The sequence below is a fragment of the Streptomyces sp. NPDC028305 genome (assembly GCF_055569495.1).
The window spans coordinates 1,003,128-1,116,090 of sequence record NZ_JBVHTN010000003.1; the positions used below are offsets into that span (position 1 = coordinate 1,003,128).

At 72.5% G+C, this 112,963-nt stretch carries 96 protein-coding genes and 1 pseudogene (1 of these 97 running past the window's edge); 34 read left to right on the top strand and 63 right to left on the bottom strand.

Going from position 1 to position 112,963, the window contains the following annotated elements; translation table 11 throughout:
• The 3 genes from ACZ4WQ_RS15610 to ACZ4WQ_RS15620 form a co-directional block, all read right to left on the bottom strand.
• Positions 1–969 carry the 5' portion of a tripartite tricarboxylate transporter permease gene (locus ACZ4WQ_RS15610; protein WP_398376754.1) on the bottom strand. 534 nt of this gene lie to the left of the window's left edge, so the window shows 969 of its 1,503 coding nt (coding positions 1–969); the start codon lies at positions 967–969; the stop codon falls past the left edge of the window.
• Between the two features lie 4 nt (positions 970–973).
• Positions 974–1,456 (bottom strand): tripartite tricarboxylate transporter TctB family protein, encoded by a 483-nt coding sequence (locus ACZ4WQ_RS15615; protein ID WP_358846393.1) that lies wholly within the window; start codon positions 1,454–1,456, stop codon positions 974–976.
• Between the two features lie 101 nt (positions 1,457–1,557).
• Entirely contained in the window at positions 1,558–2,553 is a 996-nt protein-coding gene (locus ACZ4WQ_RS15620) for a Bug family tripartite tricarboxylate transporter substrate binding protein (RefSeq protein WP_311725162.1), read from the bottom strand.
• Positions 2,554–2,698: 145 nt separating this feature from the next.
• Here ACZ4WQ_RS15620 and ACZ4WQ_RS15625 point away from each other — a divergent pair, with 145 nt between their 5' ends.
• Together ACZ4WQ_RS15625 and ACZ4WQ_RS15630 are read left to right on the top strand one after the other, a co-directional pair.
• The gene (locus tag ACZ4WQ_RS15625; RefSeq protein WP_352134030.1) at positions 2,699–3,382 is read left to right on the top strand and encodes a response regulator; all 684 of its coding nucleotides are present in this window, start codon (positions 2,699–2,701) and stop codon (positions 3,380–3,382) included.
• Positions 3,383–3,449: 67 nt separating this feature from the next.
• Positions 3,450–3,911, top strand: coding sequence for a hypothetical protein (locus ACZ4WQ_RS15630; protein WP_398376753.1), 462 nt, complete (start codon positions 3,450–3,452; stop codon positions 3,909–3,911).
• A 40-nt stretch (positions 3,912–3,951) separates the two neighbouring features.
• Here the strand turns inward: ACZ4WQ_RS15630 and ACZ4WQ_RS15635 are convergent, their stop codons facing one another.
• Positions 3,952–7,389, bottom strand: coding sequence for an AfsR/SARP family transcriptional regulator (locus ACZ4WQ_RS15635; protein WP_398376752.1), 3,438 nt, complete (start codon positions 7,387–7,389; stop codon positions 3,952–3,954).
• 273 nt (positions 7,390–7,662) lie between these two features.
• A complete protein-coding gene (locus ACZ4WQ_RS15640) occupies positions 7,663–8,469 on the bottom strand; it encodes a putative protein N(5)-glutamine methyltransferase (RefSeq protein ID WP_398376750.1) in 807 nt (268 codons plus the stop codon).
• 267 nt (positions 8,470–8,736) lie between these two features.
• Between ACZ4WQ_RS15640 and ACZ4WQ_RS15645 the strand changes: the two genes are divergently transcribed.
• The 3 genes from ACZ4WQ_RS15645 to ACZ4WQ_RS15655 all read left to right on the top strand — a co-directional run bounded on the left by ACZ4WQ_RS15645 (position 8,737) and on the right by ACZ4WQ_RS15655 (position 12,207).
• Positions 8,737–10,044 carry an MFS transporter gene (locus ACZ4WQ_RS15645; protein WP_398376748.1) on the top strand — a complete coding sequence of 436 codons (1,308 nt, stop codon included), beginning with the start codon at positions 8,737–8,739 and terminating at the stop codon, positions 10,042–10,044.
• Between the two features lie 565 nt (positions 10,045–10,609).
• Positions 10,610–11,683, top strand: coding sequence for a LacI family DNA-binding transcriptional regulator (locus tag ACZ4WQ_RS15650; protein ID WP_311725155.1), 1,074 nt, complete (start codon positions 10,610–10,612; stop codon positions 11,681–11,683).
• Between the two features lie 32 nt (positions 11,684–11,715).
• Complete coding sequence (locus tag ACZ4WQ_RS15655) at positions 11,716–12,207, top strand: GNAT family N-acetyltransferase (protein ID WP_385351675.1); 492 nt, start codon at positions 11,716–11,718, stop codon at positions 12,205–12,207.
• Between the two features lie 13 nt (positions 12,208–12,220).
• Here ACZ4WQ_RS15655 and ACZ4WQ_RS15660 read toward each other — a convergent pair whose 3' ends face one another.
• Complete coding sequence (locus ACZ4WQ_RS15660; protein ID WP_385351684.1) at positions 12,221–14,455, bottom strand: ATP-binding cassette domain-containing protein; 2,235 nt, start codon at positions 14,453–14,455, stop codon at positions 12,221–12,223.
• Between the two features lie 136 nt (positions 14,456–14,591).
• On the opposite strand from ACZ4WQ_RS15660, the gene ACZ4WQ_RS15665 reads away from it, so the two are divergent.
• Positions 14,592–15,374 (top strand): TetR/AcrR family transcriptional regulator, encoded by a 783-nt coding sequence (locus tag ACZ4WQ_RS15665; RefSeq protein WP_358849320.1) that lies wholly within the window; start codon positions 14,592–14,594, stop codon positions 15,372–15,374.
• 30 nt (positions 15,375–15,404) lie between these two features.
• Positions 15,405–15,977, top strand: a complete 573-nt coding sequence (locus ACZ4WQ_RS15670) for a hypothetical protein (protein ID WP_358849319.1) — start codon at positions 15,405–15,407, stop codon at positions 15,975–15,977.
• Here the strand turns inward: ACZ4WQ_RS15670 and ACZ4WQ_RS15675 are convergent.
• Together ACZ4WQ_RS15675 and ACZ4WQ_RS15680 are read right to left on the bottom strand one after the other, a co-directional pair.
• Entirely contained in the window at positions 15,904–16,701 is a 798-nt protein-coding gene (locus ACZ4WQ_RS15675; RefSeq protein WP_398376743.1) for a sulfite exporter TauE/SafE family protein, read from the bottom strand. The two genes, ACZ4WQ_RS15670 and ACZ4WQ_RS15675, sit on opposite strands and share 74 nt — an antisense overlap.
• 38 nt (positions 16,702–16,739) lie before the next feature.
• Positions 16,740–17,591, bottom strand: a complete 852-nt coding sequence (locus tag ACZ4WQ_RS15680) for a helix-turn-helix domain-containing protein (protein ID WP_398376741.1) — start codon at positions 17,589–17,591, stop codon at positions 16,740–16,742.
• Between the two features lie 139 nt (positions 17,592–17,730).
• Here ACZ4WQ_RS15680 and ACZ4WQ_RS15685 point away from each other — a divergent pair, with 139 nt between their 5' ends.
• Entirely contained in the window at positions 17,731–18,456 is a 726-nt protein-coding gene (locus ACZ4WQ_RS15685) for an alpha/beta hydrolase (RefSeq protein WP_358849316.1), read from the top strand.
• Positions 18,457–18,489: 33 nt separating this feature from the next.
• Here the strand turns inward: ACZ4WQ_RS15685 and ACZ4WQ_RS15690 are convergent, their stop codons facing one another.
• Positions 18,490–19,383 (bottom strand): sigma-70 family RNA polymerase sigma factor, encoded by an 894-nt coding sequence (locus ACZ4WQ_RS15690; protein WP_311725144.1) that lies wholly within the window; start codon positions 19,381–19,383, stop codon positions 18,490–18,492.
• Positions 19,380–19,991 (bottom strand): TetR/AcrR family transcriptional regulator, encoded by a 612-nt coding sequence (locus tag ACZ4WQ_RS15695; RefSeq protein WP_311725143.1) that lies wholly within the window; start codon positions 19,989–19,991, stop codon positions 19,380–19,382. Before ACZ4WQ_RS15695 ends, ACZ4WQ_RS15690 begins: the two co-directional genes overlap by 4 nt.
• A 197-nt stretch (positions 19,992–20,188) precedes the next feature.
• On the opposite strand from ACZ4WQ_RS15695, the gene ACZ4WQ_RS15700 reads away from it, so the two are divergent.
• Both ACZ4WQ_RS15700 and ACZ4WQ_RS15705 read left to right on the top strand, forming a co-directional pair.
• Complete coding sequence (locus ACZ4WQ_RS15700) at positions 20,189–22,186, top strand: WD40 repeat domain-containing serine/threonine protein kinase (RefSeq protein WP_398376737.1); 1,998 nt, start codon at positions 20,189–20,191, stop codon at positions 22,184–22,186.
• Between the two features lie 65 nt (positions 22,187–22,251).
• A complete protein-coding gene (locus tag ACZ4WQ_RS15705) occupies positions 22,252–24,360 on the top strand; it encodes a WD40 repeat domain-containing serine/threonine protein kinase (protein ID WP_398376735.1) in 2,109 nt (702 codons plus the stop codon).
• A gap of 545 nt (positions 24,361–24,905) precedes the next feature.
• Here ACZ4WQ_RS15705 and ACZ4WQ_RS15710 read toward each other — a convergent pair.
• Positions 24,906–25,808, bottom strand: a complete 903-nt coding sequence (locus ACZ4WQ_RS15710; protein ID WP_398376733.1) for a LysR family transcriptional regulator — start codon at positions 25,806–25,808, stop codon at positions 24,906–24,908.
• 99 nt (positions 25,809–25,907) lie between these two features.
• Here ACZ4WQ_RS15710 and ACZ4WQ_RS15715 point away from each other — a divergent pair, with 99 nt between their 5' ends.
• Positions 25,908–26,654: an SDR family oxidoreductase gene (locus tag ACZ4WQ_RS15715; RefSeq protein ID WP_385345102.1), complete on the top strand. Its 747-nt coding sequence runs from the start codon at positions 25,908–25,910 to the stop codon at positions 26,652–26,654.
• Between the two features lie 424 nt (positions 26,655–27,078).
• On the opposite strand, the gene ACZ4WQ_RS15720 is transcribed toward ACZ4WQ_RS15715, so the two are convergent.
• Positions 27,079–28,299 (bottom strand): RNA-guided endonuclease InsQ/TnpB family protein, encoded by a 1,221-nt coding sequence (locus ACZ4WQ_RS15720; protein WP_398376731.1) that lies wholly within the window; start codon positions 28,297–28,299, stop codon positions 27,079–27,081.
• Positions 28,296–28,724 carry an IS200/IS605 family transposase gene (gene tnpA, locus ACZ4WQ_RS15725; RefSeq protein WP_385345248.1) on the bottom strand — a complete coding sequence of 143 codons (429 nt, stop codon included), beginning with the start codon at positions 28,722–28,724 and terminating at the stop codon, positions 28,296–28,298. Before tnpA ends, ACZ4WQ_RS15720 begins: the two co-directional genes overlap by 4 nt.
• A 237-nt stretch (positions 28,725–28,961) precedes the next feature.
• Between tnpA and ACZ4WQ_RS15730 the strand changes: the two genes are divergently transcribed.
• The gene (locus ACZ4WQ_RS15730; RefSeq protein WP_398376730.1) at positions 28,962–31,175 is read left to right on the top strand and encodes a hypothetical protein; all 2,214 of its coding nucleotides are present in this window, start codon (positions 28,962–28,964) and stop codon (positions 31,173–31,175) included.
• 33 nt (positions 31,176–31,208) lie between these two features.
• On the opposite strand, the gene ACZ4WQ_RS15735 is transcribed toward ACZ4WQ_RS15730, so the two are convergent.
• Entirely contained in the window at positions 31,209–32,780 is a 1,572-nt protein-coding gene (locus tag ACZ4WQ_RS15735; RefSeq protein WP_398376729.1) for a DUF2207 domain-containing protein, read from the bottom strand.
• 375 nt (positions 32,781–33,155) lie between these two features.
• On the opposite strand from ACZ4WQ_RS15735, the gene ACZ4WQ_RS15740 reads away from it, so the two are divergent.
• Positions 33,156–34,406, top strand: coding sequence for a glucuronyl esterase domain-containing protein (locus tag ACZ4WQ_RS15740; RefSeq protein WP_385345114.1), 1,251 nt, complete (start codon positions 33,156–33,158; stop codon positions 34,404–34,406).
• Between the two features lie 53 nt (positions 34,407–34,459).
• Here ACZ4WQ_RS15740 and ACZ4WQ_RS15745 read toward each other — a convergent pair whose 3' ends face one another.
• The gene (locus ACZ4WQ_RS15745; RefSeq protein WP_398376727.1) at positions 34,460–34,627 is read right to left on the bottom strand and encodes a hypothetical protein; all 168 of its coding nucleotides are present in this window, start codon (positions 34,625–34,627) and stop codon (positions 34,460–34,462) included.
• A 255-nt stretch (positions 34,628–34,882) separates the two neighbouring features.
• Here ACZ4WQ_RS15745 and ACZ4WQ_RS15750 point away from each other — a divergent pair, with 255 nt between their 5' ends.
• Both ACZ4WQ_RS15750 and ACZ4WQ_RS15755 read left to right on the top strand, forming a co-directional pair.
• Positions 34,883–35,749, top strand: a complete 867-nt coding sequence (locus ACZ4WQ_RS15750) for a helix-turn-helix domain-containing protein (RefSeq protein ID WP_385345120.1) — start codon at positions 34,883–34,885, stop codon at positions 35,747–35,749.
• Complete coding sequence (locus tag ACZ4WQ_RS15755; RefSeq protein ID WP_398376726.1) at positions 35,709–35,915, top strand: DUF397 domain-containing protein; 207 nt, start codon at positions 35,709–35,711, stop codon at positions 35,913–35,915. The genes ACZ4WQ_RS15750 and ACZ4WQ_RS15755 overlap by 41 nt, the downstream gene beginning before the upstream one ends.
• Here the strand turns inward: ACZ4WQ_RS15755 and ACZ4WQ_RS15760 are convergent.
• The 3 genes from ACZ4WQ_RS15760 to ACZ4WQ_RS15770 all read right to left on the bottom strand — a co-directional run bounded on the left by ACZ4WQ_RS15760 (position 35,912) and on the right by ACZ4WQ_RS15770 (position 39,238).
• Entirely contained in the window at positions 35,912–37,351 is a 1,440-nt protein-coding gene (locus ACZ4WQ_RS15760; protein WP_398376725.1) for an SMI1/KNR4 family protein, read from the bottom strand. The two genes, ACZ4WQ_RS15755 and ACZ4WQ_RS15760, sit on opposite strands and share 4 nt — an antisense overlap.
• A 173-nt stretch (positions 37,352–37,524) precedes the next feature.
• Complete coding sequence (locus ACZ4WQ_RS15765; RefSeq protein ID WP_398376724.1) at positions 37,525–38,220, bottom strand: alpha/beta hydrolase; 696 nt, start codon at positions 38,218–38,220, stop codon at positions 37,525–37,527.
• 34 nt (positions 38,221–38,254) lie between these two features.
• A complete protein-coding gene (locus ACZ4WQ_RS15770) occupies positions 38,255–39,238 on the bottom strand; it encodes a LysR family transcriptional regulator (RefSeq protein ID WP_358845372.1) in 984 nt (327 codons plus the stop codon).
• Between the two features lie 72 nt (positions 39,239–39,310).
• Between ACZ4WQ_RS15770 and ACZ4WQ_RS15775 the strand changes: the two genes are divergently transcribed.
• Together ACZ4WQ_RS15775 and ACZ4WQ_RS15780 are read left to right on the top strand one after the other, a co-directional pair.
• Positions 39,311–39,727 (top strand): RidA family protein, encoded by a 417-nt coding sequence (locus ACZ4WQ_RS15775; protein ID WP_358845373.1) that lies wholly within the window; start codon positions 39,311–39,313, stop codon positions 39,725–39,727.
• Positions 39,728–39,764: 37 nt separating this feature from the next.
• A complete protein-coding gene (locus tag ACZ4WQ_RS15780) occupies positions 39,765–40,901 on the top strand; it encodes a mandelate racemase/muconate lactonizing enzyme family protein (protein WP_398376723.1) in 1,137 nt (378 codons plus the stop codon).
• 65 nt (positions 40,902–40,966) lie between these two features.
• Here ACZ4WQ_RS15780 and ACZ4WQ_RS15785 read toward each other — a convergent pair whose 3' ends face one another.
• Positions 40,967–42,415 (bottom strand): aminotransferase-like domain-containing protein, encoded by a 1,449-nt coding sequence (locus ACZ4WQ_RS15785; protein ID WP_398376721.1) that lies wholly within the window; start codon positions 42,413–42,415, stop codon positions 40,967–40,969.
• Positions 42,416–42,506: 91 nt separating this feature from the next.
• Here ACZ4WQ_RS15785 and ACZ4WQ_RS15790 point away from each other — a divergent pair, with 91 nt between their 5' ends.
• A complete protein-coding gene (locus ACZ4WQ_RS15790) occupies positions 42,507–42,860 on the top strand; it encodes a cupin domain-containing protein (RefSeq protein ID WP_385345140.1) in 354 nt (117 codons plus the stop codon).
• Positions 42,861–42,917: 57 nt separating this feature from the next.
• On the opposite strand, the pseudogene ACZ4WQ_RS15795 reads toward ACZ4WQ_RS15790, so the two are convergent.
• From ACZ4WQ_RS15795 to ACZ4WQ_RS15820, 6 genes and pseudogenes are all read right to left on the bottom strand, one after another.
• Positions 42,918–43,787, bottom strand: a pseudogene (locus tag ACZ4WQ_RS15795) (ThuA domain-containing protein); the annotation flags it as partial.
• A gap of 30 nt (positions 43,788–43,817) precedes the next feature.
• Entirely contained in the window at positions 43,818–45,983 is a 2,166-nt protein-coding gene (locus ACZ4WQ_RS15800; protein WP_398376720.1) for an RICIN domain-containing protein, read from the bottom strand.
• A gap of 199 nt (positions 45,984–46,182) precedes the next feature.
• A complete protein-coding gene (locus ACZ4WQ_RS15805; protein WP_361184946.1) occupies positions 46,183–46,452 on the bottom strand; it encodes an MFS transporter in 270 nt (89 codons plus the stop codon).
• Between the two features lie 60 nt (positions 46,453–46,512).
• Positions 46,513–48,288, bottom strand: a complete 1,776-nt coding sequence (locus ACZ4WQ_RS15810; RefSeq protein ID WP_385345146.1) for an ABC transporter permease — start codon at positions 48,286–48,288, stop codon at positions 46,513–46,515.
• Between the two features lie 2 nt (positions 48,289–48,290).
• Positions 48,291–49,136, bottom strand: coding sequence for an ABC transporter ATP-binding protein (locus ACZ4WQ_RS15815; protein ID WP_398376718.1), 846 nt, complete (start codon positions 49,134–49,136; stop codon positions 48,291–48,293).
• Positions 49,133–49,675, bottom strand: a complete 543-nt coding sequence (locus ACZ4WQ_RS15820; RefSeq protein ID WP_311725114.1) for a PadR family transcriptional regulator — start codon at positions 49,673–49,675, stop codon at positions 49,133–49,135. Before ACZ4WQ_RS15820 ends, ACZ4WQ_RS15815 begins: the two co-directional genes overlap by 4 nt.
• Before the next feature lie 132 nt (positions 49,676–49,807).
• On the opposite strand from ACZ4WQ_RS15820, the gene ACZ4WQ_RS15825 reads away from it, so the two are divergent.
• Together ACZ4WQ_RS15825 and ACZ4WQ_RS15830 are read left to right on the top strand one after the other, a co-directional pair.
• Positions 49,808–50,185, top strand: coding sequence for a hypothetical protein (locus ACZ4WQ_RS15825; RefSeq protein WP_398376717.1), 378 nt, complete (start codon positions 49,808–49,810; stop codon positions 50,183–50,185).
• A 37-nt stretch (positions 50,186–50,222) separates the two neighbouring features.
• Entirely contained in the window at positions 50,223–51,002 is a 780-nt protein-coding gene (locus ACZ4WQ_RS15830; RefSeq protein ID WP_398376716.1) for a glycosyltransferase family 2 protein, read from the top strand.
• Here ACZ4WQ_RS15830 and ACZ4WQ_RS15835 read toward each other — a convergent pair.
• From ACZ4WQ_RS15835 to ACZ4WQ_RS15860, 6 genes are all read right to left on the bottom strand, one after another.
• Entirely contained in the window at positions 50,968–51,597 is a 630-nt protein-coding gene (locus ACZ4WQ_RS15835) for a histidine phosphatase family protein (RefSeq protein WP_311725112.1), read from the bottom strand. The genes ACZ4WQ_RS15830 and ACZ4WQ_RS15835 overlap by 35 nt on opposite strands.
• A 24-nt stretch (positions 51,598–51,621) precedes the next feature.
• On the bottom strand, positions 51,622–52,839 hold the full coding sequence (locus ACZ4WQ_RS15840; protein ID WP_358845381.1) for a type III PLP-dependent enzyme: 1,218 nt from the start codon (positions 52,837–52,839) through the stop codon (positions 51,622–51,624).
• Positions 52,836–54,575 carry an IucA/IucC family protein gene (locus tag ACZ4WQ_RS15845; RefSeq protein WP_398376715.1) on the bottom strand — a complete coding sequence of 580 codons (1,740 nt, stop codon included), beginning with the start codon at positions 54,573–54,575 and terminating at the stop codon, positions 52,836–52,838. The genes ACZ4WQ_RS15840 and ACZ4WQ_RS15845 overlap by 4 nt, the downstream gene beginning before the upstream one ends.
• 37 nt (positions 54,576–54,612) lie before the next feature.
• Positions 54,613–56,673 carry an IucA/IucC family protein gene (locus tag ACZ4WQ_RS15850; protein ID WP_398376714.1) on the bottom strand — a complete coding sequence of 687 codons (2,061 nt, stop codon included), beginning with the start codon at positions 56,671–56,673 and terminating at the stop codon, positions 54,613–54,615.
• Positions 56,670–57,959, bottom strand: coding sequence for an acetyl-CoA carboxylase biotin carboxylase subunit family protein (locus ACZ4WQ_RS15855; protein WP_398376713.1), 1,290 nt, complete (start codon positions 57,957–57,959; stop codon positions 56,670–56,672). The genes ACZ4WQ_RS15850 and ACZ4WQ_RS15855 overlap by 4 nt, the downstream gene beginning before the upstream one ends.
• A 114-nt stretch (positions 57,960–58,073) precedes the next feature.
• On the bottom strand, positions 58,074–59,819 hold the full coding sequence (locus tag ACZ4WQ_RS15860) for a carboxyl transferase domain-containing protein (protein WP_398376712.1): 1,746 nt from the start codon (positions 59,817–59,819) through the stop codon (positions 58,074–58,076).
• A gap of 103 nt (positions 59,820–59,922) precedes the next feature.
• Between ACZ4WQ_RS15860 and ACZ4WQ_RS15865 the strand changes: the two genes are divergently transcribed.
• From ACZ4WQ_RS15865 to ACZ4WQ_RS15875, 3 genes are all read left to right on the top strand, one after another.
• Positions 59,923–60,294, top strand: a complete 372-nt coding sequence (locus ACZ4WQ_RS15865; RefSeq protein ID WP_311725106.1) for an ArsR/SmtB family transcription factor — start codon at positions 59,923–59,925, stop codon at positions 60,292–60,294.
• Positions 60,294–60,563: a hypothetical protein gene (locus tag ACZ4WQ_RS15870; protein WP_361184926.1), complete on the top strand. Its 270-nt coding sequence runs from the start codon at positions 60,294–60,296 to the stop codon at positions 60,561–60,563. Before ACZ4WQ_RS15865 ends, ACZ4WQ_RS15870 begins: the two co-directional genes overlap by 1 nt.
• Positions 60,564–60,692: 129 nt before the next feature.
• On the top strand, positions 60,693–63,014 hold the full coding sequence (locus ACZ4WQ_RS15875; RefSeq protein ID WP_398376709.1) for an MMPL family transporter: 2,322 nt from the start codon (positions 60,693–60,695) through the stop codon (positions 63,012–63,014).
• On the opposite strand, the gene ACZ4WQ_RS15880 is transcribed toward ACZ4WQ_RS15875, so the two are convergent.
• Entirely contained in the window at positions 63,007–63,525 is a 519-nt protein-coding gene (locus ACZ4WQ_RS15880; protein ID WP_311725103.1) for a MarR family winged helix-turn-helix transcriptional regulator, read from the bottom strand. The two genes, ACZ4WQ_RS15875 and ACZ4WQ_RS15880, sit on opposite strands and share 8 nt — an antisense overlap.
• Before the next feature lie 106 nt (positions 63,526–63,631).
• Here ACZ4WQ_RS15880 and ACZ4WQ_RS15885 point away from each other — a divergent pair, with 106 nt between their 5' ends.
• Positions 63,632–64,048, top strand: a complete 417-nt coding sequence (locus ACZ4WQ_RS15885) for an organic hydroperoxide resistance protein (protein WP_311725326.1) — start codon at positions 63,632–63,634, stop codon at positions 64,046–64,048.
• Between the two features lie 36 nt (positions 64,049–64,084).
• On the opposite strand, the gene ACZ4WQ_RS15890 is transcribed toward ACZ4WQ_RS15885, so the two are convergent.
• Positions 64,085–64,516 carry a MarR family winged helix-turn-helix transcriptional regulator gene (locus ACZ4WQ_RS15890; protein ID WP_361184920.1) on the bottom strand — a complete coding sequence of 144 codons (432 nt, stop codon included), beginning with the start codon at positions 64,514–64,516 and terminating at the stop codon, positions 64,085–64,087.
• A gap of 66 nt (positions 64,517–64,582) precedes the next feature.
• Here ACZ4WQ_RS15890 and ACZ4WQ_RS15895 point away from each other — a divergent pair, with 66 nt between their 5' ends.
• Positions 64,583–65,038, top strand: a complete 456-nt coding sequence (locus ACZ4WQ_RS15895) for a MarR family winged helix-turn-helix transcriptional regulator (protein ID WP_398376708.1) — start codon at positions 64,583–64,585, stop codon at positions 65,036–65,038.
• Between the two features lie 25 nt (positions 65,039–65,063).
• On the opposite strand, the gene ACZ4WQ_RS15900 is transcribed toward ACZ4WQ_RS15895, so the two are convergent.
• Positions 65,064–65,939, bottom strand: a complete 876-nt coding sequence (locus ACZ4WQ_RS15900; protein ID WP_398376707.1) for an esterase/lipase family protein — start codon at positions 65,937–65,939, stop codon at positions 65,064–65,066.
• A gap of 256 nt (positions 65,940–66,195) precedes the next feature.
• Between ACZ4WQ_RS15900 and ACZ4WQ_RS15905 the strand changes: the two genes are divergently transcribed.
• Complete coding sequence (locus ACZ4WQ_RS15905; RefSeq protein WP_398376828.1) at positions 66,196–66,825, top strand: pyridoxamine 5'-phosphate oxidase family protein; 630 nt, start codon at positions 66,196–66,198, stop codon at positions 66,823–66,825.
• 133 nt (positions 66,826–66,958) lie between these two features.
• On the opposite strand, the gene ACZ4WQ_RS15910 is transcribed toward ACZ4WQ_RS15905, so the two are convergent.
• Both ACZ4WQ_RS15910 and ACZ4WQ_RS15915 read right to left on the bottom strand, forming a co-directional pair.
• Positions 66,959–68,110 (bottom strand): DNA polymerase Y family protein, encoded by a 1,152-nt coding sequence (locus ACZ4WQ_RS15910; RefSeq protein WP_398376706.1) that lies wholly within the window; start codon positions 68,108–68,110, stop codon positions 66,959–66,961.
• A complete protein-coding gene (locus tag ACZ4WQ_RS15915; RefSeq protein WP_398376704.1) occupies positions 68,107–71,730 on the bottom strand; it encodes a DNA polymerase III subunit alpha in 3,624 nt (1,207 codons plus the stop codon). Before ACZ4WQ_RS15915 ends, ACZ4WQ_RS15910 begins: the two co-directional genes overlap by 4 nt.
• Positions 71,731–71,981: 251 nt before the next feature.
• On the opposite strand from ACZ4WQ_RS15915, the gene ACZ4WQ_RS15920 reads away from it, so the two are divergent.
• Positions 71,982–72,467 carry a PPOX class F420-dependent oxidoreductase gene (locus tag ACZ4WQ_RS15920; protein ID WP_311725096.1) on the top strand — a complete coding sequence of 162 codons (486 nt, stop codon included), beginning with the start codon at positions 71,982–71,984 and terminating at the stop codon, positions 72,465–72,467.
• 167 nt (positions 72,468–72,634) lie between these two features.
• Here ACZ4WQ_RS15920 and ACZ4WQ_RS15925 read toward each other — a convergent pair whose 3' ends face one another.
• Positions 72,635–73,540, bottom strand: coding sequence for an NADP-dependent oxidoreductase (locus ACZ4WQ_RS15925; protein ID WP_311725095.1), 906 nt, complete (start codon positions 73,538–73,540; stop codon positions 72,635–72,637).
• Positions 73,541–74,173: 633 nt separating this feature from the next.
• Here ACZ4WQ_RS15925 and ACZ4WQ_RS15930 point away from each other — a divergent pair.
• Entirely contained in the window at positions 74,174–74,617 is a 444-nt protein-coding gene (locus ACZ4WQ_RS15930; protein WP_398376703.1) for a subtilase-type protease inhibitor, read from the top strand.
• Positions 74,618–74,693: 76 nt separating this feature from the next.
• On the opposite strand, the gene ACZ4WQ_RS15935 is transcribed toward ACZ4WQ_RS15930, so the two are convergent.
• From ACZ4WQ_RS15935 to ACZ4WQ_RS15965, 7 genes are all read right to left on the bottom strand, one after another.
• The gene (locus tag ACZ4WQ_RS15935; protein WP_398376701.1) at positions 74,694–75,773 is read right to left on the bottom strand and encodes a S1 family peptidase; all 1,080 of its coding nucleotides are present in this window, start codon (positions 75,771–75,773) and stop codon (positions 74,694–74,696) included.
• Positions 75,774–76,109: 336 nt separating this feature from the next.
• Entirely contained in the window at positions 76,110–77,024 is a 915-nt protein-coding gene (locus ACZ4WQ_RS15940; protein ID WP_311725092.1) for a slipin family protein, read from the bottom strand.
• A 195-nt stretch (positions 77,025–77,219) separates the two neighbouring features.
• On the bottom strand, positions 77,220–78,125 hold the full coding sequence (locus ACZ4WQ_RS15945; RefSeq protein ID WP_311725091.1) for a S1 family peptidase: 906 nt from the start codon (positions 78,123–78,125) through the stop codon (positions 77,220–77,222).
• Between the two features lie 251 nt (positions 78,126–78,376).
• Positions 78,377–79,705, bottom strand: a complete 1,329-nt coding sequence (locus ACZ4WQ_RS15950; protein ID WP_398376699.1) for an NtaA/DmoA family FMN-dependent monooxygenase — start codon at positions 79,703–79,705, stop codon at positions 78,377–78,379.
• A complete protein-coding gene (locus ACZ4WQ_RS15955; protein WP_398376698.1) occupies positions 79,702–80,829 on the bottom strand; it encodes an LLM class flavin-dependent oxidoreductase in 1,128 nt (375 codons plus the stop codon). The genes ACZ4WQ_RS15950 and ACZ4WQ_RS15955 overlap by 4 nt, the downstream gene beginning before the upstream one ends.
• A gap of 47 nt (positions 80,830–80,876) precedes the next feature.
• On the bottom strand, positions 80,877–82,784 hold the full coding sequence (locus ACZ4WQ_RS15960) for an FAD/NAD(P)-binding protein (protein WP_398376697.1): 1,908 nt from the start codon (positions 82,782–82,784) through the stop codon (positions 80,877–80,879).
• A 627-nt stretch (positions 82,785–83,411) separates the two neighbouring features.
• Entirely contained in the window at positions 83,412–84,578 is a 1,167-nt protein-coding gene (locus ACZ4WQ_RS15965) for a DUF5685 family protein (protein ID WP_394816768.1), read from the bottom strand.
• A gap of 307 nt (positions 84,579–84,885) precedes the next feature.
• On the opposite strand from ACZ4WQ_RS15965, the gene ACZ4WQ_RS15970 reads away from it, so the two are divergent.
• Entirely contained in the window at positions 84,886–85,317 is a 432-nt protein-coding gene (locus tag ACZ4WQ_RS15970) for a cell division protein SepF (RefSeq protein WP_311725086.1), read from the top strand.
• Between the two features lie 9 nt (positions 85,318–85,326).
• Here the strand turns inward: ACZ4WQ_RS15970 and ACZ4WQ_RS15975 are convergent, their stop codons facing one another.
• Both ACZ4WQ_RS15975 and ACZ4WQ_RS15980 read right to left on the bottom strand, forming a co-directional pair.
• Positions 85,327–86,523, bottom strand: coding sequence for an acyl-CoA dehydrogenase family protein (locus tag ACZ4WQ_RS15975; protein ID WP_398376696.1), 1,197 nt, complete (start codon positions 86,521–86,523; stop codon positions 85,327–85,329).
• A gap of 159 nt (positions 86,524–86,682) precedes the next feature.
• Complete coding sequence (locus ACZ4WQ_RS15980) at positions 86,683–88,464, bottom strand: MFS transporter (RefSeq protein WP_398376695.1); 1,782 nt, start codon at positions 88,462–88,464, stop codon at positions 86,683–86,685.
• A gap of 359 nt (positions 88,465–88,823) precedes the next feature.
• On the opposite strand from ACZ4WQ_RS15980, the gene ACZ4WQ_RS15985 reads away from it, so the two are divergent.
• Positions 88,824–90,014 carry a mannosyltransferase family protein gene (locus ACZ4WQ_RS15985; RefSeq protein ID WP_398376693.1) on the top strand — a complete coding sequence of 397 codons (1,191 nt, stop codon included), beginning with the start codon at positions 88,824–88,826 and terminating at the stop codon, positions 90,012–90,014.
• 290 nt (positions 90,015–90,304) lie between these two features.
• Positions 90,305–91,336, top strand: coding sequence for a phosphatase PAP2 family protein (locus tag ACZ4WQ_RS15990; protein ID WP_311725081.1), 1,032 nt, complete (start codon positions 90,305–90,307; stop codon positions 91,334–91,336).
• Positions 91,337–91,489: 153 nt separating this feature from the next.
• Here ACZ4WQ_RS15990 and ACZ4WQ_RS15995 read toward each other — a convergent pair whose 3' ends face one another.
• On the bottom strand, positions 91,490–91,705 hold the full coding sequence (locus tag ACZ4WQ_RS15995; protein ID WP_358845402.1) for a proteinase inhibitor I78: 216 nt from the start codon (positions 91,703–91,705) through the stop codon (positions 91,490–91,492).
• A gap of 532 nt (positions 91,706–92,237) precedes the next feature.
• Here ACZ4WQ_RS15995 and ctaD point away from each other — a divergent pair.
• On the top strand, positions 92,238–93,947 hold the full coding sequence (gene ctaD / locus ACZ4WQ_RS16000; RefSeq protein WP_385345201.1) for an aa3-type cytochrome oxidase subunit I: 1,710 nt from the start codon (positions 92,238–92,240) through the stop codon (positions 93,945–93,947).
• On the opposite strand, the gene ACZ4WQ_RS16005 is transcribed toward ctaD, so the two are convergent.
• From ACZ4WQ_RS16005 to ACZ4WQ_RS16020, 4 genes are all read right to left on the bottom strand, one after another.
• Complete coding sequence (locus tag ACZ4WQ_RS16005) at positions 93,916–94,875, bottom strand: helix-turn-helix transcriptional regulator (protein WP_311725077.1); 960 nt, start codon at positions 94,873–94,875, stop codon at positions 93,916–93,918. The genes ctaD and ACZ4WQ_RS16005 overlap by 32 nt on opposite strands.
• Positions 94,876–94,955: 80 nt before the next feature.
• Positions 94,956–95,126 (bottom strand): hydrophobic protein, encoded by a 171-nt coding sequence (locus ACZ4WQ_RS16010; protein WP_311725076.1) that lies wholly within the window; start codon positions 95,124–95,126, stop codon positions 94,956–94,958.
• 107 nt (positions 95,127–95,233) lie between these two features.
• Complete coding sequence (locus ACZ4WQ_RS16015) at positions 95,234–96,121, bottom strand: hypothetical protein (protein ID WP_398376692.1); 888 nt, start codon at positions 96,119–96,121, stop codon at positions 95,234–95,236.
• Entirely contained in the window at positions 96,118–97,368 is a 1,251-nt protein-coding gene (locus ACZ4WQ_RS16020; RefSeq protein WP_398376691.1) for a glycosyltransferase family 4 protein, read from the bottom strand. Before ACZ4WQ_RS16020 ends, ACZ4WQ_RS16015 begins: the two co-directional genes overlap by 4 nt.
• Positions 97,369–97,638: 270 nt before the next feature.
• On the opposite strand from ACZ4WQ_RS16020, the gene ACZ4WQ_RS16025 reads away from it, so the two are divergent.
• Together ACZ4WQ_RS16025 and ACZ4WQ_RS16030 are read left to right on the top strand one after the other, a co-directional pair.
• Complete coding sequence (locus tag ACZ4WQ_RS16025) at positions 97,639–98,424, top strand: hypothetical protein (protein WP_311725073.1); 786 nt, start codon at positions 97,639–97,641, stop codon at positions 98,422–98,424.
• A 236-nt stretch (positions 98,425–98,660) separates the two neighbouring features.
• Positions 98,661–99,023, top strand: coding sequence for a hypothetical protein (locus tag ACZ4WQ_RS16030; RefSeq protein ID WP_398376690.1), 363 nt, complete (start codon positions 98,661–98,663; stop codon positions 99,021–99,023).
• 27 nt (positions 99,024–99,050) lie between these two features.
• Here ACZ4WQ_RS16030 and der read toward each other — a convergent pair whose 3' ends face one another.
• From der to ACZ4WQ_RS16090, 12 genes are all read right to left on the bottom strand, one after another.
• Positions 99,051–100,514, bottom strand: coding sequence for a ribosome biogenesis GTPase Der (gene der, locus ACZ4WQ_RS16035; RefSeq protein ID WP_311725071.1), 1,464 nt, complete (start codon positions 100,512–100,514; stop codon positions 99,051–99,053).
• Positions 100,515–100,588: 74 nt separating this feature from the next.
• On the bottom strand, positions 100,589–101,188 hold the full coding sequence (locus ACZ4WQ_RS16040) for a lysophospholipid acyltransferase family protein (protein WP_311725323.1): 600 nt from the start codon (positions 101,186–101,188) through the stop codon (positions 100,589–100,591).
• Positions 101,189–101,277: 89 nt separating this feature from the next.
• A complete protein-coding gene (gene cmk, locus ACZ4WQ_RS16045; protein ID WP_311725070.1) occupies positions 101,278–101,991 on the bottom strand; it encodes a (d)CMP kinase in 714 nt (237 codons plus the stop codon).
• Between the two features lie 172 nt (positions 101,992–102,163).
• Entirely contained in the window at positions 102,164–103,249 is a 1,086-nt protein-coding gene (locus ACZ4WQ_RS16050; RefSeq protein ID WP_385345214.1) for a prephenate dehydrogenase, read from the bottom strand.
• Positions 103,246–103,608 (bottom strand): chorismate mutase, encoded by a 363-nt coding sequence (aroH, locus tag ACZ4WQ_RS16055; protein ID WP_311725068.1) that lies wholly within the window; start codon positions 103,606–103,608, stop codon positions 103,246–103,248. Before aroH ends, ACZ4WQ_RS16050 begins: the two co-directional genes overlap by 4 nt.
• A gap of 127 nt (positions 103,609–103,735) precedes the next feature.
• Positions 103,736–104,812 (bottom strand): pseudouridine synthase, encoded by a 1,077-nt coding sequence (locus ACZ4WQ_RS16060; RefSeq protein WP_311725067.1) that lies wholly within the window; start codon positions 104,810–104,812, stop codon positions 103,736–103,738.
• Complete coding sequence (gene scpB / locus ACZ4WQ_RS16065; RefSeq protein ID WP_311725066.1) at positions 104,812–105,501, bottom strand: SMC-Scp complex subunit ScpB; 690 nt, start codon at positions 105,499–105,501, stop codon at positions 104,812–104,814. The genes ACZ4WQ_RS16060 and scpB overlap by 1 nt, the downstream gene beginning before the upstream one ends.
• Positions 105,498–106,628 carry a segregation and condensation protein A gene (locus ACZ4WQ_RS16070; protein ID WP_468022229.1) on the bottom strand — a complete coding sequence of 377 codons (1,131 nt, stop codon included), beginning with the start codon at positions 106,626–106,628 and terminating at the stop codon, positions 105,498–105,500. The genes scpB and ACZ4WQ_RS16070 overlap by 4 nt, the downstream gene beginning before the upstream one ends.
• A gap of 67 nt (positions 106,629–106,695) precedes the next feature.
• Complete coding sequence (locus ACZ4WQ_RS16075) at positions 106,696–107,292, bottom strand: hypothetical protein (protein WP_385345222.1); 597 nt, start codon at positions 107,290–107,292, stop codon at positions 106,696–106,698.
• A complete protein-coding gene (locus tag ACZ4WQ_RS16080) occupies positions 107,277–108,293 on the bottom strand; it encodes a ParA family protein (RefSeq protein WP_385345225.1) in 1,017 nt (338 codons plus the stop codon). Before ACZ4WQ_RS16080 ends, ACZ4WQ_RS16075 begins: the two co-directional genes overlap by 16 nt.
• Before the next feature lie 512 nt (positions 108,294–108,805).
• On the bottom strand, positions 108,806–109,921 hold the full coding sequence (gene ald / locus ACZ4WQ_RS16085; RefSeq protein WP_311730805.1) for an alanine dehydrogenase: 1,116 nt from the start codon (positions 109,919–109,921) through the stop codon (positions 108,806–108,808).
• Positions 109,922–110,101: 180 nt separating this feature from the next.
• Positions 110,102–112,258, bottom strand: coding sequence for a tetratricopeptide repeat protein (locus tag ACZ4WQ_RS16090; RefSeq protein ID WP_468022230.1), 2,157 nt, complete (start codon positions 112,256–112,258; stop codon positions 110,102–110,104).
• Between the last annotated feature and the right edge of the window lie 705 nt (positions 112,259–112,963).

The window sequence follows — 112,963 nt, forward strand, 5'->3', positions numbered from 1 at the left end:
CAGGCCGAGGGTGAGCATCGAGACGAGCGTGCCCGCGGCGGACGCGGAGGCGGCCGACTCGGGCCCGGCGACGCCCTCGATCGCGCCCTTGCCGAACTCGTCGCGGTGCTTGGAGAGCCGCTTCTCGGTCACGTACGACAGGAAGGTGGGGATCTCCGCGCCGCCCGCCGGGATCGCGCCGAACGGGAAGCCGATCGCCGGGCCGCGCAGCCAGGGCTTCCAGGTGCGGCGCAGCTCGGCCTTGCCGAGCCAGGGGCGGCCGACCGGGATGGGCTCGTCGGGGCGGCGGCGCAGATGCATGGCCACCCACAGCGCCTCACCGATGGCGAAGAGGCCGACCGCGACGATGACGACGTCGATGCCGTCGGCGAGGTCGAGCGAGCCGAAGGTGAGCCGCTGCTGGCCGGTCATCTGGTCCAGACCCACCAGGCCGATGGTGAGCCCGATGAGGAGGGACGCGAAACCGCGGATGCGGGAGCTGCCGAGCACGGAGGTCACGGCGATGAAGGCCAGCACCATGATGGCGAAGTAGTCGGGGGCGCCGATGTCGACGGCGAGTTCGGCGACGGTCGGGGCGAGGAAGACCAGCAGACAGGTGCCGATCATGCCGCCCGCGAAGTGTCCGATCGCGGCCGCCGCCAGGGCCTGGGCGCCGCGCCCGGAGCGGGCCATGGGATGGCCTTCCATGGCGGCGACGACGGCGGCGGTCTCACCGGGGGTGTTGAGCAGGATGGAGGTGGTGGAACCGCCGAACATGCCGCCGTAGTAGATGCCCGCGAACATGATGAACGCGGCGGTGGGGTCCAGGCCGTAGGTGACGGGGAGCAGCAGCGCGACCGCCATGGCCGGGCCGATGCCGGGGAGCACTCCGATGGCGGTGCCGAGCAGCACGCCGATCGCCGCCCACAGCAGGTTGACCGGGCTCAGGGCGGTGCCGAAGCCGTCGATGAGGGAGGACAGGGAGTCCATCGCGTTACAGCACCTCCATCAGCGGGCCGCCGGGCAGCGGGACCGCGAGCAGCCGGTCGAAGACGAAGAAGGTGGCGGTGGAGAGCACGGCCGCGATCAGCGGATCGCGGTGGAAGGCGCGGCTGCCGAGGGCGTAGGCCGAGCCCCAGAAGAGCAGGGCGCCGGAGATGGGGAAGCCGAGCGGCTCTATGAGGAAGGCGTTGGCGAGGAAGACCCCGGCCAGCAGGAGCACGGTGCGCCAGTCGCCGGGCGCGCTCAGGTCGATGTCCTCGCCGCCCTCGGACTCGCCCTTGCCGCCGCGCAGCACGTCGACGGCCAGCAGGACGGCGACGACCAGCAGGGCGACGCCGACGACGATCGGTACGGTCTTGGGGCCGACGGGGCCGCGCTGGGCGAAGTCGGTGTCCATGGTGAGCGCGTCGGTGAGCACGAGGACGCCGATGGCCAGCAGCAGGGCGCAGACGCCGAGTTCGGAGCGGCCGCGCAGGAAGGCTCTGAGCCCGGTGCCGGGGTCTGTGTTGGTAGCTGTGTTGGTGGCTGTGTTGCTGTCAGTGTCAGTGTTGGTGTTGGTGTCGGCGTGGCTGTCGGTCACAGTCCCAGCTCCTTCAGCACCGTGTCCACGCGCTTGTCCTGGGCGGTCAGGAAGCGCCCGAACTCGTCGCCCGGCATGAAGGCGTCGGTCCAGCGGTTGCGCCGCACCGCCTCCTTCCACTCCTTCGAGGCGTGCATCTTCGTGATCAGTTCGATCAGCTTGTCGCGCTCGGCGTCGGTCAGGTCGGGCGGGGCGACGATGCCGCGCCAGTTGGTGAACGTGACGTCCAGGCCGGCCTCCTTGAGCGTCGGCGCGTCCAGGCCCGGCAGGCGCTTGTCGCTGGTCACCGCCAGCACCCGCAGCTCGCCCGCCTCGATCTGGTCGAGGTACTCGCCGACGCCGGAGACGCCGAAGGCGACCTTGCCGCCGAGCACGGAGGCCAGCAGCTCGCCACCGCCGTCGTACGGGATGTAGTTGACCTTCTTCGGGGCGATCCCGGCGGCCTTGGCCATCAGCATGGGGGCCAGGTGGTCCGGCCCGCCGGGCGAGGAGCCGCCGCCGACCGGGAGTGAGCCGGGCTTCTCGCGCCAGTCCGCCACCAGCTGGCCGAAGTCGCGGTACTTGGACCCCTTGGCCACGACCACGATGTCCGGCTCCTCGGTGAGCCGCGCGATGGGCGTCGTATCGGCGAGGGTGGACGGCGCGTGGTTGGTGTGCACCGCGCCCACCACCCCCAGGCCCATGGACATCGCGAGCTTGCCGTTGCCGCGCTCGGACACCAGGCGGCTCAGCCCGACGGTGCCGCCCGCGCCGGGCAGGTTGAACACTTCGATGTTGCGGCTCAGATCGGCGTCCTCGGCGCTCTTGGCCGCCGTACGGGCCGTGATGTCATAGCCGCCGCCGGGGGTGTTGGGCACCATCAGGCGCAGGCCGGGGATGTGGGTGCCGGTGGCGGAGCCGCTGCCGGTACTGAGCAACGGGGGCCCGAGGAGCACGATCAGAGCCGCAGAGAGCAGGGCGAGCGGGGTACGCAGACGCGGACTTGAGAGCACGGTGACACCGCCTTTCTTTCTTCGTGGGTGTCTGTGTGAGGCGCGCCACATGTTGCCTGTGGGTTAACGCGCTGTCTCTCTTTCGGTATTAAGAGACCTTGTGGTCGTTGCGTACACGGGGAAGGCAACGGGGAAGGCACGTCCGATGACGAGAGTGCTGGTGGTCGACGACGACTTCATGGTGGCCAAGCTGCACAGCCGCTATGTCGCGTCCCTGGACGGCTTCACGGTCGCCGGGGTGGCCCACACGGGCGCCGAGGCGCTGCGCGCCGCCGACGCGCTCCGCCCCGACCTGGTCCTGCTGGACGTCTATCTGCCGGATATGGACGGCATCAGTGTGCTGCGCCGGATGCGGGAGCGGGAGGAACACCGGCAGGTGGACGCGCTGTTCATCACCGCGGCCAAGGATCCGCACGCCGTGCGCGAGGCGCTGCGCGCGGGCGCGCTGCACTACCTCATCAAGCCGTTCGACCGCGCCGCGCTCCAGGAGCAGCTGAGACACGCCGCCGCGCTGCGGGCCCGCCTCGACACGCTCGGCGAGGCCAGCCAGGAGGACGTGGACCAGATCTTCGGCACCCGCCCGCGCGGCGCCCGCTCCCGCGAGCAGCTCCCGAAGGGCCTGGCCGCCCACACCGCGAGCCTCGTCGAGCGCACGCTGCGCGGGCACGCCGAGGGGCTTTCGGCGGCGGAGTGCGCGGAGGCGGGCGCCTTCTCCCGGGTGAGCGCCCGCCGTTACCTCGAGTACTTCGCCGAGACGGGGCGCGTGGAGGTCACCCTGCGCTACGGCGGGACGGGCCGCCCGGAGCGCCGCTACCGCTGGATCGACTGACGGCGGGCGGGAGGCCTGGGGGCATCCCGCCCCGGCAATGTGCCGCTGAGCAGCTATCTTGATGCGCATGTCGTCACAGCAGCCTTCTCCCGCGCACATACCGCCGACCGACGCCCCGGACTCCCCGGCCACCCCGGCGCCGCGCAAGGCCTCCCGGACTCTGGCCGCGGCGCTGATCGGGGGCATCCTGATCGGCGGCGCGGGCGTCGGTGTGGCCTGGGCGGTCAGCGGCGACGGCTCGTCCGCCAACGACGCGGCGGGTGACGCGCGGGACGCGTGCCGTGCGCTGAGCGGATTCGAGCCGTCGGACTACACCGCGAAGGGCGCGAAGGGCGAGATCGCGTTGAACCGCTTCGGCGCCGCCGTCGTGCTCTCCGCTTCGGCGGCCGCGGGCGACGCCCAGTACAAGCCGCTCTCGGAGGCCGTGCTCCTCGCTCGTAACGCGCATGCCGTGACCTACGACTTCAACGACAGCCGGGTGAAGAAGAACCTCGACAAGGCCCGCCAGATCTGCGACGACCTCGACTGACCACGCCGTCTGGGGCCGGACCTGGAGCCGGACGGCCGGGTCAGCCCGCGGGCCGCGCGCCCGTGGCCGCGTAGATCCGCTCCGCGCGGCGCCGGGCCGCCCGGGCCCGGCCGCCGTCCCCGGCCGCCATCCCCTCCTCGCCTGCGGCCAGGTCCGGCACGGCGTCCGGCACCCGGCCGATGACCTCGAGGGCCCGGGCCTCGCCCAGCCGGTGGCCCGACTCCCGCTGCACGGCCACCGCCTCGGCCGCGCAGGCGAGCGCCTCCGCGTACTGCCCTGCGGCGGCGTGGATCTCGCCGAGTTCGGTCAGGGCCTGCCCCTCGACCAGCCGGAAGCCGCTGCGCCGCGCCAGTTGCCGGGCCTCGTCCGCCCGGGCGAGCGCGGCCTCGGCGTGGCCGAGGGCGCGGTGGGCGGCGGCCAGGCCCAGCAGGCTGTCCGCCTCCGCGCGCCGGTTCTGCGCGGCGCGCGCCGCGAGCAGCGCGCGTTCATGGCTCTCGGCCGCCCGGTCGCCGCGCCCGGCGCGCCGGTGCGCCTCACCGATGGTGTTGAGGGCGTCGGACTGGATGCGGCGGTTCCCGGTGTCCATGACGAGCCGCAGCGCGCGCTCGCCGTGTTCCAGCCCCTCCTCGTGGCGCCCGCCCTCCAGATGGATGCGGCCGGTGACCAGGAGCGCCACCGCGTGGCCGTTGCGGTAGCCGACGGCCTCGTTGATGGCCACGGCCTCGGCGAGGACCTCCAGGCCCTCGCGCAGCCGCCCGGCCTCCCAGTACGCGATGCCGAGGTTGTCCAGGTGATTGGCCTCGTAGCGGACTCCGGCCTTGCGCCGGATGTGCAGCGCCGTCTCCAGGTCGCTCACGGCCTCCGGCAGCCGGCCCATGTCCCGGTGGACGAGGCCGACGCCGATGAGCGCCAGCGCCTCCGCGTCGGTCTGCCCGAGCTCGCGCAGGATCGCCAGCGCGGCGTCGAAGTGCCGGAGCGCGTCGTCCAGCCGGGCCTGTTCCCACTCCACGTACGCCAGTCCGCCGAGGGCCGCCGCCTCGCCGGGAGACCAGCCGATGACGCGGTGCAGCTCGATGGCGCGGTTGTGGTGGAGGGCGGACTGGCCGAGGACGCCGAGGTCCCACAGGGCGAAGCCGATGTTGTAGTAGATGGCGGCCTCACCGCGCCGGTCGCCCTCGGCGACGGCGGCGTCCAGCGCGCTCTGCGCGGTGACCTGCCAGGTGCCTCGGGGCAGGCAGAGCCAGAAGTAGCCGAGCAGCGCGTCCGTCAGATGCCATGACACCGCGCGCGGCCCCTGGCGTGCGGTCCGCTCGATCACGGCCAGGAGATTGGCCCGCTCGGCCTCCAGCCACACGATGGCCTCGATCTCGTCGGCGAGCCGCATCGGTGCGTGCACCCTGGGAATGCGTAACGTCTCCGAGCCCGCGGCGAACGGGGCGTACGGCCCATCCTCGGGGTCCCCCAAGGCCGCTTCGCCCATCTCGCGCGGCAGCCTGGGGATCTGCGGATACAGGATGCGCCCCGCGGCGTCCGCGGCGAGCAGATACCACGCGTACAGCCGGTCCCGCGCGGCCGCCGACTCCCCCGCCGGGCCGTCGGACTCCAGCCGCTCCCAGGCGTACTCGCGGAGCAGGTCGTGGAAGCCGTAACGGCCCTCCCCGCGCGACTCGATCAGATGCGCGCCCGCGAGGGTGGCCAGCACCTCCGCAGCCCGCGCCTCGGCGTCGTCCAGCAGCGCCGCCGCGGCCCCGGCGTCGAACTCCAGGCCCGGGACCAGGCCCAGCCGCCGGAACAGCAGCCGGGCCCGGGGGGCGATGGCCCGGTACGACAGGTCGAGGGCGGCACGGACCGCGGACCGTTCGTCGTCCTCCAGCTCCAGCACCGCCAGCCTGCTGCCTTCCGCCAGCTCGGCCGCCAGGTCGGCGACGCGCCGGCCGGGCTCGCAGGCGAGCTGCGCGGCGGCCACGCGCAGCGCGAGCGGGAGGCAGCCGCACAGCCGGGCGAGTTCGGCCACGGCCTCCGGCTCGGCCGCCACACGGGGCTCCCCGAGGACGGCAACCAGCAGGGCGTGCGCCTCCTCGGGGGACAGTACGTCGAGCATGAGGGGGCGCGCGCCCTCCCGCGCGACCAGGCCGCTCAGCCGGTTGCGGCTGGTCACCACGACCAGACAGGAAGGCCCGCCGGGCAGCAGCGGGCGCACCTGCTCGGCGGAGACCGCGTCGTCCAGCAGGATCAGCATCCGCCGGTCCACCAGCAGCGACCGGTAACGGAGGATCATCTCGTCCTCGTCGGCCGGGATCTCCTGCGGCGTGAGGCCCAGCCCGCGCAGCAGCTGCCCGAGGGCGTCGCGCGGGCGCAGCGGCTCGCGGCTGCCGTCGAAGCCCCGCAGGTCCACGTACAGCTGGCCGTGCGGGAACCGCTCCCGCACCTGGTGGCCCCAGTGCACGGCGAGGGCGGTCTTGCCCACGCCCGCGGTGCCGCCGATCGCGGAGATCACCACCGTGCCGGTGTCGGGCGCCGGGCCGTCGGGCGGGACGAGGGCGTGCAGCCGGGCGACGGCCTCGGCGCGGCCGGTGAAGCCGGGCACGGCGCGCGGCAGTTCGGCGGGGATCAGCCGCGGCCCGCTGTGGTCCTGCGGGCCGGGCGGCACGGGGTCGGCCGAGGTGGCCTGGGACGAGGGCTGCGCGGGCGCGGACGGTTGCGCGGGCGCGCGCACATCGAGGTCGCCCACCAGGATCCGCTGGTACAGCGCCTGGAGCTCGGGCCCGGGGTCGACCCCCAGCTCATCGGCCAGCCGCTCGCGCGTACGCGTGTACACCTCCAGCGCCTCGGCCTGCCGCCCGCACCGGTACAGCGTCACGATCAGCTGCCGTACGACCCGCTCGTCCAGCGGGTGGGCGGCGGCCAGGTCGCGCAGCTCGGGCAGCAGTTCGCCGTGCCGGCCCAGCCGCAGCTCCGCGTCGCCCAGCGCCAGCCGGGCCGCGATGTGCTCGCTGCCCAGCCGCTCCCGCATGTTCCAGGCCCAGTCGCCGGACAGCCCGGAGAGGGCCTCCCCGCGCCACAGCCCAAGAGCCCCGCGCAGCAGCCGGGCGGCGCGCGTGGGGTCCTCCTCCATGGCCGCGGCCTCGGCGCCCAGGCCGCGGAACCGGTGGAGGTCCACCAACTCGGGCGCCACCTCCAGCACATAGCCGCCGGAGCGCCGCGCCAGCCGGGCCCCGTCCGGCTCCACCGCCCCCGCCGCGCCCTCTTCCAGAGCGCGCAGCGCCGCCCGCAGCCGCGCCACGTAGCCGTACAGCACGCTGCGCACGGACGCCGGGGGCTCCTCGCCCCACACCCGGTCGATCAACTGCCCTGCGGGTACGACGCGGTTGGCCTCCACCAACAGGACCGCGATCACACTGCGCTGCTTGGCGTGCCCCAGGTCGACGTGCCGGTTTCCGGTCCACGCCTCAACCGGGCCGAGGACCCGGAACTCCATATGAGCCTCTCCCCACCCTTGGTCTCTCCCCCCGCCCCCTGATCTTCTCGCGAATCCGGGACGCCGCGTGCCGTGCCGTCCAAGGTTTCCTCAAGATTTCGTCCAAGTCCGGTACGGCAGAGTGTTCTCAGCGGCTCCGGTTGGGAACGGAGCGGCGCCTCGGGAGCCGCCGACCTGCTTGACGGGGGATGGCAGGTCGGCGGCCTCTGCACGTCGGCGCGTTGGGGGACGCGCCGACGTGCGCCTCCTCCCAAGGGGCCCTGCGGACGCGGATCAGACCGTGGCGGGCCTGGTGCCGATGACCACGGTCGCGCTCAGCTCCTCGCACCCGGCGACCCGCGGCACCAGCCCGTACCGCGCGAAGGTCTCGGCGGTTTGCAGCGCCTGGCGCTCGCTGGTCTCGATCAGCAGTTGACCGCCCGGCGCCAGCCACCGCGTGGCCTCGGCGAGCACCCGCCGCTGGACGTCCAGCCCGTCCGCGCCCCCGTCGAGCGCGACGCGCGGCTCGTGGTCGCGGGCCTCAGGGGGCAGCAGCCGGATGTCGTCGGTGGGCACGTAGGGGGCGTTGGCCACCAGGACGTCGACGCGGCCGCGCAGCGCGGCGGGCAGCGGCTCGTAGAGGTCGCCCTCGTACACCCGGCCGTCCCCGGCGGGGATGTTGCGCCGCGCGCACCGCACCGCGGCGGGCTCGATGTCGACGGCGTACAGCTCGATCGGCGAGGCGGGGCCCAGCGCCGCGAGCAGCGCGGCGCCCACCGCGCCCGAGCCGCAGCACAGGTCGACGACGACGGACCCGTTCCGGGCGAGGCCGACGGCCTGGTCGACGAGGAACTCGGTGCGCCGGCGGGGCACGAAGACGCCGCGGTCCACGGCTATCCGCAGACCGTGGAACTCCGCCCAGCCGATGACGTGCTCCAAGGGGAGACCTGCCACCCGGCGGTCGACCATGGCGGCGAGTTCGTCGGGGGTGCGCGCCGTGGTGACCAACAGCCGCGCCTCGTCCTCGGCGAAGACACAGCCGACGGCCCGGAGCCTGGTGACGATGGTGGAGAGGGGGAGAAGTGACGGTGAAACCGACATGGGAGCCTTTCGGAACGCCTGTGGGCGCTCCCGCGGTCACCTATCCCTGAGGGACCGCACGGCCGTGAGATGAGAGCACCCGACCTGACACAGCGGTAATGGGTCTCACCTCCTCGGTCGTTCGCTACTGAAGCCGCGAACACTTTACCCGAGGCGTTCGGTGGCGCAACCGTGTGCGGGCCCCCGCCCCGAGGGGAGCCGCGGCGGTGTGCCCCGGGCTGCGGCGGATGCCTTGACGGGCGGAATGTTAGCGGTAACACTCCCGTCGTGGACAAGCCTCCGAGCACGCCTCCGCTCCCCCGACCCGACGACGAGACCCCGCTGTTCAGCCGCGCCGCCGTGGTCGCGTCCTGTGTGGGCTTCATCCTGATCGGCGCGCTCCAGGCGCTCTACGGCCCGTCGATCCCCGCCTTCCGCGACGAGTTCGGCCTCTCGCCCTCCACCGCCGGTCTCGGCCTGAGCGCGCACTTCGTGGGCGGGGTCGCGGGCGTCCTCGTCTTCGACCGGCTCTTCGGCCGCGCCGACCCCGCCGCCCCCGCCGCCCGGATCGGCAACCGCAAGCTCCTGGGCGGCTCGTATCTGCTGATGGCCCTCGGCGCGGCCGGCTTCGCCCTCGCCCCCACATGGCCCGCCGCCCTCGCCATGGCGCTGGTTGCCGGGCTCGGCTTCGGCGGCATCGACTACGGCCTGAACCAGCTCTTCGCCGTGGGCTTCGGGCGCCGCAGCACCGCCATGCTCAATATCCTCAACGCCCACTTCGGCATCGGCGCGATCCTCGGCCCGGCGCTGATCGGCCTGGTCGGGGCGGAGCGCTACACCGCGATCTTCCTCGGCTTCGCCGCGCTGACCCTGCCGCTGCTGCTGTGCCTGGCCGGGGTGCGGGACGGGGCTCCCCCGCGCACGGACGAGGCCACGGGGGCGGACGGCGCGAGCCGCGCCGCCGATGTCCGGTCCCGCAGCCTGGCCACCGTGCTGGGCGCCTTCGTCCTGCTGTACGTCCTGCACGTGGGCATCGAGGCGGGCGTCGGCGGCTGGGAGCCCACCCACCTGGAGACCGTCGGCTACGGCGCCACCGCGGCCGCCTCCGCCACCTCCGTCTACTGGCTGATGATGACGGTCGGGCGCTTCCTGGTCGCGCCGCTCGCGCTGCGCTGGCCCGCCCGGTCCATCATCGCGGTCAGCTGCGCGGGCATGACCGCGTGCCTGCTGCTCGCCGCGGTGCCCGCGCTGGCCCCGTACGCGTACGCGGGCGTCGGCCTGTTCATCGCGCCGATCTTCCCGACCGGCCTGCCCTGGCTGAACGACGCGGCCCCGCGCGCCCGCCGGGCCGGGGCGCTGGTCATCGCGGCCTCCATGGTCGGCGGCGTGGCCGCGGGCCCGGCGCTGGGCAAGGCCATCGAGCTGTCCGGCATCCGGTCGGTGCCGCTCATCCTGGCCGCGGTGTCGGCGATCTGCCTGGCCACGACGGTATGGCTGATCCGCGCCACCGCGACGCGCCGCCCGACGGACACCGCCAGGCCATCCCCCGAACCCGCCCGCCCGGGGGCCGGCGACCGGGTGGGCGAGACGTCGTAGCGCGGCGCGGACGCGCTATGCGCGGCCGGGGGCACCCGGACGTCGGCTCCCCGGCGCCGCCCGGCCCGCGTGGCTCACCGCGCCCCTGCGCGAGGCCGCTCGGCGGCCGCCGACACACCCTGCGGGGCCCCGGACCGCAGGGCCCAGGGGTGTCCGGCGGATCTGTTCCCCTCCCCGCCCCTTCCCGCAGTGTCGATCTGCGGCTCCGCCGCGTGGGGGGCTTCGCCCCTGGACCCCGGGTGTCTGGGGCGGCGCCCCCACGCGGCGAAGCCGCAGATGGCCATTGGCCGGGAAACCGTGTCGATGTGCGGCTCCGCCGCGTGGGGGGGCTTCGCCCCTGGACTCCGGGGGCCTGGGGCGGCGCACCAGACACGGCGGAGCCGCAGATCGGCAGGGTGGGAGGAGCCGTTTCGCACTGCGGCTCCGCCGCGTGGCAGGGGCTCCGCCCCAGACCCCGGGGTCTGGGGCGGAGCCCCAGTTGAGGGAAGGGGCGGGGAGGGGAATGATCCATCGGCCACCCCCTAGGGTGTAGGGCAGACACAGCGGACAGGAAGGAAGGCCCGGTATGGCGGAGCCCGCCCGGACACGGCGACGCCGGGCCACGGCCGGCTCGCGGGTCGTGATGGCGGACGTCGCCCGGCTCGCCGGCGTCTCCGGCCAGACCGTCTCGCGGGTGCTCAACGACCACCCCAGCGTGCGGCAGGAGACCCGCGAGCGGGTGCGGGCCGCGATGGCGGAGCTGGACTACCGCCCGACCGCCAGCGCCCGCACGCTGGCCAGCGGGCGCAGCCGGATGCTCGGCGTGATCTCCTTCGACGCGACCCGCTTCGGCCCGGCCGCCATCCTGGCGGGCATCAACGAGGCGGCCCAGTCGGCCGGCTACCTGGTCAGCACGATCGCGCTGACCGCCGCCGACCGGACGTCCGTGGCGGGCGCGCTGGACCGGCTGCTCGGCGAGGGCGCCGACGGCGTGATCGCCATCGCGCCGCAGCGCTCGGTGAGCCAGGCCCTGGTCGAGTCGGGCCATGACATTCCGCTGGTCACTCTGGACAAGAGCTTCGGGGAGCGGGTCCCGGTGGTCGCCGGGGACTCGGCGTCCGGGGCCCGTCAGGCCACCGAACACCTGCTGCGCCTCGGCCACCGCACCGTCTGGCATATCGCGGGCCCGGTCGGCTGGATCGCGGCGGAGGCCCGCCTCGACGGATGGCGGGCGGCCCTGAAGGACGCGGGGGCCGTCGCGCCCGAGCCGCTGTTCGGCGACTGGAGCGCGGACTCCGGCTATGAGCTGGGCCGCCGGGTGGCCGGGCGCCCGGAGGTCACCGCCGTGTTCGTGTCCAACGACCAGATGGCGGTGGGCGTGCTGCGCGCCCTGCACGAGGCCGGGCGCCGGGTGCCGGAGGACGTCAGCGTGGTCGGCTACGACGACATCCCCGAGGCCGCGCATCTGCTGCCGCCGCTGACCACCGTCCGTACGGACTTCGCCGAGGTCGGCCGCCGCTGCCTGGCCCTGATGCTGGACCAGCTCCATCACGCGCCCGAGCCCGGGGTCCGGGTGGACATCCCCACCGAGTTGGTCGTCCGCCACAGCACCGGCCCCGCGCCGGCCCCCGCCCCCGCCGCCGCCGAGAAAGTGACCTGACCGTCGGCCCCGGGCCCCGTATGCTCCGGAACATGGTGAGGTTGGAACGGCTCCGGGCGGATCACGCCCCCGCCCTGCTCGCTTTCGAGCGGGAGAACAGGGAGTACTTCACGCGGTCCATCTCGGACCGTGGCGACGCGTATTTCGCGGAGTTCGCCTCCTACCACCGTCTTCGGCTCGCCGAGCAGGACGCCGGTGTGTGCCACTTCCATGTGGTCCTGGACGAGGCGGGAGAGCTGGTCGGCCGGGTGAATCTGGTGGACGTCGAGGAGGGCGTCGCCGAGCTCGGCTATCGCGTGGCCGAGCGGGCCGCGGGACGCGGGGTCGCGACGGCCGCGGTGGCGGAGGTCTGCCGACTGGCCGTCGAGTCGTACGGGCTCACGGCCCTCAGGGCGATCACCACCCGCGACAACCTCGCCTCCACGGCCGTGCTCCGCCGCAGCGGGTTCACGGGCGTGGAGGACATCGAGATCAACGGGCGCCCTGGGGTCGGCTATCGGCTCCGGCTCACCGCCCCGCGCTGACCACGTCGGAACATCAGGCTCCCACGTACTCCCGCAGATGGCGGGCGGTCAGCGTGTCCGCGCCGGCCACCAGGTCGGCGGGGGTGCCGGTGAACACCACCTGCCCACCGTCGTGGCCGCCGCCCGGGCCGAGGTCGACGAGCCAGTCGGCGTGGGCCATCACGGCCTGGTGGTGTTCGATGACCACGACCGTGTTGCCGTCGTCGACGAGGCGGTCCAGCAGGGCCAGCAGCTTGTCGACGTCCGCCAGGTGCAGCCCGGTGGTCGGCTCGTCGAGGATGTACGTCGAGGACTTCTCGGCCATGTGGATGGCCAGCTTGATCCGCTGGCGCTCGCCGCCGGAGAGGGTGTTCAGGGGCTGGCCGAGCCGCAGATAGCTCAGCCCGACGTCCACCAGCCGCCCGAGGACGGCGTGTGCCTGCCCCGAGGGGAAGAACTCGTGTGCCTCCGCCACCGACATGGCCAGCACCTCGCTGATGTTCCTGCCGCGCAGCGTGTAGGTGAGCACCTCGGGCGTGAACCGCTTGCCCTCGCACTCCTCGCACACCGAGGCCACCCCGGCCATCATCGCCAGGTCGGTGTAGATCAGCCCGATGCCGTTGCAGTTGGGGCAGGCGCCCTCCGAGTTGGCGCTGAACAGCGCGGCCTTGACGCCGTTGGCCTTGGCGAAGGCGGTGCGGATCGGGCCCAGCAGCCCGGTGTACGTGGCCGGGTTGGAGCGGCGCGATCCGCGGATGGGCGACTGGTCGGCCACCACCACCCCGTCCCGCCCGGCCAGATAGCCGTGGATCAGTGAGCTCTTGCCCGAGCCGGCCACGCCGGTGACCACGGTCAGCACGCCGGTCGGGATGTCCACGTCGACGCTCTTCAGGTTGTGCCGGTCCGCGCCCTCGATGGACAGCCGCCCGCGCGGTGTGCGCACCGTCTCGCGCAGCCGCGCCCGGTGTTCCAGGTGGCGTCCGGTGAGGGTGTCGGAGGCGCGCAGCCCGGCCAGGTCCCCGCTGAAGCAGATCTCGCCGCCGCCCGCGCCCGCCCCGGGGCCGAGGTCCACGACATGGTCGGCGATCGCGATCACCTCGGGCTTGTGCTCGACGACCAGCACCGTGTTGCCCTTGTCGCGCAGCCGCAGCAGCAGGTCGTTCATCCGCTGGATGTCGTGGGGGTGCAGGCCGATGGTCGGCTCGTCGAAGACATAGGTCACATCGGTCAGGCTGGAGCCGAGGTGGCGCACCATCTTGACCCGCTGCGCCTCGCCGCCGGAGAGGGTGGCGGAGGAGCGGTCGAGGCTCAGATAGCCGAGCCCGATCTCGACCAGCGACTCCAGCAGATTCCGCAGATTGCCCAGCAGCGGGGCCACCGAGGCGTCTTCGATGGACCGTATGAACTCGGCGAGGTCGCTGATCTGCATGGCCGAGCACTGGGCGATGTTGACCCCGTCGATGGTCGAGGACAGCGCGGCGGCGCTCAGCCTGGTGCCGCCGCAGTCCGAGCAGTCGGCGAAGACGACGGCCCGGTCCACGAAGGCGCGGATGTGGGCCTGCATCGACTCGCGGTCCTTGGAGAGATAGAGCCGCTGGATCTTGGGGACGAGGCCCTCGTAGGTGACGTTGATGGAGCCGACTTTGATCTTGGTGGACTCCTTGTGGAGGAAGTCCGCCCACTCCTCCTCGGTGAAGTCCTTGAGCTTCTTGTCCGGGTCGTGGAAGCCGGACTGGGCCATGACCTGCCAGTACCAGGAGTTCACGCCGAAGCTCGGGACGGTGATGGCCCCTTCGTTCAGCGAGAGTTCGCGGTCCACCAGCTGGTCGATGTCGATCTTCGACGCCTGGCCGAGCCCCTCGCAGGTGGGGCACATGCCGTCGGGGGTGTTGAAGCTGAAGGCGGAGGACGTTCCGATGTGCGGGGCGCCGAGCCTGCTGAAGACGATCCGCAGCATGGTGTACGCGTCGGTGGCGGTGCCCACGGTGGAGCGCGAGTTGGCCCCGATCCGCTCCTGGTCGACGACGATGGCGGCGCTCAGATTGTGCAGCCCGTCCACGTCGGGGCGGTTCAGGTTCGGCATGAACGACTGGATGAAGGCCGCGTACGTCTCGTTGATGAGGCGCTGTGACTCGGCGGCGATGGTGCCGAAGACCAGCGAGGACTTCCCGGACCCCGACACTCCGGTGAAGACCGTGAGCCTGCGCTTGGGGATGTCCAGGGAGACATCCTTGAGGTTGTTCGCTCGGGCTCCGCGGACCTGGATCATATGGTGGCTGTCGGCCGGGCGGGGTCCGGACGTGGTGTTCACGGCTTCTCCTCCTGGAACAGGATCTTCGTACGCTGTACTCTGTACGGCGTACAGAGTACAGCGGGGGAGCATGGCCGGGAGAGGAACGGTAAACATGGCCAAGGAACGCAGCGGCGCGGGCGACCCGGCCCGCACCCTGGCACTGCTGTGGCGCGAGCCCGCGACCGCGGACGCGCCACCCCGCCGCGGCCCCAAGCAGGTGCTCAGCGTCGACGCGGTCGTCCGGGCCGCCATCGAGCTCGCCGACTCCGGCGGCCTGGAGGCCCTGACCATGCGCGCTGTGGCCCAGCGCCTCGGCGTCACACCGATGACCCTCTATACGTATGTCCCGGGCAAGGCCGAGCTGCTGGACCTCATGCTGGACTCCGCCTACCTGGAGATGGAGCGCGCCGAGCGCCCGGCCGACCCCTGGCGCGCCAGGGTCGGGGCCGTCGCACGGGAGAACCTGGGGCTGTGCCGCCGCCATCCCTGGGTGGCGTCCCTGCCCACCGTCCGCCCGCCGCTCGGCCCCGGGGTGATGGCCAAGTACGAGCACGAGCTGGCCGCGTTCGAGGGCCTGGGCCTGACCGACATCGAGATGGACGCGGCGCTGACCTTTCTGCTCCAGTTCGTCCACTCCGCGGTCCGCGCCGAGTTGGACGCCCAGGCGGCCCACCGGGACAGCGCGATGTCCGACGCACAGTGGTGGGAGGCCAACGCACCCCTCCTGGCCAGGGTCTTCAACGCCGAGCGCTATCCCCTCGCGGCCCGGGTCGGCAACGCCGCGGGCGAGGCCCACGAGGCCGCGTACAGCCCCGAACACAGCTTCCGCTTCGGCTTGGAGCGGACTCTGGACGGCCTCGCCACACTCATCGAGTCACGCGGCGGCGGCGCTTGAGGCGGATCCGCCGGACGTAGCATGGCCGCGATGCACACCATCGAGTTCCGTCTGCCGCGACCCCACCGCTTCCATGTCATCGACATCGTCGTGGACGGCACCGGCCTGCTCGACCTCGTACGCGAGGCGGAGCTTCCGTACGCGGTCGAGGAGCAGCGCGAAAGCGCGGCGGACTTCGCCCCCGACCCCGTCCCGCTGCTGGCCGGCGCCTATGCGCTGCCCCGGGCCGACGGCCGCGCCTGGCCCAGCCGCCATCTGCTGGGCGAGCCCGTCGACGGGGCCACCGACGTGTGGCGGGACGACGAGACGCTGCTGCTGACCTGCCCGTGCGGCGTGGACGAGTGCTGGGCGCTGGTGGCCCGGGTCGAGGTGGACGACGCGGTCGTGCGGTGGTCGGACTTCCGCAATGTCCGCCGCGACGACTGGGACCTCACGGGCCTCGGCCCGTTCGTCTTCGCCCGGCGGCAGTACGAGGCGTCCCTGCGCGCCACCGCGCGGGCGGCGCGGGCGGAGCGGACGGCGCGCCGTCTCAGCGCAGCAGCAGCTGGGCGCCGCCCACCACGGTGGCCGCGATCACCAGCCGCTCGAAGAGCAGCTGGTTGATCCGGTCCGCGATCGCCTTTCCGAGGAACGCCCCGGGTATGACGCACAGGGCCAGGCCCGCGTCCAGCAGCAGCGAGCGTCCGTCGATCAGGCCGAGGCCGACGCTGAAGGGCACCTTGGCGACGTTGACGATCAGGAAGAACCACGCCGAGGTCCCCAGGAAACCGAGCTTCCGGAAGCCCGCCGAGAGCAGATACATCGACATGACGGGGCCGCCCGCGTTGGCCACCATCGTGGTGAAGCCGCCGAGCACCCCGTACGACCCGGCCTTGAGCCGCGCGCCGCTCCGCCCCTGGGCCTGACCTTCTTCTGTCGCCTCTTTCTTCTCCCCGGCCGCCTTCTCCCCCGCCGCCCGGCTCGCCGCACGCCGGCGCCAGAGCGTGACCGTGGCCATGACGAGCAGAATCACCCCGATCGAGACGCGCACCGCGGCGTCGTCGGCCCACAGCATGAACACCGTGCCCGCCACCACCCCGACGGCCACCGCGGGAAACAGCCGCACCAGCGTGGCCCAGTCGGCGTGGCGCCGATACGTGTACACGGCGAACAGGTCGCCGATGATGAGCAGGGGAAGCAGAATCCCGGTCGACTCACGCGCCGGCAGTACGGCCGCGAAGATCGCGAGACTGACGGTGTTGGCGCCGCTGACGGAGGTTTTCGAGAGGCCGACCAGCGTCGCCGCCCCGGCGAGCGCGACGAATTCCCAGAGAGTAATGGTGTCCATGCCAGGGGCTTATGCTAAGCCCCCGCTGTTCAGCGCCTTCAGGCACCCGTCCCGACGCGGCCGCCGGAGGGCGTCCGTACGGCGGAGGCGAGGAGCGCCAGCTTGTCGGCGCTGTCGGTGCCGGGGTCCGGGTGGAAGACGATGAGGCTCTGGCCCGCCGTACCGCCGATGCCCAGCCGCTCCCGGTTCAGCCGCAGGAGACCGACCTGGGGGTGGTCGATGCGCTTGGTCTCGCCTTCGCACACCACCACGTCGTGGCGGGCCCACAGCCGGCTGAAGCGGGGGCTGGCGAGGGAGAGCTCACCGACGAGCTCGATGAAGCGGGGGTCGTCCGTGTCGGTCCCGACGGACTCGCGGAGCCCGGCGACCATGCCCACGACGGCGTTCTCCCAGTCCGGGTAGAGGGCCCGCTCGGCCGGGTCGAGAAACGCGTCCCGCAGGCGGTTGCCTCCCACCGTGAGGCGCGGTGACACGGCGGCCGCCAGGGCGTTGGCGGCGAGCACGTCGAAGTAGCGGCCCTCGACGAACGCGGGCAGCGGGAGCGTGGCCACGAGCTTGGCGACGCCCGGAGGGACGGTCTCCTTCCGGCGCGGGCGCCGGTGCCGCCGGGGTTTGTCGGCGCCAAGGCGCAGCAGGTACGCCGTCCCGTCGTCGTCGAGCTGAAGTGCGCTCGCGAGGGACTCCAGGACCTGCGCGGACGGGTTGCGGTCGCGGCCCTGTTCCAGGCGCAGGTAGTAGTCGGCGCTGATGCCGGCGAGCATCGCGACCTCCTCCCGGCGCAGGCCCGGCACGCGCCGTACCCCCACCACCTGGATACCGACCTGTTCAGGAGTGACGAGCTCACGGCGGGCGCGTACGTAATCGCCCAACAGGTTCGGTTCGTCGGTCATCTCGCCACCGTAATGCGCAACAGTGCGCCTGTGCCTGGTCCCGTCACCCCCAGGATCGCGGGGGTCCTGGCTCGGCCGGAGCCCGGGCGGCAGCGTGGTCGGGCGACAAGCCCCACAAGCGACAGCGAGGAGCGAAACCATGTCCACGTATCTGCTGGTGCACGGCGCCTGGCACAGCGGACAGTGCTGGGAGCGGGTGGTCCCGCTGCTGGCGTCGGCCGGACACCGGGTGGCCGCGCCGACGCTGACCGGCTACGGCGACAAAGCGCATCTGCTGAGCCCCGAGGTAGGGCTCGACACGCACGTCGAGGACGTCGTCACCCTGATCACCGAGGAAGACCTCACCGAGGTGATACTCGTGGGCCACAGCTACGCCGGGCTGGTCATCTCGTCCGCGGCCAACCGGATCCCGGACCGCATCGCGCATCTGGTCTACCTCGACGCGATGGTCCCGGAGGACGGCGAGACCGCGGTCGATGTCCTCCCCGTCGCCCAGGCCCAGATCGACCGCGCCCTGAAGTCCGACAGCGGCTGGCGAATCCCGCCGCTCCCCGAGCTGCCGCCGCCCATGGGACTGTTCGGGGTCACCGACCCGGCGGACGTCGCATGGCTGCGCACCATGCTGTCGGATCAGCCGGTGCGCTGCCTCCAGCAGCCGGTCCGGCTGGACAACCCGGCCGCGAACACGATCCCTCGCACGCACATCCACTGCGTTGTCGGCGAGCCGGAAGGCTTCACCCGGCGGCCCGTCCCCGCGATACAGCCCAACGGCACCCCGGCGCGGGTGTGGGAGCTGGCGACCGGCCACGACTGCATGATCACCACGCCGGCCGACCTCGCCGAACTGCTGCTCCGGCTCGGCTGACCCGCGCCACCGCCGGACGCACCCCGAGGCGGGTCAGGCGCCCAGCGCGCCGACGTCGATGCGCGCGAGGCGCTCGGGGTCGGTGAGGATGTCGAGGGCCGTGATCCTGCCGCCCCGGATCGTGAACGCCATGACCGACACCACGCGGCCCTCCGCGATCGCGACCACCCCGGGCGAGCCGTTGACCAGCACCGCGTGCCCGGCCTCCGCGAACCGCGCGAAGGTGATCGCCTGCGAGGCCACATCCGCCGCGCCGCGCCGCAGCAGGCTGGGCCGCAGCGTGCCGCCGTCGGAGCGCGCCACGACGTCGGGGTCGAGGACGGCGAGGAGCGCGTCGAAGTCACCGCCGCGCGAGGCGGTGAGAAAGGCGTCCACGACCTCGCGCCTGCGGGCGAGATCGGTGTCGGCCGCGGGCGCGGCCCCCTCCACCCGGCGGCGGGCGCGGCTGGCGAGCTGCCGGGTGGAGGCCGGGGTGCGGCCCAGGATGGGGGCGATCTCGTCGAAGGGCACGGAGAACAGATCGTGCAGGACGAACGCGAGCCGCTCGGCGGGCGCGAGGGTCTGTAGAACGATCATGAGGGCGATGCCCACCGAGTCGGCGACCAGCATCTCCTGCTCGGGGTCCACGCCGCCCGGGCCGCTGACGACCGGGTCGGGCAGCCGGATCACCCCGTCCTGGTCCTCCAGCGGCTCCTCACGGCGCGAACCGCGGGAGCGCAGCATGTCCAGGCACACCCGGCCCGCCACGGTGGTCAGCCAGCCGCCCAGGTTCCGCACCTCGGACACATCGGAGCGGCTCAGCTTCAGCCAGGTCTCCTGGACGGCGTCGTCCGCCTCGTTGAGCGAGCCCAGCATGCGGTAAGCGACCGCGCGCAGATGGGAGCGGTGCTCCTCGAATCGCTGGGCCAGAAGTTCCTTCTCGCTCACCCGTCACATCCTCGCGGTCCGGTCCGTCGGTGCAGTCCCGCGATGAGCAGCCCGACGAGTCGACGTGCGTCGTAGCGGGGATCGTGTTCGGCGCCGATGCAGAGGTTTCCGACGCCGCGCATGAGCTGGTAGGCCTCCACGTCCGAGCCGATCTCACCGGCGGCGGCCGCGGCGTCGAGCAACTCGGCGCACACGGGCAGGAGGCGGTCGAGGAAGTAGGAGTGCAGTGTCTCGAAGCCGGTGTTGTCGGACTGGAGCACGGCCGCGAGCCCGTGCTTGGTGACCAGGAAATCGACGAAGAGGTCGATCCAGCGCGCCAGCGCGGCGTGCGGCGTCTCGCTGGTGGCCAGCAGGGCCGGACCGGCCTCGGCGCAGGCCTCGACCTGGTGCCGGTAGACGGCGACGATGAGATCCGCCCGGGTCGGGAAGTGGCGGTAGATGGTGCCCATCCCGACTCCGGCCTTGGCCGCGATGTCGCGCACCGGCGCTTCCACGCCTGACGCGACAAAGACCGCGGCGGCCGCGTCGAGCAGCGTCTCCTCGTTGCGCCGGGCGTCCGCCCGCTTGGACCGGGCCGCGCGCCCCGCGCTATCGCCGCTGTAGCCCATCGGGCCGCTCCCTCCTATACCCTTCCTTACCGGAACATAGTTCCGTTTGCTCATGATGCCAGAGCAGGGGCCCGACAGCCACTCCGCGCCGCCACCGCCCGGCCGCAGGACAGGCGCACAGCGGACCCGCGCACTCGGCGGCATGGTTCAATACCGGGCGTGAACGCCCCATCCGTCCTGGCAGATTCGAGTAGCGCATGGCGGAGCCACTAGGCCCCTCGGACCCCCAGCGCGTCGGCTCCTATCGGCTGGACGGCCGGCTGGGCGCGGGCGGCATGGGGCAGGTCTTCCTCGGTACGTCGCCGGCCGGCCGGAACGTCGCGGTGAAGCTGATCCGGCCGGAGCTGGCGGCCACCCCGCGGTTCCGGGAACGGTTCGCCCGCGAGGTGGAGGCCGCGCGGCTCGTGGGCGGCTTTCACACCGCACAGGTCGTCGACGCCGACCCCGGGGCCGAATCCCCCTGGCTGGTCACCGAGTTCATTCCGGGCCCCACGCTTCAGCAGGTCGTCACCGAGAACGGCCCGCTCGCCCCCGACGCCGTGCTGCGCCTCGGCGCGGGACTCGCCGAGGGCCTGGCCGCCATCCACAACTGCGGCCTGATCCACCGGGACTTGAAGCCCGGCAACGTCATCCTCGCCGACGACGGCCCGCGCATCATCGACTTCGGCATCGCCCACACCTCCGAGGCCGGACCGCTGACCCGCAAGGGCGCCATCATCGGGACCTACGCCTATATGTCGCCCGAGCAGGTGCGTTCCACCCCGGTCTCGCCCGCCAGCGATGTGTTCTCCCTCGGCTCCGTCCTGGTCTTCGCGGCCACCGGCCGCAGCCCGTTCGACGCGTCGACCGTCCCGGGGATCATCCACCGCGTCACCAGCGAACCGCCCCGGCTGGACGGTCTCGTCGCGGGCGGCAGCCTGCATTCCCTGGTCAGCGTCTGTCTGGCCAAGGACCCCGCCGGGCGCCCGTCCGCCGCCGACATCCTGCACCGGCTCTCGGTCACCGGACCGGCCGCGCCTCCCGCCGCCGCCACTGCCGCCACCGCGCCACGTACGCGGCGCACCCTGTTGTTCGGCGGGGTCGCGGCCGCCGCCACGGCCGCGGTCGCCGTCCCCGCGTTCCTGCTCTGGCCTGACTCCGGGGCGAAGACCGAGCCGAAGGGCGGCCGCGGCGCGACCCCCGCCTCCGCCAAGGGCACCACCAAGGACACCGCCAAGGACCCCACCAAGCCGGTGGCGCGGCTGGCCGGCCACACCGGCCAGGTCGAATGCCTCGCCTTCAGCCCGGACGGCCGGACCCTGGCCAGCGGCGGCATGGACAACACGGTGCGGCTGTGGGACATCACCTCCGGCCGCACCATCACCACGTACCAGGGCCACACCTCGACCGTCCTGACCCTGGTCTACAGCCCGGACGGCCAGACGCTGTTCACCGGCGGCCTCGACCAGACCCTGCGCCGCTGGGACGTGCGCACCGGCGCGCCGATGGGTGTCCTCGCCTCGTACACCGGCCAGTTCGACGGTGTCACCAGCCTGGCGATCAGCCCGGACGGCACGACCCTCGCCGTCGGCCGCGACAACCACCGGCTGCAACTCGTGAAGACATCCACCGGCCGCCCCACCGCCACCCTCGACGGGCACACCGGCAGCGTTCAGGGGCTCGCGTTCAGCCCGGACGGCAAGACCGTGGCCAGCGTGGCCGCCGACACCGGCAAAGGCCCCGTACGGCTCTGGTCCGCCGACACCGGCCGTCTCGTCAGGACCTTCGCCGCCGACCGGAAGAAGAACTACTCCTGGGTGACGTTCAGCCCGGACGGGAAGACCCTCGTCGCCGCCGGTCCCGGCATCCGGCTGTGGGACGTGGACACCGGACGCCTCACCACGACGCTCACCGACCGTCACCCGTACATCGTCGCGGCGGCGTACCGTCCGGCAGGGAAAGCGGTGGTCGCGGGCGCAGGCGGCAACATCGAGCCCAAGGCGAGCGACACCATCGGCAAGACCATCAGCCTCTGGGACGTGTCCACGGAGCGTGTCGCCACCACCCTGACCGGCGTCATGCCGAAGTCCGACTACACCACCTCGGTCTCGGCGCTGGCGTTCAGCCCGGACGGCACGACGCTGGCGGCCGGGCTCAACCTGAGCGCCGTGTCGGAGGAGTCCGACACCTCGATCCAGCTGTGGAAGCTCCCGTAGACGGTGTCTCCCACGGACCTCCGCCTGCCCCCTTCGCCCTCTTCACTCCTCAACGGACGGTATCCATGGATGCGTTGAAGCCCGACGACCCGCAGTGGGTCGGTCCCTATCGGCTGGACGGCCGGCTGGGCGCGGGCGGCATGGGGCAGGTCTTCCTCGGTACGTCGCCGGGCGGCCGGAAGGTCGCGGTGAAGGTCATCCGGCCGGAGCTGGCGGCCACCCCGCAGTTCCGGGCACGCTTCGCCCGCGAGGTGGAGGCGGCCCGGCGGGTCGGCGGCTTTCACACGCCGCAGGTCGTCGACGCCGACCCCCAGGCCGCATCCCCCTGGCTGGTCACGGCGTTCGTCCCGGGCCCCACGCTGCACCAGGTGGTCACCGGGCGGGGCCCGCTCGAAGCCGACGCCGTGCTGCGCCTGGGCGCGGGGCTGGCCGAGGGGCTGGCCGCCATCCACACATGCGACCTGGTCCACCGGGACATGAAGCCCGGCAACGTCATCCTCGCCGACGACGGCCCGCGCATCATCGACTTCGGCATCGCCCGCGCCGTGGACGCCAGCTCGCTCACGGAGACCGGCACGGTCATCGGTACCTACGCCTACATGTCGCCGGAACAGATCCGCGCCGACCGGGCCGGGCCGGCCAGCGACGTCTTCGCCCTGGGCTCGGTCCTGGCCTTCGCCGCCACCGGCCACAGCCCGTTCGACGCGCCGGACCTGGTGGAGGTCGTCCAGCGGATCCTGGACCAGCCGCCCGTGCTCGACGGCCTCGACGGCGAGCTCCATGCCCTGCTGACCGCGTGCCTGGCCAAGGACCCCGCCGAGCGCCCGTCCGTCGCCGACCTCCCGGCCCGGTTCGCGGGCCGGCCCACGTCCGGCGGCCGTTCCGGTACGGCGGTCCGGCCGCCCGCCGTACCGGAGCGGCCGCCGCTCCCGGCCACCGAGGAGCAGACGCTGCGCGTGGGCGCCGCCCCGGAGGGAACACGGACCGGCACTCCCCCGGAGCAGACGCTGCTCATGGCCTGCCCGGGGCAGTCACGACCGGCGCCGCCGGCCATCCCGCAGCCGCCCGCGCACGCACCCGACTGGCCGGCCCCGCCCGCGCCCGGCGCGGGCACGGACGGGGTGACCCGACGCGGGCTCCTCATCGCCGGACTGGCGGGCGCGGCCGTGGCCGCAGCCATCGGGGTCCCGCTCTACCTGCGGGAGGGGGGCGACTCCGGCACCTCCGGCGACTCAGGCAACTCCGGCAACTCCACGTCCGGCTCCGGATCCTCGTCGGGTTCCGGCGCGGACGGCGTGGTCCTCGAGGGCCCGTCGGGCGTCCAGGCCCTCACCTTCGGCGCGGACGCCAGGACCCTGCTCGCCTCCGGTGACGACGGCGGCATCTGGCGCTGGGACGTACCCGCCAAGCGCGGTACCAGCACCCGCGTCGGCATCCCCCCGTACCTCCAGCCCGCCCTGTTCACCCCGGACTTCAAGCTCCTGGTGCGGGCGGAGAAGAACAAGGTCATCTCGTGGGATGTGGCCTCCGGCCGCATGGTGAAGACCTTCGACGGCCCCCCGACCGGCAAGGCCCAGGAGGGCTTCGTCCACTCCCTGGCCCTCAGCCCGGACGGCGAGACCCTGGTCGCGGGCCTCTCCGAGGGCCTGTATGTGTGGGACCTGGCCTCCGGCCGGCAACTCGACATCATCGAGGGCCAGTACAGCGGGCCGCTGGCCTTCAGCCCGGACGGCAAGCTCCTGGTCAGCGCGTTCCCCTTGAAGCTGTGGGAGATGCCGTCCCGCCGGGCCCTGGTGACCATCGACGAGCACACGTCCCACCGGATCGCGGTGTTCAGCCCGGACAACCAGCTCCTGGCCATCGCGCAGCTGGACGGGACCATACGGCTGTGGAACGCCGCCACCCGTCAGGACGTCGTCACCCTCAAGGGCCACAAGGACTGGGTCAACGCACTCGCGTTCCACCCGAGCGGCCGCACCCTGGCCAGCGCCGGCCGGGACGAGACCGCCCGGCTGTGGGACACGGCCACGGGGAAGTCGACGGCCACCTTCACCTGCCCCAACTCCCTTGAGGCGGTGGCGTTCAGCCCGGACGGCAAGACCCTGGCGGCGGGCCTCGGCAGCGGCAGCAGCCCCGGCACGAAGGACACCGTCCGCCTCTTCGCGGTCCCCTGAGCCCCTGCTCCGGTCCTATGCGCGGTCCGGCAGCCGGCCGGTGTAGTGCGTATGTCGTCCGGATCGCCGCCGAGGCGAGCCGCCCACTCGGCCGGCGTCTCGGGCAAGGAGGCGTCGGCCGGCACGGCGGCGGCCAGGGCGGGCGGCGGGCCGGCGCTCTCGACGAGTTGCCGCCACTGGTCCGGCCGCATCGCCGGATAACGCAGGCCCGGTATCCGGGCGACCACCTCGAGATCCCGCACAACCGCGGCCCGGGACAGATCCAACCCGTACAGCCGGGGGCAGTCCCTCAGCGGGTCCAGTGAAACGGGCTCGTCCGAGCGCACCGTCACGGCTGCCGGCGTGGGATGTCCCGCCAGCGGCGACAGCTCCGCGTCGCACGGTTTTGGCCCGCACCCGACGGGGCGCCGGCCAGAGCGTCTTCCGGGGTCGCGGCGGCGCCGTCTGGGGTGGGATGGAGTCGGCCCACACTGGAGCGGTCGACGGCCCCGCTGACCGTACAGCGCGGCGACAGCCCTGTGGAACACCGCGCAGAGGCAAGGAGGTCAGTTGACCGGCAGTTCGTTGTTCTCCCGTCGGGAGGCTGTGCCGAGCAATGTACGTGCGACGTCTTCCAGTGATCCGAGCAGCGGGTTGGGGTCGTCAGCGCGCGTGACGAGCACGACCTCGCAGGGATCGATGTCGATGACGGGCACCAGCGCGATGTCCTCGCGCACAGCAGCGCGTCGATCGCCGGCAGGGAAGATCGCGACACAGTGGCCGGTGGCGATGAGTTCCAGCTTGTCCTCGTAGCTGTCGTCGATTGCGGGCGGGGGTGGTGCCGGACGGTCGCCGACCGGCTTGGGCGTGCTCCAGACAACCGGAGTGCTGACGCAGGCCACCAGTTCCTCGTCCGACAGAGCCCGCAGGCTGACGGGTTTCTCGTTCGCCAGATGATGACTCGCCGACGTGACGAGTACCCGCGACTCCTCGTGGAGCTTGGTCACCCGGAAGCCGTCCGTGGGCAAGGGCAGGGGTCTGTATGCGACGAGGGCGTCGACCCGCCCCTCGGCGAGGGCGTGCGTGTCCCGCCAGTCGAGGTGCCGGGTGCGGACCTGGCCGTCGGGGTGCCGACGGCGCAGTTCCTGCACACAGGCGGTGATGACCAGTCCTTCGGCGTAGCCGACGGTGATGGTACGGGGCTGGACGGCGGCTCTGGCCGTGTGAGCGGCTTGCTCGGCCTCTTGGAGCAGCATCCGGGCCCTGGGAAGGAAGGCCTGACCGGCGTCGGTGAGGCTGCTGCCCTGCGGCGAGCGGTCGAAGAGCCGGACACCGAGCTGAGCTTCCAGTCGCTGGATCTGGCGGCTCAGCGACGGCTGTGCCAGGTGCAGCCTGGCGGCGGCCCGGCCGAAGTTGCCGTACTCCGCCACGACCGTGAAATAGCGCACGAGCCGCAGATCAACGTCCATTCGCCCAGGGTACGTCGCGCGCCGCCATACGCCTGGGACATGACGACATACGGAACAGGTCTTGGACATGGTGTGCGGGTGGATATTTGGCTGGAGGGCATGACCACTTATGACGGCAAGAAGATCGTGATCACGGGCGGAAGCAGCGGTATCGGCCTGACTACGGCCCGGTTGTTCGCGGACGGTGGGGCGCACGTACTGATCACCGGCCGCACCAGATCCACCCTGGACGCCGCGTTGGAGCAGTTGGGGAACAAGGCGATCGCCGTCCGTAGCGACGCCGCGTCCCTGAAGGACATCAAGGCGCTGGCCGGCACGGTCCAGGAGCGGTTCGGCGCGGTGGACGCGCTGTTCGTCAACGCCGGCGTCACTGCGTCCGCGCCGTTCGACTCGACGACGGAGGAGATGTACGACGAGCTGTTCGGCATCAACGCCAAGGGCCCGTACTTCACAGTGCAGGCGTTGGCGCCGCTGTTGCGCGAGGGAAGCGGCGTGGTCCTCACCACGTCGGTGGTGAACGTCCTGGGCCTCGACGCGCTCAGTGTCTACTCGGCGAGCAAAGCAGCCCTGCGGTCGATGACGCGCACCCTGGCCCGCGAACTGCTTCCGCGCAAGGTGCGCGTCAATGCCGTGAGCCCCGGCCCGATCGACTCGGGCATCCTGGACCGTTCCTCGCTGCCCGCCGACGTCGTCGAGGCGACGAAGGACACCTACCGGAGCACCATCCCGATGCAGCGGCTGGGGACGCCCGAGGAAGTGGCCGCCGCGGTGGCGTACTTGGCGTTCGATGCGACCTTCTCGACGGGAACGGAGTTCCCTGTCGACGGAGGGGCTTCGCAACTCTAGGTGCTCTGACCGCATAGGTTCGTCGGCCCCGGTGTCGTCCAGCTCGAAAACCCGCTGTAGCTGCTTGGGTGTCCGCATGGCCCCGGGGCGTGTCCTGCCGTTCCCGAGAACATTGACCACGCCGTGGCCGCCGATGCCGTGCCGGTCGGCACGAGCGCTGATCGACGCCCGCTGCCACCCGGGGGGCGCCCCCTTGGCCATGCTGTGTGCCACCCGCTGGAGCAGCTCGGTGATCTGCGGTTCTGCGGGCTCTGCGGGCTGGTCATGCGGCTCCCCCGCGGCTGCTCGGTCTCGGCCCCATTCCAGCAGCAGTGACCGACAACTGAGCCCCGGTGCAACGGGATAGGCTCGGTGGCCCCCGGAAAGGAGACGCGGATACGTGACTCCACCCACGACTAAAGTCGCGGGCTTCCTGGATCGGTGGCTACGCACCGTCGCAGAGGACCAGCCCGGCCCTGTGCAGAACGTTCAGCGCGCCCACCGTGTCGGCGTTCTCAACGAACCCGCACTTGACGCACTCGAACTTCGATTGGGTGGCGCGGTTCTCCTTGGCAACGTGTCCGCAGCCTCCGGCGGCGAGCGGGCACGTGCGGGAGGTGTTGCGGGCGTCCACTGCGATCACTCGGCGACCGGCGCTCTCAGCCTTGTTCGCCAGGATCGCGAGGAACTGTCCCCAACCCGCATCCAGGATGCTCTTGTTCAGCCCGGCCTTGGCGGCGGCGCCGTTCGACAGGAACGCGCTGTCGTTGTCGGGGTCGGGCTTGGGCTGCGGGCTCTTGGTCATGCCCGCCATGTTCAGCTTCTCGTGACCGATCACGTCGTTCTCACGGACGAGCGACAGGGCCGTCTTATGGTGGTGGTCCAGACGCTGACGCCGGATCTTGGCGTGCAGCTTGGCGACTTTCCGGGCTGCGGCGCGGTGCTTCTTCGTCCGACGTCGGGTGCGCTTGTGGAACATCGAAAGGTGCTGCTGGGCGGCAGTCAGCTCGTCGGCCATCGCTTCCAGGAAGCGCGGGTTCGGCTTGTGCGCGCCGCCCGAGTCGGTGAAGAAGTGCACCGTGCCCATGTCGATGCCGACGATGCTGCCGGTAGCGGGGAGCGGTTCGGCAGGAACCTCGTCGCAGGCGAGGACGACGTACCAGCGGCGGCCTTCCCGTTTGATGCTGATCGTCTTGACCCGGCCGCGAACAGACCGGTGCTGGTGCACTCGTACATGCCCGACACCTTGCAGACGCACGTGGGTCTGCCGGTCGTTCGGCGTGGAGTCCCAGCGGCAGCCGTCGCCGTCCTTGGGAAAGGCCACCGTGTCGAAGTGCCCCACGCCCTTGAAGCGCGGGTACCCCGGTGTGAGACCGGCCTTCACCCGCTTGAAGAACGCTTGGAACGCCTTGTCCAGGCGGCGCAAGGTCGCCTGCTGCGAAGAGAACGACCAGCGCCCCTGACGCTCCGGATCGAACGCCCGGATCTCCTTGAGCTGGGCGGACTGGCCCCCATACTTGATCGAGATCTTGGAGTTGTGCCGGTAGGCATCCCGGCGCTCCTGCAACGCACCGTTGTAGAGCGAGCAGTGATCCCGGAGCATCTCGGCAAGAGCCTGCTGCTGGCGCACCGTGGGTCGAAGGAGGAACTTGTACGCCCGTATCACGAGGCGTCCCCCTTTTCCTTCTTCCGGGGGCGTTCCCACTGGGTGTTGATGTACCTCTCCACCGTGGCTGCCGATACGGCACCGACCGAGGCGGCGAAGTACGACGACGACCACAGGGTGGGCATCCGCGACTTCAGGTGCGGGAACTCCGCCCGCAGGACGTGGGAGGTGAAGCTCTTGAACTGGTTCGCCACGTACGAGGCGGACGACTTCGGGTCGTGCTTGACGAAGAGGTCCACGTGGTCGGGCATGACCTCAAGGGCCACGATCTCCCAGCCCTTCTCTTCGGCCTTCTGCCGGATCAGCTCGTCCAGGCGTTCCGCGACCCGTCCGCCGAGGACCGGACGGCGGTACTTCGGGCACCACACCACGTGGAGCCCGAGGTCGTACACGCCACCGGAGAACCGGCGAACCTTCCTGGTCACAGTCACGCGATAATTATACACACGCCGCAGGTCTAATGCGGCAGAGAGGGCAGTACAGGTGAACAGTGCAGATCCATGGGCCCCACTGAGGTCAGAGCAGGCCAAAGAAGCCATTCCCCACCCCGCTAAAGCGGGGCGTCCCCTGGCTAGGTCCTGATGGTGGCCGGCTTCCACAGCTTCCATTGGGAAGGCTGCGAACTGCCCGACGCGGAACTGAAGCAGGCGCATCACGAGCTGATGGCTCCGACCGAGGAGCAGGCGTACCTCCGCGCCTTCCGCACCCTGCTCCACAGCGGAAACACCATCGCCGCGGGCATCGCGCTCGACCACTTCCAGTACTCCGGGGCGCTGACCCGGTTCGGTGCCGAGAGCGCGGTCGAGCGGTACGGGGCAGAGGCACTCGCCGTGGCCCGCGAATTGCTCCGCCGGCCGCCGACCCCCGAGGACGAGAACACCTTCACGGGCGCCAACCACGCGAGCGCGCTGAACGCGATGATGAACATCGCCGAACCCGCCGACGCGGACCTCATCGCCGACGCACTGGCCCTCGCCACCAACGCGAATGTGCGCTCCGCCGCCTGTTCGGCCGCCGCCACCGCGCTGGACGCGGCCGAGACGCCGAGCCCGCGGCTGGTCGCCGCGCTCGGCGCCGTGGCCTTTGACGAAAGCCTTGAGGACATGGGGGAACGCACGGAGGCCCTGCACGCGGTGTTCGAGGCGGACGACCCCGAGGCGACGGCCCTCCTGGTCCGCGCCACCGAGTCGGGCGAGCACCGGATGCAGGTCTACGGTGCCCTCGGGCTCACCACAAACGGCCGGTTCCATGACCACCGGGAGCATGTCGAGCGGCTGGCGGCCACGTGGCCACAGGACGCGCAATACCCGGCGAGCCTGGTGCGGGAGGCGCTGACCGGGTTCCACAGCATCTACTGGCTCGGGACCCGGCTGGACAGCGATCCGGAGCTGGAACGCGCCCACGCGGAGCTGATGTTTCCCACCGGCAGCGAGGACGCCTACCACCGCGCCTTCCGCACCCTGCTCCACAGCGGAAACCCGGCGGCCGCGGGCATCGCGCTCGACTACTTCCAGAGCTGGCAGGGGCTGGGCAACCTCCTCCACGAGGACGAGATCGAGGCGTACGCGCCCGAGGTGGTCGCCCGGGCCTGGGAGGTGTTGGGCGATCCGCCGTCGCCACCCGAGCTGAGTCCGGATACCGGCGAGGCCGCCAACCACATCAGCGCGTTGAACGCGATCGGCGCCCGCTGGCCGCAACCATCGGACGCGAGGCTGATCGCCGAGGTGCTGGAGCGGGCCACGAGCGACGGGGTGCGCGAAAAGGCTCTCTGGGTCGCGTACGGAGTGCTGGACACGGATGACGCGGACGAAGCAGCCGACCCCGGACCCGATCGTGAACGACTTGTCGACATCGTCAGCCGCTTCGTGTTCGACCCGTCCCGGTCCGGCCACCACGAGACCGCACTTCGCGTGCTGGGCGAGGCTCTGGGCCCCGAGGCCAACCCGCTGCTGCTGCGGGCCCTGGCCGGCGACGACTGGGACATCCACGTCCAGGCGGCCTGGCGGCTGTCCCGCCCGGAGCGCATCGACGAGCATCGCGAACTGCTCGAAGAGACGGTGGAGGGCTGGCCGGTTGAGGTCATGTCCTCGGCGCACGACGCCGACCTGGTCCGCAGGGCGGTGTTCGGGGGCATGCACAGCGTCCACTGGGAAGGCCATCGGCTCGCCGACCCCGGCCTCTACCGCGCGCACCGCGAACTGCGCACCCCCGGCGACGAGGACACGTACCACCGCGCGCTCCGCACACTGCTCGACAGCGGCCAGGAGGTGGCCGTGGGCATCGCGCTGGACCACTGGTACCACGACAAGGGCCTTGAGCGTCACTTCGGCGAGCAGGCACGCGCCGTCGACACCCCGCAGGTGCTCGCCCGCGCCCGCGAGGCGCTGCGCCGGCCCCCGTCACCGGCCGGTGCCAACCACCTGAGCGCGTTGAACGCGCTGCGCGTGGCGCGCTCATGGGAACCGGGCGACGCGGCACTGCTCGCCGGGGTGCTGCGGCAGGCCACCGACCCCGAGGTGCGCAGCTGCGCCCTGTACACGGTCAGCGGGTTCCTCTACGAGACGAACGCGGCGGACACCGAGTTGATCAGCACCCTCGGAGCCCTCGCCCGCGACGAGAGCCTTCCCGTATCGCAGCGCACCAGCGCGCTGGGATCACTGCGGGATGCCCCGGGCAACGCGGCGACCGAGGAGTTGGTGCGCGCCACCGGGTGCGAGGAACTGGAGGTGCAGGCCACGGCCGCCCTGGGCCTCACCGACGAGCCCCGGCTGGCGGACCACCGGGCCCTGATCTCGCGGCTCGTCGCACAGTGGCCCGCCGAGGGAGCCCCTTGGGCGGCCGATTTCGTACGCGAGGCCCTTGAGGCGCAGGACTGACCCTCGGCGCGGCGGAACCAGAACGCGCGGGCGTCACTGCTCGGTTTCGGCGACCACCAGGGCGGCGATCAGGCCCAGCGCCGTCACCGGGTACCAGGCCCGCGTGGTCAGACGGCCGACGGCACCGGCGCCGGACGCCGCCCTTGACGCGGCAACCACCCGCCGCGCACCGGCGGACTCCCCCAGCGCCACCCCCCACACGGCATCCAGCCGCGATCGGCTGCCGTCCGCTTTCCGTTCGGCCACAAAGCGCCGGTACGAATCCACTTGGAGCAACATCGCCGTGCCGTGGGCAGTGCGGGTCTGGAGTTCCCAGCCGCGGAGCCACAGGGCGATGCCGGTGCCCGCGACCACCGCGCCCGCGACGACGGTCGGCCACCCCGCCCCGTTCATCCAGGTGTTGAGCACGCTGCCGAAGGTCGCGACGGCCAGACCCAGCAGCGCGGCGGGGATACCGATCCGCCGCGCCGTCCGGGATCGGCGCTCGCCCTCCGGATCCCAGTGCCCGCTGGTACGGCGCCAGTCCTCCAGTTGATCGCCGAGGATGCGCCAGGCGCTCTGGAAGCGCTGGCCGTGCACGCTCAGGACGAACTCCTCTCGGCCCAGGAAGATGTTGTCGAGCATGGCCTCGGTGGCCGGATCCACCGGTGCGTCACCAGGGCCCCGGCGCCACACAAACGTGAACCGCCGGCCACCGTTGATGGCGACGTGACCGGCGATGGCCGCGTTGAGCAGCCACGCCACCCGTTGCCAGGGCCCGGCCCGCCCGGCGAGCAGGATGCCGGCCTGGATGGGGTTCAAGTCCCCCGGCGGGGCGGAGGCCGGGGTGAGCGGGCCCGGGAGCCGGTCGCGGCCGACGAGGCGCAGCACCCGCGCCACCAGCAGGGCGCTGCACAGGGCGACGCCCGCCGCCACCACGGCCGTCGACGCCGGGTCGACGCGCGCGTCACCGTCGGCCGCTCCGGACGGCGGCCGGGGAGCGGACGCCCCACTGGCGGGTCCGCTCCGCGCACCGGAGGCGTACAGCGTGATGCCGCTTCCCGCCCCGAGCTTGTCGACGGTGACGACGAGGTGGCCCGGCTCCGGCTTCTCGGCCGTACAGCTCCCCCGGGAATCCGTGGTGTCCTGCGCACAGCGCGCGTCGGTGAGGTCGTGCGGGGCCACGACATGGATCTCAATGTTGTCGCGGTCGACCTCCCACCCGGTGCCGATCGCGGGCCAGACGAGTCTGCCGTCCTGCACGAAGCCCTTGAGCGTGTACTGGACCCGGTAGCGATGGAGGCTCACGACCGTGCGGTCCGGGTCGCCCACGGCGATGCGGGTCCGCAACCCGTCGGTCCTCAGCTCGTGCGGGACCGGGACGCCGTCCTCGGTGGCGCTGACCCCGCCCACTCTGCCGAAGGACCGGCCCGGGATGTCGAGGTGGATACCGTTCAGGGTGGAGTCGCGGTATCCGAAGTCGTAGTCGATCACCTCGGTGATCCGGGCGCTGCCGTCCTCGGCGATCTCGGCGCTGATCCACATCCTCGTCACGCGCTCGGTGCTCGGGCCCAGCCCGCCGACTGACATGACGATCAGGTCGAGCAGCAGCACCGCGAGGAACATCCGCATCAGGCTGCCGCGCCGACGCGACCGCTCCCCGGTCCGGTACTTGGCTCTCGTCCTGCCTGTATCTCTCCCCTTGTTCACTCCACCGCTCAAGACAAGTCCCCCCTTGTCTCGGGACACCCCCCGGTCGCCCCATGAGGACCGGCAGCGTACCCGGCCCTGGGGCACCGCACAGCCCGTTGCAGCGGAAATCGAAATCCGCTCGGGTTGCGGGTGTTGCGGGTGTTGCCGCCCACTCGGCCCACTCCTACAGTGGGAGCGCTCCCATGGGTGCACTTCCCATCAACTGGCGTGCCCGGCAGGCGCCTGACTCCATGCCAGTCCAACGGGGCCCGTTGCCGTCGCCACGCGCCTTCCTATGGAGGTCCCCTCATGCGCTTTCATCGATATCGCCCCCGGGCGTGGGTACCCGCGGTCCTCGTGGCCGCCGTGAGCCTGACGGCCACCACCCTCAACACACAGGCAGCAGGCGCCGCCGCGCGCATCGCCCCCGGCGTCGAGGACGACGGCGCCGACTGCGCCGTACAGGACCCGGGCTCCTTGACCGCCAACTCCAAGCTCCCCGACCCCTTCACACGGCTCAACGGGACGCGCATCTCCACCAAGTCCGACTGGCGGTGCCGGCGAGCGGAGATCAAGAAGCTCGCGGAGAAGTACGTCTACGGCGAGAAACGCGCGAAGCCCGCCAGTGTCACCGGGACCGTCTCGAACACCAACATCACGGTGAACGTGTCGGACCAGGGCAAGAGCTCCAGTTTCTCCGCGAAGGTCGAACTGCCCAGTGGCTCCGGCCCCTTCCCGGCCGTCGTGGTCGTGGGCGGATTCGGCGCGGACACCGCCACCATCAAGGCCTCCGGCGCCGCCGTCATCAGCTACGACCCCCTCGCGGTCGGCCGGGAGGGCACGCCACGGAACAACAAGCAGGGCGCGTACTACAGCATCTACGGCGCGCAGAGCAGCACCGGAGTGCTCATGGCCTGGGCCTGGGGCGTGAGCCGGATCATCGACGTCATCGAGCAGTCCGGCGGCAACATCCTCAAGGCGGACGCGATGGGCGTCACGGGTTGCTCGCGCTACGGCAAGGGTGCCTTCGCCATCGGCGCCTTCGACCAGCGGATCGCCCTGACCATGCCGATCGAGTCGGGCACGGCGGGCGCTCCGATCTTCCGCGGCATTCCCGGAGAGAGCGGCTCGCAGCCCCTGAGCAGCGCCTACTCCGAGCAGCCGTGGCTGGGCGACGCGTTCGGCTCCTTCACGGGCAACCCGGCCACCCTGCCGCTGGACACGCACGAGATCGTGGCCATGGTGGCGCCGCGAGGGCTCTTCATCATGGAGAACCCCCACATCGACTGGCTCGGCGCCAAATCCGGGAGCGTGGCGGCCCTGGGCGGAGCGGAGGTCTACAAGGCGCTCGGCGCGGGGGACAACATCACCTACTGGTCGGACATCCAGGACGGCAACCACTGCGCCGTCAGGTCCGAGTGGAAGACCCCTCTACAGCAGAACATCCAGAAGTACCTGCTGAAGACGGGCAGCGCAGCGGGCTCGATAAGGATCTCGGGCAAGAAGCCGGGCAACCTCTCCGAATGGCGGACTTGGACGACTCCGACCCTCGCTGATTAGCCAGCGTCGCGCGGCTGCCCACAGAGGAGGCTCCGTGGGCAGCCGGTCGCGGCTCAGCGGTACCAGGGGGCGTTACGGTCGCGGTGCAGCGGGCACTCGCAGGGCGGGAACTGGCTGGACTGCAAGGGCGCGAGCTTGTCCTTGATCATGACGATCACCTTGCCCAGCTCCTCCGTGACCGCGCCGGTCTCCGGGGACACGCGGTACACGCGCATGGTCATCCGGGGGACGTCCGGCTCGGCCTTCGTACGGCGGGAAATCCCCTTGCGGCGGGGGGTGACGCGCTCGGTAGCTTCATCTATGTCGACCTGCTCCTACTTCGGGTTGACCGCGCCCCGGGGCCGCGCACACGGCCGCCGGGGTCCTTTCCTTCCACGGCCAATTACGGTGAGTGTGCACATCGTTGCGCTCCGATGCGTATGCTCAGAAGAGGCCAGTCGTCCCCGCGAGATCAACGGGACACGGAGGGATACGCCATGCCTTTTCAGCCACGCGAACTCTTCCCCGACCGCTCCGCACGCGACCTCTTCGGCGCGGAGATCCGCCGCCACCGCGAGAAGGCGGATATGTCGCTGCGGCGGCTGTCGGAGGTGCTGAACTACAGCAAGTCGCACCTTGCGAGGATCGAGGCGGCGGAGTGCCTTCCGTACGACGACCTTCCGGCCAAGCTGGACGCGTGTTTCGGGACGGACGGGTTGTTCGCGCGGCTGTACGCGCTCGCGAAGAACGAGCCCTTTCCGGGTAAATACCGGCGGGCCACTGAGGTCGAGAGCCGGGCGATGGTGATCGAGGAGTACTCGTGCGCCACCATCCCCGGGCTGCTCCAGACCGCCGAACTCGCGAGGGCGTCGCTGCGCATCGGACACCGCCATGCTCCGGACGCGGAAATCGAGGCGCTGCTCAAGGCTCGCCTCGACCGGCAGGCACGGCTGAACCAGCCTCTTCCGCCGGAGTGCTGGTTCATCGTGGATGAAGCGGCGTTACGCCGCCCGGCGGGAGGGCCGGAGGTGATGCAGCGGCAGATGGAGTCCCTGCTTGAGCACGGGACACATCCATACGTGACCCTCCAGGTGCTGCCGTTCAGCGCGGGCCACCATGCGGAAGCGGGCAACTCCCTCGTGCTCTACTCAGTGCCGGACGAGCCGATGCTGGCTTACAGGGAAGGCAGTCGCTTCGGGACAGTCATCGAAGACAAGGACGACGTTGCGAAGCTCCGGAAGAACTACGATCTGCTACGGGCCATGGCCCTCTCGCCCCGGGACTCCGAGGCGATGATCCAAGCCGTAATGAAGGACTGGACTCATGGCGACGACACCGGACCTGAGCACCGCCGCCTGGCGTAAGAGCAGCTACAGCAACAACGACGGCGGCATATGCGTCGAGGTCGCCGACAACCTCCCCGGCCTCATCCCCGTCCGCGACTCCAAGAACCCCGACAGCCCCGCCCTCATATTCCCCTCCCGCTCCTGGGCCGCGTTCATAACCACCCTCAAGGCACCCACCGCCTAGTGTTCCAGCCGGTCTTCCCGACACATCGAAAGGATTTCCCGCCCCCGCTCGCCGCTGATCATCTCGGCGAGCATGGGGTCGGCGAACAGCACCACGGGGGCAATGTGGTCCTCATGCAGCGGGCGCCATAGCCGCATCGCCTCCTTCAGTTCGGGCCAGGCCGCGTCAATGAGCTGTCGCTGACGCTCCCGTGCCCGGTCATATGCGCCGAAGGGGTCGTGCACTTCGAAGTCGACCGGCACGCCGTCCTCCGATTCCTCGCTGACGAGGACCGTGGAGACGGAAAGGGTCCGCATTTCCACTCGCATGACGCACTGGTCGCCCACCAACGTCTCTTCGTCGGCCGCGTACCGTCGCTGCCCCTCATACGGGTCCGGAACCTGGAACGCGGGGTCGGCGGCCAGTCGGTCCGTGATGTGGTGGACAGCGGCGTCGAATTCCGGGTTGCCGAAGGAGAGCTGCCAGCCAGGGGCAGCGCGGCGGGCCTCGTGGTCGGAGATGAGCGACCGCAGCCATTCCGGGCCGTTCTCCTTGGAGAATCGCAGCGTCGACCATCCGTACGGCAGATCGCGAGTGCGGTCCTCCTCGAAGGCAAGAGGCAGCAACTCAGTTGCAAATATGGGGTGTTGCAGGATGTCGGGATGGTGTGCGTAGTTCACGACATGACTGATCCCGCCCCTCTGCTCACCGCCGCCGAGCATGGTCAGCATCTGGAACCGCAGAAGCAGAGCCCGCTCGTTGCCGAATGCTTCGGCCTCGGTCAGCACCTTCAACGGGTTGTCTATTTCACCTTCGAGAGCAGCGAGCCGGGCCTCTTCCACCTTCTCGTCCCAGCGGTCCTTGGTCTCCCCCTCCGGTTTCCGCAAAGCATGGAACGACTTGTACTGGTCATACATCAACTCGTGGAAGGAGTCGAAAGGCTCCAGCCCGGCCCCCGACCACGAAGCGAGCCAGTAAGCGGTCCACTCCCCGCGCTCGTTCACGTCCCCGGGGTCAAGGAAGATGTCCGCCGCGTCACCATCGAGCGATACGAGCAGAGAGCGCCTCAGCACCGCTCCCTCGTTGATCACGTCAGCGTCTTCTTCCTCCTCTTCTTCATCCTCGCCCTCCGTGAGTTCGTCGTAGATCTCGATCAGGTAGTCCCGGTCGGAGTCGGCCAGCCACTGCAACTCAGCCGTTCCGGCCAGCCGGTAGATGAAGCAGCCCGCGTCCCGCCAGCCGTTGGTAACCGCCAGGAATTCGCGCAGTGACACCGGCAGAGTGCAGCCCAAGCGGGCCTCGGCCGCCGCGATCTCCTCCTCGCTCGCCGGGGCGAAGCCGAGCCAGCGGTCACGGACCACGGCCTCGTCCAGCTCGGCGTCCTTCTCGGGGTCATGGCTGTCGACCCACTCCTCGCTCCACTGCTGGAGGAACGGACGCCACTGCTCACGGTTCACCGATGTGCTCCCTCATCCCGAGGCCACTGCGACAGGACAAGCACAGCACGGGGGTACGACAACCGCCCGTAACCCCCGCCCCTGCGAGGTCCGCCGAGCGGGTGGCGATTTCGCGCGGAGGCACCGGGCCGTCCGCCTCCAGCGCGGCCCGCCCGGCTCGTCCGCGGCTGCCGTCACAGGCTGAGCAGCAGGTCCCGGACCGCTGCGGGCTGGGACAGGAACGGGTGGTGGCCGGCGTCGAACTCGACGACGCTGCCGGCCCGGCGGGCGAACTCGCGCTGGAGCCGCGGCGGGGTGCCCCGGTCCTGAGCGCAGACGAGGTACGTCGAGGGCAACTGCTGCCATGCGGCCGCCCCGACCGGCTGCCCGGTTACCCGCACGCTCTGCCGGGCAAGGTGGTCCGCCGCCTCCGCCTGAACCTCGGGGTCGCAGTCCTGCAAGAACGTGTCCGCGACCAGCTCGGGGCGGACCCCGAACGTGCCGGCGTCGGGGTCGACGTCGAGGAACGGGGCGGGGCTGCCGTCCCCGAACTCCGACAGGCTCTGCCCGACCTCGGGCAGGTAGCTGGAGATCAGCAGCAGGTGGCGCACCGACCCGATTCCCGCCGCGGCTTCCGCGGTGACGATACCGCCGTAGCTGTGGGCGACCACGACGGTCGGCTCGTCGCCGGTCTGTAGCACCTGCCGCACGACGGCAACATCCTCGGGCAGCCCCGGACCGCCGACGCCGCCGGGCAGGCCCGCCTCGCCGCAGCTCGGCAGTGCCGGGGCCACGCTCGGCACCCCCCGTTCCTGAAGCAGCTCGGCGGTGCGGTGCCACCACCACGATCCGTCCCGCACGCAGGCCCCGTGCACAAACACGACTCTCATCGCCACCTCCACGTCGGACTCGCCGGCCTGCCACCTATGCTCGCCGAACTCGCGGCGGCCCACTCGCGCCGGCCGGGGCGGAAGCGCTACGGACGGGTAGGGCGGCCCCGGGAGCGGCCGTCGGCGGGTCCTGGCCGACGGCCGCCAGGAGGCGGGCGACCAGGGGGTTCGGGTCGTCCTGACGCCAGGCGACGGCGACCCGGGTGCGGGCGGCGCCGGGTCCGATCCCGCGGAAGGCGACCCCCTTGAGGCGCAGCCGGCGGATTCCGGCCGGGGCCAGGGAGACGCCGAGACCGGTCTCCACCAGGGCACAGACGGTCTGCCACTCCACCGCGTGCTGGGCGAGCCGGGGCGTGAAGCCCGCCTCGGCGCACAGGCCGGTGATCCGGTCGTACAGCCCCGGTCCGGCCGCGCGGGGCAGGAGGACGAAGTGCGAGTCCGCCAACTGCCCGACGCGGACAACCCGCTGCGCCGCGAGCGGGTGCCCGGACGGCAGGACGGCCACGAAGGGCTCGGTCAGGACGGTCCTGAAGGCCAGCCCAGGCTCGTCGGCGGGCGGCTCGCGCAGCAGGCCGACGTCGATGGCCCGGTCGTGCAGGGCGGCGAGCTGCGGCGCGGTGGTCATCTCGTGGATGTCCAGGCGCACGTCGGGGAACCGCTCCCGGAAGGTGCGCAGCAGACCGGGCAGGACGGTGAGGGCGAGGGAGGCGGCGAAGCCGATCCGCAGCCGCCCGGCGAGCCCGCCGCCGACCGCCCGGGCCGCGGCCAGGCCGTCCGCGAGGCCGGTGAGGGCCTGCCGGGCGGCGGGCAGCAGCTCCCGGCCCGCCGGGGTGAGCCCGACGCCCCTGGGGGCGCGGGTGAACAGCGCGTGGCCCACCGTGTCCTCCAGGCGGCGGATCTGCTGGCTCAGCGGGGGCTGCGTGATGCCCAGGCGGGCGGCCGCGTGGCCGAAGTGGAGTTCCTCGGCGAGGACGACGAAGGCGTGCAGTTGCTGGAGGGGAAGTTCGGGACGTTCCATACGCCGATGCATATCAGACCGGTCCTGGGCGAGTATTGGACGTATCGGTGCAGGTCACCTAGCGTTCGGCGCATGACAGAGCGACTGCCGGAGCGACCGGCGGAGCGGCGCGCGATCCTCAGCGGTTCGACGTTCGAGGAGCGGATCGGCTACGCCCGGGCCGTGGTGGACGGCGACTGGGTGCACGTCTCCGGGACGACCGGTTTCGACTACGCCGCCATGACGATCTCCGACGACGTGGTGGAGCAGGCCGAGCAGTGCCTGCGCAACATCGAGGCGGCGCTGGCCGAGGCGGGCTGCACCCTCGCCGACGTGGTCAGGGTGCGGTACATGCTTCCCGACCGCGAGGATTTCGAGCCGTGCTGGCCGACCCTGCGCCGCGCCTTCGGCGGGATCCGCCCGGCCGCGACCATGCTTGTGTGCGGCCTCTCCGACCCCCGTATGAAGATCGAGATCGAGGCGTACGCCCGGCGGCGGGCTGCCACGTGACGGCCCCCTCGACCCTGAGTTTGACGAGGCCTGATCGATGACCATCGCCGCTGTCCATGTCCACCGTCTGGTGGCTCCCCTCCACACGCCGTTCGTCACCGCCCTGGCACACCTGACCCACGTCTCGACCGTCGTCGTCGAGATCGTGGACCGCGACGGGCGCTCCGGCTTCGGCGAGGCGCCGGAGGTGTGGACTGTCACCGGATCCTCACTCGCCTCCAGCGAGGCCTGCGTCACCGAGGTCTTCACCCCGCTTCTCATCGGTCGCGACGCCGATGACCTGGTGGAGAACTGTCGCAGGGTCAGCCGCGCCGTGGTCGGCAACGAGCCGGCCAAGGCCGCGGTGGACATCGCGCTCCACGATCTCGCCGCGGTCCGCCTCGGGATCCCGCTGGTCCGACTGCTCGGCGGCTCCCGGCTGGTGGTGCCCACCGACGTGAGCCTTGCGGTCGGCACGGTGGACAGCATGGCCACGGCGGCGAAGAGCCGGGTCGCGGAGGGATTCGACGCGCTGAAAGTCAAGGTCGGCACGGACGCGGCCACGGACATCAACCGCGTGACGGCGGTCCGCCAGGCGGTCGGCCCCGAGGTGAGGATCCGTCTCGACGCCAACCAGGGGTGGACGCCCCGCGAGGCGGTACGGGTCATCCGCTCGCTGGAGGACGCCGGCATGGGGGTGGAGTTCGTCGAACAGCCGGTGGCCTACCGGGATGTGGCGGGCCTGGCCTGGGTGAGCGACCGCGTCGAGACCCCGATCATGGCGGACGAGTCCGTCTTCGACGTGCGCGACCTGGTGGAGGTGATCCACCGGCGCGCGGCGGACCTGGTCAACGTCAAGCTGGCGAAGAGCGGCGGACTCAGCGCCGCCCGTACCCTCCTCGAACTGGCGCGAGCCCAGGGCATGGGCACCATCCTCGGCTGCATGCTGGAGAGCGAGATCGGCACCGGCGCCGCGGCCAGCCTGGTAGCCGCCTACGGGACCACGATGGTGAGCGACCTCGACGCGGTGTGGTGGCTCCAGCGCCCCGCCGTCGTCGGCGGCATGCGGTACCAAGGCGCTGCGGTCGTGCTGCCCGACGCGCCGGGCCTGGGCATCTCCGGCCTGGTCGCAGCAGAAGCCCGGGAACCCACGGAGGCACGGAGGCACGGGCATGACGCTCGCTCCGTCAACTGAGACACGCTCCATTTCGCTACCGCCGGCGCGCCGCCCTCCGGTCCTCCTGACACGGTGGGCCGACGTCATACAGCCATCGACCGCGGCGCCGGTGCCGGGTCGCCTCGGCCGTGGCCGCCGCCGTACGCGTGCCAGGCCGTCGCCAGGCGCCGCACCGCCTCGGTCAGGGTGTCGACGGTGGCGAAGCAGTGGATGCGGATGAACTCCTTGCTGCCCCCGGAGGCGTCCAGTCCGCTGCCGGGAATGACGGCCACACCGTGGCGGAGGGCCGTCTGGGCGAAGGAGTCGCCGTCGCCGTGGGGGAGGCGCACCCACAGGGTCTGGCCGCCGGTGACCGGTAGGGCCTGCCACTGCGGCAGTTGTTGCGCCAGTTCCGCGCGCAGGTGGTCATGGCGGGCCTGGCGGGCCGCCGCCATGTCCTGGCACAGGGTTTCCAGGCGGGGCAGCAGTTCGGCCGCGGCGAGCTGCGCGGGGAGGTTTCCGCCGAGGTCATGGACCGCCCTGAGACGGGCGAGGCGGTCGATGACGGGCCTGGTGGCTCGTATCCAGCCGATGCGCAGCCCGCCCCAGACGCTTTTGCCGAGGGAGCCCACCGTGATGACCGTGTCGCTGTACGCGGCGAGCGGAGGGGGTGTCCGCTGCCCGGGGAAGGCGAGGTGCGCGAGGACTTCGTCGTCGATGAGCGGTACGTCGGCGGTGGCCGCCGCCACCGCGAGTCTCCGGCGCGCCAGCGGTGGCAGTACGGATCCGGTGGGGTTGTGGTGGGTGGCCACGAGGTAGGCGAGCTCCGGGCGGCGGGAAGGGGTACGGACCGCCGCTTCGAAGCCGTCGAGGCCGGTGGGGAGCGTCCGCAGTGCCGCGGCCCGTTCGTGGAACGCCTCCAGCGCGCCGGGGTAGGTGGGTGCCTCGACCAGCACCGTACCGCCGGGCTCGACGAACGCGCGGGCGAGGAGGGAGAGGGCCTGCTGGCCCCCGTTGGTGATCAGGACCTGTTCGGGATCGGTCGGTACGCCACGGCGGGTGTAGTGGTCGGCGACGGCGCGGCGCAGGTGCGGGTGGCCCGACGGGTGGTACCCGATGTCGCCCGTGACCGTGGCCAGCTGGGACAGGGCCCGCTCGTAGGCCGTCAGCAGGATCGGCGGAGGCGCGTCGGGGGCGGCGCACGCCAGCAGGATCACGTCGTCGGCCTGGGGTTCCAGCAGGTGGAGGAAGACCGGCGCCCCGGTGGTCTCCTGAGGTCCGGGGCGGGAGGGTCCGGCCACGCGGGTGCCGCTTCCCTGGCGCCGGACGATCCGGCCCTCCGTACGCAGCTGCTCGTACGCGGCGACCACGGTCCCGCGACCTACCGCGAGCGCGGAGGCGAGGGCCCGGTCGGGTGGCAGCCCGGTGCCGGGGCGCAGCTCGCCCTCGTCGACAAGGCGCCGCAGCCGCGCGGCGAGCAGGAGGTACAGCGGACCGCGGCCGGCCGACCACCGGCCCAGGCGGTCGGCCAGGTCGGCCGGGTCCATGGGCATGATCCAGAGCTTTCATTATTGGTTCGCTGAGCGGACCAATTGTGGCGCATTGGCTCTGTGAGCCGGGCATGGCGACGGCGAGGATCATGGCATGACCACACGACGTGAGAACCTGCGTGACCTTGCCGCGGTATCGGTGGCCGAGGCCATCACCACGCTCCCCGGGCCCTTCCAGCAGCGCAGTCTGGCCATGGTGAACGACACCACCGTCGTGCGCGTGGCCCGGCTGGAGGGCGAGTTTCCCTGGCACCACCACGATGAGGACGAGCTGTTCCTGTGCTGGGACGGCAGCGTTCAGATTCAGCTGGAGGGGCGGGAGCCGGTGGTGTTGCAGGCCGGCGAGTTGTTCGTGGTGCCCAGGGGGGTGCGGCACCGCCCCGTTGCCGAGGAGACCGCCCACATCCTGCTCATCGAGCACCCGGACACCAAGCAGTACGGAAGCTGAAGCACGCTTCGGTGGTCAGCTCGGTGCCCGGGCACGGCGGTGTCAGGATCACGCGGCCGACGGCCGAGCGGTGGTGGCCGCGCCGCCCAGCCACTTCAGGCCGTCGAGCAGGAACCGGTTCTGGGTCTCGCTCGCGAAGGTGGACGACAGGGGCGTGTTGTTCGCGTAGTCCATCGCGTTGTGGCCGAAGTTCGCGTACAGCATCTTGTACGTGGTGTTCGTCCACAGGATCGGGTAGTAGCCGCTGTACCAGCTCTGGTCGGGGTCGGTGCCGAGCGGGAAGCTGCTCGGGTCGACCGAGGCCAGGATCTTGATGTTGGGGCTCTGCCGGAGGTCCTTCGACCAGCTGTACCACTCACTCACCGACGAGGTGAACAGGGCGGGCAGGTTCTTGGTGGCGGGGTGGGTGCGGTCCTCGACCTTCAGTTTGGCCGTGGTCGGGCCCCAGGTGTTGGACTTGAAGTTGCCGCTGCCGAGGAACTGGTTGTGGTACCAGGACCAGTTCTGGGCCTCCGTGGTGAAGGCCGACACATGGAACCCCATCCAGCCGCCGCCGGCCCGCATGTACCGCTCGAAGCCGGTGCGCTGGGCCGCGGTCTGCGGCAGATCGTCGAGGAAGAGGACGACCTGGTAGCCGTTGACGCCGCCGTCCGCGAGCAGGTTCCAGTTGTTGCTGGCGGTGTAGGTGAAGCCGTTCTGGGCCGCCTGCTTGGGGAACCAGTCGTTCGCCTCGTGGACGAAGTTGATGTGCGCGGCGTCCCAGGTGCCGCTGTAGAGGGCCAGCACCTTGAACGGCGCCCTCGGGGTCTTCGGGGTGTGCGTCGTCGCGTGGGCGGCGGGGGCTGCCGTCAGGCCGAGAAGTACGGCCAGCAGGGCCAGCAGCCGCAGGGCCGCGGACACCGTCCGGGACGGTGTGGTGCGTCGCATGTTGGGCATGGGGGCTCCTTCCCGTTGCCGTTACGGATAGCTGACGAGGTTGGCCACGTTCGTGGCTGAGTTGGACGGGCCGCCGCGGTCGTTGACGACGTGGCGGATGGTGCCGGTGCCGCCCAGCGAGACGGTGACCATGTCCTTGAAGCGGACGTTGGGGTTGTTCGGCGCTTCGATGGCGTGCTCGGCGGTGACGCCCGGGTTGACGTTGAAGTAGCAGTAGCTGCCGAAGCCGTAGCCCTGGTGGCTGGTGACGGAGTCGGCGACCTTGTAGGCGGCGTAGCCCTGGGTGGAGCCGTTCATCCAGGCCGCCTGGTTGGGCGGGTCGTAGGGCATCTCGTTCTGGTAGAAGTACGTGCGGCCGCCGTTGCCGTTCCAGATCGTCTGGTGTTTCTGGTAGTGCTCGACGAACAGGCCGTACATGGTGACGTCGTCGCCGTTCACGACGAGCCCGGTGTCCGCGGTGTTGCTGGTCCAGCCGACGCCGCTGCCGTGGTCGGCGCGCCAGATCCACATGTGGTCGCCGATGACGTTGTCGCTGTTGACCACGAGGCTGGTGGTGGCCTTGCCGACGCCGCTGCCGCCGACGCGGAAGTACACGTCGTGCAGGGAGGTCGGGTTGGCCGCGTGGGAGGCGGAGGCTCCGGTGGGCCCGACTTCCATCAGGGTGCGCGAGTTGGTCGTTCCCGCGTCGAAGAGAACGCCCGCGACCTTGACCCCGTCGACGTCGGCGACGGTCATGGCGGTGATGCCGTTGTCCGGGATGAAGGTGGCGAGGCCGAGACCCAGCACCACGGTGTCCGCGCGGGTCACCTTCAGCGTCTCGTTGAGGTGGTAGACGCCGGGGGTGACCAGGAGGTTCTTCCCCGCGGCCAGGGCCGTGTTGATCTGTGCCGCGGTCGCCCCGGGCTTCACGACGTAGAAGTCGTCCAGCGGGAGGGAGGTGCCGGGGGCGTTGCCCGCGGCCCAGCTGGTGGCCGTGGAGTCGGTGCGCGTGGAGGGCACGAACACCTTGTAGGCGCCGGAGCCGTCCACGTACAGGAACGGCTTCTCGCGGGACACCGGGGTCCGGTCCACCGTGGTGTACGGGGGGTTGGGGAAGCTGTTGCCCGGTACGCCCTGGCTGCCGACGAAGACCATGTTCCAGTTGGACCCGGTCCAGCTGCCGAGCTGGGCGTTGCGGGTCAGCCACTGCTGCTGGCTGCCGGACCGCACCTGCCCGTCGATCTTGCTGTCGGCCAGGTAGCCGCCGCTGGACCAGCCGCCGTCGTCCAGGGCGAGGTTGCCGCGCAGATGCATCCGCCGGTACGGGGCGGCCTGGGAGACGGCCCACCGGTCCGTGCCGCCGTTGGGGGTGACCGACAGGTTCTCGGCGCCGCGCCAGAAGTTCTGGGTGGCGTTGCCCTGGAACCAGTCGGCCTCGGCGTGGACCGCGCCGTTGATCGTCACGGCGTCGGGTGACTGGCCGAGCCCCAGGACCTGGGTGTAGAAGCCGACGTTGACGTCGTTGCTGTAGGTGCCCGGCTTGAACATCACCGCGTAGCGCTGGGAACCGAACTGGTTGGTCTCCTGCTGCTGGAAGATGGAGTTCAGCCGGCTCTGGATGGTGGCCGACGGCATGGACGGATCGAAGACGACCACGTTCGGGCCGAGGTCCACATCGCCGCCGGGCGGGGTGGACACAGGCGCCACCTGGAAGCGCTGGGCCGCGGTGCCGTTGCAGGTGTACTGCACCAGTTGCACGCTGTCGGCGCTCGACGCGGAGGGGACGTCCAGGCACTTGCCGCTGTGCCGGTTGACGAAGTGGTAGGCGCCGCCGCCCTCGTCCACGGCCTGCCACTGCTGGTTGTCGCCGCCTCCGTACGCCCACAGCTGGAGGGGGGCGTTGTCGGCGGTGGACACGTCGGTCACGTCGACGACCTGGTTGGCGTCGTTGCGGTTGTTGATCCGGACGTAGCCGTCGCTCGTGGCGGTGAAACCCCACTGCTGGGCGGTGGAGGTGTTGCAGCCGTACTGCTGCACGGCGGTGCCGTTCGCGGTCGCGGCGGACCGGGCGTCCAGGCACTTGCCACTGCCGCTGTTCACGACGGTGGCCCACTCGGTGGGCAGGGCCGCGGCCGCGGTTGCGGCTGCCTGGGAAGGGGTGGCGGTCAGCAGCGACGCGGCCGAGAACGCGACCAGGGTGGCCGCCATCGAGACGCGTGTGGCGCGGACATATCTGAGGCGGCGGCTGCGACTGCCGCTGCCCTCTCTGACCTGACGCAAGATTCGGAGCACAGGTCCTCCTGTCGCCGTGGGGGCAGTCGGCGGATGGCCGGCGGCGATGGGTGAACCTAAAGGTCTGCACCAAAGACGTCAAGAGGTGAAGCAAGCAAAGGGTTTCCCCCGAGGATCACCCCAAAAGACTTGAACGCGCCAGACTGCCCGCCACGACGATGGCCAGGGTGGCGAGGATGACCTGGCGGCGGCGCGGGCCGGTGCCCAGCCGGCCGAGCACGGGGGTGGCGACCGCGCCGACCAGCAGCGGGGCGGTGAGCGTCCACTGCGCGGCGGCCGGCGAGACCTCGAACTCCCCCGCCACCGAGGTGATCAGCGGCGCGCCGAGGCTGCCGACGACGGCGACGACGAGCGCGATGAACATCAGCGCGGGCACCAGCGGCACCAGCCGACGCCCGGTGGCGGCCGGCCGCTTGCGGCGGAATACGGCACCCGTGGAGAGCCGTCAGGCGGGTTCGGTGTTGAGGACGCGCCCGGCGGGGCTGCGGGTGTGCACCCACGCGGGCAGCGCGGTCAACGCCGCGATGGCCAGCAGTACGGCGAGCGCGGCGGTGAGCAGCCACGATCCCGGGGGTGTGACCTGTGTGCCGAAGAGCCAGTACAGGCCGAGCCCGGTCGGAACACCCACCGCCACTCCGGGCACGGCGGGCAGGAGTTGCGCGACGCAGAGCGCCGTGACGACCTGGCCGGGTGTGGCGCCGAGGGTACGGGCGATGGACAGGGCGCGCCGGGCCTGCACGGCGGTGCTCCAGCCGAGGAGCACGGTGTTGAGCGTGGACAGCGCCACCAGCGCGAGCGTGATGGCGAGCAGCACCTGGCCGGTCTGATCGGCCCGCACTTCGATGGGGCCGAACCGCTTGACGTCGGGCCTCGCACCGAGTTCGGTGTGCCAGGTGAGCAGGGCGGTGACCATGAGGGTGGTGGCGGCCGTGCCGGCGGAGGCCAGGACGGCGCGGCCGGGCCGGCGGGCGAGCAGCCGGATGCCGAGCAGGAGCGAGGTGGGCAGATGCGCCGTCATGGCGTTCAGGCGCGGGTGGCGCGTGAGCAGGTGAGCCGGGTCGGCCAGGGCGTGGACGGTGCTGGTGCGGGCGGCGCGCAGGGCGGGGCCGAGCGCACCGGTCAGAGCGACCACGACGGCGAGGAAGATCGCGGCGGTGACGGTGTCGGAGTCCGGAGGGCTGACGCTGTTGAGCAGCCCGGCGCTGGGATCGACCAGGCGGGGCGCGGCCAGCGTCCCGGCGGTCAGTCCGAGCGCGGAGGCCAGGAGGGTCAGCAGCAGGTACTGCGCCAGCAGGACGGCGGTGACGGTGGCGGGCCCGGCGCCGACGGCCTTGAGCAGTGCGGCACGCCGGTTGTCGCGGGCGGCGCGTGTGGTGGCGAGCGCGGCGAGGGTGACGATCGCGGCGATGGCGAGCAGCCAGCCGCCGACGACCAGGGCGGGCTGGGTGTCCTTGATCATGGCCAGGTCCGTCTGGAGGACGTTCTGCCAGTAGTGGACGCTGACCGTGGAGTCGACTTCGCGGTCGCGGCCGAACACGGTGTCCTGCCATCGTTTCGTCGCGGTGGGATCGGTCAGCTTCAGGTGGATCAGGTGGACGCTGAGCTCGTCGCCCGCTGCCGCGCGGGTGTCGGCTGAGGTGAGCCAGATCCTGCCGCCGAAGTCGGACGGCCCGCCCCCCTGCGCGGTGTCGCTCCACGGATACACCGCGGTGGCCGCGCTGATCGCGGTCCCGACGACCGGATAGTCGCGTTTGCTGATGGTGACGCGGTCGCCGACGCGCACGCCGAGTGCTTGCGCGAAGCCGCGTTCGAGCACCGCGCCGCCGGGACGCACCCAGGTGCCGGAGGTCACCAGCGGCCGGTCCACGGCGGATGGTGAGGTCTCGCGCCCCTCGACCGAGGAGTGCGCGGTCTTGCCGTGTGCCTTGATGTAGGTGTCGAACGCGAAGACCGGGTCGGCGTGCGCGGCCACACCGGGCGCGTCCGCCAGGCGTTCGGCCACGCCGGACGGGTCCGTGGCCGTCGTGGTGGCGATGATGTCGGGTCCCGCGGTGGCCGCGCGGGTCTTCGCGTATCCGCTGACCACGGCGTCGTTGGTCGCAAGGCCGAGGGTCAGGCTGGCGCCGGCGACGGTGACGGCGAGCAGGAACATGACGGCCTCGCCGGGTCGGCGGCGCATGTCGCGCAGGACCAGGCGCCATATCAGCAGCAGATGTCCCACGGTCAGTCCTCCCAGCTCAAGAGCGTGCCGAGCCGTGTGGTGCCGCTGTCGCTGCCGCTGTCGGTGTTCAGGAGGGTGTCGTCGGCCGGCGTGCCGTCGCGCAGGGAGACGATGCGGTCGGCGGTGGCGGCGACGCGTTCGTCGTGGGTGACCATGACCAGGGTCTGGCCGGCGGCGCGCAACTCGTCGAAGAGCCGGAGGATGTCCTGGGTCGCGGCGCTGTCGAGGTTTCCGGTGGGCTCGTCGGCGAGGACCACCAGCGGCTTGTTGACCAGGGCGCGGGCGATGGCGACCCGCTGCCGCTGCCCGCCGGACAGCTCCGAGGGCAGATGCCGGGCCCGGTCGGCGAGCCCGACCTGATCGAGGAGTTCGGCGGCACGGCGGCGGGCGGTGCGCGGTGAGGCGCCCGCGAGCAGCGCGGGCAGCTCGACGTTCTCCGCCGCGGTCAGCTCGTCCATCAGGTGGTAGGCCTGGAAGACGAACCCGACGGCGCGGCGCCGCAGCCGGGCCAGCGCCCGCTCGCCGAGGTCGTCGACGCGCCGCCCACCGAGCCACACCTCGCCCTCGGTGGGCAGGTCAAGACCGCCGAGGAGCTGGAGCAGCGTGGACTTGCCACAGCCGCTGGGTCCGGTCACGGCGAGCGTCTGCCCGGCGGGAACATCGAGGTCGACCCCGTCGACGGCCCACACCGCGCTCTCGTCCTCCCCGTACACCCGCGCCAGGCCGACCGCGCGCAGCACCGGCCCGGCCGGCGCACCGGGTGGGCCGCCGGCCCATCCCGCTCCCGGGCTGTCGTCCGCGCCCCTCCGCTGCGATCGGCCCCTGGCCCGCTGACGGTTTCTCGTCATCCGTTTCCTCTGCCTTTCCCACGCGGTGTGCGGGCGGACCAGGTCCGCTCGCACGCCTCCAACCAGCGCAGATCGGCCTGCAATCGGAGCGCGATGCCCTCCAGAAGCAGCCCGGCCTCCGAGCCCGTGTCGTGAGCGAGAGCGGCGTGCTGGGCTTCGGCGAGGCTGCGCATCAGCTCCCGCCGCCGCGCGCCCACGAGCGCGAGCGGATCAGCCAGGCCCGACTCGGCGGCGGCCACCAGCTTCAGGTGGAACTCCGCCACGTCGGCTCTGGGACCGGGGTCCTCGGCCATCCACGCGGCCACCCGCTCCTGCCCGGCCGCGGTCAGCGCGTACACCTTGCGCCGCGGGCCGCGCTGCGACTCGTCCTCACGCTCCTGGACGGCCAGCCCCGCCTTTTCGAGCCGGGTGAGCGTCACATAGATCTGCCCCGCGTTCAGCGTCTCGCCCAACGGGCCGAGCGCCGCCGCCAGCCGCCTGCGCAGGTCGTACCCATGCGATGGCTCCTTGGCCAGCAGCGCCAGCACCACGTCCTGCACGGACCACCCTCTCCTCTGCGACGCCTCAATAGATAGCGGTTAGCCAAACGGGCGTCAAACCGGCACCGGAACCCCTCTGTTGATCGAGGCTCCGTGGCGAACACCGCGCCGGATCTGCCACTGTGAGCGCCCATGACGAACAGGTACTCGCCCGTCCCCGAGTTGAACCTGCTCGCGGAGTTCGAAGCCGGCGCCGACGACCTGTACGCCGCCGGGTTCTCGCTGGGCGAGTTCGGACGCGACAACGGCTTCCTGAAGAACCCGGAGCTCGAAGCCCGCCTGATCCTCTTCGCCGAGGCCAACGCCAGCGGCTCGCTGTACGCGCTGTGGCGCGTCGACGACCGGACCGACCTGGCCACCCTCCCCGTCGCCATACTCGGCGACGCCTGGCTGGAGCGTCACTTCGGACCGGCCCCGGCGAACGACCCCGGCGCCATCGTCGAAGCGGCCCGGGCGGAGCTGGGGGAACGGTTCGGGGCCTGGCTCGCTCCGCGAATCGGCCGCGCCTAACCTTGGCGTTTCACGTGGCCAGCCTTGAGGAGTTGCAGTGAGCCGCCGCCTCGTTTCCCTCGTCACTCCGGTACACGGACCCGCCGTGTCCCTTTTGCCGGAAGCCTACGCATCGCTCGTTCAGCAGAAGCTTCCCGAAGGCTGGGACTGGGAGTGGTTGATACAGGAAGACGGCGAAGGTGTCGGCGCCGCCGCACACCTTCCTGGCGACGACCCCCGAATATCCATCGACTTTTCGCGTCGCGGCGGCCCACAGGTCGCACGCACCATGGCGCTCGCCCGTAGCTGCGTGACCGGGGAAAGCGAGTTCATCAAGGTTCTGGACGCGGATGACCGCCTCGCACCGGGCGCGCTCGCTCGCGACATTGACGTCCTGACCAGCAATCCGAAGGTGGGCTGGACCACGTCGCGCGCGCTGGACCTCCTCCCGGACGGATCGACCGTGGGTTTCGAGGGAGACCCCGAAAACGGCGTGCTGCCGGCGGGAAGTGTCTGGCAGTACTGGCAGGCCAACCAGCGGGCGCAGGTCCACCCCGCGACACTCTGCGCACGCCGCGATCTCATCCTGGCCCTCGGCGGATGGATGGCGTTGCCCGCGTCCGGCGACACGGGCCTGCTGCTCGGGCTCGACACCTTGGCCGACGGATGGTTCCACGACGAGGTCGGCCTTCTCTACCGCAAGCACCCCGACCAGATCACGCAACATCCGTTCCACGCCATGGGATCGGAGTGGGAGGCGCGCATGCGCATCATCGAACAGCACATCCGCGCACTCCGTACCGTCATTCCCGAAGGTGGCGCGTGTCTCCGAGGCTGACGACCTGGCGGTTGTGAAAGAAGTCGTCCTCGCGCAGCACGGTGATACTGCCGGAGGGCGCCCGGAAGCTGACCGAGCCCAGCGACTCGAACGGCATCTTGATCCAGGCGGCCACGACAAACGTCAGCGCGAAACCATGCGTCACGATGATCTGGTGCTCGCATGGCCGCCGCAGGGCCTCGTCCATGGCCGCGTACACGCGCCGCGCGCAGTCCGCCCTGGTCTCGGCACCCCGCACGCCCTCGTGGTGTCCCATCCGATCCCCGGCAGCCGGCGGGGGGACGAACCGCCTGTCCAGCCACTCCTGCGGTCTGCCCTCCGCCTCCCCGTAGGACTTCTCCCGCAGTCTGCGGTCCAGGACCGGTGTCACACCGAACAGATCGGCCACTTCCTCGGCCGTCTGCCGAGCACGCTGGAGATCCGAGGAGACCAGCTCCACCTCCGCGCCGTCGGGGATCATCGCCTGGAGCGCCCGGGCGATGGAGGCCGCCGCGCGCCTGCCGGCGGGCGTGAGGTGCGAGTCGTGCCACCCGCCGACCACCCCCTCGGCATGATGTGTCGCCTCCGGATGTGCGATGACGTAGATGCCGCGCATCAGCCGTGTGTCTCCCTTGTGGTTCTACAACGCGGTGGAGTCTCCGCCCACGTAATGAAAGCCGGGTCGCGGGTGCATCAGGAAGTCGTGGTGCGAGATGTTCCACGCGTACGCGCCCGCCAGCGCGAACGCCACCCGGTCGCCGACCCGTAGCTCCCCGGCCGGCGCCCGCCGCGCCAGGACGTCCTTCGGTGTGCACAGTTGCCCGACCAGGGTCACCGGCTCGTCCCGTACTCCGGGGCGTGGCCAGGGGTGGGTCCAGGTGTCGGCGGGCAGTACGGCGAAGGGGTGGTCGTGGCCCTTCGCGGCGGGGGTGCGCATGTGGTGGGTGCCGCCGCGCAGGACGGCGAAGGGTTCGCCGCCGCTGTGCTTGAGGTCGAGAACCTCGGTGACATACCAGCCGCAGTAGACGGTCAGCGCCCGGCCCGGCTCGATCCGCAGGGTGAGTTCCGGGTTCCGCTCGGCGATTTCGGCCAGTCCGCTGCCGTACGCGGCCCAGTCGAAGCGGCTGTCGGGGCGGGCGTAGTCGACGTTCATGCCACCGCCCACGTTCACCTCGGTGAGCCGCAGGCCGTGGCGGGCGGAGAGGTCGCGCGTCCAGTCGGTGACGCGGGTGGCGACCGCGAGGAGGGCGGGGGCGTCGAGGCCGCTGGCGAGGTGGGCGTGGATGCCGCGCAGGCGGAGGGGGCCGCCCGGCGTCAGCAGGGGAAGGCAGCGTTCGACGATGTGGTCGGGGTCGAGGCCGAAGGGGCTGGGGCGGCCGCCCATGGCGAGGGCGGCGGCGCCCAGGGCGTCGTCGGCGACGGGGAGGTTGGCGCGCAGCAGGATGTCGACCGTGCGGCCCTCCTCGTGGGCGAGGGCGCCCAGTTGGCGCATCTCGTGCTCGCTCTCGACATGGAAGCGCTCCACGCCCAGCTTCAGCGCGCGGCGCAGCTCGGCCTCGGTCTTGCCCGGCCCGCCGAAGGCCAGCGGGTGGGCGGGGACGGCCTCGTGTACGTGCGTCGACTCGCCGCCGGAGGAGACCTCGTAGCCGGTGACGTGGGGGGCGAGGGTGCGCAGGATCTCGGGGGCCGGGTTGGCCTTCGCCGCGTAGTACAGCTCGACGGCGGGCGGCAGCGCGGCCCGTACGGCCTGGGCGTGTTCGGCGAGGGCGGTGAGGTCGTAGACGTACGCGGGGAGGTCGTCGCCGGTCAGGGTGTCGGCGAGGGCGGCGACGGGTGTGGTCGGGGCCGTGGTGGTCATCGGGGGCTCCCGGGAGCTACGACGCAGGCCGCCTCCGACAGCAGGTCCGAGGCGAGCGGGCTGGCGATGCGGACATAGCCCGCGTGGCGGTCGGCCTTGCGGGCCCAGCGGGTGAGGAGGTTGGCCTTGGCGGGCAGCGGGACGCCCGCGATCAGGGCGCGGAGGCCGGGCGGGCCGCCGTGTGCCGCGCCGCGCTCCTCCAGGACCCGGCGGACCGCCGACCACAGCTCGGGCTCCAGGTGCGGATGGCGGTCGGCGAGGGCGGCCAGCATCTCGGCGAGGTGGTTGACCAGCAGGCAGTACACGACGCGGTCCCAGCCGCGCTCGCGGTCGTACGTCATGGGGCCGGCCAGGGCGGGCGGCAGCGCCGCGAGGGCCGCCGCGTGGTGCTCCGGCAGCAGCTTGGTGCCTTCGAGGTCGCGGAAGAGGACCTGACGCGGCAGGCCGGAGGGGTCGACGCCGACCACGACGTTCTGGAGGTGGGGTTCGAGGACGACGCCGTGGTCGAAGTAGGCGGCCAGGACGGGCGGCACGAGCAGCGCCAGATACGCCTCCCACCAGGCGAGCGCGTGTCCGGGCCCGGTGTCGCCGAGGAGCTGGGCGACCCGCGCCCCGCCGGGGGCGGGGTACTCGTCGGCGACGGCCCCCGCGAGCAGCCCGGTGAGCCCGGGGCGCAGCCGGGCGGCGAGCCCTTCGCGCACGATCACCCCGAAGCCCTCGATCAACTCCCGCTCGCCGCCGAGGTCCAGCGTCCGGTACGCGGGCTCGCGCAGCAGCGCGGCGCCCGGGAAGCGGGCGGACAGGTCGGCGGCGACCGGCTCCAGCAGCCGGGTCAGGGCGACCGCCCCGGACAGCTCGTACTCGGCGTTCTTGCGCAGGCAGTTGGTGATCCTGACGTTCAGGCTGAACTTCAGGAAGTCCCGTCCGTCGTAGAGGGTGCGGACGGACGCGGTGGGCGCGAAGTCCGGCCCTCCGGGGCCGAGGTCCAGCACGTCGCCACGGGCGACCGCCGCCCGCAGCGCGGGGTGGTCGAGCAGCATGGCGTACTGCCAGGGGTGCACGGGCAGCAGGCGGTAGCCGTCGGGCACGGGGCGCTGCCGGTCGAGGGGCGCGAGGGCCCCGGCGGACGCCGCCTCCTCGCGTACGTGGGCCTGCCGTACGGCGAGGTGGTGCAGGGGGAAGCGGGCGCCGGTCTCGGGCGCGAAGCGGGCCCAGGAGTCTGCGTTGCCGGAGCGTGCCTTGGGGGTGGGGTGGAAGCGGTGGCCGAACAGCAGCGACTGTTCGGAGGCCAGGTACGTCAGGTGCGGGTCGCCGTCGTCGGTGTTCGGCGGGCCCGTGCGCGCGCGGCTCTCCAGGGCCGCCGTGACGCCCGCGTGGCTGGACGCCACCTGCTCCAGGAACTCGTCGTTGCGCACACCGGTGCGCAGCCGCAGCTCCCGGTGGATGTACTCGGCGAGGGTGCGCCAGGGCACCTCGGCCCACGCGCCGTCCCGCTCCTCGGTGACCGGGCCGGTGAACCGGTGTGCGCCGATGAGGGAGGTGCGGCGCAGCGCGACGCGCAGCAGCACCCCGCAGCGGGGCAGCCGCAGCCGCAGGTGGCCGTCGGCCACGACGGTCTGGTGTTCCGGTCCTGACACCTCGCGGAGGAGGCAGTTGAGGAGGGTGTGGGCGACGACGTGGTCGGCGCGGGCACCTGTACCGGTGTGTGTGTCGGATGGGGAGATGGATGTGGTCATGAGGCGACTCCGGCGGGGGTGGAGGAGGGCGCGGCGCTCATCGGCCGCGGGCAGGGATGCCTGGGAGGCCCGGGAGGAGGTAGTTGGGCCCGGTGACGTAGTGCTTGTTGATGTCGGCGGCCCCGGAGCGCTGCTTGGTGAACAGGCTGCCCGCGGTCACCATGGCCTTGACCGGCAACCGGTCCGCGTCCAGGACGAGGGCGCGCAGCACGGCGCCGGGCGCGCCGGGACCCTGCTCCCCCAGCCGGTCGACGGCCTCGGCGAGCCGGTCGCGGATCAGCCGCAGCAGCGCGTCGAGCGGGGCCCGGCCGAGCCGGGCGAGCTCGAAGGCGAGGGCGCCCGCGCACAGATGCACGGTGATGGTGGCGAAGACATCGGCGACGGGGCCGTCGCCGTCGGTCGTGATCCGGTCGTCGTCGAACCCGCTCAGGAGGCGGGCGGCGTCGTCGCCGTCGCCGAGGGCGTCGGCCAGCCGGGCGGGGTGGACGCGCGGTCCGTCGTGGTCCTTGAGCAGCAGCCGTAGCCGTGGGCGGCCGTGCGCCTCGTCGAGGACGAGGGAGGTGTTCTGCTGGTGTGACTCCAGCGCGAGGCCGTACGCGAAGAGGGTGGTGTGCACGTCGAACAGCAGGGTGAGGTAGGCGTCGAGGAGGGCGAGCAGGTCACCGCCGTAGTAGCGGGCCGCGAGGGCGTCGACGACGAGCCCGGTCCCGGTCCCGGGGGCGGGGGCGAGCAGCGCCGCCAGCGGCACGACCTGGCAGCCGTCGAGACCGGGCGGGTAGCGCCGTACGAGCGTGGCCAGGAACTCGTGTCCGGCGTGCAGATACGTACCCTCGTCGGCCAGCAGCACGCCCCCCGACACCCGCGGCTCGAGCGCGAGCACCGCCTCCGTGAGCCGCTGCCCCGCCGCGCCGTCGGCGAGCGTGCCGGGCTTGATGGTGCGGCGGTTGCGCGCGCCCAGGGTGGCGGTGGCGAGCGGCAGTTTGAGGTGGGTGAGCGGGTCGTCGGTGACGGCGACGGTCCGCATGGAGAGCGTGGGCCGCACGTCGAGCCAGGGGGCGTCGGCGAGGTGGGCGCGGTCCGTGAGGCCGGTGGTGCGCAGGGCGATGGCCAGCATGCGGGGTGCGCTCAGCGGATGGACAGGGAAGGCGAGGTGGCTGTCGTCCAGGCCGTCCGGCAGGCCCAGCGCCTCGGGCCTGGGCCACCACGCGGGCAGCCCGGCCGCGTCCCCGGTGACGGCCTCGCGCGGGAGGGCGGCCCAGCGCAGCCGGAAGGAGGGGTGGAACTCGGGGGCGTGGGCGCGCTGTTCGGCGTCGCTCAGGGCGAGGCGGGTGCGGCCGGTGGGATAGACGGGGTGGTCGCGGAAGGCGGCCAGGGTGTCGTACGCGAGCGAGCCGCGCACCCCCGCCCACTGCTCGGCGGGCCTGTCGCCGTATGCGGCGGCGAGCCGCTCGACGACGCCGGGGCGGACGCGGGCGTGCAGCCGCATGGCGTCCAGCGTGCGGCGGCACTCGACGACGAAGGCGTCGTAGCGGCCCCGGTCGTCGGGGTCGGCTGCGTGGCGGAGGCGGTCGAGGACCGCGTCGAGGGTGGTGAGGGCGGCGCCGCCCGGCGGGGAGTCTGACGCGGCCTCGGCCGCCGGCGGCGGCGCGACGGCGGGTTGGGCGCCGGGCGAGGCGCCGTTCCCGGCGCCGGGCCGGGCGGCAGACGGAGCGTCAGGCCGGGGGGCAGGCCCGGCGGCAGACCCCGCGGCAGCGCGGGGCGCCGCGCCGCCCGCATCGTCGGTCGACAACGGCCCGCCGCCGTGGGGGACGGGCGCGGCCCCTCCGCCGAGCGCCCCCTCCACCAACAGGTGTGCGGGGCGCCGGGCCCGGATCTCGCACTGGAAGCCGTCCGGCTCGACCGGCAGCAGCACTCCCCCGCCGTCCGTGAGGACGACCCGCAGCCAGTCGCCGTCGGCGCGCCGTACGGCCTGGGCGCGGCTGCGCAGGCCGTACGCGTCTTCCCTCAGCAACGTGTCGAGCACGCGCGCCAGCAGCTCCGCCTCGAAGGCATCCGTGGTGTCCGTGGTGTCCGCCGCTGCCTCATCGGCGCGGATCATGGCGCGATCACCCACTGGTTGGCCGCCAGGAACCCGGCCACCGCCTGGTCGATCCGCCGCTGGTCGGTCCCGGTGGCGCGGAGGATGCCGAGGAAGTCGCGGTTGGTGCCGTAGAGCGGGTGTTCCTCGCCGATCGCGCGCAGCGGGCGGTAGTCCAGCCGTACGCCGTCGCGCTCGCCGACGCTCGCGGCGGGGGCGCCGGTCAGGCGGCCGGCGCGGTCCGCCATGACGTACTCCATGCGCACCCTGCCGTCGGTGCGGGCGCCGAGGTCGGCGGGGAGGGGCTCGCCGAGGTGGGTGCGGAGGATGTGCTCGAAGAGCGGGATGGCGAGGAGTTCGGCGAGTACGAGGTCGCACTGGTCGCCTATGGCGCGGTAGTTGACCTCGATGAGGCGGGCCCGGTCGCCCTGGACCACGTACTCGGTGTGGCAGGCGCCGAAGCCCACGCCCAGCGCCCGCAGTTGGGCCAGCACCTGGCCGGTGTGCGGCTCGGGCGGGGCGGGGAGCAGTTCGAGGCGCTCCTCGATGAAGTACGGGGGCGGGGAGATATCGGTGCGCAAGGCGGCGAGGGTGTGCAGCGTGTGGCCGTCCCCGATGGTCTCCAGGGTCTGGAGCGTGCCCTCCAGGAACTCCTCGACCACCAGATACGCCTCGGGCCGCCGGGCCCGTATCTCGCGGCAGCGCTCGGCCAGTTCGTCCGCATCGGCGACGAGCACGACGTCCTCGCTGGCCACGCCCTCGCGCGGCTTGAGGACGCAGGGGTAGGGCACGCCGGGCGCGGCGAGGCGGGGGTGGTCGGCGGGGTCCTGGCCGGGGGCGAGTTCGGCGCACCAGAGAGTGTCGACGCCCGCGGCGGCGAGGCTGCGGCGCAGCTCGGCCTTGTTCTTGGTGCGCAGCGCGGCGCGCCAGTCCTTGCCGGGCAGGCCGAAGTAGTCGGCGGCGAGGGCCGCTTGGACCTGGAGGTGGTCGCTGTTGGTGAAGATCGCGGCGGGGCGGCCCGCCGGGGCCTGGGCGGAGATACGGCCGATGACCTCGCGGAAGTCCCGCACGTCGCAGTACGCGATGTCGAGTTCGGGCAGCGCGCCGCCGACCGGGGCGTGGCGCTCGTAGGCGCTCCGGTGTGCGTCCGGCTGGTCGGTGAGGAGGGTGACGGCGAGGCCGAGCCGGGCCGCGGCGGGGAGGAAGCCCTCGGTGACGGAGTCGGTGGGGTTGAGGGCGAGGAGATGGAGGCGCGTGGCGGTCTCTGCGGGCAGGCCGAATGCCCCGTCTAGATCATTCTCGTTCACGACCCGAGATTAGGTTAGGCATGCCTAAGACCGCCAATTCGTCTCACCCGTCTGCTCCGTTTTGAGCCCGATGCGCCACCAACTCCGCGATCAGCCGGGGGCGGGCGGCCCGGGTCAGCCCGGCAGCCCGATGCGCCGGTGCCGGGCCCGGCGCGCGGCCAGCCGCTCGCCCTGGTCCCGGGCGCGCAGCGCGGCGAGCTCGGCGCCGAGGGTGTCGCCGAGACGGGCGAGGAAACCCTCGTACCCGGACGGTTCCGTCCCCTCCACCCCTTCCGCCCCCTCTTCGACGATTCGGTCGACGATGCCGTGAGCGAGCAGGTCGGCGGAGCGCACGCCCTGCCGGTCCGCTATCTCGTACGCCCGCTCGGTGGTCCGGTAGAGGATCGCGGAGGCGCCCTCGGGCGGCAGCGGGGACAGCCAGGCGTGGCGCGCCGCGAGGACCCGGTCGGCGGGGAGCAGCGCGAGCGCGGCGCCGCCCGCGCCCTGGCCGAGCAGCAGACAGAGGGTGGGCGCGGGGAGGGTCACCATGTCGGCCAGGCAGCGGGCGATCTCCCCGGCCAGCCCGCCCTCCTCGGCCTCCCGGTTCAGCGCGGCGCCCGCGGTGTCGACGACCGTGAGCAGCGGAAGCCCGAGCTCGGCGGCGATGCGCATGCCGCGCCGGGCGGTGCGCAGCCCGGCGGGGCCGAGCGGCTGCCCGCCGCCGGGCCCGTCGGCCGCGGCGTCCCCGTGGCGCGCGGCCCGGTCGTGCCCGAGGACGACGCATGGCGTCCCGCCGACGCGCGCGAGCGCGAGCAGCAGCCCGGGGTCGTGCTCCCCCGCGCCCGTACCGCTGAGGGGGCTCACGTCCTCGGCGGCGGCGCGCAGCAAGTCGCGCACGCCGGGCCGCTCGGGCCGCCGGGACCGCCGGATCGACTCCTCGGCGCTGGGCCCACCAGGCCCGGGGCCCGTCGGCGACTCCCCGCGTCCCGTTGACGCGGGGGCGTCACCCTCGTCCGCGGGGCGACCAGCGGCAGCCTCCTGCTCGCGGCCGACGGCAGGTCCCGCGACGACAGGTCCCGCGACGGCGGGCCCCGCGGGCGACTCCTCGGCGGCGCACGCAGCCGCCGGGGACACGCCCGGGACCGCCTCCGCCACCGGAACAGCCCTGTCCCCGTTCGCCACAGCGGCAGCGGCAGCGTCCCCGCACAGCACCCTCAGCACCCGCGCCGCCACCTCCGACAGCCGCTCGGGCGGCAGGACCGCGTCCACCAGGCCGTGGGCCATCAGGTTCTCCGCGACCTGCACGCCCGCCGGGAACTCCTCCCCGTACAGCGCCTCGTGCACCCGCGGGCCCATGAAGCCGATGAGCGCGCCGGGCTCGGCGGCGGTGGCGTGGCCCAGCGAGCCCCAGGAGGCGAGCACTCCGCCCGTCGTCGGGTGGCGCAGATGGACGAGGTAGGGCAGGCCGGCCGCCTTGTGGTCGGTGATCGCCGCGGCCACCTTCACCATCTGGAGAAACGCGACCGTGCCCTCCTGCATCCGTGTCCCGCCGGACGCGGGCGCCGCGAGGAGCGGCAGGCGCTCCGCCGTCGCCCGCTCGATGGCGCGCGCCAGCCGCTCCCCCGACGCGACGCCGATCGACCCGGCGAGGAAGCGGAACTCGCAGGCCACGACGGCCACCCGCCGCCCCTCGATACGGCCCTCGCCCGTGATGACGGACTCGTCGAGGCCGGTGCGCTCGCGCGCCCGCTCCAGGTCGGCCCGGTAGGCGGGGTCGTCCGTGGTGATGTCGACCGGCTCGTCCCAGCGGTGCCAGCTGCCGGGGTCGACGACGGTCTCGATCAGCTGGAGGGCTGACGTGCGGGGGCTCGTTCCGGTCATGTTCACACCCTGCCACGGGCCGCAGCGCTCTCAATCATTCTCGGCATGTGCTAACTTTTTTTTGCATGTGCAGCATGTGCGGCAACATCCGCGGGGGTTCGCCATGAGCGCCCCGGCGCCCGGCGGCGAGCCCCGCGACCTCAGCGGCGACGAGTTGGTGCGCGTGCTGGCCACGCTGGCCAACCCGCACCGCCTGCGGGTCGTCGCCACGCTCGCGCGGGAGCGCAGGTATGTGAGCGAGCTGGCCCGCGCGCTGGGCATCAGCCGGGCGCTGCTCCAGGTCCATCTGCGCAAGCTGGAGGCGGCCGGGCTGGTGACGGCCCGGGTCGAGGTGTCGGAGGACGGCAAGGCCATGAAGTTCTACGAGGTCAGCCCGTTCGCGATCGAGCTGACGCCGGAGACCGTCGAGGCCGCGGAGCGGACGCTGACCCCGCCGGGCGACGGCCGGGGCGAGGAGACGAAGGGATCGCAGTGATGGACGGACACGACTGGACCGAGGTCGTGGGGGCCTTCGGCCTCTTCGCCCTGGTGACCACGGTGCTCACCACGGTCATCTGGCAGTTCGCGGCGACCCGGCGCGCGAAGGCCCAGGTGGTGCGGGAGCTGGAGTACCGCAAACTCGCCGAGAGCGCGACCGCCGTGCAGCAGGGCACGGAGGAGCGGCTGAAGGAGATCAGCGAGCGCCTGACCGAGATGCAGGTCCGGATGGATTCGCTGGAGCGGATCCTCCAGACCGTCGAATAGCCGGCCGGGTACCAACAGGCCCTGGGCCGTCGAGCGGCAACTCGACGGCCCAGGTGAAGGAAGAAGCATCACCTCGCCCGAGGGCGAGTTCTTGACGGATACGTCCCTTCGTGGAAAGGACAGCAGCTCATGCTGCGCAAAAGCAAGTCGCGGCAGAGGGCGGCCGGACCGGACCGGGGCGCGCTGGTGGAGCGCGTCGCCGGCCGGTCCGTCCGCCATCGCGCCCTGGCGATCGCGGGCTGGTTCGCGCTGGTGATCGTGGCGCTCCTGGCGAGCGCGGTCATGCCGGGCGATACGGCGGACAGCACCGACCCCGGAGATACGGGCCGCGCGGGCCGGGTGCTGGACGCCCAGCAGGTGTATCCGCGGCCCCAGGAGAACGTCCTCGTCCAGGCCCGTACGCCGGACGGGGCGCGGCCCTTCGCCGAGGACCCGGAGCTGCGGCGGGCCACCCAGGACCTGGTCGCGGCGCTGCGCCGCACGCCGGGCGCGGTGGCCGCGGTGCGCTCCCCGCTGGAGCGGGACGGCGGCCGGCTGGTGTCGAAGGACGGCCGCTCCGGCCTGGTCACCTTCGAGGTGGCGGGGCCCGTCGAGCAGACGGCCGAGCACTACGACGCCGCGACCGAGGCCGTGAAGACGGTGCAGGCCCGCCATCCGCGGGTGCGGCTGGCGCAGGCGGGCGACCGGAGCCTGTCGCGCGTGGTGGACGAGGGCATCAAGGACGACTTCAAGCGGGCCGAGTTCTTCTCGCTGCCGCTCACCGTGGTGATCCTGCTGGTGGTGTTCGGCTCGCTGGTCGCCGCCGCGATCCCGCTGCTGCTGGCGGCCACCACCGTCGTCGCGACCTTCGGCTTTCTCCAAGTGCTCGCCCACTGGGTGCCGGTGAACAGCGCCACGTCCTCCATGGTGCTGCTGATCGGCGTGGCGGTGGGTGTCGACTACTCGCTGTTCTATCTGCGCCGGGCACGCGAGGAGCGCGCGGCCGGGCACGGCGTCGAGGACGCGCTGCGGATCACGGCGCGCACCTCGGGGCGGGTGGTGGTGGTCTCGGGCCTGACGGTGATGCTGTGTCTGGGCGGGCTGCTGTTCACGGGTCTCGACAACTTCAAGGGGCTGACGACCGGCGCGGTGCTGGTGGTCGGGGTGGCGATGGTCGGCTCGGTGACCGTGCTGCCCGCCCTGCTGGCCACGCTGGGACACCGGGTGGACAAGGCGCGCATCCCGTGGGTGGGCCACCGCCGGACCACGGCGGACCGGTCCCGGGCCTGGGCGGCGGTGGCCCGCGCGGTGGTGCGGCGCCCGCTGGTGTGGGGCGGCGCGGCGGCGCTGGCGCTGCTGGTGCTCGCGCTGCCCGCGCTGGAGATGCGGCTCCAGGACGCCGCGGTGACCGACAGCCTGTCGCGGAAGGTGCCGACGGTGGACGCGGCGGCCCGTATGCAGGAGGCGTTCCCGGGCGCCCCGGCCCCGGCGCAGGTGGTGATCTGGGGGAAGAAGAACCCCGACGCCGTGGACGACCCGGCGGTACGGAGGGCGGTGGAGAGCCTGCACGAGCGGGCCGCGGCGAGCGACGGGGCGCTGAACGAGCCCATTTCGGCCACCAAGGTCGGCCGGGCGCTGGTGGTGCGGGTGCCGCTGGCGAGCTTCGGCACGGACGATGCGGCGAACCGGGCGCTGGAGACGCTGCGGAAGCGGACGCTGCCCGACGCGCTGGGCGAGGTGGCCAAGGCCGACGGCAGGACCGGGGGGATCGACGGGATCGGCGGGATCGACTACGCGGTCGCCGGCAAGACGGCCTTCGCGTACGACTTCACCCAGCGCATCATCGACCGCACGCCGTACGTCTTCGCCTTCGTGCTTCTGCTGGCCTTTGTCCTGCTGGTCGTCGCGTTCCGCTCACCGGCCGTCGCGCTGGTGTCGATCGTGCTGAACCTGCTGTCGATCGGGGCCGCTTACGGGGCGCTGACCTGGGTGTTCCAGGACGGCCACCTCAGTTCGGCGCTCGACTTCGCCCCGTACGGCGGAGTGATCGGCTGGCTGCCGCTGTTCATGTTCGTCATCCTCTTCGGGCTGAGCATGGACTACCACATCTTCGTCCTCAGCCGGATCCGCGAGCGCCGGCTGGCCGGGGCGGACGCGCGGGAGGCGGTGGTGGGGGGCATCGCGTCCGGTGCGGGCGTGGTCACCAGCGCGGCCGTCATCATGACCGCCGCCTTCAGCGTCTTCGTCGTGCTGTCCGCGATCGAGTACAAGATGATGGGCGTCGGGCTGGCGGTGGCCATCCTCATCGACGCGACGCTGGTGCGCGGGGTGCTGCTGCCCGCCGCGATCGCCCTGCTCGGGCGGCGGGCGTTCCAGGGGTCACCCCAGGGGCCCGATCACGCCGCGCGCGACGTGCCGGTAGACGATCAAGCTGCGGACGTCGCCGCGGCACGCTCCCGACAGCTCAGCTGATCCGGTTCTCCGCGTCCGCCTGCGCGGCGTCGAGCGCCGCCGTCAGCCGCTCCAGGCGGGCGCGCAGATCGACCGCTTCCTTCGGGTCCAGGCCGCTGGCCTGGATGATCTGAAGCGGCACGGTCCGGGCGGCCTCCCGCAGCGCCTCGCCCTCGGCCGTCAGCCGGACCGTCACCGAGCGCTCGTCGTGGAGGCTGCGCTCGCGCTGGACGAGGCCGGCCGACTGGAGCCGCTTGAGGAGCGGCGAGAGGGTACCCGAGTCCAGGCGCAGAAACTCCCCGAGCTTCTTGACCGCCATCTCGCCGTGCTCCCACAGCACCAGCATCACCAGGTACTGCGGATAGGTCAGCTCGGTGTCGCGCAGCACGCGCCGGTAGACGGTGCCGAAGGCGCGCGAGGCGGCGTGCAGGGCGAAGCAGAGCTGGAGGTCGAGGCGGAGCAGGTCGTCGGCGGCTTCACTCGGGGCCGGTTCGGGGGCCGGGGCTGGGGCCGGGCCGGTCTGTTGTGACATGTATCTAGGGTACCTCTTAGTTGTGCACAACTTAATCGTGTGCTCTACTTCTGTCATGACGGAGCGCACGACCGCGCACCGCAGGACCTCGAAAGGGATGGTCTCCATGGACGCGCTCTACACCGCCGTGGCCACCGCCAACGGACGCGACGGCCGGGCGGTGAGCTCCGACAAGCAGCTGGACCTGGCGCTGGCCATGCCGCCGGAGCTGGGCGGCAGCGGCAAGGGCACCAACCCCGAGCAGCTGTTCGCCGCGGGCTACGCGGCCTGCTTCGCCAGCGCGCTCGGGCTCGTCGGGCGCCAGGCCAAGGTCGACACCAAGGACATCTCGGTCACCGCCGAGGTCGGCATCGGCAAGGACGAGTCGGACGGCGGCTTCGGACTGAAGGTCACGCTCCGCGTCGAGCTGCCCGAGGAGCTGGAGGGCGAGACCGGCCGCGGCCTGGTCGAGCAGGCGCACCAGGTGTGCCCGTACTCGAAGGCGACCCGGGGCAACATCGCCGTCGAGCTGATCGCCGAGTAGTCACCCGGCGGCCGGCCGCGGCCACGGCCATAGCGCCTACGCGGCCGGCACCACGCCCTCGGCACCCTCAAGGTTCTCCGCCATGCGGCGGAGCACGCCCACGGTGGCGAGGTACTCGTCGTCCGTCACCCCGTCGGTGATCCGCCGCCGGGCGGCTCCGATCCGTTCCGCCACCGCGGCATGGCCTTCGACGCCGGGCGGGGTGAGCGCGTACGGGCCCTCGGCGCCCTCCCGGGCGACCCAGCCCCGGCGCTCGAGATCGCCCAGGACCTCGTCGAGCGTGACCGCACCCTCGCCCCAGAAGGGGCGCAGCGCCGCGGTGAGTTCCACCCTGGACTTGGGACCTTCCGCCAGCGTGTTCAGCACCTGCCAGTGGCGCCGGACGAGGCCGCTGTCGCTCAGGGTGCGCTCGAAATCGGCCTCGATCAGGCCGTCCAGGCGCTTGAGCCAGTATCCGATCGGCTTCATGGCCTTCCCCTCCGCAGATGCATGTAAAATTGCAACTAGATGTTCTTGATTATGCATGGGGGTGTGATGGCCGACAACCGAGAACCCGTGGACGACGTCGAGCGGGCCATGGTCGCCATCCGGCGCAGCCAGAGCAGGCGCTCGCTGGCGCGGCTCGCCGATGGCGCGGCGGCGAAGGGCGCCGCCTTCGACGTACTGGACGCGATCGAGGCGGCGGAGCAGAGCGGCGCGCCGGCCACGGTCTCCGATGTCGCCGCCGCCCTGGCCGTCGACCAGCCCCGCGCCAGCAAGCTGGTCGCGGGGGCGGTCGGGGCCGGGCTGGTGCGGCGGGAGGCCGACCAGGCCGACGGGCGGCGCGCCCTGCTGGTCATGACCGAGGCGGGGCGCGCCATGACGGACGAGGTCCGGCGGTTCCGGCGGTCCGTGTTCGCGGAGGCGATGGCCGACTGGCCGGAGGCGGACCGGACCGAGTTCGCGCGGCTGCTCACGGACTTCGTCGGCGCGCTCGGCAGGCGGCGCTGAGCGGAGAGCGGAGGAAAGCCGGGCGTCAGCAGGTCGTGGGCGTGGCGTGTTCCGGGTCGAGGGCGTTGGCCGCTTCATGGAAGGCGACCCGGTCGGTCATGGCGATGGTGACGTGCTCGGACAGATCGCTCGGACACAGGTCCTGGACCACGACGTTCTTGACGTCGGACCCGGTCAGGAACTGGGCACGGTAGGGCGTGGCCACCTCGTCGTACTTGGTGGAGATGACGATGTAGCGCACTCCGGGGACGGTGTCGCCGCCCTCGTTGAGACGCGTGAGGAAGTCCGACCCGACCACCTGGTCCGTCAGCCCGGGCGTGTGCCTGGCGAGGACGTCCGCCGCGCCCGGGAAGTAGTCGAGCAGCCTGGTGAGCCCGGACAGGGTGGTCCCGTGGTTGGTGGGCGCGATCCCGACCAGCGCGTTCACCTTGGCCGCGCCGCCGAGGAACTTCAGGTAGTAGCGGGGCATCATCCCGCCCTGGGAGTGGCCGACGATATCGGCCTTGGCCGCGCCGGTGGCGGTGCGCACCCGGTCGACGTAGGCGGACAGCTGCTGCGCCGACTCGTCGATCGGGCCGAGGCCGTAGAAGACGGGCACGCCGGGCAGCTTGCCGTAGTCGAGGGAGAAGACGCAGTAGCCGCGGTCGACCAGGTACGGGGCGAAGCCGAGCCAGTTGTCGACCGAGTTGCCGAGGGTGCCGTGCACGAGGACGACGGGGCGGGGGTGCTGGGCGGACGGCTTGCACGAGTAGTCGTTCCAGCCACTGCTCGTCGCGCTCTGCGCGGCGGCGGTGTCGCCGGGCGCGGCGGTCGCGGCGGCGGGCGCCATCGCCGCCGCGACCGCCAGGGCCAGGGCGGGCAGTGACCTACGGAGCGAACGGATACGCCTCCAGTGCAACATCACATGAACTCCTCGCAGGTGGGGGAGAGTTGCGCTGACTGTGCGCTCTGCGATCCGGATCACAGGGGTGTCGCGTCCGCCTAAATTACGCGCGAGTAGCAAACGCATCCAGCCGTCCGCCGGTGAAGAAACCCTCACCCATTCCCTACGGAACGTCCAGGAACGCGGTGATGACGGAGGCCGTGTCGGAGGCTGTGTCGGAGGGCTGGCGTACAGTCGAAGGCACGTGATCAAGCGGCGCGACTGGGGGACACTGATGAGTCCGGAGGACCTGGTGGAGGTCTCGTCCGAGGCCGAGCTGCGGGAGCTGGTCGGCGAGCCCAACGAGCAGGCGGCCAACAAGTCCCGCCCCGCGCTGCACGAGCTGGACCGGCGGTGGCTGGCCCGGTCGCCGTTCTGTCTGATCGCCACCTCGGACGCCGAGGGGCGGTGCGACGTCTCCCCCAAGGGCGACCCCGCCGGCTTCACGCTCGTGCTCGACGACACGACCATCGCGATCCCGGACCGCCCGGGCAACAAGCGGATGGACGGCTTTCGGAATGTGCTCGCCAATCCGCATGTCGGGCTGATCTATGTGCTGCCCGGGCGCGGAGACACGCTCCGGATCAACGGCCGGGCGCGGCTGCTCCGTGACGCCCCGTTCTTCGACGACATGGTGGTCAAGGGCAACCGCCCGCGGCTCGCCCTCCTCGTCGAGATCGAGGAGGTCTTCCACCACTGCACCAAGGCGTTTCTGCGCTCGGAGCTCTGGAAGCCGGAGACCTGGCGCCCGGACGAGATGCCGTCGAGGCCCCAGATCTGCAAGGCGCTCGAAAGGCCGGACGCCCCCCTGGAGTCGCTGGAGGAGTACTACGGCCCGCGCTACGCGGAGCGGCTCTACGGCTGAGACTTATCCCGTATGTGCGTACGGGCCAAGTCCTAGCCGAGGGTCCACTTCCCCGTGCGTTTGTCGTCGCGCGCTCCTGCCGCGATCTCCGTGTCGATGACCTTCGCCCCGATGGAGCAGCGACCCTCGTTCCTCACCAGGGGTCGAATCCCCCGGCCGGCCGTATCGCCCGCTCGCCGAAGCGGGCCCGCGCCCGGTCGACGGCGGCCTCGATACGGCGGGCCTTGTCGTCCGTGGGGTCGAATGTCAGCTGGTGGGAGGCCAGTTCGGCGGCGGTCAGCCCCTCGGCGCGCAGCGCCAGGGACCGCACCCGGGCCCGCTGTAGCCCGAGCGCGGCGTGCAGGGCGTACGCGGTGGCGGTCAGCGCCGGGGTGTGGGCGGTCGGCTCGGCCAGGGTCCGGCTGCGGGTGGTCGTGGAGCGGTCGGCGTATCGGACGGTGAGCGTGAGGGTGCGGGCGACCTGCCCGCTGGTGCGCAGCCGGGTGCCGAGCCGGTCCGCGAGGGTGAGCAGCGCGCGGCGTCTGCGCTCCGGGTTCAGCTCGTCGTGGCCGAAGCGGTGTTCGGCGGCCATGGAGCGGGCCGGGGCGTTCGGGGTGACGGGGACGGGGTCGATTCCGCGCGCCCAGTCGTGCACCCGGCGCGCGGTGGCCGCGCCGAGGATCCGGCGCAGGGTGGGCAGCGGCACAGCGGCGATCCGGGCGGCGCTGTCGAGGCCGTACGAGCACAGGGTGCGGGCGGTCGCCTGGCCGACGCCGGGCAGGGCGGTGGGGGGCTTGTCGGCGAGGAAGGCGGCGACCGCGTCCGGGTCGTCGGGGACGGTACGGACCGCGCCCGAGGAGCTTCCGGACCCGGCGCCGTGCGCGCCGGAGGGGCCGGGCGCGCCGGAGGGGCCGGGCGCGCCGGAGGGGCCGGGCGCGCCGCCGGACGACCGGCCGGATCGGCCGGGCCCGGCGGGCCCGCCGGGTCGGGTGTCCTGCGCGGCCATGCGGGCGAGCAGCGGGTTGGCGGCGACGCCGACGGTGCAGTCGACGCCGTACCGGGCCAGCGCCCGGACCCGTACGATCTCCGCCAGCCCGGCCGCGTCCCGGTCGAAGTAGCGCAGCGCGCCGGCGACATCGGCGAGCGCCGCGTCGGGCGGCACCGCCTCGACGACGGGGGTCACCTCGGCGAGCAGGGCGAGCAGGCCCTCGTAGGTGTCCGCGCCGATGGCCTCCGCCGCTCGCTCGGCGGGGTGGAAACACACATACAGCACATGCGGTTGCTCATTGCTCGGTCGGGGAGTCATCCCGCGCTCCCTGGGCTGGAGTGCCACAGCTTGCGGCCGGTGGCGGCCTGTTCGCCCGCGGGCCGGAGGTCGGCCCACGGGTGCATGGCGTAGCCGGTGGGCAGGTGGATGCGGCGCCCGGAGTCGCCGCCGGGCTCGCTCCCGGCTTCGGCCTCCGCGCCGGCCGGGGCCCCGGCGGGGGCACCGGGCTCGGGCTCCGCCCGGCCCGCGCCCGCGAGTTCGGCGGCGACCGCCTCCAGGCCGCCCTCGCGCCGGAGTTCGGCCAGCTCGGCGAGGTTCCAGACCGCCGAGCCCACGACGCTGAGGCTGCGCGGCCCGCGCCGCTGGACCACGCCGCGCACCAGCAGCAGCCAGGAGTGGAAGACGGTGTGCGCGCACGCGGCGTGGCTGTCGTCGAAGAAGGCGCAGTCGACCAGCCCCGTGCCGTCGTCGAGCGTGGTGAAGATGACGCGCCGCCCCGAGCGGATCGGCGGGGTCTGGGTGGCGGCCTTGGCCCCGGCGACCAGCACGGTCTCGCCGTGCCGCGCCTCGCGGAGCCGCTTGGCCGGGACCGCGCCCAGCTCCTCCAGGAAGGCCCCGTGGTCGCCCATCAGATGGCGCGAGACGTCCATGCCGAGGATGCCGAGCTCGGCGCCGAGGCGTTCGTCCGCGTCGAGGTCGGGCAGCCCGGCAGGGGCGGGCGGCGCGGTCTCGGCCAGCGGGAGCTGGCCCTCACCGGTGCCGTCGCGCCGGGCGCCCCGCTGCTGCCGGTGCAGTTCGGCGATCTGGAGCAGCAGGTCGCGGCGGCCGGTGCCGAACGCGTCCAACGCGCCGACCTGGGCGAGCCGTTCGGCGACCGGCCGCCCGGGGTGGGCGCGCCGCCACAGGTCCTGGAGCGAGGAGTACGGCTGCCCGGCCGCGATCCGCGCGGTTTCGGCCTCGCTGATGCCGTGGACGTCGCTCAGCGCGAGCCGGATCCCGAAGTCCGCGCCCGTCGCCCGGGCCGACCGCCCGGCCGGATCCCCGCCTGACCCTCCATTACCAGACATCAGTTCGATTCGATAATCCGCGCCCGACCGGTTCACATCCAGCGGCAGAATCGGCACCCCGCGCCGCCGCGCGTCCGCCAGCAGCAGCCGCTTCGGGTACATCCCGGGGTCGTGGGTGAGCACCCCCGCGTAGAAGGCCGCCGGGTGGTGCGCCTTGAGCCAGGCGGACTGGTAGGTCGGCACCGCGAAGGCCACGGCGTGCGCCTTGCAGAAGCCGTACGACCCGAACGCCTCCACGATCTCCCAGGTGCGCTCCAGCACCTCCGGCCGGTAGCCGCGGTTCGCCGCCTCCGCGTGGAACCAGGCCCGCACCCGCCCCTGCCGCTCGGGGTTGGACAGCGCGCGCCGCGCCTCGTCGGCGAGGTCCCGCTCGCAGCCGGTCATGATCGACAGGATCTTGATGATCTGCTCGTGGAAGACGACCACGCCATAGGTCTCGCGCAGCGCGTCCTCCAGGTCCGGATGCGGATAGCGGGGCGGCTTGCGGCCGTGCCGCGCCTCGATGAAGGGGCGCACCATGTCGGCCGCGACCGGGCCGGGACGGAACAGCGAGATGTCGACCACGAGGTCGTGGAAGGAGGTGGGCTGAAGCCGGCCGAGGAGATCGCGCTGGCCGGGCGACTCGATCTGGAAGCAGCCCAGCGTCTCGGTGGAGCGGATCAGGTCGTAGGTCGCCGGGTCGTTCGGCCGCACCACCTCGGGGTCGTCCAGGTCCAGCGGCCGGCCCGTGGCCCGCGCCACCTCCGCGGCCGCGTGCGCCATCGAGGACTGCATCCGCACCCCGAGGACATCGAGCTTGAGCAGCCCGAGATCCTCGACGTCGTCCTTGTCGAACTGCGACATGGGGAAGCCCTCGCCGCTGGTGGGCACGACGGGCGTACGGGCCCGCAGCCCGGCGTCGGAGAGCAGCACCCCGCAGGGGTGCATGGCGATGCCGCGGGGCAGCCCGTCCAGCGCCTCGACCAGCTCCCAGAGCCTGCCGTAACGTTCCTGCTCGGCGGCCACCGCGCGCAGCTCGGGCAGTTCGGCGAGCGCCGCGCGCGCGTCGCGGGCGCGAATGTGCGGGAAGGACTTGGCGAGCCGGTCCACCTCGGCCGGGTCCATACCGAGGGCCGCGCCCACGTCCCGTACGGCGTGGCGCACCCGGTAGGTCTCGGGCATCGAGACGGTCGCGACCCGCTCCGCCCCGAAGCGGTCGAAGATCGCGCGGTAGACCTCCAGGCGGCGCGCGGACTCGACGTCGATGTCGATGTCGGGCAGCGCGGCCCGCCGCACCGACAGGAAGCGCTCCATCAGCAGGCCGTTCGCGACGGGGTCGGCGTGCGCGATGCCGAGCAGGTGGTTGACGAACGAGCCCGCGCCCGAGCCGCGGGCGGCCACCCGGATGCCGAGCGTGCGGGTGTCGTCGACGACCTGGGCGACGGTGAGGAAGTACGAGGCGAAGCCGAGCCGCTCGATGGTGCGCAGCTCGTTCTCCAGCCGCCCCCACCGCTCGTGGTCGCGGTCGTAGCCGCGCAGCACCATGGCGGCGTCGCAGCGCGAGCGCAGCACCCGCTCGGCGCTCCGGTGCCCGGCCCCGACCAGATGCGGCTCGGGGAAGTGGATGCTGCCGAGGCCGATGTGGTCCTCGGGGTCGACGCGGCACTCGGCGGCGGTGCGCTCGGTCTCCTCCAGCAGCCGGTACGCGGCGTCCCGCCGCCCTCCCGCGGCCTCCGCGATCTTCTCGGCGATCCGCGCCATGTCCCGCGGGCCCTTGAGCCAGCGCTCGCCGCTGTCGAGCGCCGCGGGGTCGCGCGGGTCGATCGGGACCAGCCTGCGGGCGGCGTCCAGCACATCGGCGACCGGGCCCTGCTCCGGGTCGGCGTACCGTACGGCGTTGCTCAGCACGGCCCGTACGCCCTGGTCGGCGGCGAAGCCGACGGTACGGGCGGCGAGCCGCAGCGAGCCGGGGCCGGTGCCGGTACGGCCGTGCCACACGGCCTCCAGGCGCAGCGCGTCGCCGAACAGCTCGCGCCAGGGGGCGATCAGCTGCTCGGCCCGGTCGGGGCGCCCGGCGGCCAGGGCCCGGCCGACGTCGGAGTCCGGGCCGAGGAGCACGGTGAGCGGGGCGAGGGCGGTGGCGCCGCCGCCGCTTTCGAGGTCCGGCCAGTGCAGCAGGGGGTGCGCGGCGCCGCCCGGGCGGGCTCCCGCGTGGGCTTCGGTATGGATTCCCGCGCGGGTTTCCGCGTGCGCGGCGGAGACCAGCCCGCACAGCGCGGCCCAGCCTGCCGCGCCGTCCCGCGCGAGGAACACCGCGCGGGGCGCGGACTCGTCGATGAACGCCCCGCCGCGCACCGGCGTGCGCCGCCGGACCGTACGCCCCGGCTCCGGGGACCGCGCCAGTACGGCGAGGTCCACCCCGAAGAGCGGCCGCACCCCTGCGGCCGCGCTCGCCTTGGCGAACCGGACCGCCCCGGCGAGGCCGTCGCGGTCGGTCAGCGCGATCGCGTCCATGTCGCGCTCGGCGGCACGCTGAGCCAGCCGCTCCGGGTGGGCGGCCCCGTACCGCATGGAGAACCCGGAGGCGGTGTGCAGATGCGTGAACCCTGGCATCCACACCTCCCACTGCTGTGTCGCACCCCCTGCCGTCCCTGCTCACCACGCGGCGGAGCCGCACGAGTGCAGCCCCCGGCCCCACCTTAAACCAATTCTCGAACACTCGTGCGAAATGGAGCGCCTCCCGCGTGACCTGCGGAAATGACACCTCTCCCCTTTCACCATAAAGGACTTAAACCCCAATAACCCCATAACGCGCAATGGCTTGCCCATACCGGCCCGGTGGCCGACCGCGTAAGGTCACCGCCATGACCGACCGACCCGGCAACCCCACGGAATCCGGTGACGGCAGCCTGCTCGGCCTGCTGCGGGAGCAGCGCACCGGCGCGCTCGTCACCCTCAAGCGCGACGGCCGCCCCCAGCTGTCGAATGTCGCCTTCGCCTACGACCCCGCGGCGCACCTCATCCGCATCTCGGTCACCGACGGCCGCGCCAAGACCCGCAATCTGCGCCGTGATCCGCGCGCGAGCTTCTACGTCACCAGCGGTGACCGCTACTCCTACCTGGTCGCCGAGGGAGACGCCGAGCTGACCCCGGTCGCGGCCGACCCCCACGACGCCACCGCCGACGAGCTGGTCGAGGTCTACCGCGCCGTCGCGGGCGAGCACCCGGACTGGGAGGAGTTCCGCGCGGCGATGGTCGCCGAGGGGCGGCTGGTGGTCCGGCTGCGGGCCCAGCGGGCGTACGGGTGGGGCCGGGAGAGCGGCCCGCTGAGCGGCCCGGTCGGCGGCTAGCCCACGGCCGGGGGCTTGAGCCTGCGGCGGACTCCCCTCCCCGCCCCTTCCCACAACCGGGGCTCTGCCCCAGGGCCCAGGGTCCGGGGGCCGGAAGCCCCCGCCCCGCGGCGGAGCCGCGCATCGGCTGGAACCGGGAAGGGGCGGGGAGGGAAAAATCCGCCGCCCTACGGGCGCAGGATGAGCTTGCCCCGGGTGTGACCGGTCTCGCTCTGCTCGTGGGCCTTCGCGGCGTCGGCGAGCGGGAAGCTCTGGGCGATGAGCAACCGCAACCGGCCGGCGGCGGCGAGTCGGGCGTGGTCGGCGAGGGCCTCGGCGGAGCGGTCGCCGCCTCCGGAGAAGGTGACACCGAGATCCGCGGCCTGGATGTCGGCGATGGTGACGATGCGGTCGGTCGTGCCGCCGCGCAGCTCGATCGACACGGGCAGGGCGCCTTGACCCGCCGCGTCGTAGACGGCGTCGATGCCGCCCGGGGCGGCGGCGCGGACCCGGTCCGCGAGACCCTCGCCGTAGGCGACGGGGATGGCGCCGAGCGAGCGCAGATAGTCGTGGTTGGCGGGCGAGGCGGTGCCGATGACGGTGGCGCCCCGGGCCACGGCGAGCTGGACGCCGACTGCCCCGACCACGCCGGCGGCCCCGTGCAGCAGCAGGGTCTCGCCGTCCGTCAACTGGAGGAGGTCGAGGACGCGCGCCGAGGTCTCGGCGGCCACGGGCAGCGCGGCGGCGGACTCCCAGTCGAGGTCGGCCGGTTTGGGGGCGACGACGGTGGCCAGGGCGTATGTGGCGTAGGACCCGGTGTCGGTCCAGCCCAGCACCTCGTCGCCCACGGACAGTCCGGTGACCCCGGCACCGACCTCGTCGACGACCCCGGACGCCTCCTGGCCGGGGATCGCCGGGAACTCGGCGGGGCCCATCTGGGGCATCCAGCCACGGCGGATCTTGTAGTCGAGGGGGTTCACGGCCGCGGCCATGACCTTCAGCCGGACCTGCCCGGGGCCCGGGTGCGGCTCCGCCATCTCCTTGAGCCGCAGCACCTCGGGGCCGCCGTACTCCTCGTAGACGATCGCCTTCATATCTCTCACTCCAGGAATTCGCGGATTCGGATCAGGATTCGGATCAACAACTCCATGCTCGGACCTGGCCGAAAGACCAGGCAGGACACGGAGCGTGCTGATGACGCCGGCGGCCATGGGCCTCACCGCCGCAGTGGAGGTGCGCAAGGCGCCCCCCGACCAGATTCCGCCGCGCCTGCCCGCCGCGCTCGCCGAGGCGATTCCGCACCGCGCGCGGTGGCCGAGCCGTCCAGCGATCTGGCCGCCGCGCACCGGGAGTGGACGGCCTCGGAGGCCGTGCCGGGGCCGCTGGTCCAGTCGCGGGCGGTGGCCCCGGCGCAGACCGTGCCCTGCTCGGCGTGTTGCGCAGGCGCGAGCCGGACGACCCCACCGCCCGGGCCCGGGCGGTCGACCCGGCCGACGCCGCCCCGGTGGATTCCGGTCGAGCCGATCCGGCCGGGGCCGGACCCCCGCCACGCGGTCCCGGCCAGGCCACCTTCGCGCGCTCCCGGGGAACGCGCTTCCCCCGCGCAACAATGAGCCACCGAATGATTACGTGTTGCGACCGGAACTGATCGATCGGCGTGCGTCCCTGACATGCATCGCACAAGACTCCGTCCGGTATCCGCAACCACGAGCAAGGGAGTGTTCGAAATGCGGAAAACCGCAGGGGCGATCGCTCTGGGCGCCGCCCTGACCTTCAGCAGCGTGGTGGGAACGGGAGCCGGCGGCGTCGCGAGCGCCGCGCCCGCACAGCCGAGGAGTCAGTACCCGCCCTCGGCGCTGGTGCTCAGCTACGCGGAGGGGGAGGACTCGGGCTCGGCCCCGGTGCGCCGCGCGGTGACGCTGAGCTGTGCCCCCGCCCCGACCGGCACCCATCCGACGGCCCGTCGGGCCTGCGCCGAACTGCGCGCGGTCGAGGGTTCGTTCCGGGCCCTGACGGCCAGGACAGAGTCCGGCCGGATCTGCACGCGGGAGTGGCGCCCGGTCACCGTCACCGCGGAGGGGGTCTGGGAGGGCAGCCGGGTCTGGTACGAGCACACCTTCCCGAACCCCTGCTTCAAGAACGCCGTCCGGAGCCAGGTGTTCGAGTTCTGAGCGCGTTCAGTGCTCCGGCGGGGCCCCGGACACCATCGCGGTGTCCGGGGCCCCGCCCCGTCAGCCCGTCGGCCCGTCAGCCGATCTCGGCTCCGTACGTCTGGAGCGCCTCCGGAACCGGCTGGAAGAAGGTCTCGCCGCCCGAGGAGCAGTCGCCGCTGCCGCCCGAGGTCAGCCCCAGCGCGGTGTCGTCCGCGAACAGCGAGCCGCCGCTGTCGCCGGGCTCCGCGCACACGGTGGTCTGGATCAGCCCCTCGACCGTGCCCTCCTGGTAGTTGACCGTCGCGTCGAGGGCGGTGACCTCACCGTCGTGCACCTGGGTCGTGCTGCCGCTGCGCCGCACCTGCTGGCCGACCGTCGCCTCGCCGGCCTTGGTGATGGCCTGCGTGCCGCCGTCGTAGAGGTCCACCTCGCTCGGGTGCGCGGTCTCACCGGTGTACTTGACCAGGCCGTAGTCGTTGCCGGGGAAGCTGCTGCCCGCGTTGGCGCCGATCTCCGCGCCGCCCTGCGTTTCCGACCAGCTGCTGATCGCCTCGGTGCAGTGACCGGCGGTCAGGAAGTACGGCTCGCCGTCCTTGACGACGTTGAAGCCCAGCGAGCAGCGCCCGCCCTGGCCCCAGATGGCGTCGCCGCCCGCGATGAACGTCCGGTACGTCCCGGCCGAACGCCTCACCTCGACCTTGTCGCCGAGCCCGTCGGCCACCTCGTTCAGCCGGTCGAGACGGGCTCCGCGGACCGTGCTGTCCGCCGTGACGACGACCTTGTCGGTCCGTGGGTCGACCGACCACGCGGTGCCGGGGATGGCCGCCTTGTTCTTCAGTACCGCGCGCGCCTCGCCGAGCTGCGCCAGCGAGTACTTGACCACTCTGGCCTCGGCCCCGGCCGCGCGGACCCGGCCCGCGGCCGCCTGGTCCAGGACGTTGACCACCAGCTTCTTCGCTTCGGCGTCGTAGTACGCCCCGGCCGCGCCGCCCTCGAGGGCGGAGGTCAGGGCGGCCGCCGTCTTCCCGGCCTCGGCGGCGGAGAGCGAGGAGGGGGGCGGCGGCGGGGTGGGGGCGGCGTTGGCGGTCTGTAGGGAGAGGGCCCCGGTGGTGAGGGCGACGGCGGCGGTGACGGTGACGGCCACGCGGCGCCGGGATATGCGTCGGTGCTTCAACTCAGGCCTCCTGTGGGGGGTTGGGCCCGGCGGTGAGGTACGACGGGCCCGGAGGACTCATGGCACAGGCGCGCCTGCCCGCATGGGGGCGCGTCCATGCCAAATCGCGCCGATGAGTATTCCGGGGTGCGCGGGGCGCGTACAAGGTCGCGTACGCGTCGCGCGGAAGATCATGGAAATGCGCCCCTGGCGCGGGGAACGGCTGTGCGTGCGCACAGCCGTTCGCGGTCTCTCCGCGGCCCGCGGTCTCTCCCTCACCCGCCCCTTACCGGACCAGGGGCTTCGCCCCCGGCGCCATCGCAGGGGCCGGCTTCGGCCGGTCGCGGCCTCGGGGCGTCAGCTACCGGACGGCCACTGGAGACGGGGCTCGGGCGCCTCGACCGGCTCGGGTGCGCCAGTGGAGGACGCCGGCGCACCGGTGGACGCCTCGCCGGCGGGCAGGCTCGCGGCCTGGTGTTCCGGGGGTGGCGGGGGGCCGTCGGGGTGGGGCGGCTCCGGGCGCCGTTCGAGGAACCGCAGCAGCTCCACGGGGATGGGCAGCACCAGCGTGGAGTTCTTCTCGGCGGCCACCGCCATCACGGTCTGGAGCAGCCGAAGCTGTAGCGCGGACGGCGTGGCGGACATCTGCTCGGCCGCCTGCGCCAGCTTCTTCGACGCCTGAAGCTCCGCGTCCGCGTTGATGACGCGGGCCCGCCGCTCCCGGTCGGCCTCGGCCTGGCGGGCCATCGAGCGCTTCATGGTCTCCGGCAGCGAGACGTCCTTGATCTCCACCCGGTCGATATGCACGCCCCACCCCACGGCCGGGCTGTCGATCATGAGCTCCAGGCCCTGGTTGAGCTTCTCGCGGTTGGACAGCAGATCGTCCAGGTCGCTCTTGCCGATGATCGAGCGCAGCGAGGTCTGGGCCATCTGGGAGACCGCGAAGCGGTAGTCCTCGACCTGGATGATCGCCTCCGCCGGGTCCACGACCTTGAAGTAGACAACCGCGTCGACCCGCACGGTCACATTGTCCCGGGTGATGCCCTCCTGGGCGGGCACGGGCATGGTCACGATCTGCATGTTCACCTTGCGGAGCCGATCGAAGCCCGGAGCGATCATCGTGAACCCGGGGGGACGGATCGCCGACCGCAGCCGGCCGAGCCGGAAGACCACGCCCCGCTCGTACTGCTTGACCACGCGCGCCGCCGCCATCGCGTAGACGGCCCCACACGAGACCACGACCGCGCCTGCTGCCACAAGCTCCTCGACCATCACGGCCACCTGCCTGCCGTATCGCGAGCAATGCCCCGTCCGGAGCGCTGTTGTCCACGATAGTCCCCATATCGACGCACCGGGGAGGGGGCACGCAGGAACCCCCGCCCGGCGGGCCGGGCGGGGGTCACGGGGCTCAGCCGGAGGACCGGCCGCGGGTCGGTACCGAGCGTGGGGTTCGGTACCGGCCGTGGATCAGTAGACGCTCACTCCGTAGGCGTTCAGCGCCTCGACGACCGGCTGGAAGAAGGTCGTGCCGCCGGAGGTGCAGTTGCCGCTGCCGCCGGAGGTGAGGCCGAGGGCGGTGGAGCCGGCGTACAGCGGGCCGCCGCTGTCGCCGGGCTCGGCGCACACGGTGGTCTGGATCATGCCGTAGACGATGTCACCGTTGCCGTAGTTCACGGTGGCGTTCAGCGCGGTGACCCGCCCGCTGTGGGTGCCGGTGGTGGAGCCGCGCCGGGTGACCGTCTGGCCCACGGTGGGGTTGGCGGCGCTGGTGATGTCCTGGCCGCCGACGGTGCCCTCGGGGGTCACCGAGCCGCTGTACCGGACCAGCCCGTAGTCGTTGGTCGGGAAGCTGGAGCCGGCCGTCGGGCCGATGGTCGTGGTGTGACCGGAGTTCGACCACCAGGTGCCCGCACCGTCGGTGCAGTGACCGGCGGTGACGAAGTAGTTGGCTCCGCTGCTGTTGCGCACGTTGAAGCCGAGGGAGCAGCGCCAGCTACTCGCGTAGATCGCGTCTCCGCCGGAGATCAGCTTGTTGATCTTGCCCGGGGTGCGCTTGACCTCGATGGCGTCGGCGTTCGCGCCGGCGGTGCTCTTGATCTTGGATATCTCGGCCTGCGAGACGGTGCTGTCGGCGGTGACGACAAGAGTGTTGGTCGCCTTGTCGACATACCAGGCGGTGCCCGCGACATCGGCCTCGAGGACGGCGCTGCCGGCCGCCTTCGCCTCGGCCGCGGTGAACTTGGGGGTCGCGTCGTTACCGGCATAGGCGGCGGGCGCGGCGAGCGCCGTGCCGGCCACCAGGGCCGAGGTGGCGGCGAGCAGCCCGAGGCGTCTCGCGTGCTTGTTGTGGGGGGCGTTGCGCTTGATCCTCAACTCTTCCTCCGCAGGAATCGGGGGTCCGCTTGGGTGGGCAGGCCCGTGAGGCGCAGTCATCGAGCACGTCGACCCGGGTTTCCGACGTGCCCCTGACAAGCGCTTCCGGAAGTATTCGTGGAGTCAACCGCAGCGCGCAAGAGGACAATTGAAAAAGTCACCGGCACAAGTCGCATGGCCCCGGCGGCTTCCGGCCACCGGGGCTGTGCACCCATCCCCTCGGGTACCTGGTACGACGAGTGATCGGGGGATCAGGTTCCACTCCGGGCCCACGACTTCGCCCCGGGACGCGCGAGCCCCAGATGTTCGCGCAGCGTGGTGCCCTCGTACCGGGTCCGGAACGCACCGCGCTCCTGGAGCAGCGGGACGACGCGGTCGACGAACTCGTCGAGCCCGCCGGGGGTCAGATGCGGCACGAGGATGAAGCCGTCGGCGGCCCCGGCCCGTACGAAAGCGGCCATCTCCTCGGCGACCGCCTCCGGGGTGCCGATGAAGGACTGCCGTCCGGTGACCTCGATGACGGTCTGCCGGATGGACAGCCCCTTCTCCTCCGAGAGCGCCCGCCACTTGGCGGCCAGGGCGAGCGGATCGCCGTGGCGCACCCGGCCCTGGACGATCCCGGAGTCGGGGTCCGGGTCGATGTCCGGGAGCGGCCCGTCCGGGTCGTATCCGGACAGATCGACGCCCCAGATCTGCTCCAGGGCGAGGATCGCGGTCTGCGGGGAGACCTGCTGCCGGCGGATCTCGGCGGCCTTCTCCCGGGCCTCGGCCGCGGTGTCGCCGAGCACGAAGGTCACCCCGGGCATGATCTTCAGGTCCTGGTGAGCGCGGCCGTAGCGGGCCAGCCGCCGCTTGACGTCGGCGTAGAAGGCGCGGCCGGCCGCCGACGTGCCGTGCCGGGTGAAGATGATGTCGGCGGCGGACGCGGCGAACTCGCGGCCCTCGTCGGAGTCCCCGGCCTGGATGACCACGGGGTGGCCCTGGGGGCCGCGCGGCACCGCGAACCGGCCCGAGATCCGGAACTGCGGCCCGGTGTGGACGACGGTGCCGGGGGCGCCGCCGTCCGGCCAGGAGTCCCACAGCTCGCGCGCCGTGGCGACGAACTCGGCGGCCCGGGTGTAGCGGTCGGCCCGGTCCAGATAGCCGCCGCGCCGGAAGTTCTCGCCGGTGAAGGCGTCGGATGAGGTCACCACGTTCCAGGCGGCGCGGCCGCCGCTGAGGTGGTCGAGCGAGGCCAGCCGGCGGGCGAGTTCGTACGGCTCGTTGAAGGTCGCGTTGACGGTGGCGGCCAGGCCCAGCCGCTCGGTCACGGCGGCCAGCGCGTTCAGCACCGTGATCGACTCCGGGCGGCCGACCACGTCGAGGTCGTGGATGCGCCCGTTGTGCTCGCGCAGCCGCAGCCCCTCGGCGAGGAAGAAGAAGTCGAACAGACCGCGCTCGGCGGTGCGCGCCAGGTGCTCGAAGGAGGAGAACTCGATCTGGCTCCTGGACCGAGGATCAGCCCAGACGGTGGTGTTGTTGACGCCGGGGAAGTGCGCGGCCAGGTGCATCGTGTGCGCCGTCCCGTCGCTCAGCGTCATCGGGCTGCCTCCCTCGGCTGTGCGTACCGGTTGGCCGGGCGGGTCAGGCCCAGGTGGTCGCGGAGTGTGGTGCCCGGGTAGAAGGTGCGGAAGAGTCCGCGGTGCTGAAGCAGGGCCACCGTGCCGTTGACGAACCGCTCCAGGTCGCGGCGCGGTACGGCGGGGGTGATGTGGAAGCCGTCCGCGGCCCCCGCGCCGTGCCAGCGCGCGATCAGCTCCGCGAGGTCGACCGGGCCCCCGCGGTACAGCGGAAGCCCGTCCGCCCGCGCCGCGAGCGGGCCGCTGGGCGGGGGCAGTTCGGCGGCCGGCTCGCCGTCGGACAGGTCGACCGCGACGGCGGCGAGCACGGTGAGCGCGTCCTCGTCGCGGCCGTACCCCGCGGCGCGCCGCCGCAGCTCCTCGCGGATCACGCGGGCCGCCTCCGGGCCGGTGGCCTTGACATACGCCACATCGGCGTGGCGGGCCGCGGTCGGCCGGGCCACGGGGTCGGTGGCGTCGACCGCGACGACCGGGTGGCCCTGCGGCGGCCTGGGCACGATGGACGGGCCGCGCACGCTGAACCGGGCGGACTCGAAGTCGATGTAGTGCAGCTTGTCGCGGTCGATGAAGCGGCCCGTGGCCACGTCGCGGATCTCGGCGTCGTCCTCCCAGCTGTCCCACAGCCGGGCGGCTACGTCCGCGACCTCCCCGGCCTCCTCCCACAGCTCCTCGGCGGGGGCCGCGGCCCGGCGGCCGATCAGCCGGGCCTCCGCCCCGGTCGTCGACACCTCGGCCCGCCAGCCCGCCCGGCCGCGGCTGACCCAGTCCAGGGTGGCCACGGCGCAGGAGAGGTGGAACGGCTCGGTGTGGGTGGTGGTGACGGTCGGCACCAGGCCGATCCGCCCGGTGTCGGGCGCCACGCGGGAGAGCACCGCGAGCGCGTCGAGCCTGCCCCGCCCCTCCCCCGGCGGACCCAGCGAGTCGTCCAGGGTGACGAAGTCGAGCCTGCCGCGCTCGGCGAGGCGCGCGAGCTCGACGAAGTACGGCGCCCGGTACTGCCCGGTGCCGTCGATGGCGGCGGCCAGGTGGAGCAGCCGGGGCCGGGGCGCGGGGCGCGGTTCGGGGGATGGCTGGGATGCGGCCATGGTCAGGGGCCTTCCTGGGGGGCGTCGAGGATGCGGTGGGCGCGCGCTCAGGCGGTGAGCTGGGCGGCGTGGTGTGGCGAGAGGGGGCGGAGCAGTGACAGCAGGGCGCGCGCCGTCGCGTCGTTCTGGCGGAAGGCGGGCGCGTTCGTACGGGGCCGGGCGAAGCCCCCGGAGGCGCGGGCGTCGGTGTGCGGGCCGAGCGCGAAGCGGCGCGGGTGGGGGCGGCCGGCCCGGTCCAGGATCCGGGCGTCGTCGGGGCTGACGGCGAGCAGCCCGGCCGGGGTTGCGGCCGCGCCGTCCCGGTGCAGCGAACGCAGCAGCGGGTCGCGGCTGCGGTTCACGGTCGGCTCGGGCAGCCGGGCCTCGACCAGCGCGCGGGCTTCCACCCCAGGGCCCGGCACCCCGGCGCCGCTCGCCCGGAAGACCTTGCGCAGCGGGTCGGGGGCGACCCGCGTCTCCGGGCCGAGGAAGCGCACCACGCCGGCGCGGGAGAGCGCGAGCAGTTGGCGCAGCCGGGGGCCCGGCGGGCCGGAGGCGAGATAGCTGAAGAAGCCGTGCCACTGGCCGCCGATGTCGCCGAGCCTGATCAGCTGGCCGTATACGGACAGCAGGGCGTGGAACACCGCGAGGTCGGGGCTGTGCGCGGGGTCGTGGCGGCGGGCGAGGTCGGCCTCGATGTGCGCGCGCAGATCCCGCTGGAGGGCCTCGTGGCCGTCGAACCGCCGCCCGGCCAGGGGCCGGTCGAGGGCGTCGAGGTCGAGCCGGTCCGCCGGGTCGGGGACGGCGGCAGCGGCCAGGGCGAGCAGTTCGGGGCCGCCGGGCGGGCAGGCGGCGTATGTCTCCTCGAAGTCGGGCCAGGACATGGCCGTGCGCTCCGGATGGGCGGTGAACAGCCGGTGGTAGTGGGCGAAGCCCAGCTCCTTGGCGATCAGCGGCAAGATGTCGCGGCGGTAGTCGGGGCGGCCGGGGCGCCGCAGCAACTCCTCGACCTGGGCCGGCCCGAAGAAGCGGGGCAGCGGCGAGCGTTCGCCCCACCACCGGTAACCGATCTTGGAGCGGTACGGGACGCCGCGCCGCGAGCCGACGTGGAGCACGGGCTCGCGGCCGGAGGGCCGGTACGTCAGCTCCCCGGCACCGTCGCCCCGCTCGTCGTAGCGCCCGCCGCGCCCCTCGGTGAGCAGCACCATCAGGTCGATGAAGGCGAGCCCGAAGCCGCGCACGATGACCGGCTCGCCGGGGCGCAGCCGGCTCAGATCGCTGTCGGCGGTGAACTCCGGGGGCAGGTGCACGAGTCCGTGTTCGGCGGCGAAGGCGGTGAGCGCCCGCTGTTCCGGTTCGCGTTCGGCGTCGAGGTGGCCGAGGGCGAGCACCACGGCGTCGGCGGCGAGCGGGGTGGCCCGCCCCTCCAGCCACACCTGCTGCACACCGTCGCGCGGTCCGGTGATCCGTACGGCGCGGCACTGGTGCCGGTGGACCGTGACGGCGGGCGGCAGGGCGGCCACCGACCGCTCGTATGCCCAGGCCAGATAGGCGCCCTGGAGCCTTCTGCTGGCGAAGCCGCCGCCGGTCAGCGCGGCGGCCTCGGCGGCGAGTTCGGAGGACAGCTCGGGGGCGGGGCCGTCGGGGAGCGCCCCGGAGCGGACGTGCTCCGCCCACTCGGCGAGGGAGGGGCCGGGGCGGAGCGGCCCCTCGCACTCGACGGTGTCGTCCGTGAACAGGGTGACGTCCTCGGCGATGGAGTTCATCCAGAGCAGCGGGGACTGGTCCGGGCGCCAGATCCGGCCGCCGCCGGGCGGGTGCGGATCGACCAGGTGCAGATCGAGCGGGGCCGTGGCGCCGTACAGCTCGGGGGCGTTGGCGGCGAGGCGCTCCACGAGGCCGGTGCCGCGGGGGCCCATGCCGACGATCACTAGGGCGGGGGGTCGGGAGGAAGGCGAGTCCGGACGCACGGACATGCGGAAGGCTCCGTCGGTTCGTGAGTGAACACGCCACTGGCCTTCACACCCGGCCGCGCCCCTCAGCACGGCCTGTCGCCGAGGCTAAGCCGTCCCCACGACCCGTTGTCAAGGTTGTCCGCACTGTGAACGGCGCGTCTCACGGCCAGTTGACGCGGAACCGGATGGCTGTTCCACTTGGGCCATGCAGCCACGTCAGCGACTGATCACGCGCGGACACATCGACTTCGGTCGGGTGTGGTCCGCGTCCTGTTCGGGTTCCTGTACGGGCTGACCGCCGCCTCCGCCGTTCCCGGCGTTCCGAGGCCCTGACCTGCCGCCTTCCGACCGTCCCGGTCCGCCGCGGCCTCCCCGAAAACCCTTGAGTTCACGCCGTACGCGCCTTCACCCACGCCTCAGCGCTCTCCCCCTCCCCTCGCGCTTCCAGCTTCCCGTCCGGCAACCCCGCCCAGCAGTCCCCGCCCAGGTCGTGTCCGCAAAGTCCCGCCGGGCCCGCGACGCCTGGCACGCGCGCTCGCTGCGTTGTCGGGCTCGCCCAAGTACGCCCAGTACGAGGGCGACCCTCCGCCTTGCGATCGCACGCACCAGACGCCGCGGGCTGATCCGACGCGACTTTGCGGACACGACCTAGCAATCGCAGCCGCAGTCGCAGCCATCACAGCAGTCGCAGCTACAGCAGTTTCCACAGCAATCGCAACAGTCACAGCAGTCGCTACAGTCATCGCACTTGTGGCACCAGCCCTCGCGCGGCTCGCCGGTCCACGGGTCGTGGTACGGGTCCTTGCAGCACACCTGGCAGGTGCAGAAGAGCCCGGCCCACACCGCGCATCCGGCCATCAGCCCGCGCCGCCTGCGGTTCGGCGGCTCGGGCGGGGTGCCGGGGCCGCCCGGGCCCGGCCCGTAAGGGTTGTTGATCCACGGCGACTGCGGCGGCGGTGCGCCCTGCGCGGCGTGCGGGGCGTGCGAGTCGTGCGCGGTGGACGGCCCGTGCGAGCAGCTGGTCGTGCCGAACGCCCGGTCCACCGCGCGCCCCAGCTCATGCGCCAGCAGGACGTGCGCGAGCTTGCCGTTCTCGAACTCCACGTCGCGCAGCGCCAGCCGCACCCCGTGCACCGCGTCGTCGCACAGCCTGCGCACCTCGGCCAGGTCCGCCCCGGTGGCCGTGATCGGGTTCCAGGCCCCGGACTCGGCGTCCTCGGCCAGGTCCTCCACCGCGTCCAGCAGATGCGCGAGCCGCCCGAAGAGCCGCCCCGCCTCCTCCAGCGGCGCCCGATTGCCGGGGCGTCCGGCCAGCACGGCGGTGTGTCCGAAGGCCGCGGCGGTCGCGGTCTCGGTCGGCTCGGTGACGGCCGGCAGCGAGGTGCCCGGGCCCGCGGCCCGCTCTATCCCCTCCTGCCGGTCGACCGCGTCGAGCAGCACGGCCGTGTCGAAGCCGAGTTCCGCACCGCTGAGCGCACCCGCCCGGTCCCACCCGGCGGCGACCCGGCGGGCGGCCGCGGCGACCGGCCGGCGCGCCAACGCCCCGTCCCCGTCGGCCACATGGTCGCGTATCTTCGCCGAGGCCAGCACCAGAGAGACGGTGGCCGCCAGCCGCGCGCCCTCGCCCTGGGCGACCGACGCGGTCCGCATACCGCGCAGCGGGCAGGGCCCGGCGGTCCGCCGCCAACCCTCCGTACCCCGCGACTGGGCCTCCACGAGCACCGAGATGACCAGTCCGTCGTAGTTGGTGGCGACCCTCGCGAACTGACCCCGGGCTCCCCGCAACGCGAGGCACAACCCGCACAGATGCGCCATCCACTCGGAGCGCAGTTTCTCCGACAGCCGGTGGCGGCAAGGGCGGATAATGCCAAACAACTTTCTCCCCGTTCACCCATACGTCCCCGGCGTCACCCGTCCGGCCCGGCGGAGTCTACCCATCACCTCGTCAGGGCCTGTCAGCAGGAGGAACTCTGATTCGCCGCCAAGCGTTGTGCACCAGTACCGTCACGAATCCCCTGTGCGGCCGCAATCCACGTGGCACACCTTCCGCATCATGGACGACGATAGAGGACGATAGAGGGGGCAGGTGCAGTACAGAGAGCGGCAGTGAAAGGAGGCGTCCATGGGATCGGTACGCAAGGCGAGTGCCTGGCTTGGCCTCGTCGACGACAGCGATGACGAGCGCTACTACGACGATGACTACGCCGAGGGACCCGAGCCCGGCGACGCCTGGGTGACCGACCCGCGGGTGCGGGTGGCCGACCAGGCCGCGCGGGACGAGGGCACCCGTATCGCCACGGTCACCCCCGAGAGCTTCCGGGACGCGCGCGGCATCGGTGAGATGTTCCGGGAGGGCGTGCCGGTCATCGTCAATCTGACCACCATGGAGCCCGCCGACGCCAAGCGCGTGGTCGACTTCGCGGCCGGGCTGATCTTCGGGCTGCGCGGCTCGATCGATCGCGTGGCCAATCGTGTCTTCCTCCTGACGCCGCCCGACTACGAGGTGCTCAGCGCCAACCGTAACCACGCCACGGGCTTCTTCAACCAGAGCTAGGCAGGCCGCTCACCGGAACGCGTCGAGTCCGGTGAGCGCCTTGCCGAGCACCAGTTGGTGCATTTCCACGGTGCCCTCGTAGGTGAGCACCGATTCCAGATTGGTCGCGTGCCGCATCACCGGGTACTCCAGGGAGATCCCGTTGGCGCCCAGGATGGTCCGGGCCGTGCGGCAGATCTCGATCGCCTCGCGCACATTGTTGAGCTTGCCGAAGCTGACCTGCTCGGGGCGGAGCGTTCCGGAGTCCATGCGCCGCCCCAGATGATGGGCGAGCAATACGCCCTTGTGCAGTTCCACCGCCATATCGGCGAGCTTGGCCTGGGTGAGCTGGAAACCCCCGATGGGCCGGCCGAACTGCTCGCGGGACCGGGAGTAATCCAGCGCCGCCTCGAAACAGGCCCGGGCCGCGCCCATCGCGCCCCAGACAATGCCGTAGCGGGCGTGGCTCAGACAGCTCAGCGGGCCGCGCAATCCGGTGACCTCCGGCAGTACGGCGTCCGCGGGCAGCCGCACCTCGTCCATCACCAGCTCGCTGGTCACCGAGGCGCGCAGCGACCACTTGTGCCGGATCTCGGGGGCCGAGAAGCCGGGGCTGTCCGTCGGTACGGCGAATCCCCGGATGCCCTCGTCCGTCCTGGCCCACACCACGGCGACCCCGGCCACCGAGCCGTTGGTGATCCACATCTTGCGGCCGGTGAGCACCCAGTCCGAGCCGTCCCGCTTGGCATGGGTGCGCATCGCGGCCGGGTCCGAGCCGTGGTCGGGCTCGGTCAGCCCGAAGCAGCCGATGACCTCGCCCGTGGCCATCCGGGGCAGCCACCGCTCCTTCTGCTCGTCGGAGCCGAAGCGGTGGATGGCGTACATGGCCAGGGAGCCCTGCACGGACACCAGGGAGCGGATCCCGGAGTCGGCGGCCTCCAGCTCCAGGCAGGCCAGCCCGTACTGGACGGCGCTCGCGCCCGCGCAGCCGTATCCCGTCAGCGACATGCCGAGCGCCCCGAGGGAGCCGAGCTCGCGGGCCAGCTCCCGGATGCCGGGCAGCTCGCCACGCTCGTACCAGTCGGCGATGTGCGGCAGGACGCGGTCGGCGGCCCATTGGCGCACGGTGGCGCGGACGGCGAGGTCCTCCGGGGCGAGCAGGTCGTCGATCCCGAGCGGGTCGGCGGGGTCGAACGGCGGCAGGCTGCGGGTGGGGCCCTCGGACATGGTTCGCCTCCGGTTCCGGTGCGGTGCGGTTCGGCTGCGTCGGGGTGCGATGCGGTTCGGCTCGCGGCCGGTGTGATCGTTCCGGTCCGACGCTACGGCCGGGTAATCCCCGCCGTCCAGACCGCGCGGGTCCGCCCGCCGCCGGGCCGGGGACCGGGGTCAGCCGGAGGACTCCGCGCCGACCGCGGCGCGGTCGGGGCGGGGCGCGCGCGGGGCGCCCACGCTCGGCGCCGCGCCATGGGCCGCGTCGGGGGCGGTATCGGGGGCGGCGGCCGGCTCCGCCTCATGCGCGGTGTCCGCCTGATGCCCGGCGTCCGCGTCACGCACGGCGTCCGACCCGCGCCCGGCGTCCGTGCCGTCGCCGTTCTCGTCGGGCGCGCACTCCATCGACTTGGGCAGCCGCAGCGCCGCCAGCGCCCCGACCAGCAGCAGGCCCGCGCTGACCACCAGCGTGACATGCAGACCGTGGACGAAGGACTGCCGCGCCGCCGCGCGCAGCGCCCCGCCCTCCGAGCCGCCGAGCCGGTCAGAAACCTTGTAGGCGGCGCCGAGCGACTGGCTCGCGGCCTGCCTGGCGTGCTCCGGGACACCCTTGGCGGAGGTGACCCCGGGCGCGTAGGCGGCGTTCATGACACTGCCGAGGAAGGCGATGCCGATACCGGCGCCGAGCTGGTAGGAGGTCTCGCCGATCGCGGCCGCGCCGCCCGCGGTCTTGACCGACGCCTCGTTGAGCATCGATTCGTAGGCGCCGAAGAGCGTGGTCTCCAGGCCGAAGCCGAGGAAGAGGAAGGCGCCGACCAGGACCCCGGGCCGGTCGGACTGGCCCATGACCACCAGCGACAGCACGGCGGCCGCGGTGAGCGCGAAGCCGAAGGCCACCATGATCCGGGGGCCGAGCCGCTGGAGCATCCGGGACCCGGCGAGCCCGGCGGCCATCGCGGCGAGGGTGAGCGGCAGCAGCCGCATGCCCGTCTCGAGCGGGGTGAGGCCGAGGACGAGCTGAAGGTACTGGGCGGCTATGAGCTCCAGGCCGACGAGCGCGAGCAGCGCGAGCACGATGCAGCCGACGGAGATGCTGAAGGCGCTCCTGGAGAACAGCCGCAGGTCGACGAGCGGGTGCTTGCGGCGGCGCTGGCGGCGTACGAAGAGCGCCAGCAGGACCACGCCGAAGAGGGCCGGGGCGGCGGTGAGGGGCGCCAGCAGGGCCGCGCCGCTGCCCACCCGCTTGACGCCGAAGATCACGCAGAACAGCCCGCAGGCCGCCATGACCGCACCCAGCACGTCCCAGGGCCCGTCGCGGTCGCCGGTGGACTCCGGCAGCAGCCAGCGGCCAACGGGCAGGGCGACCACCATCAGCGGGATGTTGATGAAGAAGACCGAGCCCCACCAGAAGTGCTCCAGCAGGAAGCCGCCGAGCAGCGGCCCCGCGGCCGCGCCCACCGCGGCCACCGCGCTCCAGACGCCGATGGCCAGGGCCCGCTCGCGGCGGTCCGGGAAGACCTGGCGCAGGATCGACAGCGTCGCGGGCATGATCATCGCGCCGCCGACGCCGAGCAGGGCGCGGGCCACGATGAGGATCTGCGGGGTGGCGGCCATGGCGGCGAGCGCCGAGGCCGCGCCGAAGAGGCCGTAGCCGAGCAGCAGGACCCGGCGGCGGCCGACCCGGTCGCCGAGCGTCCCGAAGAGGATCAGCAGGGAGGCGCAGACCAGCGGGTAGGCGTCGACGATCCACAGCAGCTCGATCGCGCCCGGCCGCAGGTCCTCGGAGACGGCGGGAACCGCGACGTGCAGGACGGTCGCGTCGACCGCGACGAGCAGCAGGCTGACGCAGAGCACGAGGAGCACGACCCAGCGGTTGGACCCGCCCGACGCGTCGGTGCGGCGCCATTGCCGGGGAACGCCCGCCGTCCGTCGATCGCCGGCAGTGGTCGTCCCGGACATAAACCGCACCTCCCTGTCGTGCGCTCGCGGCCCCTCGGGCGCGGGATGTCGCATGCTGAGGACGTCCGGCGACCCGGCGGCGAGGGCGAGTGGATGGTCAGCGTACGCGAGTCGTCACGCGGGCCGTGTGGCCCATCCCATGTTGAGACCCACGTCGCAGGGGTGAACGCAGGCGTACGTTCCGGTGTCCCCCATTTGTCCCTCCCGTCATCCCGCGCCGCCCCCGACGCATCCGCGCCATCTGTCCTGAACCCGTCTCTGAAGCCGTCCCTGCGCCCGTCCGCCCGTCGTCCGGAGCCGGTCCGGCGCCCGTCCGGAGCCGGTCGGTTCACCCCGATCACGCCTGGATAATCGGGTCCGTGACCGAACTGCTCCGAGCCGGCACCCCGGCCGGAAAACACGACGAACGGGCAAGCCGCCCGGTTCCCGCCGCCCTGCGCCGGGCCGCTCCGGCGCTCCTGGCGTATGTGGGGACGCGGCTGCTGGGTGTCGTGGTTCTCTCGGTCTGGGCCGCGGTGGCGGGCAAGAGCTGGCACACGCTGCTCTCCGCGCGCTGGGACTCCATCTGGTACTCGCGCATCGCCGAGGAGGGCTACGGCTACACCCTCCGGCTGCCCGACGGTTCGGTCCACTCCGATCTGGCCTTCTTCCCGCTGCTGCCCTGGCTGGAGCGGCTGATCTCGGCCGTGACCCCGCTGGACGCACCGGACGCGGGCCTGGCGGTGAGCTGGGTCGCGTCGCTGTTCGCCGCGTGGGGGATCTTCGCTATCGGCGACCGGCTGCACGGGCGGCGCGCGGGCACGGCGCTGGTCGTGCTGTGGGCGGTGCTGCCCGTCGGCGTCGTGCAGTCGATGGCGTACTCCGAGTCGCTCTTCACGGCGCTGGCCGCCTGGGGGGTGTACGCGCTGCTGACCGGGCGGTGGGTGTGGGCCGGGTCGCTCGCGGCGCTGGCCGGGCTGACCCGGCCGGTGGGGGCCGCGGTGATCGCGGCGGTGTGGATCACGGCGGCCGTGGCCCTGTCCCCCGACGGGCGGTGGCGTCGCCCGTGGCGCCCCGAGCACCGGCGGATGCTGCTGGGCGTGGCCCTCGCGCCGCTCGGCTGGCTGGGCTATGTGGCCTGGGTGGGGGTGCGGACCGGCAGCGTCACCGGCTATCTCGACGTCCAGGCCGGCTGGCGGAACGGATTCGACGGCGGCGTGGCCTTCGTGCGCTTCGTGTGGGGCCTGCTGGCCGGGCCGGCCTTCCCGGCCGGGCTGGGGCTGCTGGTCGGCGTGGCCCTGCTGATCTGGCTGTTTCTGCGGTGCGTACGGCGGGGCGAGCCGCTGCCGGTGCTGGTGTACGCCGGGGTGGTGCTGGCCCTCGCGCTGACCGCGAAGGGCTACTTCGGCTCCAAGCCGCGGCTGCTGCTCCCCGCCTTCCCGATCCTGCTGCCCGCCGCGGCCGCCCTGGCCCGCCTCCGTACGTCCAGGGCCGCGCTGATCCTCGCGTGGGTGGGGCTGGCCTCGGCGGCGTACGGGGCCTTCTGGCTGAACGGGACGGGCCCGCCGTAACCGGAGTCCCCGAGGGCCGGCCCCGACCGGTCGGAGCCACTGGGCGACGGGCGGGGAAACTGCGCGGAACGCCTCGGCTAATCGCCGATAAACGACGCTGTAAGAATTCCATAAAGAAGTCGGGGAGCCGCTTCGGGAAGGCGGCTCTCGGAAAAGCCGCGGCCACCCGCGGATTTCCGTCGGAATGGCGCGCCCTAAAACCCGGTACGAGACCGACTCCACATCACATCGTCATCACAAAGCGACCTGATCGACCGAAGTGGCCTGTCACGCAATGTAACGTCGATTGAGTGCGTACCGATGACAAGCTCCCTCAGGTGGTGGGGCGCCCGACCGATCTGGTGCGACCGCGCATGACCCGGACACGCCGCTGGCTGCTCGGGTCGACCCTCGCGGTATACGCGGCGACCGTGATCGGGGTGCTCACCACCTCGTGGCTGGTGCAGTTCGACTGGCAGGTCATGCTGTTCCGGCCGTACAAGCAGTGGCCGCAGTTCCACACGTTCCTGGACTACTTCGTGGTCATGGGCCAGCGCGGCCCCACCGCGGTGGCGGTGACCGCCTGGCTGGGCTGGTGCTGCCACAAGCAGCGCACCATGCGCCCGCTGCTGGTGCTGGGGACGTCCCTGCTGCTGCTGAACATCACCGTCGGCGCCGTCAAGCTCGGCTTCGGCAGGCTCGGTCCGCACTACGCGACCACCGTCGGCTCCAGTGAGATGTGGGGCAACGGCGATATATTTCCTTCGGGTCACACCGCGAACGCGGTGGTCACCTGGGGTGTGCTGGCCTATCTGGCGACCACTCCCCGGGCCCGCAGGGTCGCCTCGGTCATCGCCGCGGTCTTCGCCTTCGGCGTCGGCATGACCACCGTCTACCTCGGCACCCACTGGGTCAGCGATGTGGTGCTCGGCTGGGCGGCCGGGGTGCTGGTGCTGCTGGCCCTGCCGTGGCTGGAGCCCTCGATGGCCCGCGCCGAGGTGCTGCTCCGGGCCCTGCTCCGCAAGGTGCGCGAGCGCCAGGTGCCCAAGCTGCCGCCGGTCTCCCTGCCGGTGGCCGGTTCGGCCCTGGCCGCGCCGCGCGTGGCGCGCGACGACGATCTGCCGACCCGCGAGACGGTGGGCGTCGCCGCGGCGCATGTGGCCGAGGCCCGGCCGCACCACCCGCTGCGGCCCCATCCGCTCCGCGCGGAGCGGGTCGTCACCCCGGGCGGCAGCCGCCGCCCGCCGCACGCGGACCGGCTGCCGCACACCGAGCGGCTGCTGCCGCACACCGACCGGCTGAGGCCGCCCGCGGGCCGCGGGCGCACGGCCACCGGCGGCTGAGCCGCCGGCAGGCCCGCGGGGGCGGTACGCACACCTCTCCCCCCGGCCCCGCCACGCACCGACGGCCCCGGACGCTCTCGCCGAGCGTCCGGGGCCGTCGCCGTGTCGGCCACCTCGGCCGGCGTCCCGGTGGGGCGTGGGGCGTGCCGGCCGTCAGCCCTTCCAGCAGCGCTTGACGGTGTCGTCGGCCACTTCGAAGTTGATCCGCCCCCGCAGGTACTCCATGGTGATGATGGCGCCCGTCGGGAGTGTGCGCACGGTGGTCCAGCCCCGCTCACGGGCCCGCTCCTGGGCGGCTCGGGCGTCGAGGCCCACATAGCTGTCGAAGTCGTCGTCGGGTTCGGCAGAGGGTGTCGGTACAGGTGCCATGACGCCACCGTATGCGGCGGGACACGGCGGTGGAACCCGGCTCTCCACGACCCGCCGACACGCTCTCACCCGTATCGCGTACCTCACTCGTCACACTTGTGTCACAGAAAACACGCCCGGGTTTCCTTCCTTCTCTGTCACTCGTACGTGGCCCCTGTTGACGGCGCGAAGGTGACGCCGAGTTTTCTTTGTTATCCCGTGTATTGCCGCCACTCGAATATTGGTGGAGACCATCTCGCGGCAACTCCCGGGGAATTCCCGACCCCCGGCGGAAATCCGCCACCCACGCTCGCGGAGCACACAATTCCGCCACAAACCGACCGGGTTCCGAACCTCGCGTTTACCTTCGGCCGACGCGGTACCCGGAACAGCAGCCGACGCAGCTGGACGCGCGTTGAGCCACTCGGGACGGCCTTGCCGCCGAGAGGGTGACGCTCGGGGCGCACCCCCGCGCCCGCCCGCGCCCGTGCGCCCGCCGTGCGCATCATGGCCACAGCCCAAAGCCCGCCGAAGCCATGCAAAAGGAGCACAGATGGGGTCGGAGACCGCGCAGGCGGCTGCCGGACCGACACAAGAGCCGCGCGTGGGCCGGGTTCTGGTGGACTGGCTGACCACCACCGACCACAAGAAGATCGGGCATCTCTATCTGATCACCGCATTCGGCTTCTTCCTGGTGGCGGGGGCGCTGGCGATGGTGATGCGCGCCGAGCTGGCCAGGCCCGGAATGCAGTTGATGTCGAACGAGGCGTACAACCAGGCGTTCACCATGCACGGCACGATCATGCTGTTGCTGTTCGCGACTCCGGCCTTCGCGGGTTTCGCCAACGAGATCATGCCGCTCCAGATCGGCGCGCCGGACGTGGCCTTTCCGCGCCTGAACATGCTCTCCTACTGGCTCTTTCTGTTCGGCGGGGTGATCGTGATCTGCGGCCTGGCCGTGCCCGGCGGCGGCCCGGACTACGGCTGGACCGCGTACGCCCCGCTCAACAGCGCGGTCCGCTCCCCCGGCGTGGGCGCCGACATGTGGATCATGGGGCTCGCGATGGCGGGGTTCGGCACGATCCTCGGCGCGGTGAACTTCCTGACGACCATCATCACCATGCGCGCCCCGGGCATGACGATGTTCCGGATGCCGATCTTCACCTGGAACACCCTCTTCACCTCGGTCATGATCCTGATGGCCTTCCCGGTGCTGGCGGCGGCGCTGCTGGTGCTGGAGGCGGACCGGCGGTTCGGGGCGCTGGTCTTCGACGCCCGGTTCGGCGGCGCGCTGCTGTGGCAGCATCTCTTCTGGTTCTTCGGCCACCCCGAGGTGTACATCATCGCGCTGCCGTTCTTCGGCATCATCACCGAGATCATCCCGGTCTTCTCCCGCAAGCCGGTCTTCGGCTATGTGACCCTGATCGGCGCGACGATCGCCATCATGGCGCTGTCGATGATGGTGTGGGCCCACCATATGTTCGCGACCGGCGCGGTGCTGCTGCCCTTCTTCTCGCTGCTGTCGTTTCTGATCGCGGTGCCGACCGGGGTGAAGTTCTTCAACTGGATCGGCACCATGATCGGCGGCTCGCTGTCCTTCGAGTCGCCCATGCTGTGGGCGGTGGGCTTTCTGGTCAGCTTTCTCTTCGGGGGCCTGACCGGGGTGATCCTGGCGTCGCCGCCCATGGACTTCCACGTCACCGACACCTACTTCGTGGTGGGCCACTTCCACTACGTGGTCTTCGGGACGGTCGTCTTCGCGACGTTCGCGGGGTTCTACTTCTGGTGGCCGAAGTTCACCGGCAAGCTGCTGGACGAACGGCTCGCCCGGATCCACTTCTGGACCCTGTTCGCCGGCTTCCACCTCACCTTCCTGGTGCAGCACTGGCTGGGCGTCGAAGGCATGCCGCGCCGCTACGCCGACTATCTGGCGGCCGACGGCTTCACCGCCCTCAACACCGTCTCCTCCATCGGCTCCTTCCTGCTGGGCATGTCGACCCTGCCGTTCCTCTACAACGTCTGGAAGACCACCAGACACGGCGCCGTGGTGACCGTGGACGACCCCTGGGGGTTCGGCCGCTCCCTGGAGTGGGCCACCTCCTGCCCGCCGCCCCGGCACAACTTCCACGCCCTGCCGCGCATCCGCTCCGAGTCCCCCGCCTTCGATCTGCACCACCCGAGGTTCGCCGCGGCCGCGGCGGCCGAGCGGGGACCGGGCCCGCGGGGCCCGATCAGTCCAGGGCCCGGGTCAGCCGGTCCCTGAGCTCCCGGACGTGGTCGGTCAGCTCGACCGGCTCGCGCACCTCGAAGTCCAGGCCCATCAGGGCGATATGGATCACCATGACGTCCAGGCTCCCGGCGCCGCAGTGCAGCAGACAGCTGTGCTCGTCGACCGGCTCCAGCACCCCGGCCGCCGGCGGGACGTGCTCGGCCGCCCGCTCGGCGGACACCCGCAGCAGCACGGTGGCCCGCGCCGCGTACGCGGTGGTGGACACGCCCTCGCGGACATACGCGGCCAGGTCCTCGGCGGGCGGGCGGCGCGGGTCGAAGCGCGGGCCGTGCGGCGGCGTCGGGGTGATGCGGTCGGCCCGGTACGTACGCCAGTCGGCGCGGTCCACGTCCCAGGCGACCAGGTACCAGCGGCGCTGCGCGGCCACCAGCCGGTGCGGCTCGGCCGTACGGCGGCTGACCGCGCCGTTGTGGTCGCGGTACTCGAAGCGCAGCCGCCGGGAGTCCCGGCAGGCGTTCGCCAGCTCGGTCAGCACCGCGGGGTCGACCGTGGGCCCGCGGAATCCCCCCATCAACGGCACGGTGAAGGAGCTCAGCGCGCTCACCCGGCGGCGCAGCCGGTCCGGCAACACCTGTTCCAGCTTGGCGAGCGCGCGCACCGAGGTCTCCTCGATGCCCTCCACCCCGCCGCCCGCCGCCTGGCGCAGCCCCACCGCGACCGCCACCGCCTCCTCGTCGTCGAGCAGCAGCGGCGGCAGCTGGGCGCCCGGCCCGAGCTGATAGCCGCCCGCCGTCCCGGGGCTGGAGTGCACGGGGTAGCCGAGTTCGCGCAGCCGGTCGATGTCGCGGCGCACGGTGCGGGCGGTCACCCCGAGGCGGTCGGCCAGCTCCGCGCCGGACCATTCGCGGTGCGCCTGGAGCAGTGAGAGCAGACGGAGCAGACGTGCTGAGGTCTCCAACATGGCGCCGAGTGTGCCAGCCGTCGAGGACGAAGGCTGTCCTCAACGGCCGGGAAGACGGCGTCAGCCGCTGATGCCGTCTCTCACCAGCGGTACCAGTGCGTCCGGCGCCCGGTCGCCCCGGTGCGGTGGAACAGGAAGCCGAGCAGCCAGACCACCAGAACCGCGAGGGCGATCCACCACAGCGCCTTGACGACGAATCCGATTCCGAACAGGACCACCGCGAGGAGCAGGACCAGAAGGACAGGCATCATCGTTCACACCTCCACAGGTGCGAGTTGCACTTATGTCCAGATTAGTACCGCTCCGCCCCCGGGGATCCCCCCATCCCCGGGTCCACTCGGCGTCGGCTGGGCGCTGATCAGGCGCTGTCGACGCGTACCGCCAGATCGTTGTTGGTGGTGTAGTACGGACCGGCCTTCGCAGCGCCGTGCGGGGCGGCGACCGGCTGGGCCGGGTAGGTGAAGATGTCCTTCTTGTCCGGGACGTCGTCCAGGATCCGCGCCAGCCGCACCGGGGCCGCGTCCGGGTCCGCCGGGCGCAGCCACAGGTCCCAGGCCTCCTCACTGCCCGTCCAGCCCTCCGCCAACTCCGCGAGCGGCAGCGTGAAGGAGAACTCCGCGCTCTCCGCGCCGCCCACCGTCAGCGGCCCGGTCCACACCCGGGACGGCTCGCGCCGGCAGCGGGCCTCCGCCACCGCGCCGGCCAGCCACTCGGACGGCCGCTCCACCCGGTACAGCACGCCGCGCACCGCCAGCCGGCCGCCCTCGACCCGCAGCTCCCCCGCCTCGGCGTGCGGGGCGCGGCGCCAGCTGCGCAGCGAGAGGTTGCCGTGCTTGGTCGGGTACGGGATGCGGACGGACAGCGGCGAGGTGCTGGGGCCGGGCCTGCGGTCGACCAGCGAGCGCAGGTCGTTCAGGCCCGGGGCGAGCCGCTGCGGCTCAACCTCGCCGTGGGCCACATGGACGTCCCAGCGCCCCTCGGGCAAGGACACCGTGCTCGGCAGCGCGGCCTGGAGCCTGCCGTCCTCGGCGGGCGCGAGCGGCAGCCGCACCTCGCTCCCGGAGCCGGGGTCCGCGCCCCGGCGCACCAGGACCAGCGCATCGGCCGACCCGGCCTCGTCGGGGCCGCCCCCGGGCCCGGAACGAACCCAGTCGGAGACATGGAAGGTGAGCCCGCCGGCGGAGTCCGCCATGCAGTCGGCGCGCGGCGGAGCGAACTCGTCGGCCGTGTCGAGATCCTCGTTCATGCGGTACGCGCCTTTCCCAGCATCGAGCGGCCCGCGTCCTTCGTCGCGAAGACCCCGCTGAGGAGGGCGCCGCGGGCGCGGTGCAGGGTGCCGCGCAGGCTGCCGCGCGCCACGAGGTCGGTGAAGAGCGACTCGTACCGCCCGGCCACGCGGGACGGGTCGAAGCGGGCGGAGCCCTCCAGCGCGGCCCGGCCCATGCGCTGCCGCAGTTCGTCGTCGTTGATGAGGTCCAGCAGGGCCGCGGCGATGGAGTCGACGTCCCCGGTGGGGACCAGGCGGCCGTCCACGCCGTTGTCGATGATCTCGGCGGGCCCGTGCGGGCAGTCGGTGGAGACCACGGGGAGACCGCAGCGCATCGCCTCGACGATGGTCATCCCGAACGACTCCATGCTGGAGGTCACGGCCGCGATCGAGCCCTTGGCCCACTCCGGGTCCAGGGGGTTGGCGGGGCCCATCAGATAGATGTGGTTGTAGAGGCCCAGGCGGTCTATCAGGGCGCGCAGCTTGGCGTGCTGGGCGCCGCCGCCGTAGATCCGCAGCCGCCAGTCCGGACGCTCCGCGCTGACCTTGGCGAACGCATGTATCAGCAGGTCGTACCGTTTCACCGGGGCGAGCCGGCCGGCCGCGACGACCCACTTGCCGCTGCCGTCGGCGGGCCTCAGGCCCGGCTCGGGCACGCTGTTGGGCACCGCCTCGAGCCGTACGCCCGGCAGCCGCATCTGGTCGCGGTAGGTCTCGGCGTCGGCCCGGGTGACGGTGGTGACCGCGTCGAGCCGGGGGTAGGCGCCGCGCAGCGCCCGCTTCAGCGCGTTGGAGTGGGTGCTCAGGGTCAGGTGCTCCTGACCGACGCGCGCCGGGCCGCGGCGGGCCTCACGGGCGATGTGCACATTCAGGCCGGGGCGGGTGCCGACCACGACATCCGCGTCCAGGTTCCTGAGGTGCTCGGCTATCCGCCGGTCCGTGAGCCGGCTGTACTGCTTGTACCGGCCCTCGCTCTTCGGGAAGACCTGAGCGGGGCGGGCGTGGTCAGGGTCCGCCCCCTCGTAGGTCGGGCTCTTCTTGCGGAGGTCCACAAGATGGCTGATCCGCACGTTCGAGCCGGGGTCGAAGACCGGCGCGTCACGGTGGCGGAACACCGAGACGATCTCCACGTCGTGCTGTTCGCCCAGCGTGCGGGCGAGGTTGTACGTGGTGCGGATCGTCCCGCCGATCCCGTAAGCGTTGTGAATCAGGAATGAGATATGCATCCGTCCCGCTATCCAACCGTTTCCCGCCGTTTTCCCGCGGACAACCGCACTCGTCCGCCTATCACTGGGTCAGACCGGCGAAACGGTTGCTGGGTTGGGCTCCATCACCGTCTTGTTCTTGAACGTATGTCAAATCGGTAGCGAACGTGCGGAACTTTTACCGTCTTTAGCTCATCAGAGCCTCAAGTGCAGTGACCACGCCGTGGATGGCCCGTTGACTACATGGAGCCGGGAACCGCCCGGCCCACGGACCGATACGAGGAGCCACCCGTGCCGCGCATGCTCGACGTCAGCGATGACGTACGCGCCGAGATCGGAGACGAAGAAGCCGATCGGCTGCTGGCCGGCGAGAACGCCCCGGGCAGCTACGACTGCACCTCCTGCCGCACGCCCGGGAACACCGAGCAGGAGCGCACCAGCACCGTGCTCTTCGTCGGCCAGGAGACGGCGGTGCTCGCGTTCGCGCACGCCACCTGCGTCCCCTCCCAGGTCGTGCCGGTCTCCGAGGAGCAGCTGCGCGGCGCCGTGCGGTCCATCACCGCCGAGGACACCGCGCCGCCCGCCCCCGAGCCGCCGGTCGCCGACACCCAGGCGGTGCTCGGCGTCACCAGCGGGGTCGTCCTGGTGGGCGGCGAGGCCCGGCCCGCGCTCGTCGTCGAGCCGACCGAGCCGATCGCCCGCCCCGGCACCGGCGGCCCGGGCGACGACTTCCTCCCCCTCCTGACCGAGCAGGGCTTTCTGCCGGTGTACGACCTCGGCCGGCCCCCGGCGCCGATCCCCGGCTGGTCCGTGCTGCTGGCCGCGGGGCAGCTGCACGCCGTGCTGATGCCGGCCGCGGGCGGCCCGCCCGTGGCGTGGTGGCAGGCGCACCAGCCGATGCCGGTGAGCGAGGGCTGGCAGGCCGCCCTCGGCAGGTCCCAGCAGGTGCTGGTGTACGCCGCGCCGGCCGGCACCATCGGCACCCAGCCGCGCGAGGACCAGCTGCGCGTCGCCCTGGACCGGGCCGCCGCGCGCGGCGCCCTGGTCGGCGCCGCCATGCCGCTCGCGGGCACCTGATCCCCATGGCCGCGCCCGCACCCCGCCGTGCCGACCTCGTACACGCGGCCCATTCGCCGCCGATCCCGCATCCGACGGGCGGCCGGGTCGTTGGCACATACGTGCACGCATACGACCCACCCTCCCGATCCTCCCTTCCCCCACCCTCCCGATCCCCGTATGACCCGCCCGCCCGGTCAGCCCTTCCCCCGGCCTCCCGCTACCCGTATCCGGTCCAGCACGCCCACATTCCGGCGATGCGCCCGGCGCAGGACACCCTGAGCGACCACCGGCGCCCCTCCGCCACGCCGATCTACGACGCGCTGTACGCGGAGTACCGGATGATGTTCCGGGCCCTGCCCGGCGACCGCTCGGACGAGGAGGATCTGGGGTTCACGGCGTTCAGCGCCATCGGTCAGCCCGCCCAGCCCCGCGGGCTGACCAGCGGAGGCCACGGTCATGCGGGCCACACCGGCCACACGGGCGGCTACTCGGGCCACGGCGGCCACGGCCACCCGGGCGGCCACACCGGGGGCTGGGAGCCCATCGGGCGCCACCACCGCACGTATCTGCCCGCGCTGCCGCCCGGACAGCGCGACGGGCGGGGCCACGGATACTGAACCCGTGACCCCGCCCGCGGACGGAAGCTACTTCTTGCGGCCGCGCTTCTCGCGCACCCGCACCGAGATCTGGAGCGGAGTCCCCTCGAAGCCGAACTCCTCGCGCAGCCGGCGCTCGATGAACCGGCGGTAGCCCGCCTCCAGGAAGCCCGAGGCGAACAGCACGAAGCGCGGCGGCTTGGTCCCGGCCTGCGTCCCGAAGAGGATGCGGGGCTGCTTGCCGCCGCGGACCGGGTGCGGGTGGGAGGCGACGATCTCACCGAGGAAGGCGTTGAGCCGCCCGGTCGGCACCCGGGTCTCCCACCCGGCCAGCGCGGCCTCGATCGCCGGGACCAGCTTCTCCATGTGGCGGCCGGTGCGCGCCGAGACATTGACCCGCGGCGCCCACTGGATCTGCCCCAGCTCGGTCTCGACCTCACGCTCGAGGTAGTAGCGGCGCTCCTCGTCGAGCGTGTCCCACTTGTTGTACGCGACGACGATCGCACGCCCGGCCTCGACCGCCATCGAGACGATCCGCTGGTCCTGGACGCTGATGGATTCACTCGCGTCGATCAGCACGACCGCGAGCTCGGCCTTCTCCACGGCGGCGGCGGTGCGCAGCGAGGCGTAGTAGTCCGCGCCCTCCTGGAGGTGCACCCGGCGGCGGATACCGGCGGTGTCCACGAACTTCCAGGTCACCCCGCCAAGTTCGATCAGCTCGTCCACCGGGTCGCGGGTGGTGCCCGCCATCTCGTTGACGACCACGCGCTCCTCGCCCGCCACCTTGTTCAGCAGGGACGACTTGCCGACATTCGGGCGGCCGATGAGGGCGATGCGGCGCGGACCGCCGACGGCGGCGCCGAAGGTCTGGGCCGGGGCCTCGGGCAGCGCCTCCAGCACGGCGTCCAGCATGTCGCCGGTGCCGCGGCCGTGCAGCGCGGAGACCGGGTACGGCTCGCCGAGGCCCAGCGACCACAACATCGCGGCGTCCGCCTCTGCGCTGGGGCCGTCGACCTTGTTGGCGCACAGCACCACGGGCTTCCCGGCCCGGCGCAACAGCTTGACGACGGCCTCGTCGGTGTCGGTGGCGCCGACCGTGGCGTCCACCACGAAGACCACCGCGTCGGCGGCCTCGATGGCGAACTCGGCCTGCGCGGCCACGGACGCGTCGATGCCGAGCACGTCCTGCTCCCAGCCGCCGGTGTCGACCACCTTGAAGCGGCGGCCGGACCACTCCGCCTCATAGGTCACCCGGTCGCGGGTGACGCCCGGGCGGTCCTCCACGACCGCCTCCCGGCGGCCGATGACGCGGTTCACCAGAGTCGACTTGCCGACATTCGGGCGGCCGACGACGGCGAGGACCGGCAGCGGGCCATGCCCCGCCGCGGCCAGGTCGCCCTCGACCTGCTCCAGGTCGAACCCTTCTTGCGCGGCGAGCTCCATGAACTCCGCGTACTCGGCGTCGCCAAGCTCACCGTGCTCGTCGCCGCCGGTGTGGATCTGGTCGTTCATGAAGTCATTCCTCGTCGTCCTTCGCTGCTGCTCGCAGCTGCCGCGGGCCCGTACGGCCCGCGGCTGTCACGTCGTTATGGGTGGCCGACGCGGCCGGTGAACCGCCTGGCGTCGGCCAGATGCTCCCCCAGCCGCTTCTGGATGCGCACGGTCGCCTCGTCCAGGGCCGCGCGGGTCCGCCGGCCGCTGCCGTCGCCCGCCTCGAAGGGGTCGCCGAAGACCACGTCGATCCGGCTGCGCAGCGGCGGCAGCCCCGGCACCACCCGGCCGCGCCGCAGCGCGGTGCCCAGCACCGCCACCGGGACGATCGGGGCGCCCGACCGTACGGCGAAGTAGGCGAGCCCGGCGCGCAGCGAGGCGAAGTCCCCCTCGCCTCGCGTGCCCTCCGGGAAGATCCCCAGCACTCCGCCGCGCTCCAGCACGCCCAGCGCGTCCGTGATCGCTGCCCGGTCGGCGCTCGCACGGTCCACCTTCAGCTGCCCGATCCCGCGCAGGAACGGGTCCAGCGGACCGACGAACGCCTCCTTCTTGACCAGGAAGTGCACCGGCCTCGGCGAGGTGCCGATCAGCATCGGGCCGTCGAGGTTGTGGGAGTGGTTGCCCGCGAGGATCACCGGCCCGTTGGCCGGGATCCGCCAGGCACCCAGCACCCGCGGCTTCCACAGCCCGTACATCAGACCGATGCCGATCCGGCGGCCGACCGCGGCGCCGCTCTCGCTGGGCAGCGTGGCGGAAGCCTTGGCGGCCTTGTCGGGGCTCTGGGTCACGCGGACCGCTTCTCCTCGACCAGGGTGACCACGCACTCGATGACCTGCTCGAGGGTGAGGTCGGTGGTGTCCACCTCGATCGCGTCGTCCGCCTTGGCGAGCGGCGAGGTCTTGCGGCCCGAGTCGGCGGCGTCCCGCTTGGCCAGCGCGGCCTGGGTGGCGGCCAGGCCGGCGGCGTCCTTGCCCTTCAGCTCCCCGCTGCGGCGGGCGGCCCGCGCCTCGGCGGAGGCGGTCAGGAAGACCTTGACGTCGGCGTCGGGCAGCACGGTGGTGCCGATGTCCCGGCCCTCCACCACGATGCCGCGCGGCGCCTCGGCGGCGATGCTCCGCTGAAGCTCGGTGATCCGCGCCCGCACCTCGGGGACCGCGCTGACCGCGCTGACCTTGGAGGTGACCTCCTGGGTACGGATCGGGCCGGAGACATCCACCCCGTCCACGGTGATGGTGGGGCCGGACGGGTCGGTGCCGGAGACGATGACGGGCTTGGCGCTGGCGTCGGCCACGGCGGTGGCGTCGTCGGCGTCGATCCCGTTGTTCACCATCCACCAGGTGATCGCCCGGTACTGGGCGCCGGTGTCGAGGTAGCCGAGGCCGAGCTTGGCCGCGACGGCCTTGGAGGTGCTGGACTTGCCCGTGCCTGCTGGGCCGTCGATCGCGACAATCACTGCTGCCGGGGCGGTCCGGTCGGCGGTTTCCACGGTGGCAGACACCTTTCTCGTGCACGGGCGGTTGCGCGGGCGCTCCATGGAGCCCCGCACAAGGTTACTGCCGGATCGACCAGCCCCGGACCTCCCTCACACCGCCACCCTCGCACCGCTCGGCGCCAGAGCGCCTCCCAGGCTCCGGGACGGCCGCGCCGGAATCCGTCCGCCGACTGGTCGGTCACTGCCGGATGGACCAGCCGCGTTCCCTCAGGGCCGCCGTGAGGCCGGGCGCGGCATGGGGTTCGACGAAGAGCTGGATCAGGCCGGACTGCTGGCCGGTCGCGTGCTCGATGCGAACGTCTTCGATGTTGACCCCGGCACGGCCCGCGTCGGCGAAGATACGGGCCAGCTCGCCGGGCTGGTCGCCGATGAACACCGCGACGGTCTCATACGCGGCGGGGGCCGCGCCGTGCTTGCCCGGCACCCGCTCGCGACCCACGTTGCCGCGCCGCAGCACGTCCTCGATGCCCGCCGCGCCGTCGCCCCGCTTGGCCTCGTCGGCCGACTGGAGCGCGCGCAGCGCCCGTACCGTCTCGTCGAGGTCGGCGGCGACCGCGGCGAGGATGTCGGCCACCGGGCCCGGGTTGGCGGAGAGGATGTCGATCCACATCCCGGGGTCGGAGGCGGCGATCCGGGTCACATCGCGGATGCCCTGCCCGCACAGCCGCACCGCCGTCTCGTCCGCGTCCTCCAGCCGCGCCGCGACCATGCTGGAGAGCAGCTGCGGGGTGTGCGAGACCAGGGCCACGGCCCGGTCGTGGGCGTCCGCGTCCATCACCACGGGCACGGCCCGGCACAGCGCGACCAGCTCGAGCGCGAGGTTGAGCACCTCGGTGTCGGTGGCGCTGGTGGGGGTGAGCACCCACGGGCGGCCCTCGAAGAGGTCGGCCGTCCCGGCCAGCGGCCCGGACCGCTCGGCGCCCGCCATGGGGTGCGTGCCGAGGTACCGGGTCAGATCGCAGCCGAGCGCCTCCAGCTCGCGGCGCGGGCCGCCCTTGACGCTGGCGACGTCCAGGAAGCCGCGCGCGACGCCCCGGCGCATCGCCTCGGCGACGGTCCGGGCCACATGCGCGGGCGGTACGGCGACGACCGCCAGGTCGACGGGCCCCTCCGGCTCCTCCGCCGTACCGGCGCCCAGGGCCGCCGCGGTACGGGCCCGGTCCGGATCCTGGTCGCTGAGGTGCACCCGGACGCCGCGGCCCGCCAGGGCGAGCGCCACGGAGGTGCCGATCAGGCCGGTGCCGATGACGAGCGCGGTTCTCACTGGGCGATGTCCTTACGGAGGGCGGCGGCTGCGCCGAGGTAGACATGGGCGATGTCGGCCTTGGCCAGGCCGGACTCGACATGCGCGAGGACGCGGACCACCCGCGGCATGGCCCCGGCGATGTCCAGCTCCTGGGCGCAGATCAGCGGCACGTCGGTGATCCCGAGCTTGCGGGCGGCGACGGCGGGGAATTCGCTGTGCAGATCGGGGGTGGCCGTGAACCACACGCTGATCAGGTCGTCCGGCGTCAGGGCGTTGCGTTCCAGGATGGCGGTGAGCAGCGCGGAGACCTGCTCGTGCATGTGCTGTGGCTCATCCCGCTCCAGCTGGACTGCCCCGCGGACCGCTCGTACCGCCACGTCTGTGCTCCCTTTCCGTACCGCCCCCGGCGTCCCCCGGTCAGCCTAGCGAGGCCGACCGGGCGCGCCGCGGCCGCGACCACCTTGCGGACATCCGCGGTCGCCGGGGGCCGGGGAGCAGGGCCGGCTAGAGCTCGACCTCGCGCATCAGCATGCCGACCTCGGTGTTGGTCAGCCGCCGCAGCCAGCCGGACTTCTGGTCGCCCAGCGCGATCGGGCCGAAGCCCGTGCGCACCAGCTTGTCGACCGGGAAGCCGGCCTCGGCGAGCATGCGCCGCACGATGTGCTTGCGGCCCTCGTGCAGGCTCACCTCGACCAGGTAGTTCTTGCCGGTGTTCTGAACGACCTTGAAGTGGTCGGCGCGGGCGTAGCCGTCCTCCAGCTGGATGCCGTCCTTGAGCCGCCTGCCGAGGTCGCGCGGGAGGGGGCCCTGGATCGCGGCGAGATAGGTCTTGGTGACGCCGTAGCGGGGGTGGGTGAGGCGGTGGGCCAGCTCGCCGTGGTTGGTGAGCAGGATGATGCCCTCGGTCTCGGTGTCGAGGCGGCCGACGTGGAAGAGCCGGGTCTCGCGGTTGGTGACGTAGTCGCCCAGGCACTGGCGGCCGTCCGGGTCCTCCATGGTGGAGACCACGCCCGCGGGCTTGTTCAGCGCGAAGAAGAGATACGACTGGGTGGCGACGGTCAGCCCGTCGACCTTGATCTCGTCCTTCTCCGGGTCGACGCGGAGCCCCTGCTCCGTGACGATCTTGCCGTTGACCTCGACCCTGGCCTGGTCGATGAGCTCCTCGCAGGCGCGGCGCGAGCCCATGCCGGCGCGGGCGAGGACCTTCTGGAGCCGCTCGCCCTCCTGCTCGGCTCCGGGGAACGTCTTGGGCAGATTGACCCGCGGCTTGTCGTGCCGGGCGCGGTTGCGCTCCTCGATCTGGGCCTCGTACTCGCGCGGCCGGGCCGGGGCCGCGGGCTTGCGGCCGCGGCCGCCGCTCTTCGGGCCGCCCGCCTTGGCGCCGCCGGCCCCGGCGCCGGACGGGCCACCGCTCCCCCGGCCACCGCTCTTCGAGCCGCCGGGCTGGCCGCCGCCCACGTCGTAGCGGCGCTCCTCGGGACGGGGCCGGCCCGCGCGCTTCTGCTTGTCGTCGCGCCCGTTGCCCGCGCCCCGGTAGTTCTGCCCGCCGGTGCCCCTGCTGTTCCTGCCGCTGCTTCGCATCAAGATTCCGTCTGAGAGTGGCCGTTGTCGCGGCCGTTGTCGTGGTCGTCGTCCGGGTCCGGGGCGTCCGGGTCGAAGGATGGCAGCCCTTCCTGCGACTCGCCCTCGACCGCGTCCGCCTCCGGGAGGAACGGGGCGAGCTCGGGAAGCTCGTCCAGGCCGCGCAGGCCCATCCGCTCCAGGAAGTAGTTCGTCGTCCTGTACAGGATCGCACCTGTTTCCGGTTCCGTTCCCGTCTCCTCCACGAGGCCGCGCTGAAGGAGGGTCCGCATCACGCCGTCGCAGTTCACCCCGCGCACGGCCGAGACGCGGGAACGGCTGACCGGCTGACGGTACGCGACCACGGCGAGGGTTTCCAAAGCGGCCTGGGTGAGCCGGGCCTGCTGGCCGTCCAGGACGAAGCGCTCGACGGCCGCGGAGTAGGCGGGGCTGGTGTAGAAGCGCCAGCCGCCCGCGACCAGCCGCAGCTCGAAGCCGCGGCCCTGGCCCGTGTACTCGTCGGCCAGCTCGCGCAGCGCGCCCCGGACCGCCCGGCGCGGCCGGTCCAGGATCTTGGCCAGGTGCTCCTCGGTGGCGGGCTCGTCGACGACCATGAGGACGGCCTCCAGGGCCGGCTTGAGGTCGAGCTCGGAGAGGTCCGAGGACCCGGACGGGGCCTCGGCGGTGCGGGATGGCTGCTGCTCGCTCACGTCTCCGCCTCCTTCTCGGGCTGTTTCTCCCCCTGCTGCTCTTCCTGGTCGAACTCGTCGGTGACCAGCGGCTCCCGCCCCTCCGCGCCCGTCCAGCGCACCATGAGCATGCCGAGCGCCTCCTCCTGGTCCAGGTGCACCGCGCGCTCCCGGTAAAGCTCCAGCAGCGCCAGGAACCGCGCGACGACGGTCAGCACATCGGGCGCGTCCTCGGTCAGCGTCCGGAAGCTCGCCTCCCCCAGCTCCCGCAGCCGCGCCACCACGACCTCCGCCTGCTCCCGCACGCTGACCAGCGGGGCGTGGATGTGGTCGACGTACACCTGCGGCTTGGGCTTGGGCTGCATCGCCTTCACGGCCAGCTTCGCGAACCCCTCCGCGCCGATGCTGATGACGACCTCGGGGAGGAGGTCGGCGTGGTGCGGCTCCAGGCCGACGGTGCGGGGGTAGCGGCGGGCCTCGGCGATCAGCCGGTCGTTCAGGATGTCCGCGATCTGTTTGAACGCGCGGTACTGGAGAAGGCGCGCGAAAAGCAGATCGCGGGCCTCCAGCAGGGCCAGGTCGGCCTCGTCCTCGACCTCGGCGGCGGGCAGCAGCCGGGCGGCCTTGAGATCGAGGAGGGTCGCGGCGACGACCAGGAACTCGGTGGTCTGGTCGAGGTCCCAGTCCGGTCCCATGGCCCGGATGTGCGCCATGAACTCGTCGGTGACCTTGGAGAGGGCGACCTCGGTGACATCGAGCTTGTGCTTGGAGATCAGCTGGAGCAGCAGATCGAAGGGCCCCTCGAAGTTGGCCAGCCGCACGGTGAACTTGCCCTGCGCGTCGGCGGGGGCCTCGGCGCCACTCCCGACTTCGGAGGGCTGAGAGGGCTCAGCCGGCCGCGCATCGACTGTGTCAGCCGTGTCGACCGGGGCCTCAGGCTCAGGGCCCGGGACGGACCCGGCCTCGGGCTCGGGCTCGGGCTCTGGCTCTGGCTCGGCGGGGGCCACCGCCTCGTCGGGCGGGATCGCAGGGCCGGGGACCTGCTCCCCCGGCTCGGTGCCTGCCGCGCGCGGGCCCGTGCCGGGGCCCCGGCCGAGGGTGCGGCGGGGTGGGCGAGGGGGCGGGGCGGGGGCGGGGTTCTTCGGCATCGCGGTCCAGGGAGCGGGGGGTCGGGCGGCGCGGCCCTACGAGCGGGCAGGCTATCGCCCGACCCCGTCAGCGACCGCGCAGGCGGCGCACCAGGATGCTCGCGTCGCCCCGCGACTCGAGGTCGGCGAGGACGACCGCGACCGCCTCGCGGACGATCCGGCCGCGGTCGACGGCGAGGCCGTGCTCGCCGCGCAGCACCAGCCGGGCGTGCTCGAGGTCCATCAACTCCTCGGCGGAGACATAGACCGTGATCTTCTCGTCGTGGCGCTCGCGGCCGCTGGGGCGGCGGTTGGCCGCGCGGCCGCGGCGGCGGGCGGGGCCCGCCTGGGCCGACGCGGGCGGTCCGTCCTGCGGCTGACGGCTCTTGGGCCGCTCACCGCCGCCCGCCGGGCGGCGGTCGGCGATGGCGTCCGCACGGGCACCGGCCTCCCGGCCGCTGTGCTCGGCCGCGCCGGACTGCTCCGCGTCCTCCGCCCCCCGTCGCTCTCCCGGGCCGCCCTCGGCCCCGTCAGCGGCCGTGTCGGGGTCGCCGGCCGGGGCGGGCACCCGCGCCTCGCCGCCGTTCTGACGGCGGGAGGACGCGGGGGAGGACGACTGGAGCGCCGTTCCTCCGGTGGTGCGGAACAGTTCGTCGGCTCCCGGCAGACTCACTCGGCGTGACACCGGGCGAGCACCTCCCTGGCGAGCTGACGGTATGCGGCGGCACCCACGGAGTTGGACGCGTACGTGGTGATCGGCTCGCCCGCGACCGTGGTCTCGGGGAAGCGGACCGTACGGCCGATGACCGTGTGGTAGACGTGGTCGTCGAACGCCTCGACCACGCGGGCCAGGACCTCACGGCTGTGCACGGTACGCGAGTCGTACATCGTGGCGAGGATGCCGTCCAGTTCGAGCTCGGGGTTGAGCCGCTCCTGGACCTTCTCGATCGTCTCCGTGAGCAACGCCACACCGCGCAGCGCGAAGAACTCGCACTCGAGCGGCACGATCACCTTGTGCGCCGCGGTGAGCGCGTTCACGGTGAGCAGGCCGAGCGAGGGCTGGCAGTCGATGACGATGTAGTCGTAGTCCGCCATCAGCGGCTTGAGGGCGCGCTGGAGGGTGGACTCCCGGGCAACCTCGCTGACCAGCTGCACCTCGGCAGCCGACAAGTCGATATTGCTGGGCAGCAGGTCCATGTTGGGCACGGCCGTCTTGAGCAGCACCTCGTCGGCCGACATGCCCCGCTCCATGAGCAGGTTGTAGACCGTGAGGTCGAGCTCCATCGGGTTGACGCCGAGGCCGACCGACAGGGCGCCCTGCGGGTCGAAGTCGACGAGCAGGACCCGGCGGCCGTATTCGGCGAGCGCCGCGCCGAGGTTGATGGTGGAGGTGGTCTTGCCGACGCCGCCCTTTTGGTTGCACATCGCGATGATCTTCGCGGGGCCGTGGTCGGTCAGCGGTCCGGGGATCGGGAAGTACGGCAGCGGCCGCCCGGTGGGGCCGATGCGCTCGCGTCGCTGGCGGGCCGCGTCGGGCGCGAGCGTGGCCGCGTACTCGGGATCCGGCTCGTACTCGGCGTCCGGGTCGTAGAAGTGCCCGTCGGGGAGGTCGTCGTAGTCGGCGAAGCGGGCGGGATCCATGCCCCCCTGGTCGCCGGCCATGGCGTTCACGTGATGGCCGTCCATGCTCTGACTCTGGTGGGCTGTCGTCATGTTCTGGTGCGTGGCGAAGGTGCGGACAGCGACAGAGCCGACAGCCTCGAGCCCCGAGGGACCCTGGCCCCGCGCAGCCGATCCTGGTAGACCACCCCCGGGAGAAAATGTCGACTCATTCACAAGTCGTCCTACCTCCTTGGTGACCAGGAAATTTCTAGATAGGTCAGCGTGACACCATGCCGACGGTTGGCGACTCTATGGCGTGTCGGCGGTTCGCAGCAACACAATCCACCGGACACGGCACGATGTGTCGGCAATCGAACACCCCGCTGTCAAGGGCGTATGGGGTGTGAAGCGAGGATTCCTCGACGGGCAAAGCGTCTTAATAGTTACTTTTAGGGCGAGTTGACCGAGCAGCCTGTCATCCGCGTTACGGGTCGTATCGGACACATCAACGGCCGGACCCCGCCTTACGGCAAGACCCGGCCGGATGCCCGTTATTGACCTGTTGTTGACGGTCGGAGTTGACCGCCGGGCCGGTTTCAGGCGATCAGCGAGCTCAGTTCGACGGCCGACAGGCCGTGCGCCTCGGCGACCGGGCCGTAAACGACCTCGCCCTCATGGACATTGAGCCCCTTGGCCAGCGCCGCGTCCCGGCGCAGCGCGTCCCGCCAGCCCCGATTGGCCAGCTCCACGATGTACGGGAGCGTGGCGTTGGTGAGCGCGTGGGTGGAGGTGTTGGGCACCGCGCCCGGCATGTTGGCCACGCAGTAGAAGACCGAGTCGTGCACCGTGAAGGTCGGCTCCGCGTGCGTGGTCGGCCGGGAGTCCTCGAAGCAGCCGCCCTGATCGATCGCGATGTCGACAAGTACACTTCCGGGCTTCATCCGGGACACCATCTCGTTGGTGACCAGCTTGGGCGCCTTGGCGCCGGGGATGAGCACCGCGCCGACGACCAGGTCGGCGGCGAGCACGGCCTTCTCCAGCTCGTAGGCGTTGGAGGAGATGGTCTGCACCCGGTTGCCGAAGATCTTGTCGGCCTCGCGCAGCTTGTTGATGTCCCTGTCGAGCAGGGTGACGTGGAAGCCCATGCCGAGGGCGATCTGCACCGCGTTCCACCCGGAGACCCCGCCGCCGATGACCACGGCGCGCGCCGCGGCCACGCCCGGCACCCCGCCGGGCAGCACCCCGCGCCCGCCGGCCGACCGCATCAGGTGATACGCGCCGACCTGCGGCGCGATCCGGCCCGCCACCTCGGACATCGGCGCGAGCAGCGGCAGCGCGCGGCTCGCGGTCTCGACCGTCTCGTAGGCGATGGCGGTGGTGCCGGACTCCAGCAGCGCGTCCGTGCACTCCTTGGAGGCGGCCAGGTGGAGGTAGGTGAAGAGGGTCTGGTCCTTGCGCAGCCGGTGGTACTCCTCCGCGACGGGCTCCTTGACCTTGAGCAGCAGGTCGGCGGTGGCCCACACATCGTCCGCCGAGCCGAGGATGCCGGCGCCGGCGGCCGTGTACTCCTCGTCCGCGATGGAGGAGCCGAGGCCGGCCCCCCGCTCCACGAAGACCTCATGGCCGCCGCGGACCAGCTCATGCACACCGGCAGGCGTGATGGCCACACGGAACTCGTTGTTCTTGACCTCGCGGGGAATACCGACCTTCACGTCGATCACGGTCCTTGAATCGTGGGGATATCCGGGCTCTAAGCAGACAAACCGGAATGCGTCCGCATGCCGGAGACGACCGCACCAATCGCGGTACACCCAGTCTAATGAAGGATCCCGCGCTGTCTAGCCTTGCATTGCACCAACCTTTCGCCGATCTGCTGCCGGTTTCTTAGGCCCCTATGCCTCTTCTGCCTCCGTCATCACCCCACTGCCGCGCACCTTCTCCCCCGCCCCGCTGCCGCGCCCCTTCTCCCCCGCCCCGCTGCCGCGCCCCTTCTCCCCCGCCCCGCTGCCGCGCCCCTTCTCCCCCGCCCCGCTGCCGCCCCGTTGTTGCGCCGCCAGCCGCCGCGCGGCGCGGCGGTGCGCCTCCGCCGCGCCCGGATCGCCCAGCCGGTCCAGGGCCTCCGCCGCCCGCAGCGCGCCCTGCGGATTGCCCGCCCGCCGGAAGGCGGCCCCGGCCGCCCGCCAGGCGCGCAGCGCCTCGCCCCACTGGCCGGTGCGGGAGTGGACCGTGCCCAGCCGCTCGTACAGCCGCGCCTCCCCGATGCGATCGCCCTGGGACAGCCGCAGCTGGAGCGCCCGCCCGTACCAGTCGGCCGCCCGGTGCCAGTCCCCCAGGTCCTCGTAGGTGCCGCCGATGGACTCCAGCGAGCGCCCGGTGGTGTACGGGTCGCCCGCGTCCCTGGCCGCGTCCAGCGCGTGCTTGTAGCGCACCAGCGACTCCTCCACCCGGCCCGCCCGCGCGTCCAGGTCGCCCAGGTTCAGCAGCGCCGCGGCCTCCTCCGCCGGCAGATCGCGGCGGCGGGCCACATCGAGCAACAGCCGGTGCAGCCCGTACAGCTCCGGGGCGGCCTTCTCGGCGCTCCGATGGGCACCCAGCGCAAGCGTCAGCCCGGCCACCAGCCGGCGCGCCAGCGTGTCGAGCCCGCCGTCCTCGACGGCCAGCCGGGCGGCCTCGAGCAGCGCCGGCAGCCGCGACTCCAGCCAGCTCGCCGCGGCCCCCGACGACGTGAACCGCAGCGACCGCGGCATCCCCGCCAGCTTCTTCCGGGCAGGCGAACCCGCCGGCTGGGCCGCCAGCCGGCACGCGTGCAGCTGCCGCACGGTCCGCTCCAGCATCCGGGCCCCGGCCAGCTCCACCTCGGCCCGGCGCTCCTGGGCGCGCAGCGCCGCCCGCAGCATCGGGTCCAGGCAGCCGGGCACCAGATACCGGCGGTCCGGCAGCGGGCGCAGCAGCCCGTGCGCGACAAAGCCCTCCAGCGCGGCCTCGGCGTCCGACACCGAGCAGCCGGCCAGCGCGGACGCTGTCTGCGCGTCGGCCCACCCGCCCGGCGCGAGCACCAGCAGCCGCAGCAGCCGGGCGGCGGCCGGCGGCAGCGCCTCGTACGCCAGCCGGAAGGCACGGGCCAGCGGGCGCGCGCCCCGGTCCTGGTCACCGGTGCCCTGCGGCAGCTCCCGCAGCCGGTTCACCACGTCGGCCACGGACGCCTGCGGACGAGCCGCGAGCCAGCCCCCGGCCAGCACCAGCGCGGCGGGCTGGCCGCCGCACTCCTCGACCAGGGACTGCGCGGCCGTCGGGTCGCAGGTGATGCGGGTGGTCCCGGCGTACTGCGCGAGCAGCCCGATCGCCGCGCTCACATCGAGCCCGCCGAGCGTGCACGGGCGCACATCCGGCACCCCCGTCAGCGGGCCCCGCGACACGGCGACGACCAGGCCGTCCGGCGCGTCCGGCAACAGCGCGTCCACCTGCTCGGCACCCACGGCGTCATCCAGCAGCAGCAACACGCGCTTCCCCGCCAGCGCGTCGCGCAGCGCCTCGCTGAGCTCGTCCTCGTCCGCCCCGGCCGGGACGGACACCCCGACCACGGCCAGCAGATCGCGGGCGGTCCGCTCGACGGGCACCGGATCGCCACCGGACATGGCCAGCCGCGCGCGCAGCACTCCGTCCGGATAGTCGTCGGCCAGCCGCCGCACCAGCTCCTCGGCCAGCGCGGTACGGCCCGAACCTGGGCGGCCCGCGATCAGCAGCACCCGGCTGCGGGGGGGCTTACGGCCGGCGAGGGTGTCCAGGCCGGCCCGGTCGATGTCGGCCCGCAGCGACAGCAGTTCGCGCCGCCGCCCCGCGAAGCCGCTCCCCACGGACGCCGCCGCCGCGAACAGCACCGCGCGCGTCGCGCCGCTCCACAACCCGCCCGCCTCGTCCCCCCGCCCGGCGGAAGGCGCCGCGGGCCCGGCCTCGGCCTGCGGCGGCGGACCAGGTCGGCCGTCGACAGGCGGCGGCAGCCGCTTCCCGGGGACCGGCCCCCCATCGGTGTCGACCACCTGCTCCGCCACTTGGCCCCATCCCCGTCCACCTGCGCGTACGAGCCCGCCGCGGGTGCGGTCGGGATCCCTCCGAGCGTAGTTGACCCGGCGTCATGGCTTCGGCACTCCCGGCCGATGGGGTGGGTCGAAAATCACCTGATCGGATGCGCGGATGTTCGGATTGCGGTGGTCTTCCCCTCCCCGCCCCTTCCCGTTTCCATGGGGCTCCGCCCCCTGACCCCCGGCGCCCTCGGGTGCCCCAGCGGGCGGGCCCGGCCTACGGCACCACCGCGGAGACCGCCCGCGCGGCCGAAGGGGGCTCTCCCCCACCCCGCCCCTTCCCGATTCCATGGGGCTCCGCCGCCTGACCCCGGATGCGCTCGGGCGGCTCGGCGGGCGGGCCCGACCGGCCGAGGAGGCTTTCCCCCACCCCGCCCCTTCCCGATTCCATGGGGCTCCGCCGCCTGGCCCCCGGCCTGCGGCGCCGCTGACGGGCTGGTGGTTAGGGCCCCGGGCGGACCGGAGCCGACTCCGGCGGCGGGGCACCGGGCGGAGGGCCGCCGACGAGACGGGAGGGGGTGGGGGTGCAGGGGTGGTGCCCTGGACGCTTACGCATATTTGTGGCGCCAAGTTCCGGGCAAGGTCTCGCTTCCGGGCACCGGCGCCGTAAATATGCGGTCCAGGGTGACAGCCCCGGAGGCCCCGCCCCCGGCACCCACCACGCACACCAGGCGA

Bases quoted from the DNA above. Each gene is read 5' to 3' on its own strand.
- ACZ4WQ_RS15625 (WP_352134030.1), top strand. From the start codon at position 2,699: ATGACGAGAGTGCTGGTGGTCGACGACGACTTCATGGTGGCCAAGCTG.
- ACZ4WQ_RS15630 (WP_398376753.1), top strand. From the start codon at position 3,450: ATGTCGTCACAGCAGCCTTCTCCCGCGCACATACCGCCGACCGACGCC.
- ACZ4WQ_RS15635 (WP_398376752.1), bottom strand. From the start codon at position 7,389: ATGGAGTTCCGGGTCCTCGGCCCGGTTGAGGCGTGGACCGGAAACCGG.
- ACZ4WQ_RS15640 (WP_398376750.1), bottom strand. From the start codon at position 8,469: ATGTCGGTTTCACCGTCACTTCTCCCCCTCTCCACCATCGTCACCAGG.
- ACZ4WQ_RS15650 (WP_311725155.1), top strand. From the start codon at position 10,610: ATGGCGGAGCCCGCCCGGACACGGCGACGCCGGGCCACGGCCGGCTCG.
- ACZ4WQ_RS15655 (WP_385351675.1), top strand. From the start codon at position 11,716: ATGGTGAGGTTGGAACGGCTCCGGGCGGATCACGCCCCCGCCCTGCTC.
- ACZ4WQ_RS15660 (WP_385351684.1), bottom strand. From the start codon at position 14,455: ATGATCCAGGTCCGCGGAGCCCGAGCGAACAACCTCAAGGATGTCTCC.
- ACZ4WQ_RS15665 (WP_358849320.1), top strand. From the start codon at position 14,592: ATGGCCAAGGAACGCAGCGGCGCGGGCGACCCGGCCCGCACCCTGGCA.
- ACZ4WQ_RS15670 (WP_358849319.1), top strand. From the start codon at position 15,405: ATGCACACCATCGAGTTCCGTCTGCCGCGACCCCACCGCTTCCATGTC.
- ACZ4WQ_RS15675 (WP_398376743.1), bottom strand. From the start codon at position 16,701: ATGGACACCATTACTCTCTGGGAATTCGTCGCGCTCGCCGGGGCGGCG.
- ACZ4WQ_RS15680 (WP_398376741.1), bottom strand. From the start codon at position 17,591: ATGACCGACGAACCGAACCTGTTGGGCGATTACGTACGCGCCCGCCGT.
- ACZ4WQ_RS15685 (WP_358849316.1), top strand. From the start codon at position 17,731: ATGTCCACGTATCTGCTGGTGCACGGCGCCTGGCACAGCGGACAGTGC.
- ACZ4WQ_RS15695 (WP_311725143.1), bottom strand. From the start codon at position 19,991: ATGGGCTACAGCGGCGATAGCGCGGGGCGCGCGGCCCGGTCCAAGCGG.
- ACZ4WQ_RS15700 (WP_398376737.1), top strand. From the start codon at position 20,189: ATGGCGGAGCCACTAGGCCCCTCGGACCCCCAGCGCGTCGGCTCCTAT.
- ACZ4WQ_RS15705 (WP_398376735.1), top strand. From the start codon at position 22,252: ATGGATGCGTTGAAGCCCGACGACCCGCAGTGGGTCGGTCCCTATCGG.
- ACZ4WQ_RS15710 (WP_398376733.1), bottom strand. From the start codon at position 25,808: ATGGACGTTGATCTGCGGCTCGTGCGCTATTTCACGGTCGTGGCGGAG.
- ACZ4WQ_RS15715 (WP_385345102.1), top strand. From the start codon at position 25,908: ATGACCACTTATGACGGCAAGAAGATCGTGATCACGGGCGGAAGCAGC.
- ACZ4WQ_RS15730 (WP_398376730.1), top strand. From the start codon at position 28,962: ATGGCTCCGACCGAGGAGCAGGCGTACCTCCGCGCCTTCCGCACCCTG.
- ACZ4WQ_RS15735 (WP_398376729.1), bottom strand. From the start codon at position 32,780: ATGTTCCTCGCGGTGCTGCTGCTCGACCTGATCGTCATGTCAGTCGGC.
- ACZ4WQ_RS15740 (WP_385345114.1), top strand. From the start codon at position 33,156: ATGCGCTTTCATCGATATCGCCCCCGGGCGTGGGTACCCGCGGTCCTC.
- ACZ4WQ_RS15745 (WP_398376727.1), bottom strand. From the start codon at position 34,627: ATGACCATGCGCGTGTACCGCGTGTCCCCGGAGACCGGCGCGGTCACG.
- ACZ4WQ_RS15750 (WP_385345120.1), top strand. From the start codon at position 34,883: ATGCCTTTTCAGCCACGCGAACTCTTCCCCGACCGCTCCGCACGCGAC.
- ACZ4WQ_RS15755 (WP_398376726.1), top strand. From the start codon at position 35,709: ATGGCGACGACACCGGACCTGAGCACCGCCGCCTGGCGTAAGAGCAGC.
- ACZ4WQ_RS15765 (WP_398376724.1), bottom strand. From the start codon at position 38,220: ATGAGAGTCGTGTTTGTGCACGGGGCCTGCGTGCGGGACGGATCGTGG.
- ACZ4WQ_RS15770 (WP_358845372.1), bottom strand. From the start codon at position 39,238: ATGGAACGTCCCGAACTTCCCCTCCAGCAACTGCACGCCTTCGTCGTC.
- ACZ4WQ_RS15775 (WP_358845373.1), top strand. From the start codon at position 39,311: ATGACAGAGCGACTGCCGGAGCGACCGGCGGAGCGGCGCGCGATCCTC.
- ACZ4WQ_RS15780 (WP_398376723.1), top strand. From the start codon at position 39,765: ATGACCATCGCCGCTGTCCATGTCCACCGTCTGGTGGCTCCCCTCCAC.
- ACZ4WQ_RS15785 (WP_398376721.1), bottom strand. From the start codon at position 42,415: ATGCCCATGGACCCGGCCGACCTGGCCGACCGCCTGGGCCGGTGGTCG.
- ACZ4WQ_RS15790 (WP_385345140.1), top strand. From the start codon at position 42,507: ATGACCACACGACGTGAGAACCTGCGTGACCTTGCCGCGGTATCGGTG.
- ACZ4WQ_RS15800 (WP_398376720.1), bottom strand. From the start codon at position 45,983: ATGGCGGCCACCCTGGTCGCGTTCTCGGCCGCGTCGCTGCTGACCGCC.
- ACZ4WQ_RS15815 (WP_398376718.1), bottom strand. From the start codon at position 49,136: ATGACGAGAAACCGTCAGCGGGCCAGGGGCCGATCGCAGCGGAGGGGC.
- ACZ4WQ_RS15825 (WP_398376717.1), top strand. From the start codon at position 49,808: ATGACGAACAGGTACTCGCCCGTCCCCGAGTTGAACCTGCTCGCGGAG.
- ACZ4WQ_RS15835 (WP_311725112.1), bottom strand. From the start codon at position 51,597: ATGCGCGGCATCTACGTCATCGCACATCCGGAGGCGACACATCATGCC.
- ACZ4WQ_RS15840 (WP_358845381.1), bottom strand. From the start codon at position 52,839: ATGACCACCACGGCCCCGACCACACCCGTCGCCGCCCTCGCCGACACC.
- ACZ4WQ_RS15845 (WP_398376715.1), bottom strand. From the start codon at position 54,575: ATGACCACATCCATCTCCCCATCCGACACACACACCGGTACAGGTGCC.
- ACZ4WQ_RS15850 (WP_398376714.1), bottom strand. From the start codon at position 56,673: ATGATCCGCGCCGATGAGGCAGCGGCGGACACCACGGACACCACGGAT.
- ACZ4WQ_RS15860 (WP_398376712.1), bottom strand. From the start codon at position 59,819: ATGACCGGAACGAGCCCCCGCACGTCAGCCCTCCAGCTGATCGAGACC.
- ACZ4WQ_RS15865 (WP_311725106.1), top strand. From the start codon at position 59,923: ATGAGCGCCCCGGCGCCCGGCGGCGAGCCCCGCGACCTCAGCGGCGAC.
- ACZ4WQ_RS15870 (WP_361184926.1), top strand. From the start codon at position 60,294: ATGGACGGACACGACTGGACCGAGGTCGTGGGGGCCTTCGGCCTCTTC.
- ACZ4WQ_RS15875 (WP_398376709.1), top strand. From the start codon at position 60,693: ATGCTGCGCAAAAGCAAGTCGCGGCAGAGGGCGGCCGGACCGGACCGG.
- ACZ4WQ_RS15880 (WP_311725103.1), bottom strand. From the start codon at position 63,525: ATGTCACAACAGACCGGCCCGGCCCCAGCCCCGGCCCCCGAACCGGCC.
- ACZ4WQ_RS15885 (WP_311725326.1), top strand. From the start codon at position 63,632: ATGGACGCGCTCTACACCGCCGTGGCCACCGCCAACGGACGCGACGGC.
- ACZ4WQ_RS15890 (WP_361184920.1), bottom strand. From the start codon at position 64,516: ATGAAGCCGATCGGATACTGGCTCAAGCGCCTGGACGGCCTGATCGAG.
- ACZ4WQ_RS15895 (WP_398376708.1), top strand. From the start codon at position 64,583: ATGGCCGACAACCGAGAACCCGTGGACGACGTCGAGCGGGCCATGGTC.
- ACZ4WQ_RS15900 (WP_398376707.1), bottom strand. From the start codon at position 65,939: ATGTTGCACTGGAGGCGTATCCGTTCGCTCCGTAGGTCACTGCCCGCC.
- ACZ4WQ_RS15905 (WP_398376828.1), top strand. From the start codon at position 66,196: ATGAGTCCGGAGGACCTGGTGGAGGTCTCGTCCGAGGCCGAGCTGCGG.
- ACZ4WQ_RS15910 (WP_398376706.1), bottom strand. From the start codon at position 68,110: ATGACTCCCCGACCGAGCAATGAGCAACCGCATGTGCTGTATGTGTGT.
- ACZ4WQ_RS15915 (WP_398376704.1), bottom strand. From the start codon at position 71,730: ATGCCAGGGTTCACGCATCTGCACACCGCCTCCGGGTTCTCCATGCGG.
- ACZ4WQ_RS15920 (WP_311725096.1), top strand. From the start codon at position 71,982: ATGACCGACCGACCCGGCAACCCCACGGAATCCGGTGACGGCAGCCTG.
- ACZ4WQ_RS15925 (WP_311725095.1), bottom strand. From the start codon at position 73,540: ATGAAGGCGATCGTCTACGAGGAGTACGGCGGCCCCGAGGTGCTGCGG.
- ACZ4WQ_RS15930 (WP_398376703.1), top strand. From the start codon at position 74,174: ATGCGGAAAACCGCAGGGGCGATCGCTCTGGGCGCCGCCCTGACCTTC.
- ACZ4WQ_RS15940 (WP_311725092.1), bottom strand. From the start codon at position 77,024: ATGGTCGAGGAGCTTGTGGCAGCAGGCGCGGTCGTGGTCTCGTGTGGG.
- ACZ4WQ_RS15950 (WP_398376699.1), bottom strand. From the start codon at position 79,705: ATGACGCTGAGCGACGGGACGGCGCACACGATGCACCTGGCCGCGCAC.
- ACZ4WQ_RS15955 (WP_398376698.1), bottom strand. From the start codon at position 80,829: ATGGCCGCATCCCAGCCATCCCCCGAACCGCGCCCCGCGCCCCGGCCC.
- ACZ4WQ_RS15960 (WP_398376697.1), bottom strand. From the start codon at position 82,784: ATGTCCGTGCGTCCGGACTCGCCTTCCTCCCGACCCCCCGCCCTAGTG.
- ACZ4WQ_RS15965 (WP_394816768.1), bottom strand. From the start codon at position 84,578: ATGGCGCATCTGTGCGGGTTGTGCCTCGCGTTGCGGGGAGCCCGGGGT.
- ACZ4WQ_RS15970 (WP_311725086.1), top strand. From the start codon at position 84,886: ATGGGATCGGTACGCAAGGCGAGTGCCTGGCTTGGCCTCGTCGACGAC.
- ACZ4WQ_RS15975 (WP_398376696.1), bottom strand. From the start codon at position 86,523: ATGTCCGAGGGCCCCACCCGCAGCCTGCCGCCGTTCGACCCCGCCGAC.
- ACZ4WQ_RS15980 (WP_398376695.1), bottom strand. From the start codon at position 88,464: ATGTCCGGGACGACCACTGCCGGCGATCGACGGACGGCGGGCGTTCCC.
- ACZ4WQ_RS15995 (WP_358845402.1), bottom strand. From the start codon at position 91,705: ATGGCACCTGTACCGACACCCTCTGCCGAACCCGACGACGACTTCGAC.
- ctaD (WP_385345201.1), top strand. From the start codon at position 92,238: ATGGGGTCGGAGACCGCGCAGGCGGCTGCCGGACCGACACAAGAGCCG.
- ACZ4WQ_RS16005 (WP_311725077.1), bottom strand. From the start codon at position 94,875: ATGTTGGAGACCTCAGCACGTCTGCTCCGTCTGCTCTCACTGCTCCAG.
- ACZ4WQ_RS16010 (WP_311725076.1), bottom strand. From the start codon at position 95,126: ATGATGCCTGTCCTTCTGGTCCTGCTCCTCGCGGTGGTCCTGTTCGGA.
- ACZ4WQ_RS16015 (WP_398376692.1), bottom strand. From the start codon at position 96,121: ATGAACGAGGATCTCGACACGGCCGACGAGTTCGCTCCGCCGCGCGCC.
- ACZ4WQ_RS16020 (WP_398376691.1), bottom strand. From the start codon at position 97,368: ATGCATATCTCATTCCTGATTCACAACGCTTACGGGATCGGCGGGACG.
- ACZ4WQ_RS16030 (WP_398376690.1), top strand. From the start codon at position 98,661: ATGCGCCCGGCGCAGGACACCCTGAGCGACCACCGGCGCCCCTCCGCC.
- der (WP_311725071.1), bottom strand. From the start codon at position 100,514: ATGAACGACCAGATCCACACCGGCGGCGACGAGCACGGTGAGCTTGGC.
- ACZ4WQ_RS16040 (WP_311725323.1), bottom strand. From the start codon at position 101,188: ATGTACGGGCTGTGGAAGCCGCGGGTGCTGGGTGCCTGGCGGATCCCG.
- ACZ4WQ_RS16060 (WP_311725067.1), bottom strand. From the start codon at position 104,812: ATGCGAAGCAGCGGCAGGAACAGCAGGGGCACCGGCGGGCAGAACTAC.
- ACZ4WQ_RS16070 (WP_468022229.1), bottom strand. From the start codon at position 106,628: ATGCCGAAGAACCCCGCCCCCGCCCCGCCCCCTCGCCCACCCCGCCGC.
- ACZ4WQ_RS16080 (WP_385345225.1), bottom strand. From the start codon at position 108,293: ATGGACGGCCATCACGTGAACGCCATGGCCGGCGACCAGGGGGGCATG.